104 protein-coding genes, 1 tRNA gene, 1 pseudogene and 4 riboswitches (2 of these 110 running past the window's edge) are annotated in these 112617 nt (G+C 69.0%); of the genes and pseudogenes, 63 read left to right on the top strand and 43 right to left on the bottom strand.

All coding sequences use genetic code 11. The features are described from left to right. Window positions 1–1222: the 3' portion of a threonine/serine exporter family protein gene (locus LVY72_RS03910; protein WP_372463669.1), read on the top strand. 296 nt of this gene lie to the left of the window's left edge; 1222 of the gene's 1518 nt are visible here — the last part of the coding sequence; its start codon lies off the left edge, out of view; it ends in the stop codon at window positions 1220–1222. 39 nt (window positions 1223–1261) lie between these two features. Here LVY72_RS03910 and LVY72_RS03905 read toward each other — a convergent pair whose 3' ends face one another. Further along, entirely contained in the window at window positions 1262–2152 is an 891-nt protein-coding gene (locus LVY72_RS03905) for a siderophore-interacting protein (RefSeq protein ID WP_237818129.1), read from the bottom strand. Between the two features lie 84 nt (window positions 2153–2236). Continuing rightward, complete coding sequence (locus tag LVY72_RS03900; RefSeq protein ID WP_269092067.1) at window positions 2237–2995, bottom strand: uracil-DNA glycosylase; 759 nt, start codon at window positions 2993–2995, stop codon at window positions 2237–2239. Window positions 2996–3209: 214 nt separating this feature from the next. Here LVY72_RS03900 and LVY72_RS03895 point away from each other — a divergent pair, with 214 nt between their 5' ends. The 3 genes from LVY72_RS03895 (at window position 3210) to LVY72_RS03885 (ending at window position 4600) form a co-directional block, all read left to right on the top strand. Beyond that, window positions 3210–3518: a DUF3263 domain-containing protein gene (locus LVY72_RS03895; protein WP_372463668.1), complete on the top strand. Its 309-nt coding sequence runs from the start codon at window positions 3210–3212 to the stop codon at window positions 3516–3518. Between the two features lie 47 nt (window positions 3519–3565). After that, the gene (locus LVY72_RS03890) at window positions 3566–4234 is read left to right on the top strand and encodes a LytR C-terminal domain-containing protein (RefSeq protein WP_237818128.1); all 669 of its coding nucleotides are present in this window, start codon (window positions 3566–3568) and stop codon (window positions 4232–4234) included. 159 nt (window positions 4235–4393) lie between these two features. Next, window positions 4394–4600 (top strand): cold-shock protein, encoded by a 207-nt coding sequence (locus LVY72_RS03885; protein WP_237818127.1) that lies wholly within the window; start codon window positions 4394–4396, stop codon window positions 4598–4600. A 79-nt stretch (window positions 4601–4679) separates the two neighbouring features. Here LVY72_RS03885 and LVY72_RS03880 read toward each other — a convergent pair whose 3' ends face one another. After that, window positions 4680–5264 (bottom strand): TM2 domain-containing protein, encoded by a 585-nt coding sequence (locus LVY72_RS03880; RefSeq protein WP_237818126.1) that lies wholly within the window; start codon window positions 5262–5264, stop codon window positions 4680–4682. A 517-nt stretch (window positions 5265–5781) separates the two neighbouring features. On the opposite strand from LVY72_RS03880, the gene groL reads away from it, so the two are divergent. Next, window positions 5782–7410: a chaperonin GroEL gene (groL, locus tag LVY72_RS03875; RefSeq protein ID WP_237818125.1), complete on the top strand. Its 1629-nt coding sequence runs from the start codon at window positions 5782–5784 to the stop codon at window positions 7408–7410. Between the two features lie 66 nt (window positions 7411–7476). On the opposite strand, the gene LVY72_RS03870 is transcribed toward groL, so the two are convergent. After that, on the bottom strand, window positions 7477–8376 hold the full coding sequence (locus LVY72_RS03870; RefSeq protein ID WP_237818124.1) for a DUF4031 domain-containing protein: 900 nt from the start codon (window positions 8374–8376) through the stop codon (window positions 7477–7479). A gap of 52 nt (window positions 8377–8428) precedes the next feature. Here LVY72_RS03870 and LVY72_RS03865 point away from each other — a divergent pair, with 52 nt between their 5' ends. Next, a complete protein-coding gene (locus LVY72_RS03865; protein WP_237818123.1) occupies window positions 8429–9373 on the top strand; it encodes a ribonuclease HI family protein in 945 nt (314 codons plus the stop codon). Between the two features lie 8 nt (window positions 9374–9381). Here LVY72_RS03865 and LVY72_RS03860 read toward each other — a convergent pair whose 3' ends face one another. The 6 genes from LVY72_RS03860 to LVY72_RS03835 all read right to left on the bottom strand — a co-directional run bounded on the left by LVY72_RS03860 (window position 9382) and on the right by LVY72_RS03835 (window position 16614). Next, window positions 9382–9672: a WXG100 family type VII secretion target gene (locus LVY72_RS03860; protein WP_237818122.1), complete on the bottom strand. Its 291-nt coding sequence runs from the start codon at window positions 9670–9672 to the stop codon at window positions 9382–9384. Between the two features lie 141 nt (window positions 9673–9813). Then, a complete protein-coding gene (locus LVY72_RS03855) occupies window positions 9814–11277 on the bottom strand; it encodes a sensor histidine kinase (protein WP_237818121.1) in 1464 nt (487 codons plus the stop codon). A 2-nt stretch (window positions 11278–11279) separates the two neighbouring features. Continuing rightward, a complete protein-coding gene (locus tag LVY72_RS03850) occupies window positions 11280–11990 on the bottom strand; it encodes a response regulator transcription factor (protein WP_237818120.1) in 711 nt (236 codons plus the stop codon). A 90-nt stretch (window positions 11991–12080) separates the two neighbouring features. Next, complete coding sequence (locus LVY72_RS03845; RefSeq protein WP_237818119.1) at window positions 12081–13760, bottom strand: DNA repair helicase XPB; 1680 nt, start codon at window positions 13758–13760, stop codon at window positions 12081–12083. Next, window positions 13753–16305, bottom strand: coding sequence for a helicase-associated domain-containing protein (locus LVY72_RS03840; protein WP_237818118.1), 2553 nt, complete (start codon window positions 16303–16305; stop codon window positions 13753–13755). The genes LVY72_RS03845 and LVY72_RS03840 overlap by 8 nt, the downstream gene beginning before the upstream one ends. A 54-nt stretch (window positions 16306–16359) precedes the next feature. Continuing rightward, entirely contained in the window at window positions 16360–16614 is a 255-nt protein-coding gene (locus tag LVY72_RS03835) for a hypothetical protein (protein ID WP_237818117.1), read from the bottom strand. Between the two features lie 254 nt (window positions 16615–16868). On the opposite strand from LVY72_RS03835, the gene LVY72_RS03830 reads away from it, so the two are divergent. After that, window positions 16869–17252: a cold-shock protein gene (locus LVY72_RS03830; protein WP_237818116.1), complete on the top strand. Its 384-nt coding sequence runs from the start codon at window positions 16869–16871 to the stop codon at window positions 17250–17252. A gap of 8 nt (window positions 17253–17260) precedes the next feature. After that, window positions 17261–17779, top strand: coding sequence for a DUF3027 domain-containing protein (locus tag LVY72_RS03825; RefSeq protein WP_237818115.1), 519 nt, complete (start codon window positions 17261–17263; stop codon window positions 17777–17779). 80 nt (window positions 17780–17859) lie between these two features. On the opposite strand, the gene serC is transcribed toward LVY72_RS03825, so the two are convergent. After that, window positions 17860–19002: a phosphoserine transaminase gene (gene serC / locus LVY72_RS03820; RefSeq protein ID WP_237818114.1), complete on the bottom strand. Its 1143-nt coding sequence runs from the start codon at window positions 19000–19002 to the stop codon at window positions 17860–17862. A gap of 298 nt (window positions 19003–19300) precedes the next feature. On the opposite strand from serC, the gene LVY72_RS03815 reads away from it, so the two are divergent. The 9 genes from LVY72_RS03815 (at window position 19301) to LVY72_RS03775 (ending at window position 28520) form a co-directional block, all read left to right on the top strand. Next, entirely contained in the window at window positions 19301–19996 is a 696-nt protein-coding gene (locus tag LVY72_RS03815; RefSeq protein WP_237818113.1) for an iron-dependent transcriptional repressor DtxR, read from the top strand. Window positions 19997–20151: 155 nt separating this feature from the next. After that, window positions 20152–20389, top strand: a riboswitch (cyclic di-AMP (ydaO/yuaA leader). 4 nt (window positions 20390–20393) lie between these two features. Then, on the top strand, window positions 20394–21158 hold the full coding sequence (locus LVY72_RS03810; RefSeq protein ID WP_237818112.1) for a M23 family metallopeptidase: 765 nt from the start codon (window positions 20394–20396) through the stop codon (window positions 21156–21158). Window positions 21159–21279: 121 nt separating this feature from the next. Continuing rightward, a riboswitch (cyclic di-AMP (ydaO/yuaA leader) is annotated at window positions 21280–21466 on the top strand. 5 nt (window positions 21467–21471) lie between these two features. After that, entirely contained in the window at window positions 21472–22248 is a 777-nt protein-coding gene (locus LVY72_RS03805) for an NlpC/P60 family protein (protein ID WP_237818111.1), read from the top strand. A gap of 256 nt (window positions 22249–22504) precedes the next feature. Further along, the gene (locus tag LVY72_RS03800; protein ID WP_237818110.1) at window positions 22505–23005 is read left to right on the top strand and encodes an HNH endonuclease; all 501 of its coding nucleotides are present in this window, start codon (window positions 22505–22507) and stop codon (window positions 23003–23005) included. Then, a complete protein-coding gene (gene mobA / locus LVY72_RS03795; protein ID WP_237818109.1) occupies window positions 23002–23676 on the top strand; it encodes a molybdenum cofactor guanylyltransferase in 675 nt (224 codons plus the stop codon). The genes LVY72_RS03800 and mobA overlap by 4 nt, the downstream gene beginning before the upstream one ends. Before the next feature lie 100 nt (window positions 23677–23776). Further along, window positions 23777–24067 carry a DUF6457 domain-containing protein gene (locus LVY72_RS03790; protein WP_237818108.1) on the top strand — a complete coding sequence of 97 codons (291 nt, stop codon included), beginning with the start codon at window positions 23777–23779 and terminating at the stop codon, window positions 24065–24067. Beyond that, window positions 24064–25275: a molybdopterin molybdotransferase MoeA gene (locus LVY72_RS24560; RefSeq protein WP_237818107.1), complete on the top strand. Its 1212-nt coding sequence runs from the start codon at window positions 24064–24066 to the stop codon at window positions 25273–25275. The genes LVY72_RS03790 and LVY72_RS24560 overlap by 4 nt, the downstream gene beginning before the upstream one ends. A 42-nt stretch (window positions 25276–25317) precedes the next feature. Next, window positions 25318–26178, top strand: a complete 861-nt coding sequence (gene fdhD / locus LVY72_RS03780; protein ID WP_237818106.1) for a formate dehydrogenase accessory sulfurtransferase FdhD — start codon at window positions 25318–25320, stop codon at window positions 26176–26178. A 32-nt stretch (window positions 26179–26210) separates the two neighbouring features. Beyond that, window positions 26211–28520 carry an FdhF/YdeP family oxidoreductase gene (locus LVY72_RS03775; protein ID WP_237818105.1) on the top strand — a complete coding sequence of 770 codons (2310 nt, stop codon included), beginning with the start codon at window positions 26211–26213 and terminating at the stop codon, window positions 28518–28520. A 108-nt stretch (window positions 28521–28628) separates the two neighbouring features. Here the strand turns inward: LVY72_RS03775 and LVY72_RS03770 are convergent, their stop codons facing one another. Then, a complete protein-coding gene (locus LVY72_RS03770) occupies window positions 28629–29105 on the bottom strand; it encodes an SRPBCC family protein (protein ID WP_237818104.1) in 477 nt (158 codons plus the stop codon). 253 nt (window positions 29106–29358) lie between these two features. Here LVY72_RS03770 and LVY72_RS03765 point away from each other — a divergent pair, with 253 nt between their 5' ends. Both LVY72_RS03765 and LVY72_RS03760 read left to right on the top strand, forming a co-directional pair. Continuing rightward, complete coding sequence (locus tag LVY72_RS03765) at window positions 29359–31233, top strand: ABC transporter ATP-binding protein (protein ID WP_237818103.1); 1875 nt, start codon at window positions 29359–29361, stop codon at window positions 31231–31233. Window positions 31234–31315: 82 nt separating this feature from the next. Then, entirely contained in the window at window positions 31316–32551 is a 1236-nt protein-coding gene (locus tag LVY72_RS03760; RefSeq protein ID WP_237818102.1) for an ROK family transcriptional regulator, read from the top strand. A gap of 437 nt (window positions 32552–32988) precedes the next feature. On the opposite strand, the gene LVY72_RS03755 is transcribed toward LVY72_RS03760, so the two are convergent. Further along, a tRNA-Arg gene (locus LVY72_RS03755) sits at window positions 32989–33062 on the bottom strand. A gap of 42 nt (window positions 33063–33104) precedes the next feature. Further along, the gene (locus LVY72_RS03750; protein WP_237818101.1) at window positions 33105–33749 is read right to left on the bottom strand and encodes a hypothetical protein; all 645 of its coding nucleotides are present in this window, start codon (window positions 33747–33749) and stop codon (window positions 33105–33107) included. 110 nt (window positions 33750–33859) lie between these two features. Between LVY72_RS03750 and pcrA the strand changes: the two genes are divergently transcribed. From pcrA to LVY72_RS03715, 8 genes and pseudogenes are all read left to right on the top strand, one after another. Further along, a complete protein-coding gene (gene pcrA, locus LVY72_RS03745) occupies window positions 33860–36235 on the top strand; it encodes a DNA helicase PcrA (protein ID WP_237818100.1) in 2376 nt (791 codons plus the stop codon). 184 nt (window positions 36236–36419) lie between these two features. Beyond that, a complete protein-coding gene (locus LVY72_RS03740) occupies window positions 36420–37217 on the top strand; it encodes a hypothetical protein (protein WP_237818099.1) in 798 nt (265 codons plus the stop codon). A gap of 15 nt (window positions 37218–37232) precedes the next feature. Beyond that, window positions 37233–37841, top strand: a pseudogene (locus tag LVY72_RS24195) (DUF222 domain-containing protein); the annotation flags it as partial. Next, the gene (locus LVY72_RS24190; RefSeq protein ID WP_269092181.1) at window positions 37836–38153 is read left to right on the top strand and encodes an HNH endonuclease signature motif containing protein; all 318 of its coding nucleotides are present in this window, start codon (window positions 37836–37838) and stop codon (window positions 38151–38153) included. The pseudogene LVY72_RS24195 and the gene LVY72_RS24190, both read left to right, overlap by 6 nt. Window positions 38154–38477: 324 nt before the next feature. Then, window positions 38478–39641 (top strand): ADP-forming succinate--CoA ligase subunit beta, encoded by a 1164-nt coding sequence (sucC, locus tag LVY72_RS03730; protein ID WP_237818097.1) that lies wholly within the window; start codon window positions 38478–38480, stop codon window positions 39639–39641. An 18-nt stretch (window positions 39642–39659) separates the two neighbouring features. Continuing rightward, window positions 39660–40595 carry a succinate--CoA ligase subunit alpha gene (gene sucD, locus LVY72_RS03725; RefSeq protein WP_237818096.1) on the top strand — a complete coding sequence of 312 codons (936 nt, stop codon included), beginning with the start codon at window positions 39660–39662 and terminating at the stop codon, window positions 40593–40595. Window positions 40596–40768: 173 nt separating this feature from the next. After that, window positions 40769–41002 carry a hypothetical protein gene (locus LVY72_RS03720; protein ID WP_237818095.1) on the top strand — a complete coding sequence of 78 codons (234 nt, stop codon included), beginning with the start codon at window positions 40769–40771 and terminating at the stop codon, window positions 41000–41002. A gap of 40 nt (window positions 41003–41042) precedes the next feature. Next, entirely contained in the window at window positions 41043–42098 is a 1056-nt protein-coding gene (locus LVY72_RS03715) for a zinc-dependent alcohol dehydrogenase family protein (RefSeq protein WP_237818094.1), read from the top strand. Here LVY72_RS03715 and LVY72_RS24555 read toward each other — a convergent pair. The 3 genes from LVY72_RS24555 to LVY72_RS03705 are packed head-to-tail and all read right to left on the bottom strand — an operon-like array spanning window position 42047 to window position 44446. After that, window positions 42047–42679 carry a thiamine pyrophosphate-dependent enzyme gene (locus LVY72_RS24555; protein WP_308190674.1) on the bottom strand — a complete coding sequence of 211 codons (633 nt, stop codon included), beginning with the start codon at window positions 42677–42679 and terminating at the stop codon, window positions 42047–42049. The genes LVY72_RS03715 and LVY72_RS24555 overlap by 52 nt on opposite strands. Continuing rightward, window positions 42679–43758 carry a thiamine pyrophosphate-binding protein gene (locus tag LVY72_RS24550; RefSeq protein WP_308190673.1) on the bottom strand — a complete coding sequence of 360 codons (1080 nt, stop codon included), beginning with the start codon at window positions 43756–43758 and terminating at the stop codon, window positions 42679–42681. The genes LVY72_RS24555 and LVY72_RS24550 overlap by 1 nt, the downstream gene beginning before the upstream one ends. A 40-nt stretch (window positions 43759–43798) precedes the next feature. After that, window positions 43799–44446, bottom strand: coding sequence for an IclR family transcriptional regulator (locus LVY72_RS03705; RefSeq protein ID WP_237818093.1), 648 nt, complete (start codon window positions 44444–44446; stop codon window positions 43799–43801). Between the two features lie 257 nt (window positions 44447–44703). Here LVY72_RS03705 and LVY72_RS03700 point away from each other — a divergent pair, with 257 nt between their 5' ends. The 5 genes from LVY72_RS03700 (at window position 44704) to fdhA (ending at window position 50680) form a co-directional block, all read left to right on the top strand. Then, on the top strand, window positions 44704–45939 hold the full coding sequence (locus tag LVY72_RS03700) for a CaiB/BaiF CoA transferase family protein (protein WP_237818092.1): 1236 nt from the start codon (window positions 44704–44706) through the stop codon (window positions 45937–45939). Then, window positions 45940–46815 (top strand): hydroxymethylglutaryl-CoA lyase, encoded by an 876-nt coding sequence (locus LVY72_RS03695; protein WP_237818091.1) that lies wholly within the window; start codon window positions 45940–45942, stop codon window positions 46813–46815. It abuts the gene before it with no gap. 100 nt (window positions 46816–46915) lie between these two features. Next, window positions 46916–48325, top strand: coding sequence for a 2-hydroxycarboxylate transporter family protein (locus LVY72_RS03690; RefSeq protein ID WP_237818090.1), 1410 nt, complete (start codon window positions 46916–46918; stop codon window positions 48323–48325). Between the two features lie 268 nt (window positions 48326–48593). Further along, window positions 48594–49376 (top strand): MIP/aquaporin family protein, encoded by a 783-nt coding sequence (locus LVY72_RS03685; RefSeq protein ID WP_237818089.1) that lies wholly within the window; start codon window positions 48594–48596, stop codon window positions 49374–49376. An 89-nt stretch (window positions 49377–49465) separates the two neighbouring features. Then, on the top strand, window positions 49466–50680 hold the full coding sequence (gene fdhA, locus LVY72_RS03680; RefSeq protein ID WP_237818088.1) for a formaldehyde dehydrogenase, glutathione-independent: 1215 nt from the start codon (window positions 49466–49468) through the stop codon (window positions 50678–50680). A gap of 90 nt (window positions 50681–50770) precedes the next feature. Here the strand turns inward: fdhA and LVY72_RS03675 are convergent, their stop codons facing one another. Beyond that, entirely contained in the window at window positions 50771–52354 is a 1584-nt protein-coding gene (locus LVY72_RS03675; protein ID WP_237818087.1) for a purine-cytosine permease family protein, read from the bottom strand. Between the two features lie 172 nt (window positions 52355–52526). Here LVY72_RS03675 and LVY72_RS03670 point away from each other — a divergent pair, with 172 nt between their 5' ends. Further along, complete coding sequence (locus tag LVY72_RS03670) at window positions 52527–54032, top strand: PucR family transcriptional regulator (RefSeq protein ID WP_269092065.1); 1506 nt, start codon at window positions 52527–52529, stop codon at window positions 54030–54032. Between the two features lie 46 nt (window positions 54033–54078). Next, window positions 54079–54513 (top strand): nucleoside deaminase, encoded by a 435-nt coding sequence (locus LVY72_RS03660; protein WP_237818086.1) that lies wholly within the window; start codon window positions 54079–54081, stop codon window positions 54511–54513. 17 nt (window positions 54514–54530) lie between these two features. Here LVY72_RS03660 and LVY72_RS03655 read toward each other — a convergent pair whose 3' ends face one another. From LVY72_RS03655 to LVY72_RS03630, 6 genes are all read right to left on the bottom strand, one after another. Beyond that, the gene (locus tag LVY72_RS03655; protein WP_237818085.1) at window positions 54531–55349 is read right to left on the bottom strand and encodes an IclR family transcriptional regulator; all 819 of its coding nucleotides are present in this window, start codon (window positions 55347–55349) and stop codon (window positions 54531–54533) included. Window positions 55350–55490: 141 nt separating this feature from the next. Continuing rightward, window positions 55491–56744, bottom strand: a complete 1254-nt coding sequence (locus LVY72_RS03650; RefSeq protein ID WP_237818084.1) for an aminopeptidase P family protein — start codon at window positions 56742–56744, stop codon at window positions 55491–55493. Between the two features lie 248 nt (window positions 56745–56992). Then, window positions 56993–57778, bottom strand: a complete 786-nt coding sequence (locus tag LVY72_RS03645) for a creatininase (RefSeq protein WP_237818083.1) — start codon at window positions 57776–57778, stop codon at window positions 56993–56995. Between the two features lie 141 nt (window positions 57779–57919). After that, the gene (locus LVY72_RS03640; protein WP_237818082.1) at window positions 57920–59254 is read right to left on the bottom strand and encodes an MFS transporter; all 1335 of its coding nucleotides are present in this window, start codon (window positions 59252–59254) and stop codon (window positions 57920–57922) included. A gap of 347 nt (window positions 59255–59601) precedes the next feature. Continuing rightward, on the bottom strand, window positions 59602–61110 hold the full coding sequence (locus LVY72_RS03635) for a purine-cytosine permease family protein (protein ID WP_237818081.1): 1509 nt from the start codon (window positions 61108–61110) through the stop codon (window positions 59602–59604). Between the two features lie 200 nt (window positions 61111–61310). Beyond that, window positions 61311–62693, bottom strand: a complete 1383-nt coding sequence (locus tag LVY72_RS03630; protein WP_237818080.1) for an MFS transporter — start codon at window positions 62691–62693, stop codon at window positions 61311–61313. 342 nt (window positions 62694–63035) lie between these two features. On the opposite strand from LVY72_RS03630, the gene LVY72_RS03625 reads away from it, so the two are divergent. Beyond that, window positions 63036–63830 (top strand): IclR family transcriptional regulator, encoded by a 795-nt coding sequence (locus tag LVY72_RS03625; RefSeq protein ID WP_237818079.1) that lies wholly within the window; start codon window positions 63036–63038, stop codon window positions 63828–63830. A 126-nt stretch (window positions 63831–63956) separates the two neighbouring features. On the opposite strand, the gene LVY72_RS03620 is transcribed toward LVY72_RS03625, so the two are convergent. From LVY72_RS03620 to LVY72_RS03605, 4 genes are read right to left on the bottom strand one after another with little or no spacing between them, the layout of a single operon-like run. After that, window positions 63957–66443 carry a GcvT family protein gene (locus tag LVY72_RS03620; protein WP_237818078.1) on the bottom strand — a complete coding sequence of 829 codons (2487 nt, stop codon included), beginning with the start codon at window positions 66441–66443 and terminating at the stop codon, window positions 63957–63959. 19 nt (window positions 66444–66462) lie between these two features. Then, window positions 66463–67362 (bottom strand): formyltetrahydrofolate deformylase, encoded by a 900-nt coding sequence (gene purU, locus LVY72_RS03615; RefSeq protein ID WP_237818077.1) that lies wholly within the window; start codon window positions 67360–67362, stop codon window positions 66463–66465. Further along, entirely contained in the window at window positions 67359–69266 is a 1908-nt protein-coding gene (locus LVY72_RS03610; protein ID WP_237818076.1) for a BCCT family transporter, read from the bottom strand. Before LVY72_RS03610 ends, purU (LVY72_RS03615) begins: the two co-directional genes overlap by 4 nt. A 31-nt stretch (window positions 69267–69297) precedes the next feature. Continuing rightward, complete coding sequence (locus tag LVY72_RS03605; RefSeq protein WP_237818075.1) at window positions 69298–69648, bottom strand: bifunctional 3-phenylpropionate/cinnamic acid dioxygenase ferredoxin subunit; 351 nt, start codon at window positions 69646–69648, stop codon at window positions 69298–69300. Window positions 69649–69869: 221 nt separating this feature from the next. Here LVY72_RS03605 and LVY72_RS03600 point away from each other — a divergent pair, with 221 nt between their 5' ends. Both LVY72_RS03600 and LVY72_RS03595 read left to right on the top strand, forming a co-directional pair. Then, window positions 69870–71048 (top strand): NAD(P)/FAD-dependent oxidoreductase, encoded by a 1179-nt coding sequence (locus LVY72_RS03600; RefSeq protein ID WP_237818074.1) that lies wholly within the window; start codon window positions 69870–69872, stop codon window positions 71046–71048. 50 nt (window positions 71049–71098) lie between these two features. Then, entirely contained in the window at window positions 71099–72316 is a 1218-nt protein-coding gene (locus tag LVY72_RS03595) for an aromatic ring-hydroxylating oxygenase subunit alpha (RefSeq protein WP_237818073.1), read from the top strand. Here LVY72_RS03595 and LVY72_RS03590 read toward each other — a convergent pair. Both LVY72_RS03590 and LVY72_RS03585 read right to left on the bottom strand, forming a co-directional pair. Continuing rightward, window positions 72301–73110, bottom strand: coding sequence for an IclR family transcriptional regulator (locus LVY72_RS03590; RefSeq protein ID WP_237818072.1), 810 nt, complete (start codon window positions 73108–73110; stop codon window positions 72301–72303). The two genes, LVY72_RS03595 and LVY72_RS03590, sit on opposite strands and share 16 nt — an antisense overlap. 53 nt (window positions 73111–73163) lie before the next feature. After that, window positions 73164–73841 (bottom strand): GntR family transcriptional regulator, encoded by a 678-nt coding sequence (locus tag LVY72_RS03585; RefSeq protein ID WP_237818071.1) that lies wholly within the window; start codon window positions 73839–73841, stop codon window positions 73164–73166. Window positions 73842–74046: 205 nt separating this feature from the next. Here LVY72_RS03585 and glyA point away from each other — a divergent pair, with 205 nt between their 5' ends. The 11 genes from glyA (at window position 74047) to LVY72_RS03530 (ending at window position 86170) form a co-directional block, all read left to right on the top strand. Further along, window positions 74047–75342: a serine hydroxymethyltransferase gene (glyA, locus tag LVY72_RS03580; protein ID WP_308190672.1), complete on the top strand. Its 1296-nt coding sequence runs from the start codon at window positions 74047–74049 to the stop codon at window positions 75340–75342. Then, the gene (locus LVY72_RS03575; RefSeq protein ID WP_237818070.1) at window positions 75342–76559 is read left to right on the top strand and encodes a sarcosine oxidase subunit beta family protein; all 1218 of its coding nucleotides are present in this window, start codon (window positions 75342–75344) and stop codon (window positions 76557–76559) included. Before glyA ends, LVY72_RS03575 begins: the two co-directional genes overlap by 1 nt. Window positions 76560–76573: 14 nt before the next feature. Continuing rightward, window positions 76574–76894, top strand: coding sequence for a sarcosine oxidase subunit delta (locus LVY72_RS03570; protein WP_237818069.1), 321 nt, complete (start codon window positions 76574–76576; stop codon window positions 76892–76894). After that, entirely contained in the window at window positions 76891–79812 is a 2922-nt protein-coding gene (locus tag LVY72_RS03565; protein ID WP_237818068.1) for a sarcosine oxidase subunit alpha family protein, read from the top strand. Before LVY72_RS03570 ends, LVY72_RS03565 begins: the two co-directional genes overlap by 4 nt. Then, window positions 79805–80434, top strand: coding sequence for a sarcosine oxidase subunit gamma (locus LVY72_RS03560; RefSeq protein WP_237818067.1), 630 nt, complete (start codon window positions 79805–79807; stop codon window positions 80432–80434). Before LVY72_RS03565 ends, LVY72_RS03560 begins: the two co-directional genes overlap by 8 nt. Then, entirely contained in the window at window positions 80434–81834 is a 1401-nt protein-coding gene (locus LVY72_RS03555) for an L-serine ammonia-lyase (protein WP_237818066.1), read from the top strand. The genes LVY72_RS03560 and LVY72_RS03555 overlap by 1 nt, the downstream gene beginning before the upstream one ends. Window positions 81835–81848: 14 nt before the next feature. Next, window positions 81849–82715 carry a formyltetrahydrofolate deformylase gene (purU, locus tag LVY72_RS03550; RefSeq protein WP_237818065.1) on the top strand — a complete coding sequence of 289 codons (867 nt, stop codon included), beginning with the start codon at window positions 81849–81851 and terminating at the stop codon, window positions 82713–82715. Between the two features lie 189 nt (window positions 82716–82904). After that, on the top strand, window positions 82905–83528 hold the full coding sequence (locus LVY72_RS03545; protein ID WP_237818064.1) for a TetR family transcriptional regulator: 624 nt from the start codon (window positions 82905–82907) through the stop codon (window positions 83526–83528). Continuing rightward, window positions 83525–85177 carry an MDR family MFS transporter gene (locus LVY72_RS03540; RefSeq protein WP_237818063.1) on the top strand — a complete coding sequence of 551 codons (1653 nt, stop codon included), beginning with the start codon at window positions 83525–83527 and terminating at the stop codon, window positions 85175–85177. The genes LVY72_RS03545 and LVY72_RS03540 overlap by 4 nt, the downstream gene beginning before the upstream one ends. A gap of 129 nt (window positions 85178–85306) precedes the next feature. Continuing rightward, window positions 85307–85771, top strand: a complete 465-nt coding sequence (locus tag LVY72_RS03535) for a DUF6325 family protein (RefSeq protein WP_237818062.1) — start codon at window positions 85307–85309, stop codon at window positions 85769–85771. 12 nt (window positions 85772–85783) lie between these two features. Next, window positions 85784–86170 carry an SHOCT domain-containing protein gene (locus LVY72_RS03530; RefSeq protein WP_237818061.1) on the top strand — a complete coding sequence of 129 codons (387 nt, stop codon included), beginning with the start codon at window positions 85784–85786 and terminating at the stop codon, window positions 86168–86170. 33 nt (window positions 86171–86203) lie between these two features. Here LVY72_RS03530 and LVY72_RS03525 read toward each other — a convergent pair whose 3' ends face one another. Both LVY72_RS03525 and LVY72_RS03520 read right to left on the bottom strand, forming a co-directional pair. Beyond that, window positions 86204–87061 carry a peptidase gene (locus LVY72_RS03525; protein ID WP_237818060.1) on the bottom strand — a complete coding sequence of 286 codons (858 nt, stop codon included), beginning with the start codon at window positions 87059–87061 and terminating at the stop codon, window positions 86204–86206. Between the two features lie 71 nt (window positions 87062–87132). Beyond that, complete coding sequence (locus tag LVY72_RS03520; protein ID WP_237818059.1) at window positions 87133–88257, bottom strand: VIT1/CCC1 transporter family protein; 1125 nt, start codon at window positions 88255–88257, stop codon at window positions 87133–87135. 268 nt (window positions 88258–88525) lie between these two features. Between LVY72_RS03520 and LVY72_RS03515 the strand changes: the two genes are divergently transcribed. Further along, window positions 88526–88927, top strand: coding sequence for a YidH family protein (locus LVY72_RS03515; protein ID WP_372463667.1), 402 nt, complete (start codon window positions 88526–88528; stop codon window positions 88925–88927). A gap of 4 nt (window positions 88928–88931) precedes the next feature. Next, window positions 88932–89276 (top strand): DUF202 domain-containing protein, encoded by a 345-nt coding sequence (locus LVY72_RS03510; RefSeq protein WP_237818058.1) that lies wholly within the window; start codon window positions 88932–88934, stop codon window positions 89274–89276. A 14-nt stretch (window positions 89277–89290) separates the two neighbouring features. On the opposite strand, the gene LVY72_RS03505 is transcribed toward LVY72_RS03510, so the two are convergent. Next, window positions 89291–90814 carry a sodium:solute symporter family protein gene (locus LVY72_RS03505; RefSeq protein ID WP_237818057.1) on the bottom strand — a complete coding sequence of 508 codons (1524 nt, stop codon included), beginning with the start codon at window positions 90812–90814 and terminating at the stop codon, window positions 89291–89293. 159 nt (window positions 90815–90973) lie between these two features. Between LVY72_RS03505 and LVY72_RS03500 the strand changes: the two genes are divergently transcribed. The 5 genes from LVY72_RS03500 to LVY72_RS03480 all read left to right on the top strand — a co-directional run bounded on the left by LVY72_RS03500 (window position 90974) and on the right by LVY72_RS03480 (window position 95910). Further along, window positions 90974–91549 carry a helix-turn-helix domain-containing protein gene (locus tag LVY72_RS03500; protein WP_237818056.1) on the top strand — a complete coding sequence of 192 codons (576 nt, stop codon included), beginning with the start codon at window positions 90974–90976 and terminating at the stop codon, window positions 91547–91549. Window positions 91550–91673: 124 nt separating this feature from the next. After that, window positions 91674–92750: an agmatinase gene (speB, locus tag LVY72_RS03495; RefSeq protein WP_237818055.1), complete on the top strand. Its 1077-nt coding sequence runs from the start codon at window positions 91674–91676 to the stop codon at window positions 92748–92750. Next, the gene (locus LVY72_RS03490; RefSeq protein WP_237818054.1) at window positions 92747–94429 is read left to right on the top strand and encodes a thiamine pyrophosphate-binding protein; all 1683 of its coding nucleotides are present in this window, start codon (window positions 92747–92749) and stop codon (window positions 94427–94429) included. The genes speB and LVY72_RS03490 overlap by 4 nt, the downstream gene beginning before the upstream one ends. Window positions 94430–94598: 169 nt before the next feature. Continuing rightward, window positions 94599–95327, top strand: coding sequence for a DUF4190 domain-containing protein (locus LVY72_RS03485; RefSeq protein ID WP_237818053.1), 729 nt, complete (start codon window positions 94599–94601; stop codon window positions 95325–95327). 100 nt (window positions 95328–95427) lie between these two features. Continuing rightward, window positions 95428–95910, top strand: coding sequence for a MarR family winged helix-turn-helix transcriptional regulator (locus LVY72_RS03480; RefSeq protein WP_237818052.1), 483 nt, complete (start codon window positions 95428–95430; stop codon window positions 95908–95910). Window positions 95911–95936: 26 nt separating this feature from the next. Here the strand turns inward: LVY72_RS03480 and LVY72_RS03475 are convergent, their stop codons facing one another. From LVY72_RS03475 to LVY72_RS03460, 4 genes are all read right to left on the bottom strand, one after another. After that, on the bottom strand, window positions 95937–96626 hold the full coding sequence (locus LVY72_RS03475) for an HAD family hydrolase (RefSeq protein ID WP_237818051.1): 690 nt from the start codon (window positions 96624–96626) through the stop codon (window positions 95937–95939). Window positions 96627–96662: 36 nt separating this feature from the next. Continuing rightward, window positions 96663–97130, bottom strand: coding sequence for a very short patch repair endonuclease (locus LVY72_RS03470; RefSeq protein WP_237818050.1), 468 nt, complete (start codon window positions 97128–97130; stop codon window positions 96663–96665). 32 nt (window positions 97131–97162) lie between these two features. After that, window positions 97163–97930, bottom strand: a complete 768-nt coding sequence (locus LVY72_RS03465) for a M23 family metallopeptidase (RefSeq protein WP_237818049.1) — start codon at window positions 97928–97930, stop codon at window positions 97163–97165. Between the two features lie 5 nt (window positions 97931–97935). Beyond that, window positions 97936–98117: riboswitch (cyclic di-AMP (ydaO/yuaA leader) on the bottom strand. 124 nt (window positions 98118–98241) lie between these two features. Next, window positions 98242–98805, bottom strand: coding sequence for an HNH endonuclease (locus tag LVY72_RS03460; RefSeq protein ID WP_237818048.1), 564 nt, complete (start codon window positions 98803–98805; stop codon window positions 98242–98244). A gap of 304 nt (window positions 98806–99109) precedes the next feature. On the opposite strand from LVY72_RS03460, the gene LVY72_RS03455 reads away from it, so the two are divergent. Beyond that, window positions 99110–99727: an FMN reductase gene (locus LVY72_RS03455; RefSeq protein WP_237818047.1), complete on the top strand. Its 618-nt coding sequence runs from the start codon at window positions 99110–99112 to the stop codon at window positions 99725–99727. Between the two features lie 58 nt (window positions 99728–99785). Here the strand turns inward: LVY72_RS03455 and LVY72_RS03450 are convergent, their stop codons facing one another. Both LVY72_RS03450 and LVY72_RS03445 read right to left on the bottom strand, forming a co-directional pair. Then, on the bottom strand, window positions 99786–100211 hold the full coding sequence (locus LVY72_RS03450; protein WP_237818046.1) for a pyridoxamine 5'-phosphate oxidase family protein: 426 nt from the start codon (window positions 100209–100211) through the stop codon (window positions 99786–99788). A gap of 64 nt (window positions 100212–100275) precedes the next feature. Then, entirely contained in the window at window positions 100276–101892 is a 1617-nt protein-coding gene (locus LVY72_RS03445; RefSeq protein ID WP_237818045.1) for a TM0106 family RecB-like putative nuclease, read from the bottom strand. 178 nt (window positions 101893–102070) lie between these two features. Beyond that, window positions 102071–102197: riboswitch (SAM riboswitch) on the top strand. 27 nt (window positions 102198–102224) lie between these two features. On the opposite strand from LVY72_RS03445, the gene LVY72_RS03440 reads away from it, so the two are divergent. The 3 genes from LVY72_RS03440 to LVY72_RS03430 are packed head-to-tail and all read left to right on the top strand — an operon-like array spanning window position 102225 to window position 103765. Beyond that, entirely contained in the window at window positions 102225–102401 is a 177-nt protein-coding gene (locus LVY72_RS03440; protein ID WP_237818044.1) for a hypothetical protein, read from the top strand. Next, window positions 102398–102823, top strand: coding sequence for a PIN domain-containing protein (locus LVY72_RS03435; RefSeq protein ID WP_237818043.1), 426 nt, complete (start codon window positions 102398–102400; stop codon window positions 102821–102823). Before LVY72_RS03440 ends, LVY72_RS03435 begins: the two co-directional genes overlap by 4 nt. A 9-nt stretch (window positions 102824–102832) precedes the next feature. Continuing rightward, entirely contained in the window at window positions 102833–103765 is a 933-nt protein-coding gene (locus tag LVY72_RS03430) for a LysR substrate-binding domain-containing protein (RefSeq protein ID WP_237818042.1), read from the top strand. Here LVY72_RS03430 and LVY72_RS03425 read toward each other — a convergent pair. After that, window positions 103762–105102 carry an MFS transporter gene (locus LVY72_RS03425; RefSeq protein ID WP_237818041.1) on the bottom strand — a complete coding sequence of 447 codons (1341 nt, stop codon included), beginning with the start codon at window positions 105100–105102 and terminating at the stop codon, window positions 103762–103764. The genes LVY72_RS03430 and LVY72_RS03425 overlap by 4 nt on opposite strands. After that, window positions 105099–106175, bottom strand: a complete 1077-nt coding sequence (locus LVY72_RS03420; RefSeq protein WP_237818040.1) for an MBL fold metallo-hydrolase — start codon at window positions 106173–106175, stop codon at window positions 105099–105101. The genes LVY72_RS03425 and LVY72_RS03420 overlap by 4 nt, the downstream gene beginning before the upstream one ends. A gap of 169 nt (window positions 106176–106344) precedes the next feature. Between LVY72_RS03420 and LVY72_RS03415 the strand changes: the two genes are divergently transcribed. Continuing rightward, a complete protein-coding gene (locus LVY72_RS03415; RefSeq protein WP_237818039.1) occupies window positions 106345–106752 on the top strand; it encodes a YchJ family protein in 408 nt (135 codons plus the stop codon). Between the two features lie 14 nt (window positions 106753–106766). Here the strand turns inward: LVY72_RS03415 and LVY72_RS03410 are convergent, their stop codons facing one another. After that, entirely contained in the window at window positions 106767–110147 is a 3381-nt protein-coding gene (locus LVY72_RS03410; protein ID WP_237818038.1) for a DEAD/DEAH box helicase, read from the bottom strand. Between the two features lie 125 nt (window positions 110148–110272). On the opposite strand from LVY72_RS03410, the gene LVY72_RS03405 reads away from it, so the two are divergent. Both LVY72_RS03405 and LVY72_RS03400 read left to right on the top strand, forming a co-directional pair. Then, window positions 110273–110587, top strand: coding sequence for a hypothetical protein (locus tag LVY72_RS03405; protein ID WP_237818037.1), 315 nt, complete (start codon window positions 110273–110275; stop codon window positions 110585–110587). 29 nt (window positions 110588–110616) lie between these two features. Then, on the top strand, window positions 110617–110886 hold the full coding sequence (locus LVY72_RS03400) for a hypothetical protein (protein ID WP_237818036.1): 270 nt from the start codon (window positions 110617–110619) through the stop codon (window positions 110884–110886). Window positions 110887–110914: 28 nt separating this feature from the next. On the opposite strand, the gene LVY72_RS03395 is transcribed toward LVY72_RS03400, so the two are convergent. Continuing rightward, entirely contained in the window at window positions 110915–112201 is a 1287-nt protein-coding gene (locus LVY72_RS03395; protein WP_237818035.1) for a cytochrome P450, read from the bottom strand. A gap of 112 nt (window positions 112202–112313) precedes the next feature. Between LVY72_RS03395 and LVY72_RS03390 the strand changes: the two genes are divergently transcribed. Continuing rightward, window positions 112314–112617: the 5' end (the start) of a LysR substrate-binding domain-containing protein gene (locus tag LVY72_RS03390; RefSeq protein ID WP_237818034.1), read on the top strand. Its footprint extends 623 nt past the window's final position; only the first 304 of its 927 coding nucleotides appear in the window; its start codon is at window positions 112314–112316; the stop codon falls past the right edge of the window.

Here is a 112617-nt window from a genome sequence, read left to right as displayed (position 1 = left end):
GACGATGTTCCGCTACGGGGCCGGGGCCCTGGAGGTGGAGGCCAGCATCATCGCGGTGACCGCCGCGTTCGGGCTGCGCGATGTGGAAGTGGACATCACCAACCAGTCCGTCGTGATCAACTACGCCAAGCCGGACGCCGTGCCCGTGACCGTGATGCGTGTGGTCCGCTCATGGACCAGCAACTACGCCGGGCTGTCCCAGGTCCACCAACTGGTGACGGACATCGTCCGCGGCCACGCCGACCGCACCGAGGCCCGGCAGCGGCTGAAATCGATCACCCGCCGGCCCAAGCCCTACGCCCGGTGGATGGCGATGACCGCCAGCGCCGCGTTCGCCGGCACCATCGTGGCCTTCATCGGCGGCAGCGTCGCGGCCTCGCTGGTTGCCGTCTTCACCAGCGTGCTGGTGGAACTGGCCTCGCGCACGCTCGGCAAGTGGCGCATTCCCGATTTCTTTACGACGGCGGCAGCCTCCTGCCTGGTGACCTTCCTGGCGCTGGCCTTCTGGCAGCTGAGCGTCCCGCTCAGTCCGGCGATCGTGATCGCCGGCGGGATCATCATGCTGCTGCCCACCGGGCGGCTGGTATCGGCGGTACAGGATGCGATCAATGGCTTCCCGGTCACCGCGGCCGGGCGCTTCCTCTCGGCCTTCCTGACTTTCGGCGCCCTGGTCGCGGGCATCTCCGTGGGCCTGGTGGCCGGCTCGCTGGTCGGGATCGGTGTGCCGGATGTCCTGGACCCCGGCCAAGGGGCGTACCCGGTCATGGTCCAGGCGGTGCTGGTGATGCTGGCCACGGCGCTGGTCTGCATCACCGAGCAGACCCGGCCGGCGATGATCCTGCCCACTGCGCTGGTGGCGCTGCTCGGCTTCGTCATGTATTCGCTGGTCCAGGCGGGCGGCCTCGGGAACCGGCTCAGCCCGGCCGTGGCCGCAGTGTTCATTGGCTTCGCGGCCCGGCTGGTGGCGCTGAAGATGGGCTCGCCGCAGCTGGTCGTGGCGGTGCCCGCGCTGCTTTTCCTGTTGCCCGGATTCGCCATTTTCCGGGCCATGTACATCCTGACGGTCCATCCGGATGATCCGACTACCGGCCTGTTCGGGCTGTTCAGCGCGCTGACGGTGATCCTGGCGATGGCCGGCGGGGCCGTGCTGGGCGACAACCTTGCCCGCCCGCTCACCCGCGGCTGGGGCTCCAACGAGGGCCGGCGCAACCGGCGGCGCTGACCGTCCTACCGGCCTTTTGCGCCGGCGGCCGCTGAACGCTCAGGCGGGGTAGCCGGCGGGGATGATCTGGCCGATCTCGGTCCGCTTTTCCGCCTGGAAGGCGTCCTCGGCCCGGCCGAGCGCCCAGTAGCCGGAGATGGAGACCTGCTTGCGGTCCAGTCCGTGCTCCACGAACAGCACGTCCCGCAGCGACTTGACCATTTCCCGCTCCCCGTGGACGAAGGCCTGGACACGGCCCTGGGGCCAGTCCAGGCCGGCCACGGCCTCGCGCAGCAGCGTGGTGGTGCCGGCCGGTGTCCCGTGGCGGAAGAGCCAGTGCAGCTGGAGTCCGGCCGGGCCGCCAAGGTCCTGCACATCGGCTGCCGAGTCCACCTCGATGAAGGCATGGCCGGTAGCTTCCGGGGCCAGGGCGTCCACGGCCGCGCCGATGGCCGGCAGCGCCGATTCATCCCCGGCCAGCAGGTACCAGTCGGCCTCGGGGCTGGGTGCGTAGGCGCCGCCGGGCCCGGTGAACATCAGCCAGTCGCCGGGCTGGGCGGCGGCGGCCCAGGGTCCGGCCAGCCCCTCGTCCCCATGCACCACGAAGTCAATGGCCAGCTCTCCGGTCCCACGGTCTACCCGGCGCACGGTATAGGTCCGGCTGACCGGCAGCTGCTCCGTCCTGCCCTGGGCGGTCAGCTCGTCCTTGAGTGCGGCAACGTCCACCGGCAGCTGTACTCCGAGTGCCGGGTCCACGAACCACAGCTTGATGTACTGGTCGGTGGCGTCCTTGGCCGCGTACCTGTCCGCGAAGGCCTCGAATTCCGGGCCGCCGGCATGGATCCGCACCATGTCCGCCGAAATCCGTTCGGTGCGCAGCACCTGCAGGCTGGTCTGGGGCTTGCGCGGACGGGCCGGCGCCCCGGGCTGCGGGGCAGGCTGTGCTGTCATGGGGCTGGGCTCCTGCGGTCGGAAATGGTCCTATCCCAGCCTAAGCCCTTCCCGGTGCCAGGGCCGGGCGCCGCGAAGCGGTGCTCAGCGCGGCAGGCGCCAGTCCACCGGGCCGGCACCCTGTTTTGCGAGCAGTTCATTGGCGCGGCTGAACGGCTTGGAGCCGAAGAATCCGCGGCCGGCCGACAGCGGGCTGGGATGCACCGATTCAATCCGCGGCACCGCGCCAAGCAGCGGGGCAACCAGCTGGGCGTCCCGCCCCCACAGCAGGGCCACCAGGGGCCCGCCACGCCGGGCCAGCGCCCGGACCGCCAGCTCCGTGACCGGTTCCCAGCCCTTGTTCCGGTGGGAACCGGACTTGCCGGCCTGCACGGTGAGCACCCGGTTCAGCAGCAGCACGCCCTGGTCCGCCCAGGCCGAGAGGTCCCCGTGCAGCGGCGGGGTGATGCCCAGGTCCATCTGCAGTTCGCGGAAGATATTGGCCAGGCTGCGCGGCACGGGCCTGACATGGCGTTCGACGGCGAACGACAGGCCGATGGGATGGCCGGGGGTGGGGTAGGGATCCTGGCCCACGATCAGTACCTTGACCTTGGACAGCGGGCGCTGGAAGGCGCGCAGGATGTTTGCGGGGGCAGGCAGGATCCGCTTTCCGGCCGAGCGTTCGGACTCCAGGAAGGCCGCAATTTCCCAGAGCAGCGGCTCGGCGGGTGCCAGCGCGTCGGCCCAGCCGGGGTCCATCACATCGCTCAGGGCTGCGGGGGAGGCGAAGGGAAACGGTTCCGCCGGGTCCGGGTCCGGAGGCAAGTCCGGCAGTGGAAAAAGTGCGCCGTCGTCGTTATCCATACCCAACATCTTCGCCGACATCCGGGCCACGGCAGCACCCGCGGGGCAACACTCCGTTGCGACCGGCACAAATGACAGGCCGCAGCGCGGCAACTAACATGGGAAGGGCGGTTTCCCTGCAGGGCCGCCCAAGCACCGGCCGCAAGGCAGGCCTGGGGCGGCTGCCGGAAGCCGGGCAGCAGCAGGCGAGGCAAGACGGAAGTGATGGTGAGTCGTGGCAGGATCCGCGGAAGCGCGCAAGTTCGCCCTTGATGCGGAACTGGACTCCTCCAGCAAGCTCGGCGAGCGCGACCAGAAAATGCTGGCGCTGGAACGGCAGTGGTGGAAGTACTCCGGTGCCAAGGAGCAGGCCATTCGCGAACTGTTCGATATGTCCGCCACGCAGTACTACCAGGTCCTCAATGCGCTGATTGATACCGAGGACGCCCTGGCGCACGATCCGATGCTGGTCAAGCGGCTGCGCAGGCTCCGCACCTCCCGCCAGCGCGCCCGCACCGCCCGCCGCCTGGGCTCGGATTCGTAGTCCGCTCGACGTCCCTCGCCCGCCGATCACAAGGAACGCACCTTTCGATGACCAACTACTCCCAAGACGAGTTTGACCGGATCCCGGAAACCTCCGACCGCCAGGGTGTGCACCGGGCCGCCATGGCAGCGCCGAAGGCCGGCAGGCTGGGCCTGGTCATTCTTGCCGCGGGGCTGGCCCTGGCCGTCGGCGTGCTCTCATTCTTCGTGCTGCCCCTGCTCGGCACGGGCAGCACCGCGGAATCGGTGGCGGCCGAGCCGACGGCGCCTGCCACCACGGCAGCGCCTGCCACTACAGCAGCGCCTGCCACCACGGCAGCGCCGGAAACCACCCCCGCGGAAACGGCGGCCCCCAGCGCCGACCCAACCGAGGAAGCAAGTTCGGAACCCACTGAGGAAGCGGGTTCCGACCCCGCCGAATCCGAAGAACCGGCCGGGGCGGACATGAGCGATCCGGTGCTGGTGCTCAACGGCACCGGGACCGCCGGCCTGGGTGCGGACGTCTCCGCCACGGTTTCGGCCAAGGGCTGGCAGATCGCCGGGGTCGACAACTGGACCGGCACCACACTGGCGAGCTCGGTGATCTTCTACAACCCCGGACAGGAAGCGAACGCGCAGGAACTGTCCGCGTTGCTGAACATCGGGGACGTCCGCCAGACCGGTCCGGGGGAGATCTCCGACGGCCTGACCGTGGTGCTGGGTCCCGGATTCCAGTAGCCGGACCTCGGGCACTCCGGCCGGTGCCGGCCCGGTTACGTCTCAATAACTTTCCCTTCGCTCCCGGCGCCACCGGAAGCCGCCGTCGATAGAGTGTCAGCATCCCCTTCCGGCTGGAGCCGGCCGGTTGGGCTGGAAACACCGATTTATGGGGGAAAGATGGCGCAAGGCACGGTTAAATGGTTCAACGCTGAGAAGGGCTACGGCTTCATCACCGTGGACGGGGCCGATACGGACGTGTTTGTCCACTGGTCCGCGATCCAGATGGAGGGCTACCGGGCCCTGGAAGAGGGCCAGCGGGTCGAATTCGAGATCGGCGAGGGCCAGAAGGGCCCGCAGGCCGAAGAAGTCCGGGTCGCTTCCTGAGATTGCATCCGCCACTGCAGCTTTAACACCGGCAGCCTCCCATGTGCGGGCAGGCTGCCGGTTGAGGTGCCGCGGCCGGCTACTCCTTCAACGGGACTCCGCGCGCGTCGCGCCGGAAGGGCTCGGCGCCGACCAGGATCATGATGCCCTCGATGAAGCCCCAGATGGCGCCGAAGCCAAAGGTCAGGAAGGTCACCACGATCTGCAGGACGCCGATCGCCGTGTAGCCGAGGTAGAACCGGTGGATGCCCAGGCCGCCCAGCAGGATGCCGAGCAGGCCGCCGACCAGCCGGGACTTCTGCTCCACGTAGCCGGTCACGTTGTAGGGCTGTCCGGGAATGCCGTAGTACGGCTGCTGGGAGTACGGCTGCTGCGGGTACGGCTGGGCGTACGGCCCGTCCTGCGGCCCGGCCGGCGGGGCATAGGGGTTCTGGGCGCCATAGGCATCCTGCTGTCCGTAGGGCTGGGCATACGGGGGCTGCTGCTGGGCGCCGGGGGACTGCGGTCCGGCCGGCAGGACGGGCGGGCGGTCCGTTCCTGCAGCGCCGCCGGCCTCGGGCTTGGACAGCGGCAGGGTGGGATTCGCGGCCTGAGGAGGAACCGGCTCCGTGGGATTCGCGGGACGTTCCTGGCGGGCATCGCTGGCGTCCGGATTTTCGGACATTCTCTGGCTCCTTGGTTTGATCTGGGATTCCTGTCCTGACTATCAATCTACGGCCGGCGGGCAGCGGAAACCATGGGGGAACGCCCTGATTCGGCGGCGGGGGACCCTGAAGCCCGGCGGCTGCGCGGCGGAGCAGTTAAGCGCAGAGCGAAGTGCTGCCGGCAGCCGGCCTCGACCCGCCGGCGGCGGCCCCCTTTTGCCGGCGGGCCCGGGGGCAGGACCGCCGTGGCTTCACACATGCGCGGAAGCGTGGCTGTTGGTTGCACTCCTCCCCGGTGAGTGCTAATTATTGACTTAGCACTCTTCCCGGTCGACTGCTAAGAAACCCGCCAGGCGGGGGTCGGCAGGAAGCGGGGAGGAGCGAACCACCTGGTCACTGTGGTGAGGACAGGGGTGTGGCGTAAAGAGATCGCCGCCGCCGCTGTCCGGCCGTCGCGGGCACCGCAGCTGGCCATGCAGTCTGGATCCGTCCAGCATTGCGCCTGCAGTCTACTGTCCAGAAGGGACCTAAGCCGCTATGGCAAAGATCATTAGCTTTGATGAAGAGGCCCGCCGCGGCCTTGAGCGTGGACTGAACATCCTCGCCGACGCCGTGAAGGTCACCCTCGGCCCGCGTGGCCGCAACGTGGTGCTCGAGAAGAAGTGGGGCGCCCCCACGATCACCAACGACGGTGTCTCCATCGCCAAGGAAATCGAGCTGGACGATCCGTTCGAGAAGATCGGCGCCGAGCTCGTCAAGGAAGTTGCCAAGAAGACCGACGACGTCGCCGGTGACGGTACCACCACCGCGACCGTGCTGGCCCAGGCCCTGGTCAAGGAAGGCCTGCGCAACGTTGCTGCCGGCGCCGACCCGCTGAGCCTCAAGCGCGGCATCGAGAAGGCCGTGGACGCCGTGACCGCCGAGCTGCTCGCCTCCGCCAAGGAGATCGAGACCAAGGAAGAGATCGCCGCTACTGCGTCCATCTCCGCCGGGGATACCCAGATCGGCCAGCTGATCTCCGAGGCTCTGGACAAGGTCGGCAAGGAAGGCGTCATCACCGTCGAGGAGTCCAACACCTTCGGGCTCGAACTCGAGCTCACCGAGGGCATGCGCTTCGACAAGGGCTTCATCTCCGGCTACTTCGTCACCGACGCGGAGCGCCAGGAGACCGTCCTGGAGGATCCCTACATCCTGATCGTCAACTCCAAGATCTCCAGCGTGAAGGATCTGGTTGCCGTTCTGGAAAAGGTCATGCAGTCGGGCAAGCCGCTGCTGATCATCGCCGAAGACATCGAGGGCGAGGCTCTGGCCACCCTGGTTGTCAACAAGATCCGCGGCACCTTCAAGTCCGTCGCCGTCAAGGCTCCGGGCTTCGGTGACCGCCGCAAGGCCCAGCTGGCCGACATCGCCATCCTGACCGGCGGCCAGGTCATCGCCGAAGAGGTCGGCCTGAAGCTGGAGAACGCGACCCTGGACCTGCTGGGCAAGGCCCGCAAGGTTGTTGTCACCAAAGACGAGACCACCATCGTCGAGGGTGCCGGCGACGCCGAGGAGATCGCAGGCCGCGTCAACCAGATCCGCGCCGAGATCGAGAACTCCGATTCGGACTACGACCGCGAGAAGCTGCAGGAGCGCCTGGCCAAGCTGGCCGGCGGCGTTGCAGTCATCAAGGCCGGTGCCGCTACCGAGGTGGAGCTCAAGGAGCGCAAGCACCGCATCGAAGATGCCGTGCGCAACGCCAAGGCTGCTGTCGAGGAAGGCATCGTCGCCGGTGGTGGCGTTGCCCTGATCCAGGCTGGCGCCAAGGCGTTCGCGAACCTGAACCTTATCGGTGACGAAGCAACGGGCGCCAACATCGTCAAGGTCGCCATCGACGCTCCGCTGAAGCAGATCGCCTTCAACGCCGGCATGGAGCCGGGCGTTGTGGCCGACAAGGTCCGCGGCCTGCCCGCCGGCCACGGCCTGAACGCTGCCACCGGCGAGTACGAGGACCTGCTGGCTGCCGGTGTGAACGACCCGGTCAAGGTGACCCGCTCTGCCCTGCAGAACGCGGCGTCCATTGCCGGCCTGTTCCTCACCACCGAGGCTGTTGTCGCCGACAAGCCCGAGAAGGCTGCCCCGGCCATGCCGGGCGGCGACGAGATGGGTGGCATGGGCGGCTTCTAAGCCTCCCGGTCCATCGGATCACCACGCCGGAAGCACGGTTCCCTTGCGGGGGCCGTGCTTCCGGCGTTAACCGGCGCGGTGCCAGTGCCGCTGCTCGGCGGCCAGGTTCTGCCTGGCCTGCGCCAGCCAGAGCCGGCGGGCCGTCCCGGTCCGGAACAGCGGGTCCAGTTCCAGCAGGTGGCGGACGACGGCGGCGCGGCCGGCGGCGAAATCGGCGTCGCCAACGTGCGCGTACTCCTTCCTCACCGCCTGCACATACTCCCGGTATTCGGCCGGCGGGCGGCCCAGGACCGACAGGTCCGCATCGCACAGCAGCGCCCCGGCCAGGTCCCGCTCCTGAGGCCGGTGGGTGGCGGTGAGCAGGACGAGGCGGACCGTTTCCTCGATTTCCCGGCCCGGGCAGCCGCCGCGCGCCAGCAGGTCCGCGGCCAGCCGGGCCGAGTCCTGTTCGTCCCGGCCGGCGGCGCCGTTGTACACGGCGTCGTGGAACCAGGCCGCCAGCCAGACGGCCCGCGGCTGCGGTCCGGGATCTTCGCCGGCGCCGATCAGGGCCCGCAGGGCCTCGAGCACCGCCAGCAGGTGGGTCCGGTCGTGGTAGCAGCGGTGGGCCTCGCCCCAGCGGGCCACGAGCTGCCCGCCGAGCTCCGGGTGGCCGGGCAGCAGGCGGTCCCAATGGTCCAGGAGCACGGTTTCCAGCTTGCTGCCGCGCCGGCGGGCCGGAATCCGCAGCCCGCTGGCGGCGAGCCTGCGCACCAGCTCCCCGCCCGGGACTTCGCTGGCCCCGCGGGCCACCAGGTCCTGGTAGCGCCGGGCCGGCACATCGTAGTGGTCCAGGTCGAAGGCGCGCTCCGGGATGCCGGCGGCGGCGGCGAACTCGTGCAGCTCGGCCAGCGACGAGTCCGAGACCAGATGCGAGAAGAGCGTGCCGTGGGCCGGCCAGCGCGGTGGATCGATCAGTATGGCCACGGACCAAGCGTATGTCCCTTTCCCGGCCTGGCGATCTGAAAAGATGGACAGCATGACAATTACTGCTGCCGCCGACGGATCCGCGCTCGGCAATCCCGGTCCGGCCGGCTGGGCTTGGTATATCGACGACGACTGCTGGGCAGCGGGCGGCTGGCCGCATGGTACGAACAACCAGGGCGAGTTGATGGCCGTGCTGGACCTGCTCCGTTCCACCGCGCATCTTCCCGAAGAGCATCTGCGGATCCTGTGCGACAGCCAGTACGTGATTAATTGCGTGTCGAAGTGGATGCCCGGCTGGAAGCGGAAGGGCTGGCGGAAGGCCGATGGCAAGCCGGTGCTGAACGTGGACCTGCTGCAGCAGATCGACGAGGCGGTCAAGGGACGCAGCTACGAGTTCGAGTGGGTCCGCGGGCATGCCGGCCATGAGCTGAACGAGGCCGCCGACGTGCGCGCCCGGGCCGTTGCCTCGGCCTATCAGCAGGGGACCGTGGTGCCCGCCGGGCCGGGATTTACCGGTGCCAACGCGGCCGCCGGGCCGGCCTCCGCATTGCCGGGCCGGCCGGCCCGGCCGGAACCGGTCCCGCCGGCAACCGGGGCCGCCGAACCCGACCTGTTCTCCGAACTGCCCGATGCCGACCGGCCCGAGGAGGACGGCAAGCCCGAGCACCTCGTGCTGGCGCTGGAGGAGGAACTGCTGCGGCCCGAAACCCGCTCCGACTTCGGCCGGATGGCCGTGCTGCTGCACCGGGACTTCGCCGAAATCGGGGAGAGCGGGCGGATGTGGACGCGCGAGGAGATCATCAACGCCCTGCAGACGGCCCCTGCGGCCGGCAGCGAGCTGGATCTGCTGGCCGTGGAGCGGCTCGGCGAGGAGAGCATCCTGGTCACCTACCGCAGCCGCGGCCGCGCCGGCTCGTCGCTGCGCAGCTCGCTGTGGCTGCGGGAGGAGGGCCACTGGCGGCTGCGTTTCCACCAGGGCACCCCGGAACGCGCGTAGCCCGGGCCTCAGCCGAGGAAGAGCCGGGCATTGGCGGCCTCCGCCTGCGCATACTGCTGCGACGCATGGGCCAGCGCCGTGTTGATGCTCGCCAGCGACTCCTCCACTTTCAGCTGGGTTGCCCGCCACTGCGTGATGAGCAGCTGGAAGTTGGCCGAGGCCGGACCGCTCCAGAGCGATTCCAGCTCGCGCAGGCCTGCCTGCATGGTGTCCACCTCGGCCTGCAGCCGGCCGATGGTGCCTTGGACGGCCGTGCTCTTGGCCTGCAGGGCTTCGCTGTCGACATGGAAAACGGCCATGGCCTGCCTCCGCGGTAGTCGGTACCGGCCACCTTCCGGCCAGCTGCTTCGAGGCTACGGGCCGGTGCGGTCCGCGGCCACGGGCGGCCCGGCCGCTGTGGAGCAGCCCGCGCCGGCGGCCCCGGTGGAGGACGAGTGCGGTCAGCCGGCGAGGACGGCTTCCTGATCCTCCGGCAGCGGCTGGTAGGGGATCCTGATGCTCATGGTCGCCCCGCCGCCCTCGGTCTCCTGCAGCCGGACCGAGCCGTCATGCTGGGCCACCAGGGCCGCGACGATGGCCAGGCCGAGTCCGGTCCCGCCGGTTTCGCGGTGCCGGGAGGAGTCGGCGCGGTAGAAGCGTTCGAACACCCGGGCGGCTTCATCTTCCGAGATCCCGGGACCGTGGTCGCGGACCTCGATCACCGAGTCCCTGCGGTCGTCGATCACCGAGACGACGCCGGTGGCAACCTCGATCGGCGAGCCGGGCGGGGTGTAGCGCAGCGCGTTGGTGAGCAGGTTCGCCATGACCTGGCGCAGCCGCGCCTCGTCGCCGACAATCGGGGCCCGCTCCGGCGCACCGCCGTCGAGCCCGATCACGCTGATCCGGCGGTCCGGGGCGCTGGCCTTGGCGTCCATCACGGCGTCGTTGCCCAGCATCAGCAGGTCCAGCGGCTTCGATTCCAGCGGCCGCTGCTCGTCCACGCGGGCGAGTGTGAGCAGGTCCTCCACGAGCTGGCCCATCCGCTTGGCCTCTGCCTCGATCCGCCCCATGGCGGCGGCCACGTCCTCCTCGGTCCGCAGGGCGCCGTGGCGGTACAGTTCGGAGAAACCGCGGATGGTCACCAGCGGGGTCCGCAGTTCGTGTGAGGCATCGGCCACGAACCGGCGCATCTTTTGTTCGGAGGCCCCGCGGACGGCGAAGGCGGTTTCGATGTGGGCCAGCATCGCGTTCAGCGAGCCGGAGAGCCGGCCGATTTCGGTGGTCGGATTGACCACCTCCACCCGTCGGGACAGGTCGCCGGCGGCGATGGCCGCCGCGGTCTTCTCCACCGTGCTCAGCGGCTGGAACGCCCGGGTGACGGCCAGCCAGGCGATCGCGCAGGCCACGAACGTGAAGATCAGGCCGATGCTCAGGCTGAGCGCGGCGAGGGCGTCCACGGTATTGTTCACGGGCGCGAAGGGCAGGGCGACGGCGACGCTGGCGCCGCCGGCGATCGCGAACACGCGCACCCGCCACCCTTCGCTGCTGGGGCTGGTGCCGTGCACATCGAAGGGCCTGTGGTCCAGGGCCAGCACCTGCTGGATGGTCATTCCGGAGATGATCGGGGTGTCGACGTCGCCGTCTTCCACCCGGGACTCGCGCAGCCGCGTCCCGGACGCATCCATGAGCACGCCGTAATAGCTGTTTTGGGTGGAGGTCGGGGTGCCTGCCGTCTGGTTCTGGATGAGCCAGGACGAGACATTCCGCGCGTTGTTCCAGATATCGTCGTCCATCCGCTGGACCATGCTGTCGCGCAGGAAGGTGATGGTCAGCAGCGAGGTCATGCCGATCGTGGCGATCATCAGGATGCACAGGATCGCCACCAACTGGGTGCGCAGCGAGATCGACTTCCACACGTGGACCACAGTCAGCGTCTCTCGGAGGAGCGAAGCAGGTACCCGACACCCCTTTTGGTCTGGATCAGGGCCGGCAGGTCAGGGTTCGCATCGATCTTGCGCCGCAGGTAGGAAATATAGGACTCCACAATGGACGCGTCCCCGTTGAAATCGTATTCCCACACGTGGTCCAGGATCTGGGCCTTGGACAGCACGCGGTTGGGGTTGAGCATCAGGTAGCGCAGCAGCTTGAATTCGGTGGGGGAGAGGTCGATGACCTCGCCGTTGCGGCGCACTTCGTGCGCGTCGTCGTCCAGTTCCAGGTCGTCGACCTGGATGACCGCATCGTCCTCGAGCAGCGGCTGGGTCCGGCGCAGTACGGCCCGGATGCGGGCCACCACCTCATCGAGGCTGAAGGGCTTGGTGACGTAGTCGTCCCCGCCCACGGTCAGGCCGGTGACCTTGTCCTCGGTGTCGTCGCGGGCGGTGAGGAAGACCACCGGGAAATGCCGGCCGGCGGCTCGCAGGCGCCGGGTGACGGTGAAGCCGTCCATGTCGGGCAGCATCACGTCCAGCACCGCCAGATCCGGATTGTGCTCCTCGGCCGCGGCGAGGGCTTCGCGGCCGTTGGCCGCGGCGACGACGTCGAACCCGGCAAACCGCAGCGAAGTCGAGAGCAGTTCGCGGATGTTCGGCTCGTCGTCGACTACCAGCAGCTTCGCTTCAGATCCGGTCTTTTTCACGATTCCTAGTGTCCTCTCAGTTTCTGGGAGTTTTCTGCAAGCTGATTGGGAGCAACCCTACAGTCAGCTTGGTACTCCACGACCGCCGGTTCAGGCCTTGCTGATGTCCTTGGCGTCCAGGATCGTATACGCGTAGCCCTGCTCGGCCAGGAAGCGCTGGCGTTTGGCTGCGTAGTCCTGATCCAGCGTGTCCCGGGCGACCACGGTGTAGAACCGGGCGGCCCGGCCGTCGGCCTTGGGCCGCAGCAGCCGGCCGAGCCGCTGGGCCTCTTCCTGCCGCGAGCCGAAGGAGCCGGAGACCTGGATGGCCACCGAGGCCTCGGGCAGGTCGATGGAAAAGTTGGCCACCTTGGACACCACCAGCGTCTGCAGCGCTCCGCTGCGGAATTCGCCGAAGAGCCGCTGGCGTTCCTTCACGGAGGTGTCGCCCTTGATCACCGGCGCGTCCAGGCGCGCGGCCAGCTCGTCCAGCTGGTCGATGTACTGCCCGATCACCAGCAGCTGCTCGCCGCGGTGCCGGGCGGCCAGCTGCTCCACCACCGCGGACTTGGTCTCCGAGGCGGCGCACAGCCGGTATTTGTCGGCGTCCTCGGCCATCGCGTAGGCCACCCGCTCGTCCCGCGGCAGGTCCACCCGGACCTCCACGCAGTCCGCCGGCGCGATGTAGCCCTGCGCCTCGATGTCCTTCCACGGGGCGTCGTAGCGCTTGGGCCCGATCAGCGAGAAGACCTCGCCCTCGCGCCCGTCCTCGCGCACCAGCGTGGCGGTCAGCCCAAGCCGCCGGCGTGCCTGCAGGTCAGCGGTCATCCGGAAGATCGGCGCCGGCAGCAGGTGGACCTCGTCGTAGATGATCAGCCCCCAGTCGTTCCCGTCCAGCAGCTCCAGGTGCGGGTACAGTCCGCCGCGGCGCATGGTGAGCACCTGGTAGGTGGCGATGGTGACCGGCCGGACCTCCTTGAGCGCCCCCGAATATTCGCCGATTTCGTCCTCCGTCAGGCTGGTGCGGCGCAGCAGTTCATCCTTCCACTGCCGGGCGGAGACGGTGTTCGTGACCAGGATGAGCGTGGTGGTCGACGAGGTGGCCATGGCCGCGGCGCCCACCAGCGTCTTGCCGGCGCCGCAGGGCAGCACGACGACGCCGCTGCCGCCGGCCCAGAAGTTTTCCGCCGCCATCTTCTGGTACGGGCGCAGCCGCCAGCCGTCCCGGCCGGGGACGGCGTCCTCGCCGGTGCCCGGCGATTCGGTCAGTGCGATCGGGTGCGGCGTGCCGTCCACGTACCCGGCCAGGTCCTCGGCGGGCCAGCCGAGCTTGAGCAGCAGCTGCTTCAGCGCGCCGCGCTGGGAGGAATGCACCACCGTGGTTTCGGCGTCGATCCGCGGCCCCAGCAGCGGCTTGATCTTCTTCGCATGCATGACTTCCTCGAGTACCGGATAGTCGCTGGTGCGCAGCACCAGCCCGTGCTGCGGGTCCTTCTCCAGCCGCAGCCGGCCGTACCGGGACATGGTCTCCTCGATGTCCACCAGCAGTGCGTGCGGGACCGGGAACCGTGAATAGCTCAGCAGCGTGTCCAGCACCTGTTCGGCATCGAGGCCGGCCGCACGCGCGTTCCACAGCCCCAGCGGGGTGATCCGGTAGGAGTGCATGTGCTCGGGGGCGCGCTCCAGCTCGGCGAAGGCGGCGATGGCATGCCGGGCCTCGTCTGCCTGGGCATGGTCCACCTCCAGCAGGATCGTCTTGTCGCTCTGCACGATCAGCGGCCCGTCAGCCATCTGCAGCCCTTTCCTTGGTGGTTTGCGCGCCCGCGGGAGCAGCGGGCTCGGCCAGTTCGATGTCCATCACGCGGTGGATGGGGACTACCCGTTCGGTTTGCCGGTCCGGATCGTAGACGCGCACCCGGCCCCCGCCCACCGACAGCGGCAGCAGCACCTCGCGGTGCTCGTCACCGCCCGGTTCGACGATGCCGATCCGCACCGGCCGCTTCTGCCGGATGGCAGTGCGCAGCGTCTCCAGCCCCAGCAGCGGTCCGTCCTCCACCCCGGCGGCGCTGCCGGCCGCGGCGGAGCCGCGCAGCAGGGCCAGCTGCTGGTCCAGCTGTTCACCGGTCGGCGCCCAGGGGTTCGTCCGGACCGGGAACGACGCCGCGCCGGTGCCGGCTGGCGCGCTGCCCGCCTCCCGGCCGGCGGCCGTGCCCGGAAGCGCCGCGCCGGTACGCGCAGGTCCGGAAAACACCATGTCCGGATGCGCCGCGCTGCCGGCCTCCGCGCCGTCGTGCGCTTCAGGCGCCGGACTGTAGCCCAGCCCGCGCAGGGTCTGCAGCAGTTCGCGGCCGCCGGCCCGGGCGACCAGCACGGTCGGGGCCAGCCGCCGCAGTCCCAGCGGCGCGGTGCGCGGATCCGCCAGCAGCTGCTCCAGGGCGGATTCGTCATCGCTGCGCAGGTAGGATCCGGCCGGTCCGGCCCGCAGCGTCCCGTGCCGGGCGGCTGTGTCCTCGACCAGGTAGCGCAGCGGCTGCGGCACCTCGGTGGCCGCATGCCGGGTCAGGAAGTCCAGGATGCCGGTCCCGTCGCGGCCGGCATCGAGGGCGCGCCGGAGCGAGCCAGCGGAGAAGCGGTAGATGGCCGCCGGGCCCTGCCCCTCGGCATCGGAGAGCAGGGCCAGCTCCCGGGCGACCTCCGGTTCGAGATAGCCCGGGGCCACCGCGGTCAGGTCCGCCTGGAGCAGGAAATGGGCCAGCGGTGCCGGCAGGTCGCGTTCGAGCACCGCGGCAGCCTCCTCCACCCCGCCGCCGGCCAGCGCCGCGCCCAGCTCGGTGAGGGCGCCGGAGCCGACCAGGCCCAGCCGCGCCGCTTCGGCCAGGATGCCCGGCACCAGGCGCTCGAACCGCCGCTGCAGCCGGGGCTGGTGCCAGGCCAGGTAGGCCACGGCGTCGGCGGCGGAGATGGCCGGGCTCGTTCCGGACCGGGCGGCAGCCGGCTGCCGCCAGCTCTGCTGCAGCTGCCCGAGGCATTCCAGCAGCCGGCGGCGGACGGCGGGGGCATCCGGGCGCGAGGCCTCGGCGGCCAGCGGGTTGATGCTGCTGCCGGAGGGCAGTTCCTCGCCCAGCAGCGCCGGGGCACGGTGCAGCGCCAGCCAGGCCGCCGCCAGCAGCTGCCACTGCAGGTGGCGGGGCAGCGCCCCGAAGTCCGTCTCTGCGGCAACCCAGCGGGAGGTATCCACGTCCAGCCGGATGAGTCCGGCGGCGGCTGCGAGCTCCAGCAGCCAGCCGGCGTCGGCCGGGTCGGTGCGCAGCGCCTCGGCCAGCCGCCTGGCTTCGCGCACGCCGACGCCGCCGGCCCGCAGCGTGGCGACGGGGCTGCTGCGCACCTGGTCGAGCAGCCCGGTGACCATGCGCAGGGTATCGGCCACGGCCGAATAGGCCGCGTTGTCGCGGATGCTGTCCCGGATCTCCCGGGGTGCGTCCGGCTGCGGCGGTGCAGTCAGCCACGGTTCGGCGACGGCCCCCTGCCGGGCGGCCAGGCCGACGCTGCGCGGCAGCTCAACGTGGGCGGCATCCAGCGGCACCAGCAGGCCGCGGGCCAGCAGCCAGTCCACCGGGGTGGCGCCGGACCCGGGCTCCGGCATCCGGCCGGCGTGCGGTACCGCGCCCACCGGCGAGCGGCGGAACTGCCGCAGCAGCGCCCCGGTGGCTTCCGGGGCCTCGGACAGCAGCGCCGGCCAGGTCCGCGGGTCGGCGAGCCAGCGTTCCAGCTCCGCGGCGGCGTCCGTGCCGGTGGCCATGGGTTCTACCGGGTAGCCGGCCCGGTGCAGGGCGGCGGTGGCAGCCGTGAGGCGGTCGGCGGTCTGCGGGTTGGAGCTGGCCAGGACCTGGTAGGGGCGGCCCAAGCCGGCCGGATACGGTCCGAGCACCTCGTCCAGGTTGGTCACCGGCAGGTAGGCCCGGTGGCGGCGGGAGGGTGCCGGCGGGGTGCGCACCAGCAGGGCGAGCGCGTGCAGGCCGGCCAGATACCCGTCCAGCTCCTTGAGCGTGGCGCGGCCGGACGCCGGGCGCAGCAGCGGCTGCAGGGTGGCCGCGTCCGCGGCCGTGCCGGAGTCCACATTGGTGGACAGCACCACCGCCGCCAGCATGTCCAGCTGGGGGCGGGTGAGGTTTTCCAGGGCCCGCTGGAGGCTGATCCGGGTGCAGGCACGGGCGGCCAGCGCGGGAAAATCCGGCACCGCAGGATGGCACAAGTCAGGCCGGGTGGCCAGCAGTGTCCGCAGCTGCCGGTCGCTGCGGGCGGCCAGATCCAGGGCCAGGGCGCGGATGGAGGACATCGGATTAAACGGTACTCCCTTGGTGGGGCGGCCCCGGCCCGGCTGCCGGTGCTGTTAAAGTGCGCGCCGGCGCAGGATGCTGCGCACCACCAGGCCGGCGAGCAGGAGGAACGCCAGCGGCAGTGCGGTGAACGCGATCCAGGTGAATCCGGTCCAGGCTTGCGATCCGGCCCAGGCCGTGGCCAGGATCGCCGCCAGGCTCACCAGGCCTGCCACGCACAGCAGCACCGCTGCCACCGCGGCCGCGGTGGCAGCGCGGGAGGACTCCGGAGGCTGGGCAGGATGGGGCGAAGGATCGGCAACGGGCATGGCAATAACGCTAACAGCGGATTAGGGGGCCGCAAAGGTGGAACTAAAGGCAAAGCCCTGCCCGGACAGGCTAATCTAGATACGGACTTCCCCGCCCCCGGGCGTTCCCGTGCTGTTGGCAGCCGGCCGCTGCGGAGGGGGCGGTAGGCGAAGCAGACCGGCCAGGCCCGGGAACGGGACCGGCACACGGAACGTGTTGGCATGCAGGGCTGGGGAACTGCAAAACTATAGGACTGTAGAACGAGGTAAATGAAGTGCCCATCGGCAAGGTGAAGTGGTTCGACGCGGACAAAGGGTTCGGTTTCCTGGCGGCGGATGACGGACAGGAAGTGTTCCTGCACGCCTCGGCGCTGCCGGCAGGGGTCAAGGAGGTCAAGGCCGGGACCCGGATGGAATTCGGCATCGCCACCGGCAAGCGCGGCGCCCAGGCGCTGTCCGTGCGGATCCTGGAGGCGGCGCCGTCGATCGTCAGGGCTACGCGCAAGCCGGCCGAGGACATGGCGGTTATTACCGAGGACCTGATCAAGCTCCTCGACGGGATCTCCAACGGGCTGCGCAAGGGCCGCTACCCGGATAAGTCCCATGCCGCAAAGGTGGCCGCGGTGCTCCGCCGGGTCGCCGACGATCTGGACGCATAGGCGGATCCATGACTGAGAATCCCACCGACCTCGAAGCCGGCACTGCGCCGGCTGTCCCGCGGCGTCCGGCGGCCCGGCGGACGGCCAAGCTGGATGCGGTGCTGGCCGCGGCCGTGGACAGTGCCCGGGCGGGGGTGCTCGGGGTCGCCCCGGCCGGCCAGGTCGGCGCGCATGTGGGCGCCTGGGCCGAAGGCGAGCGGCTGGTGCTGCACCGCTTCGAGGCCATGCTGCCCGGCTACCGTGGCTGGCAGTGGTACGCCACCGTGGCCCGGGTCCCGCGCGGCAAGCAGGCCACGGTCTGCGAGGTGGGCCTGCTTCCGTCGGACGATTCGCTGCTGGCGCCCGAATGGGTGCCGTGGGCGGACCGGGTCCGGCCCGAGGACGTAGTCCAGTCCGGGGCCGAGGAGTCCGAAGTCGATGAATCCGACGCCGAACCGCTGGCCGGCGCGGAGCCGGACCCCGCCGCGGATTCCGCGGAAGATTCCGGCGGTGACCCGGGCCAGGAGTCCGCCCGGGACTCCGAATAGGCACTTTTAAGTCTTCAGGGGCTCCGGCCCGGCACGCAGACGGGCCGGAGCCCCTGAAGACTTCCTGATGCCTTAAGGTGCTACGCCCCCTGGCCCGGCAGTTCCCGCAGCACGTAGTCGATGCAGGAGAGCAGCCTGCTGACGTCGTCGGGCTCGATCGCCACGAAAGTGGCGATGCGCAGCTGGTTGCGGCCGAGCTTGCGGTACGGCTCGACGTCGACGATGCCGTTGGCGCGCAGCGCCTTGGCTACCGCGGCGGCGTCCACCGTGTCGTCGAAGTCGATGGTGGCGATGACATTGGAACGGTGCTCCGGATTGGCCACATAAGGGGTGGCCACGGCCGAAGACTCGGCCCAGCTGTAGACCCGGCCGGCCGAATCGGCGGTGCGCTTGGCCGCGAAGTCCAGGCCGCCGTTGGTGTTGAGCCACTCGATCTGGTTGTTCAGGGTGACCAGGGTGGCCAGCGCCGGGGTGTTGTAGGTCTGGTTCTTCAGCGAATTGTCGATGGCGGTCTGCAGGTCCAGGAAGTCCGGGATCCAGCGGCCGGTCGCGGCGATCCGTGCGGCACGCTCCAGCGCGGCCGGGGAGAACATGCCCAGCCACAGCCCGCCGTCGGAGGCGAAGTTCTTCTGCGGGGCGAAGTAGTAGACGTCGGACTCGGCCACGTCCACATCCAGGCCGCCGGCCGCGGAGGTCGCATCGATCAGCAGCAGGGCGCCGTCGTCGGCCCCGGCCACCCGCTTGACCGGCGCGGCCACACCGGTGGAGGTCTCGTTCTGGGCCCAGGCGTAGACGTCCACGCCGGCTTCGGCCTGCGGTTCCGGACGGCTGCCGGTCTCCGACTTGATAATGGTGGACTCGTCCAGGAACGGGGCATTGTTGGTGGCCTTGGCGAACTTGGAGCTGAACTCGCCGAAGGACAGGTGCTGGGCCTTGCGCTCCACCAGGCCGAACGTGGCCACATCCCAGAAGGCCGTGGAACCGCCGACGCCGAGGATGACCTCGTAGCCTTCGGGTGCCTTGAAGAACGCCTTCAGCCCCTCGCGCACGCTGCCCACGAGGTTCTTCACCGGTGCCTGCCGGTGGGAGGTGCCCAGCAGGTTCCTGCCGGCGGCGACGAGGGCGTCGATCTGCTCCGGGCGGACCTTGGACGGACCGGCGCCGAAGCGGCCGTCCTCGGGCAGCAGGTCGGCGGGGATGCGGATGGATTGGGGATCGCTCATGAGTAACTCTTCCTAGCAGGGGGCGCTGCTGGCTCGTCGGATCGCTGCGGTGGTCCGAGGCACTGATCCGCCCTCGAACCTCGTTAATTCTGCCTCAGTTGCCTGCCGGGCTGTTAGTTGGCGTGCCGGCCCGGCCCTCGAGGCCCTGTGCGGCGCGATTCCGCGCCGGTAGCGCCGAGCGGCTACGCTTGGGGCGGGGATAACGCTGCTGCCCTGACGGCCACCGCCCGGCTTTGCCGGCACCTCAGAGACGAACCGGAACGACACCGGACGGGCAAGACCAAGGAGTAAGGATTCCGTGACCGACCTCATCGACACCACCGAGATGTACCTGCGTACCATCCTCGAATTGGAAGAAGAGAACATCGTCGCACTGCGGGCCCGGATTGCCGAGCGCCTGCGCCACTCCGGCCCCACCGTTTCGCAGACAATCGGCCGGATGGAACGCGACGGACTCGTGGTGGTCACCGGGGACCGGCATCTGGAACTGACCGAGCACGGCCGCCGGCGCGCCACCGAAGTGATGCGCAAGCACCGGCTGGCCGAGCGGCTGCTCTCCGATGTGATCGGCCTGGACTGGGCCTACGTGCACGACGAGGCCTGCCGCTGGGAGCACGTGATGAGCGAGCGGGTGGAGCAGCGGCTCTACGAACTGCTGGGCAAACCGGAGGTGTCCCCGTACGGCAACCCCATTCCCGGCCTTGAGGCGCTTGGCGGCCAGCCGTCGGCGGGCTTCGGCGAAGGTGTGGTTAATCTCACGGACGCGATGCGGCAGTACGCTCCCGGCCAGCGGGTGGTGATCGCGCGGCTGGCCGAACCCATCCAGGTCGAGCCCGAACTGCTGCTGCAGCTGGAAGAAGGCGGGCTCAAGCCCGGGGCCGAGCTGGCGCTCGAAGCGGTGGGGGAGTACATCTCCGTGCGCGTTCCCGGCGTGGAAGGCGCCCTGGAGCTGCCGCCGGAAGTGGCCGCCCATATCTTCGTCAGCTTCGGCTGAGCTGCTGCGACACGCCGGGCCGAGGGCCGGCGTGGCCCGTTTGGGCCGGTCTGCCGCGGCCGGATGGCGGGAAACGAATCTTTAACATAACGGGATTATTACTGTCCTCCCACTAGCCCATATAGTGGGTTCCGGCGCCGAGACATCGGCGTTACCTAGTTCCGCAGCCGAACCCTGCCAGCGGAACAACAGGTTCCGTGGTGGCAGGGGCGGAGGACCCACAATCGGCAGCTGCGCACAGCAGCGGTTGGCTGCCTTGGGGTGAAGCCGCGCCGGTACGGCATCGGTCCTGCGAAGTTCCCCTTTTTCGGGCCGATGGCGCATGGGCGCGGCCGAGTTCTTCTTCTGACTCGAATCCGACAGCTAACTTCGCAGGCACGCAGGAGAGGGAAGACGTTTGTCAGAACACAAAGCCTCGGGGCGCCGCCGTTCCAGCGCCCCGGCAGCCAGCGTGCGGCCGCACACCGGCCAGCCCGGCCGGCGCCGCGCGGCCGAGCCGGTCCGCTCCCCGTTCGCGGCGGCCGTCCACGGACTGGGCCACAAGGCGGCCCTCGTGGCCGCGGTTTCCGGCATGGCACTGACCGTCGTCCTGCCGACGACGGCCGGGGCAGCGGGCGGGTCCGGGGCGGCAGCCCCCTCCACAGCGGTCACCGCCGCAGCCCAGGCAAAGGTGGACTACCAGCGCTCCGGGCTGACCAGCGGTTTCGATCCGGACACCAAGCTCGAGCAGCTGATGGTGGCCTCCGGTGCCGAGGTCGAGGCCACCAGCAGCAAGGGCACGCTGTCCCAGCCGATGGATGCCATGAAGATGACCTCCCCGTTCGGGATGCGGATCAATCCCGTCACAGGCGCTGCCGGGGAAATGCACACCGGTCAGGACTACGGTGTGCCCTGCGGCACGCCGGTTCATGCGGCCGCCGGTGGAACGATTAAGTCAGCCGGCTGGGTGGACATGTATGGCAATCGCGTGGTCATCGACCACGGCAACGGCCTGGAAACCACCTACAACCACCTGACCAGCATCGGCACCCACCAGGGGGCCAAGGTGTCGCGCGGGGACCTGATCGCCGAGAGCGGCACCACCGGCAATTCCACCGGCTGCCACCTGCATTTCGAGGTCGTCGTCGGCGGCAAAATGGTCGATCCGAAGTCCTGGCTGTGAAGTCCGTTATCAAAGACACGCCGATCTGTGATCGGAATGTGACTTGCGGTAAGAAATCGTATACCGTCTAACTCGTGCCAGGCCGAAACAGGCCTGGCACCTTCGGGTGGAATGCCGAGCTCTGCCACTATCCGAAGTCCGTTCGCAACCAACGCATGGCAGAGGCGGGGGACCCACTCAACCGGGCTTCCTTGAAGCCCTAGGGGTTAAGCCGCCAGGGCCTTCGGATTCCTTCCGAAGGAGACCAGCGGCCGGATGACTCCCATCCGAACCCGACAGCTCACCTCGTAGGCATGGGGAGAGGTAAACCACCGTGTCCAAGAGCACCACCGCGGGCCGCCACAGGGCTGCCCCCGTCCACACCAATCCGCTGGAGACCATGTCCAAGGCTGTCTCCTCCAGCGCCGGGTCCGTTGGCCGCCAGGCCGTCGTTATCGCCGCCGCTACCGGGCTGGTCCTGACCGTCGGTGCTCCCGCACAGGCCGGCGGCGCCCAGCGCGACGCAGCCGTGCAGGCCGGCTCCTCCGCCCCCACCCGGGTCCAGGTCGAGACCGTCAAGGCGTCCAACATCCAGCTCAAGTTCGAGCGTGCCGGCGTGACCTCCACCCCGGCTCCCGTGGCCGAGCCCGTGGTCGAGGCCGAAGCCGCCGCCGAGGCCGCCGAGCAGGCCGCCCCGGTGCAGGCAGAGGCTGAAGCAGGCGCCCAGGTCCAGGCCGCGTCGGTCGAAAAGGCCGAGGCCAAGCCCGAAGCCGCTGCCGCCAGCGGTCTCGGCGCGTCCATCGTCGCCGCCGCCTACGGTCAGATCGGCGTCTCCCAGGACTGCACCGCCATGGTCGAGAACGCCCTGCGCCAGGTCGGTTTCTCCGTCGGCGACCTCGCCCCCGCCCAGTTCTTCGCCTACGGCACCCAGGTTTCCAGCCCGCAGCCGGGCGACCTGATCTACTACGACGACGCCGGTGCCGGCGTTCCGCACATCGCCATCTACGTGGGCAACGGCCAGGCCATCCACGGTGGCTGGACCGGCTATACCACGGTGCTGGGCAACGCCTACATCGGTTCCGGCCCGGTCTTCATCCGGCCCTCCCGCTAAGGATCCAGTGCACTGCACGGGGATCCGCCTCCCGGTCCGGGAGGCGGATCCCCGTTCCGCTTTAAGCACCCAGGCAGCGGCCTTGCCTGCGTGCGGCGCATCCGCCGTGGCCCGGCCGCAAGTCCCCGGGCGGCACGAAATGTTGGCGCGACGGGTATTTGTGGATTTACTCTGTGTCTGTCAGTCCGAACAACCATGCACCGGACCTGCGATCCACGTGGGAGCCTCGGGCATGGTCAGACGAAGAGGAATGTGCATGCGCACACTCGTCCTGAACGCTGGATACGAACCGCTGGCGGTGGTCACCTTCCGCCGGGCGCTGCTGCTTGTGCTCGCCGGCAAGGCAAGCGTCATCGCAGAGGACGGGGAACCCGTCATCGGACCGAACGACATCCTGGGCAGGCCCTCGGTGATCCTGCTCAACCGCTACATCAAGATTCCCTACCGGCAGGACACCACCGTGACCCGCCGGGGCGTGCTGCGCCGGGACAACCATGTCTGCGCCTACTGTGGCAAGACGGCCACCACCGTGGACCACGTCCGGCCACGCTCGCGCGGCGGCGAGGACAGCTGGGAAAACCTGGTCGCCTGCTGCCTGCGCTGCAACAACGCCAAGGGGGACCGCACCCTGGCCCAGATGGGCTGGCAGCTGCACTTTACGCCCAGGGCCCCGCGCGGCGCGCACTGGCGGATCCGGGAGCTGGAGCGCCCGGCACCGGCCTGGAGCGAATTCCTGGACAGCGATTCCGCCGCGTGAACGGCCCGGGACCCGGTCCGGCCGAAGCCTTTGACGCGGTGGTGCTGGCCGGCGGCCGGTCAGCCCGGCTGGGCGGGGTGCCCAAGGCGCTGCTGGAGATTGCCGGGCGGACCTTGCTGGAGCGCACCCTTGACGTCCTCGACGGCGCCCGGCGGATCGCCGTCGTCGGCCCGCCGGAACTGGCCGCCGTCCTGGCCCGGCGGCCTGCTGCCGAAGGGCGCCTGCTGCTGACCCGGGAGGACCCTCCCTTCGCCGGTCCGGCCGCCGGGATCGCCGCCGGTGTGGCGGCCCTGGCTGCGCCGGCTCCTGCGGGCGCGGACGACGGCGGGCAGGCGCCGCTGACGCTGTTGCTGGCCTGCGACATGCCCGGCCTGGCCGGGCTGCCGCAGCACCTGCTGGCAGCCGTCCGGCACCATCCCGAAGCCGGCCTGTGGCTGCCGGTGGATGCCACCGGGCGGGAGCAGCAGTTGGCCTGCTGCGCTCGCACCAGTGCGCTGGCGGCGGCGGTCGCTGCGGCCGGGGGAGCGGCAGGCGCCGGCGGACTGTCGGTGCGGAAGCTGCTCGCACCGCTGGCGGCGGTGCACGTGCCGCTGCCGGCCGCCGGAACCACCGAAGACATTGACACCTGGGCGGACGCCGCCCGCTTTGGCATCGCCCGGCCCGCACCGTAGCCTAGCTACGAAGCGGGTCCGGCAGCGGGCCCGGAAGACCTGCCAGACTGGCCCCCGGCGCCCGCCGGGAGGACAGCCGCGAGAACAACGGAGTGCAAACGTGGCCTCTGCCGAAGAAATCCTGTCCCCCTTCGTGGCCGAGTTGTTGGCGGCCTTGGAAATCGAGGACACCCCGGTGGACATCGGGGCCGTGCTGGGCCTCGCCGGGGTGGCCGCGCACAGTGTGGTCCGGCCCGCCGCGCCGGTCACCACCTTCGTGGTCGGCTACGCCGCCGGACTGGCTGCGGCCACCGGGCAGGCCTCTCCCGAGGTGGCCATGCGCGCCGCTTCCCGGGTGGCCGAAAAAGTCATCAGCCGTCATCAGGCCGTCCCCGGGGAATCCGAGGCGTGAGCGCTCCGCTCCGCGGCGGGGCGACGGATAACGGCCGCAGGCCGGTGCATGACCATGGCACCGGCTGGGACGAGGCACGCAGCACGGCCCACGCGGCAGGCAGCGCGGCAGTGGCCCCGGCGTCGCTCCTGCCGCTGGAGGCCTGCGCCGGACTGACCCTGGCGGCGGACGTGCTGGCGAAGAACCCGGTCCCGCACTATGCCTCCTCGGCCATGGACGGCTGGGCCGTCGCCGGGGACGGCCCCTGGCGGTTGCTGGCTGCCGCCGGCCCGCTGTCCCCGGGCCGGGCCGTGCCGGTGGTCACCGGCGGACTGATGCCCGACGGCGCATCGGCCGTGCTGCGCAGCGAGTACGGCAGCGTGGATGGCGGCGTCCTGGAGCTGGTGCCGGGAGTGGCCGCCGGCGAGCCCCCGGCCGGCCGGCACATCCGCCCGGCCGGGGAAGAGGCGCGGGCCGGCGAAACCATGATCACCGCCGGCACGGTGCTCAATCCCGCCCACCTGGCCATCGCCGCCGTCTGCGGCCACGACATGCTGCCCGTGATCCGGCGGCCGCAGGTGGCACTGCTGCTCACCGGGGACGAAGTGGTCACGTCCGGCATTCCGGCCCCGGGCACGGTCCGGGACACCTTCGGCCCGGCGCTGCCGGCCATCATCGCCCGGCTCGGCGGGGTTCCGGCCCAGCCCCTGCGGCTGCCGGACGACTTCGCCACCCAGTTGGACGCCGTCCGCGGCTGCGGCGCCGACGTCGTTGTCACCACCGGCGGGACCGGCCACTCGCGGGCGGACCAGCTGCGGCCGGTGCTGGCCGAGCTGGGAGCCCGGATCCTGGTCCCGTCCATCCGGATGCGGCCCGGGCATCCGGCCCTACTGGCCAGGCTGCCCGGCGGCCGGCTGCTGGTGGGGCTTCCGGGCAACCCGCTGGCGGCCGTCATGGCGCTGCTGACCCTCGGTGCCCCGCTGCTGGCCGGACTCAACGCCCTGCCGCTGCCGCCGCTGGGTACCGTCGCCGCAGGCGTGCGGCTGCCGCCCTTGGCGGGCCGGGACCGGCTCATCCCGTACGCGCTCACCGCGGCCGGCGCCGTGCCGGCCGAACGTACCGGATCGGCCATGATGCGCGGGCTCGCCGGGGCCGGCGGCGTGGCCGTCGTACCCGCCGACGGCGCCGCTGCGGGCGACGTGCTGCGCACGCTGCCGCTGCCGTGGTGACTTAAGCTGGCCTAAACGTGTTTAAAGATTAGAGGAGGACCGATGGGACGCCTCATGCAGCGCCGCCGGGTGCTGAAGCTGAGCCTGGACGGCGAACCGCGCCGCCGCGAGGACGTGCTGGCCGCCGAGGAACCGCTGGAAATCCGGCTGGGCGGACGCTCCTTCAGCGTCACGATGCGTACCCCGGGGGATGACTTCGACCTGGTCGCCGGCTTCCTGGTGTCCGAGGGGGTGGTCTGGGACGCCGGCCAGCTGGGCGCCATGCGTTTCTGCGCCGGCGAGGATGAGCAGGGCCGGCAGACCTACAACGTGGTCGAGGCACAGCTGGCCCCCGGCGTGGCACTGCCGGAGACCTCCCTGGAACGCCACGTGTACACCTCCAGTTCGTGCGGCATCTGCGGCACGGCCTCGATCGATGCCGTCACCAAGAGTTCGCATTTCGGCCTCGCGGGGGAGCAGCCCGGCGACCTGCCGGAGCTGCCGCTGGAAATCCTGCTGTCCCTGCCGGACCGGCTGCGCGAGCACCAGCAGGTGTTCGAGCGCACCGGCGGCGTGCACGCGGCCGGGCTGTTCGGCTTCGACGGTTCGCTGCTGTGCCTGCGCGAGGACGTGGGCCGGCACAATGCGGTGGACAAAGTGGTCGGCTGGGCCCTGCGCGAAGGCCGGCTGCCGCTGCGCAACACGGTGCTGCAGGTCTCAGGCCGGGCCTCCTTCGAACTGGCGCAGAAGGCGTACCTGGCCGGAATCCCGGTGCTCTCGGCGGTCAGCGCGCCGTCGTCGCTCGCCGTCGAACTGGCCCAGGAGACAGGTCTGACCCTGGCTGGTTTCAGCCGCGGCCGCAGCCTGAATGTCTACGCCCACCCGGAGCGCATTATTGCGTCACGGGTCGGCAATTCGGTGTGATTGCGGCTACATTCCGGGTTACATTAGGGGGCATGAGACGCCAGCCACCGGTACGTGACATTGATGAAAACGAGCTTGAGGTCCACGACCCGAAGACTGCCGCCGCAGGGGTAAAGGCCGTGATGGTCTCCATGGACCGCGGCATTTCCCAGGCCGGGGTGGGCCGCACCGTCCGCTCCATGCTGCGGGTGAACCAGCGCGGCGGGTTCGACTGTCCCGGCTGCGCCTGGCCCGAGTCCATCACCGGGGCGCGCAAGCCGGCCGAGTTCTGCGAGAACGGGGCCAAGGCCATCGCGGAGGAAAATACCCTGCGCACCGTGACCCCCGAATTCTGGGCCCGGCATTCCATCGAGGAGCTGGCCGGAAAGACCGAGTACTGGCTGGGCAACCAGGGCCGGATCACCGAACCGGTGGTTATCCGCGAGGGCGAGACGCACTATTCGCCGATTTCCTGGACTGACGCCTTCGACCTGATCGGCGAGCACATCCGCGCCACGACGCCGGACCGCTGCGTCTTCTATACCTCCGGGCGTACCGCCAACGAGACGGCGTTCATGTACCAGCTGTTCGCCCGCTCGGTGGGTACCAACAACCTGCCGGACTGCTCCAACATGTGCCATGAGTCCTCCGGCTCGGCGCTGAACCCGACCATCGGCATCGGCAAGGGCACCGTCTCGCTCGAGGACATGCACCGGGCCGAGCTGATCCTGGTGGTCGGCCAGAACCCCGGCACCAACCACCCGCGCATGCTCTCGGCGCTGGCCGAATGCCGTGAGAACGGCGGCAGGGTGGTGGCGGTCAATCCGCTGCCCGAGGCCGGGCTGATGAAGTTCAAGGACCCGCAGGACCCGGGCAACCTGCTGCGCGGCGGCGCCCAGATCGCCGACGAGTTCCTGCAGATCAAGGTCGGCGGGGACCTGGCCCTGTTCCAGGCCCTGGGCCACCTGCTGCTGGAGGAAGAGGAACGCGTTCCCGGCTCCGTGGTGGACCACGACTTCATCGCCGCGCAGACCGACGGCTTCGAGGAGTACCGCGAGGCCCGCCGCCGGATCAGCTGGGAGGAAACCGAGACGGCCACCGGGCTGTCCCGGCTGGAAATCGCCAGGATCGCCGGCATGCTGGCCAAGTCCAAGGCCACCATCATCTGCTGGGCGCTGGGCCTGACCCAGCAGCCGCACTCGGTGAACACCCTGCGCGAAATCATCAACCTGCTCCTGCTGCAGGGCAACTTCGGCAAGCCCGGCGCCGGCGCCTGCCCGGTCCGCGGCCACTCCAACGTCCAGGGCGACCGCACGATGGGCATCTGGGAGAAGCCGAAGGAATGGCTGCTCGAGGCGATCGACCGGGAATTCGGCATCAGCAGCCCGCGCCACCACGGGGTGGACTCCACCGAAACGCTCGAAGCGTTCGAAAACGACGACGTGGATGTCTTCGTCTCGATGGGCGGCAACTTCGCGCTCGCCTGCTCGGACACCGAGGCCCTGGAGGCGGGCATGAAGCGCGCCGGGCTGACCGTCCACATCTCCACCAAGCCCAACCGCTCGCACATCGTCCACGGCCGCACCTCGCTGATCCTGCCCACGCTGGGCCGCACGGACAGGGACGACAAGCACCCCGGGGGTACGCAGTTCCTCTCGGTGGAGGACTCCATGTCGGTAGTCCATTCCACCCAGGGCCGGCTGGCCCCGGTCTCCGAGCACCTGCTGGCCGAACCGGTGATCATCGCCCGGATGGCGCAGGCCACCTTCGGGGACGGCCACCCGGTGGACTGGAAGGCCATGGCCGAGGACTACGACGTGGTCCGCGACCATATTTCCCGCGTCCTGCCCGGGTTCGAGAACTTCAACGAGCGGATCCGGCACAAGAACGGCTTCGTGCTGCCCAATCCGCCGCGCGACACCCGCTCCTTCGCCACGGACATCGGCAAGGGGCGCTTCTCGGTCAGCCCGCTGGAATACCTGCAGGCGCCCGAAGGGCACCTGATCCTGCAGACCATGCGCAGCCACGACCAGTACAACACCACCTTCTACGGCCTGGACGACCGCTACCGCGGCATCTCCAACGGCCGCCGCGTGGTCCTGGTCCACCCCGAGGACCTGGCCGAACTGGGCTACGCGGACCGGGACCTGGTCGACGTCATCAGCACCTTCAAGGGCACCGAACGGCGCGCGGACAAGTTCCGCCTGGTCGCCTACCCGACGGCGCGCGGCTGCGCGGCGGCCTACTTCCCGGAGGCCAATGCCCTGGTGCACCGGGAACTGGTGGCACGCGAATCCAACACCCCGGGCTACAAGGCCATGACCGTGCGGTTCGTTCCGCACGGGGAGCCGCAGCTCAGCTAGGGCCGAGGGTCCCGGCGCGCTGAGCTGCGGCGGTTCCCACTACAGCAGGGGGCGGTCCCGGGCCGGAAGCCGGGACCGCCCCCTGCCTCTACGTGCGCCCCGGGACTGCTACAGCCCGGCGTTTCCGGTTCCCGGGGCGTCCACGTCGCCACGCCAGCCGCCGGTCTCGGCGCCGTGGCTCTCGATGAAGTCCTTGAACTTGCGCAGGTCGGACTTGACCTGGGCGTCGTCAATGCCGAAGGCGGCCCCGGCCTTCTCCGCGAACGTCTCCGGAGCCCACTCGAGTTGGACGGCAATGCGGGTAGTGATGTCGTCCAGCCGGTGGAAGGTCACGACGCCGGCGTGCGTCGTGCCGTCGACGCTGCGCCAGGCCACCCGCTCGTCCGGGTGCTGCTCGCTGATCTCGGTATCGAACTCGCGCTCTACGCCGCCGATCCGGGCCTTCCAGTGGTTGGTGGTATCAGTCAGTTGTGTGACCGACTCGACGCCCGACATGAATTCGGGAAAGGACTCGAACTGGGTCCACTGATTGTAGGCAGTGCGGACGGGGGCTGCGACGTCGATGGTTTCTTCAACGCGTGCCATAGATTCTTCCTCCTGCAACTGTTGGTGCCAGGTCACGCGGCCCGCGGATCCTGCTGCAGGCCGCTGGTGCCCACGCTAACCAGCCTCCGGCAGGCCTGCAACGGCAGCGGGGCGTCGTACCGGGGCCTGGAGCGGCCGCCTTGCCAGCGCCGGCAAGGGCCTAGGCTTGGATAAGAGCAGGAGAAGTTAAAAGCTAAAACAGTGCACCGCCGCATGACCCCGGCGGCGGGCCTGACCGAAGGAGCCACACACGATGTCGATGGAAGGCGCAGCCTATAGTTCGCTGTGGAGGCTCTCCATGGCCGACGGCGCGAAGAAGTCCTTCTCCCGGGAAACCATCCGGCGGACGCTGGCCTTCGCAGCACCCTACAAGGCCAAGCTGCTGGTCTTTGTGCTGGTTTCGGTCGTTTCGGCCACGCTGGCCGTGGCCACGCCGGTGCTGGCCGGCCAGGTGGTCGACGCCATCGTGGCCAAGTCCAGCATCAGCACCGTGGTCTGGCTCGCCGTCGTCATTGCCGCGGTGGCCATCGCCGACGCCGGGCTGAGCATGGTCACCCGCTGGCTCTCCTCCGGACTGGGCGAGGACGTAATCCTGGACCTGCGCACCGCGGTGTTCGACCACGTGCAGAAGATGCCGATCGCCTTCTTCACCCGTACCCGCACCGGCGCGCTCGTCAGCCGGCTGAACAACGACGTGATCGGCGCCCAGCGGGCCTTCGCCGGCACGCTCTCCGGCGTCGTCAGCAATGTGGTGGCCCTGGTCCTGACCCTGGTCGTCATGCTCAATACGTCCTGGCAGGTCACGCTGCTGGCCCTGGTCCTGCTGCCGGTCTTCCTGTTCCCGGCCCGGCATATGGGCTCGCGGCTGGCGGCCCTGCGCCGCGAGGCGGCCAACTACAACTCGTCGATGAGCACCCAGATGACCGAGCGGTTCTCCGCACCGGGCGCCACGCTGGTGAAGCTGTTTGGCCGGCCGGCGGAAGAGTCCCGCGAGTTCAAGCTCCGGGCCCAGCGGGTGCGGGACATCGGCGTGCGCTCGGCGATGCTGCAGTGGGTCTTCGTGACCGCGCTGACCCTGGTTTCCGCGCTGGCGCTGGCGCTGGTCTACGGGCTGGGCGGCTACTATGCCATCGTCGGGCAGTTGGCCGCGGGCGACGTCGTGGTGCTGGCGCTGCTGCTGACCCGGCTGTATGCGCCGCTGACCGCACTCGCGAATGCCCGCGTGGAGATCGCCAGTGCGCTGGTGAGCTTTGAACGGGTCTTCGAGGTGCTGGACCTGGACCCGCTGATCAAGGAAAAGCCCGACGCCGGAGAGATCGCCCCGGGGCCGGTATCGGTGGAATTCAAGGACGTGCACTTCGCCTACCCCTCGGCCGAGAAAGTCTCGCTGGCCTCGCTGGAGGAAGTGGCCACGCTCGATACCCGGGGCGGTGAAGAGGTGCTGCACGGGATCAGCTTCCGGGTCGAGCCGGGCCAGACGGTGGCCCTGGTCGGGTCCTCCGGCGCCGGGAAGTCCACCATCGCCCAGCTGCTGGCCAGGCTCTACGACGTCGATTCCGGTGCGGTGGAGCTGTCGGGCACCGACGTGCGGGACCTGAGCTTCGCCGCCATGCGCTCGGCGGTGGGCATGGTGACCCAGGACGGGCACCTCTTCCACGAAACCATCCGCTCCAACCTGCTGCTGGCCCGGCCCGGGGCCGGGGACGAGCAGATCTGGGAGGTGCTGCGCCGGGCCAGGCTCGAGGAACTGGTCGCCTCGCTGCCCGACGGGCTGGACACGATGGTGGGCGAGCGCGGCTACCGGCTCTCCGGCGGGGAACGCCAGCGGATGACGATTGCCCGGCTGCTGCTGGCCCAGCCGCGCGTGGTGATCCTGGACGAGGCCACCGCGGCCCTGGATTCGACGAACGAGGCGGCCGTCCAGGCGGCCCTGACCGAGGCGCTGGCCGGGCGCACCGCCGTCGTCATTGCCCACCGGCTGTCCACCATCAGGTCCGCCGACCAGATCCTGGTGGTCGAAGGCGGACGGATCGTCGAACGCGGCACACATACCCAGCTGCTGGTCCGGGACGGACGCTACGCCGAACTGCACCGCACCCAGTTCCAAACTCAGCCGGCCGGGGCCTAGCCACCGGCACAAGTTCGCGGTGATTGGGTAGAGTGTCCTAGGTTTACCTAACTTGGCAAAGTGTCGAAGCAAGGGCCCATAAATGCAGCGTGGTACCAACCTTGGCCGTCTGGGAGGCTACAACCAGGCGGTTATCCTGGACGCGATCCGTCGCGCCCACGAGGGTGTGGCCCGGGTTGAGCTGGTGGAACTGACCGGACTGTCGCCGCAGACCATCAGCAACGTGGTCCGCCGGCTCGTCGACGAGGGGCTGGTGCGGGAGGACCGCAAGGCGGTTTCCGGGCCGGGCAAGCCGCGCACGCTGCTGAAGCTGGAAGTTTCCAGCCGGTTCGCGATCGGGATCCATCTGGACCCGGCGCTGATGACGCTGGTGATGCTCAGGCTGGATGGGGAGGTGGTCGCTTCCGCCCGGCATGAGATGCCCGTGGTCGGGCAGCCGGACCGTACCGTCGAAGCCATGGCGGACCGGGTCCGTGAGTTGATCGCGGAGACCGGCGTGGCCCGGGAGAAGATCCTCGGCATTGGTGTGGCGGCGCCCGGCCCCATCGATGAGCCGCGGGGCATTGTAGTGGGCCCGCCCATGCTGCACGGCTGGGAGAGGGTGTCCCTGCGCGAGCCGCTGCACAAGCTGACCGGGCTGCCGGTGCTGCTGGACAAGGACGTCACGGCCGCTGCCGTGGCCGAACTTTGGGCCAGCGAGCGGACCACGCCGGAGAACTTTGCCTTCATCTACCTGGGCACTGGCCTGGGTGCCGGGGTGGTGCTGCAGGGTGAGGTGCTGCGCGGGTCCTCGAACAATATCGGCGAGATCGGGCACTACCCGACCCAGCTGGAAGTGCCCGAGTGCTACTGCGGCCGCCGCAACTGCGTGGGCATGGCCCTGGCCTTCCGGACGCTGATCCAGCAGGGGATCGACGCCGGACTGTTCCCGCAGGACCAGGACCTCAGTGGGCTGGCGGAGACCACCGCGGCGGTATCCCGGTTGTGCATGATGGCCAAGGACGGCCGGCCCGAGGCGGTGCAGATCTGTGACCGGGCGGCCGGACAGCTGGGTGCGGCCGTGGCGCATGTGGCCAACCTGCTGGATGTGGAACGGATCATCTTCGGTGGCCCCCTGTGGGACGGCCTCGTCGATTTTGCCCTGCCCAGGCTGCGCCGGGAGATTCAGGACCGTTTCGTGGCGCATGCCATCCACGGGGTAGTGGTCGAAGGCTCGGGGCTGGGCCATCAGGTTGGTGCGCTGGGAGGGGCCTGCCTGGTGCTGGACCACGCGCTGTCGCCGAAGGCGAGCGGCCTGCTGCTGGGCAGCCGCACTTGAGCGTTGCGGGTCGCACGCAGCGGGCGAAATGTTAAAGCATTTGCCGAAATATTAAAGCGTTTACCGAAAGTTCAGCCGGCGGGCTTGCTTTTAGTAAATCGAATGGATTTACTGGTATGGACGGCCTCGTCCGGCAGGAGTTCTCTTGAAGTGAACGGTTCAAGAGCCACCATACTGCCACGGGGAGGAACGGGCCGTCACAAGGCTTGGGGCCCGGATTTATCCATGGTTCGGTCGAACGGGAAGAACTGCTGGCACCATGTGGCCCACTCAGGGGCCCGGTCCGCAAGCCTTAACCAGTGGAAGCCGCCGCCCGTGCACCCGTGGGGGGATGCACGGGCGGCGGCTTCCCCGGTTAACGCCCTGTTGATGCTTGGCGGCCCGGCACGGGCGGGGAAACAGCAGGACCGGGGAAGACGCTTCTCCTACCCAATATGTGCCCCTGACCGGAATCGAACCGATGGCCTACCCTTTAGGAGAGGGTCGCTCTATCCTACTGAGCTACAGAGGCGGGTCCGGGTTCTGCTCGCGCAGTCCCGGAACACTTAAAAGCTTACCCTCTCCCCGCTCCGGTTGTTTGACGCGGCGTTGCGCGCCGCTTCCGGAACACGGCCAGCGCCCCGGCGGCCAGGCTGAGCACGAACAGCACGGACTTGGCCACGGTCAGGAAGCTGGCCAGGGCGGCGCTGCCCACCGGGTCGGTAGCCAGCGCGGCGTCGATGGCCAGGTTCTCGCCCAGATCAGCGATCACGTAGAGCAGCACCGGGGCCCAGTAGAACCAGCGCAGCAATCCGCGCCGCACCTGCGTGCCGATCAGCAGCATCCAGCTGAGCGCGAACAGCAGCGGAAAGATGGTGTCCGCCGTCTTGTGCCAGAAGTTGTACTGGCCCGCGCCGTCGGCGCCGAAGGCAGTGCGGACCTGCTGGACGTATTCGGTGCTGTAGCCGCCGACCAGTGTGTCCGGCATGGCCAGGCCGCCGGCCAGGTCTTGGAAGCCCGGCAGGGCCAGCAGGAAGGAATAGCCCAAGAGGAAGACCGAGGCCCCGATCCCGGCAATCACGATGAGGTTGGGATTGCCCTCCGGCTGTTGGCCTTGGCTGCCGGAGCGGCCGGCGGCACCTGTGGAGGACGGGCCGCCGGCGGCGGTGGCCGCGTTCGGTCCGTGCTTGCGGGCGCGCTGGGCGGGGGTTTTGGACATGGTTCCATTATGCCGCCGCGCGGCGGGGCGGCCTCGCCGCGGACGCTGGGCGCCCCATGCTGCCGCGGGCCGCGGCGGGTGTCAGGCTTAGCCTCTAGAATTGATGGACCATGGATTTTCTCACTGACCCGGCCTTTGACCTGCCTGCCGACACCGCCCCGGTGCTGCCCGGGGCACAGGAACTGCTGGCGGGCCTGAACCCGCAGCAGGAGGAAGCGGTCAAGCACGCCGGTTCGCCGCTGCTGATCGTGGCCGGGGCCGGCTCGGGCAAGACCCGGGTGCTCAGCCACCGGATCGCCTACCTGCTGGCTACCGGGCGGGCCCGGCCGGGGGAGATCCTGGCCATCACCTTCACCAACAAGGCCGCAGCGGAAATGCGCGAGCGGATCGAAGCCCTGGTAGGGGACCCGGCGAAGAACATGTGGATCTCCACCTTCCACTCCTCCTGTGTGAAGATCCTGCGCCGCGAGGCCAAGAACGTGGGCCTGAACTCGAACTTTTCCATCTACGATTCGGCCGACACGCTCCGGCTGATCACACTGGTGGCCAAGGGGCTGGACCTGGATCCGAAGCGGTTCGCGCCCAAGGCGATCCAGCACAAAATCTCGGCGCTGAAAAACGAACTGATCGACGACGAGAGCTTCGCCGCCACCGCCAACTACTCGGACCCCTTCGAACAGGCGGTGGCCTCGGTGTACACCGGCTACACCCAGCGCATGCGCCAGGCCAACGCGATGGACTTCGACGACCTGATCGCCCAAGTGGTCTTTATGTTCCAGGCCTTCCCGGCCGTGGCGGACTCCTATCGGCGCCGGTTCCGGCACATCCTGGTGGACGAATACCAGGACACCAACCACGCCCAGTACGTGCTGGTGCGCGAACTGACCGGAGCCTCGGCCGGCGGCGACGCACTGGTCCCGCCCGGCGAGCTGACCGTGGTGGGGGACTCGGACCAGTCCATCTACGCCTTCCGCGGTGCCGACGTGCGCAACATCGTCGAATTCGAGAAGGACTACCCGCAGGCCCGGACCATCCTGCTCGAGCAGAACTACCGCTCCACGCAGACCATCCTCAGCGCCGCCAACGCGGTGATCTCGCGCAACCCGGACCGGCCGCAGAAGCGGCTGTGGACCGCGCAGGGGGATGGCGAGCGGATCATCGGCTATGTGGGCGAGAACGAGCACGACGAGGCCCGGTTCATCGCCGACGAGATCGACCGGCTGCAGGACAGCGAGGGCCTGCGCCCCGGCGACGTGGCCATTTTCTACCGCACCAACGCCCAGTCCCGCTCCATCGAGGACCTGCTGGTCCGGGTCGGCCTGCCCTACAAGGTGGTCGGTGGCACCCGGTTCTACGAACGCAAGGAGATCAAGGACGCCCTGGCATACCTGCGCGTGCTGGTGAACCCCGACGACGTCGTGAACCTGCGTCGCATTCTCAACGAACCTAAGCGCGGGATCGGGGACCGGGCCGAGTATGCCGTGGCGGCCCTGGCCGAACGGGAGCGGATTTCCTTTTTCGACGCGCTGCGCCGGGCGGGCGAGGCTCCGGCCATGGCCACGCGCTCGGTCAACGCCGTGGCGGCCTTCGTCAAGCTCATCGAGGACCTGGCCGAGGTGGCTACCGGTTCCGGCGCCGCGGCCGCCCTGGAAGCGGTGCTGGAGCAGACCGGGTACCTGGCCGCACTGCGCCAGAGCAACGATCCGCAGGACGAGTCCCGGGTGGAAAACCTCGCCGAACTGCTCGCCGTCGTGCGTGAATACGAGCGGGACAACCCGGAGGGCTCGCTCGGTGAATTCCTGGAACAGGTGGCGCTGGTGGCGGATGCCGACCAGATCCCGGATGCCCCGGACGAGGAGGGCGCCGCGCTGGCGAAGAACCAGGGCGTCGTCACGCTGATGACCCTGCACACCGCCAAGGGCCTGGAATTCCCGGTGGTGTTCCTGACCGGCATGGAGCACGGCATCTTCCCGCACCAACGCTCGATGACGGACCCCAAGGAACTGGCCGAGGAGCGCCGGCTGGCGTACGTAGGCCTCACCCGGGCACGCAAGCGGCTTTACATCACCCGGTCGGAATCGCGCAGCATGTGGGGCCAGAGCCAGTACAACCCGGCCAGCCAGTTTATCCAGGAGGTCCCGGCCGAGCTGATCGACTGGAAGCGCGAGGGGGCCGAGCGCCCGGCGTTCACCTCCGGAGGCTTCGGCTCCAGCCGGTACTCGGGTTCGTTCTGGGGTGCCGGTGCGTCGGAAGCCCAGCGGCCCGCCACCAGCAGCGCCCCGGCGGCGGTCCGCGCCGGACGGGTGCAGCCGCAGAAGGAAATCATCGCCCTCACGGTGGGGGACAAGGTCAGCCACACCAGCTTCGGCAACGGCACGGTGCTGTCGCTGGAAGGGGCCGGGGACAAGACGGTGGCCAAGGTGAAATTCGACATCGGTGAAAAGCGGCTGCTGCTGCGCTATGCCCCGCTGACGAAGCTGGCATAGCGCCCGCCGGCCACACCTTCCCCATCCTGCCGCAGTCCCTCCCAAGCCAGGTAGGTCCTGCGCGGAACCCCCGCGCAGGATTGTCAGTAGCGGATCGTACCGTTGGGTTATGGACAGGTACCGGCACGGTTTCGAGCCTCCGGTTCCGGCGAGCCGCCAGGCGGTGCCGGTCGGGAGTACGTCCTTGCTGGAGTTCCATCTGTACAGGCTTCTGCTCGGAGAATGGGCCGGGCGCCTCGGCCAGCCGTGGCCGTGGAACCCTGCCGGTGAGGCCGGTATCGAAACCGCTGCCGGCACCTCCATCGACGCTGTGGACGGGCCTGGAGCCGGCGCCGGTGCGTCTGCCGGTGCTGCGGAGCGGCCCGGGCCGGCGGTTCCGCCCGCTCCGCCCGTTCCGGAATCTCCTGCTGCTTCCCTGCCCGCCATTGCAGCGGACGCCGGAGATTCTGCCGCTGCCGATCTGACCGCCGCCGATCCTGCCGCTGCGGGACCGGGGCCCGGACGGGCCGGTTTGCCCGCAGGCTGGCAGCAACTGTCCCCGACGGTGCTGGCCGCGGCACTCGGGCACATCGATCCGGACGGCCTGGATGACTGGGAAGCCATCGGCTGCCTGAGGGCCACGGCGAAGGTCACCGCCTGGATACAGTCGGTCCGGGTGAGGGCCCTGTGCCGGCTGGCCGAGTTGCGCCCGGCCGAAGACACCGGCCCTTCCGAACCTGATGGGTTTTCCCGGTTCGCCGCCCAGGAAGTCGCCGCGGCCCTGGCCCAGCCCGTGGAGTCGGCCCGCAGGGACCTGGCCGACGCCGTCCGGCTCTGCCGCGGGCTGCCTGTCACCGTGGAGGCCATGGCCGCAGGGGATCTGGACCTGCCGCGGGCGGCGGCCCTGGCCCGAGGCTCCGCCGACCTGCCTCCGGACCTGCTGCCCGAATTCGAAGCCGCGGTACTGCCGGGCGCGGGGACCATCACCAAAGACAGCGTCTAGGAGCGCGTCCGCGGCGCCCGGCAGCGACTGCACCCCGAACCCCTCGAAGCCCGGCACCGCAGGGCCGTGGAATCCCGCAACGTCACCTTCATCCCGCAGGATGACGGGATGGCAGAGCTGTCCATCCGGACCAGTGCGGACAAGGCGCTGCTGGCCTACAACCTGATCCAGGCCCACGCCAAGAGCCTCCAGGGACCGGCCGAGGCCAGGACGCTTCCCCAGTTGCGTGCCGACGTTTTCACCGACCTGCTGCTGGCCACGCCCGCTCATGCCTTGCCGGAGAACGCTGACGGCGGCAGCCCGGAGGCGCCGGGAACACGTGGTCCCGGAGCCGGCTTCCGAACGGTCCCGGTTTCCCCCGGGCAGCCCTGCACATCCTGCGGCCGCGGGCCGGCGGGAAACATCACCGCCGGCGTCGCGGTGACGTTGTCCCTGGAAACTGCAGCCCGGCTCGCTGATGACCCCGGCGATCTCGCCGGCTACGGTCCGATCCCCGCCGAAATGGCCCGCAACCTCGCAGCGCTGGCCAGGACCTGGCTGCCGGTCCTCACCGACGAACACGGCCGGGCGCTCGCCGCCGCCAGGGACCTGCGCCACCCGCCCGAATGGCTCAAACGTCTGGTCCGCCTGCGCGACAGGCACTGCCGCGGCCCCGGCTGCCGCACCGACGCCAGGTTCTGCGACATCGACCACACCATCGCTTGGGAAGACGGCGGCAAGACCACCCTCGGGAACCTCGAGCTGCTCTGCCGGCGCGACCACACCGCCAAGCACCGCGGCGGGTGGTCCCTCAGCCAGGAAGGCCATGGCCGGCTCCACTGGAGCTCCCGCACCGGCCACTGCTACACCAGCGACCCGGACGGCAGCTGGACCCCGCACCGTGCCCAACGGCCCGAGCCGCCGAAACCGGACCCCCACGCACCCCCACCGTTCTGAGGCAGGGCAGGGCGGCCTTGGTCGTCATGTGCCGGCGGTATCACGCGCAGTTAGCCTGGGCGCGGTACCGTGCGGCCTGGCTTTCCCCTCGAAACGGGACCGTCTGCCGCAATAGCTAGCGCAAACCGTGACTTTTCGACAATCCGTAGAACTGTGCCCTTGGTCACGAAACGGGTAGTCTGGGACCGGCGTCAAACGCCAAGGGACTAAAGTTCCCGGTGGAGCAGATGCGGACCACGCTCCTGCCACAGCCCCCGGGCGGGCAGGTTTGGCGCGGTTCCTGCTCCGCGTCAGCAACGACTTCGACGTAGAAGGACACAGCCCGTGGACCTGTTTGAATACCAGGCACGCGATCTTTTTGAGGCGCACGGTGTACCCGTGCTCGCCGGGATCGTGGCTTACACCCCCGAAGAAGCTAAGGCCGCAGCAGAAAAGATCGGCGGCGTCGTCGTCGTCAAGGCACAGGTCAAGGTCGGTGGCCGCGGCAAGGCCGGCGGCGTCAAGGTCGCCAAGACCCCGGAGGAAGCCTTCGAATACGCTTCCAACATCCTCGGGATGGACATCAAGGGCCACACCGTCAAGCGCGTGATGATCGCCCAGGGTGCTGACATTGCCGAGGAGTACTACTTCTCCATCCTGCTGGACCGTGCCAACCGGAATTACCTCGCCATGTGCTCCAAGGAGGGCGGCATGGAGATCGAGCAGCTCGCCGTCGAGCGCCCCGAGGCCCTGGCCCGCGTGGCTGTGGATCCGGCCGTGGGCATCGACGAGGCCAAGGCCCGCGAGATCGCCGAGGCAGCCGGCTTCCCCGAGGAGCTGCACGCGAAGCTGGTGGACACCTTCATCAAGCTCTGGGACGTCTTCAAGGCCGAAGACGCCACCCTGGTCGAGGTCAACCCGCTGGTCAAGTCCGGAAGCGGTGAGCTGCTGGCGATCGACGGCAAGGTCTCCCTGGATGAGAACGCCGGCTTCCGCCACCCCGGGCACAGCGAGCTCGAGGACAAGGACGCCGCCGACCCGCTCGAGGCCAAGGCCAAGGAGCTGGACCTGAACTACGTCAAGCTTGACGGCGAAGTGGGCATCATCGGCAACGGTGCCGGTCTGGTCATGTCCACCCTGGACGTCGTCGCCTACGCCGGCGAGAAGCACGGCAACGTCAAGCCGGCAAACTTCCTGGACATCGGCGGCGGTGCCTCCGCCGAGGTCATGGCCAACGGCCTGGACATCATCCTCAACGACGCGCAGGTCAAGAGCGTGTTCGTGAACGTCTTCGGCGGCATCACCGCCTGCGACGCCGTGGCCAACGGCATCGTCAAGGCCCTGGAGATCCTGGGCGCGAAGGCTACCAAGCCCTTGGTGGTCCGCCTGGACGGCAACAGCGTCGAGGAAGGCCGCCGCATCCTGCGCGAGGCCAACCACCCGCTGGTGACCCTGGCCGTCGGTATGGACGAAGGCGCCGACAAGGCCGCCGAGCTGGCGAACGCCTAAGGATCGAGGAAAAAGAACATGTCTATCTTCATCAACAAGGACTCCAAGGTCATCGTCCAGGGCATCACCGGCGGCGAAGGCTCCAAGCACACCGCCCGCATGCTGCACGCCGGGACCAACATTGTCGGCGGCGTGAACGCGCGCAAGGCCGGCACCACCGTCACGCATAAGGACCAGCACGGCGCCGGTGTCGAACTGCCGGTGTTCGGCACGGTCAAGGAAGCCATCGCCGAGACCGGCGCCGACGTGTCAATCGTCTTCGTGCCGCCGGCTTTCACCAAGGACGCCGTGGTCGAGGCCATCGAGGCCGAGATCGGCCTCGTTGTGGTGATCACCGAGGGCGTGCCGGTGCAGGATTCGGCCGAGTTCTGGGCCCTGGCTCAGTCCAAGGTTGACGCCGACGGCAAGCAGATCACCCGCATCATCGGCCCGAACTGCCCCGGCATCATCACCCCGGGCGAGTCCCTGGTGGGCATCACCCCGGCGAACATCACCGGCAAGGGCGGCGTGGGCCTGGTCTCCAAGTCCGGCACCCTGACCTACCAGATGATGTACGAACTGCGCGACCTGGGCTTCTCCACCGCCATCGGCATCGGCGGCGACCCGGTCATCGGCACCACCCACATCGACGCCCTGGCCGCGTTCGAGGCCGACCCGGACACCAAGGCCATCGTGATGATCGGCGAGATCGGCGGCGACGCCGAGGAGCGTGCGGCCGAGTTCATCAAGAACAACGTCACCAAGCCGGTGGTCGGCTACGTGGCCGGCTTCACCGCTCCGGAGGGCAAGACCATGGGCCACGCCGGCGCCATCGTCTCCGGTTCCTCCGGCACTGCGCAGGCCAAGAAGGAGGCCCTCGAGGCCGCCGGTGTCAAGGTCGGGAAGACCCCGTCCGAGACCGCCCACCTGCTGCGCGAGGTCTACCCCGAGCACGAAGAGGCCTCGAACCTCTAATCGCCATAAGAGAGCGGTCAGGGGTCCCCGTGCGCGGAGCGTGCGGGGCAGACCGCGAACGGCCGGCCGGTTGCCTTCCCTGCGGAGGCAACCGGCCGGCGTCGTTCGTTGCTCTTAAGAACCACCCATGCGGTTCTCATCCGATGCACATCCGCGGCCGCCATGGTGGATCCATGACTACAGATGTGAACCCGCAGGCCTCCTTCAGCACCCTCGTGGTCCGGGTCTGGCAGGAGCAGGACCACGCCCAGGGCTTCCGCGCCCGGCTCTACCTCGGCCCGGCCACCGGCGGCGAACCGCTCGTCGGGGCGGCGTCCAGCCCGGACGGCGTGCTGGAGTGGGCCAGCCGGTGGCTGCAGGGCCTGGTCCAGGAGGACGTGCCCCCGCAACGGGCCGCCGCCGGATAGGCTGGTCCCTGGCCCCACCCTCGATCAGTCCAGGAGCACCATGCGCGCCACCATCATCCACGGCCCCGGCGACATCCGCGTGGAGGACCGGCCCGAACCGGAGGTCAAGCTGCCCGCGGATGCCGTGGTGAAGGTGACCGCCTCCTGCGTGTGCGGCTCGGACCTGTGGCCCTACCGCGGGGCCTTCCAGACCCCGCAGCCGCGCGCCATCGGGCATGAATTTGTCGGTGTGGTGCAAAGTGTGGGCGCCGAGGTGACCGCGCTGGCTCCCGGCGATTTCGTGATCGCGCCGTTCGTGGACAGCTGCGGGCAGTGCCCGCAGTGCCGCAACGGCGTCACCGTGGCCTGCGACTACCTGGCCTCCTGGGGCGGCACCGACGATTCCGGCTTTGCGATCGACGGCGGCCAGGGCCAGTACGTGCGCGTGCCGCGCGCCGAGGGCACGCTGGTCAAGGTCCCGGGTGCCACCGAGCCGGACCGGGAACTGACCGCGAGCCTGCTGACCCTCTCCGACGTCATGGCCACCGGCCACCATGCCGCCGTGGCGGCGAAGGCCGGCACCGGGCGCAGTGTCGTGGTGGTGGGCGACGGCGCCGTCGGGCTCTGCGGGGTGCTGGCGGCGAAGCGGCTGGGCGCGGACCGGATCATCGCGATGTCCCGGCACGCGGAGCGGCAGGCGCTGGCCCGCGAATTCGGCGCCACCGACGTGGTCGAGGAGCGCGGCCCGGAAGCGGCGGACCAGGTGCGCGCGCTGCTCGGGGGAGTGCTGGCCGATTCGGTGCTCGAGTGTGTGGGCACCAAGGAAGCCATGGACCAGGCGGTGGCATGCGTGCGGCCCGGCGGGAACATCGGCTTTGTCGGTTCCCCCACCGGCGGCTCGGAGCTGAACGTCCGCCAGCTGTTCAACAAGAACATCACCATCGGCGGCGGCATGGCCCCGGCCCGCACCTACATTCCCGAACTGCTCGAGGACGTGCTGGCCGGCAGAATCAATCCGGGACGGGTGTTCGACGTCGAAATGCCGCTGGAGGACGCGCCGGAAGCCTACCGGGCGATGGACGAGCGCCGGGCGGTCAAGGTGCTGCTGCGACCCTGAGCCGCCCGGGCTCCGGGGTCAGGCCTTCTTGATCGTCGCCTCGATGATTTCCAGGATGTAGGGGCCACGACCTCGCGGGAGATCCGCAGGTCCGGCACGAAGGTGCCCCGCGCGCCGTCGGCGACCCAGGCCTCGACGGCGGCAAGATCCCCGGGGGATTCGATCACAGCCGAGCGGGCGCCGAGGGCCTGGCCGAGCAGGGCGAAGTCGGCCTGCTCGATCATCATCACCTGCTGGTCCAGGCCCTGCGAGCCGTACTGGTGGATTTCGGCGCCGTAGGCGGCGTCGTTGAAGACCAGCACGATCGCGCTGGTGGCGGTGCGGATGAGCGAGTCCAGGTCCGGCAGGCCCATCAGCCCGCCGCCGTCGCCGGTGACGGCGATGACCGTGGCCTCCGGGCGGGCGGCGGCCACGCCGACCGCCGAGGGCAGGCCTAGGCCGATGGACTGGAAGGCCGTGCCGACCAGGGTAATGCTGTCGCAGCACGGCAGCTCGAAGTAGGTGTTGGCCCAGCCGATGAAGTGCCCGCCGTCGGAGGCGACCACGCGGTCGGCCGGCAGGATTTCGTTGAGCCGGCGCATCAGGCTGCGCGGATCCAGCCGCCCGTCCGGACCGGTGTCCGTACCGGGATCGCGCTCGAACTGGTACCGGCTGTTCTTGGCTTCGGCCGCGGCCCCGTCCCAGGGTTCGGCCGGCGCGGTGTGGTCTGCCAGAGCGTCGGCGAGCGCCTGCACCCGAGGGCTGCATCGGCCCGGACGAAGTCCGTGACCAGCCGGTTCGTGGGTGCCTCGGTGATGTCGACCTGGATGATCCTCGCTGCGGCGGCAAAGGCCTGCCCGAAGGCGGTGGTGAACTGGTTCAGCCCGGCGCCGACCACCAGCACGACGTCGGCGGTCCGGATCAGGGCGGCCGAGGGTTCCGAGGCGAAGCCCCCGGCGACGCCCAGATCGTAGGCCCGGCCGGCGAACAGGCCGCGGGCCGGGGCGCTGGCAGCGGTCAGCGCGCCGAGTTTTCCGGCCAGTTCGCCCAGCGGGCCGGCGGCGGCCTTGGCGCCGCGGCCGCCGAGGACCAGCGGCCGCCGGGCGGCGGCCAGGATCGCGGCCGCATTGGCGATGGCTGCCGCATCAGGCGCCAGGGGTGCCGGCAGCGCGGGCAGCCGAGGAACGGACTCGTCGCCGGCGGGCCGGTTGGCCACGTCATAGGGGATGGCCAGGATCACCGGGGTGCGGTGGGCGAGCGCGTGGTGGATCGCCTCGACGGCGGTGCGGGCCGGGGCCGCGGCGTCCACGACGAAGGTGGGCACGCCGAGGGCGGCGGCGATGCCGGCCTGGTCCACATCCCACGGCCGGGGCCCCGTGGCCGGGGCGTCGCCGGTGACGAGCAGCAGCGGAGTGCGGGCCTGGGCCGCCTCCGCGAGCGGGGTGAGGGCGTTGGTGAACCCGGGCCCGTAGGTGGTGGTGGCCACCGCCAGCCGGCCCGAGACCCGGTGGCAGGCATCGGCCGCGGCCACGGTCGCGGCCTCGTGCCGCACCGCGGTGATGCGCACCGGCGTGCCGGCCAGGGCGTCGAGGAAATACGCGTTGCCGTTGCCCATCAGGGCGAAGACCTCCGTGACGTGGGCGGCAACGGCCGCGGCCAGGCGTTCGGAAACGGTGCTCATGCAGGGTTCGCGTTCTGTCTGCGGCGGGGGGGGGAGATGATCAGGTAGTTTCGAGGTCGGCGGAAATCCGCTGGGCCGCGGCCGCGACGGCGGCGCCGAAATCGTCGCCGGGGGTTTTGCTGACGCGCGCCAGCGGCATGGCCAGGCAAATGGCTGCCACCACCCGGCCGTGCTGCTGCACCGGGGCACTGACCGACCCCAGCCCGGGGGTGCGGCTGGCGATGGACTGGGTCCAGCCCTGCAGTTCAATGTCTTTCAGCGCGTCCGGTTCCCCGGCCAGCAGCCGTCCGCTGGAGCCGGCCGGCAGCTGCAGCCGGGCGCCTTCGGGCAGTGTGACCCGCAGTTCGGCCAGGCTGTCCACCGACACGGTGCAGACCCTGGCGTAGCCGCGCCGCAGCCACAGCTGGGCGGTTTCCCCGGTGCTGTCGCGCAGCTGGGTCAGGACCGGCAGGGCCGCACTTTCCAGGGCCGACCGGGTAAAGCGGGCCCCCGGATGGAATTCTCCCCGCTCGTTCCTGGCCAGGAACCCGTAGTCGGTCATGGACAGTGCGAGCCGGTGGGCGGTCGAGACCGAGAGGCCGGACCGGCGTGCCAGCTCGACGGCGGAAGCGGGCGAACCGTCCACGGCATCGAGCAGGGCGGCAACCCGGGAGAGCATCCGGTTGCCGGAAGAATCGGCTGCGGTCATCAGGGAACCTATATCTGCAGTGGTGGCGCGCTTCCCACGGTGCGGGATGCATTTCCTATTTCCAGCCGAGTGTATCGGCGGCGGCCGCGCCGGGCAAGCGTTCCCGCGTCGGTGGGACGCCGGCGTCGACGGGTATCGCGGTTTTGGCCCAGGGGGTTGTGTGTGTCATGGGTCACTGCTAATGTCTTCCCGCCAAACGGCAGTGAGATCCCATTAGATGGGAATCTGCCAGCTGTGGACGATGAAAGCAGGAATTTGTGACAGAGAATCTGCGGATCGAGGGCGACTCCCTCCCGCTTGACGGCATCCGGGTGCTGGAACTGGGCAGCTTCATCGCCGCGCCGTTCGCCGCGCGGCTGTTCGGCGACTTTGGGGCCGAAGTGATCAAGATCGAGCGCCCCAATGGCGGCGACGAACTGCGCGACTGGCGCAAGACGCGTGGCGCGACCTCGATGCTGTTCCGCACCCTGGGCCGGAACAAGAAGTCCGTGGCGCTGGACCTGCGCTCGGACGTGGGCCGGGAGGCGGTGAAGAAGATCGCCGCGCAGTGCGACGTGGTGATCGAGAACTTCCGTCCCGGCACCTTGGAGAAATGGGGACTGGGACCGGACGTCCTGACCGAAATCAACCCGGAGATCGTCATGGTGCGCATCTCCGGTTACGGCCAGACCGGCCCGTATAAGGACCGTGCCGGCTTCGGCAGTTCGGCTGAGTCCTTCGCCGGCCTGCGCTACATCACCGGCGAGCCGGACCGCCCCGCGGGCCGCGCCGCGGCGAGCATGGGCGATACCGTGGCCGGGCTCTACGGGGTCATCGGCGCCCTGATGCTGATGCTGCAGAAAGCCCGGGGCGTGCGCCACACCGGTCCGCAGACGGTCGACGTCGCGCTCTACGAGGGCGTGTTCAGCCTGCTGGAGTCCCTGGTCCCTGACTATGACGCCTACGGCATGGTCCGCAAGCGCACCGGCGGGGCGCTGCCGGGTGTGGTGCCCACCGGCTCCTACCTGTGCGGCGACGGCCTGGAGGTGGTGATCGGCGGCAACTCCAACTCGGTCTTCATCCGCCTGATGCGGGCCATCGGCCGCGAGGATTTGGCCGCTGACGCCTCGCTGCTGACCACCGAGGCGCGTGGTGCCCGGGAGGAGGAACTCAACGGGGCCATCTCGGCCTGGACCGGAAGCCACACGCTGGCCGAGGTGCTGGAGCTGCTCGACGCCGCGGGCGTGCCCGCCGGACCGGTCTACGACGCGCCGAGCATCGCCGAGGACCGGCACTACCTGGCCCGCGGCATGATCCAGACGCACGAAGTGGTCATCGAGGACAAGCCAGAGCTCATCCGCTTCCCCGGCGTGGTGCCGAAGATCCCGGGGCACGAGGGCCGGGTCCAGTGGGTTGGTCCGGAATTGGGCGAGCACACCGAGCAGGTCCTGCGCGACCTGGCCGGCCTGACCCCGGAGCAGATCGCCGGCTTCGCTCTGCAGGAGGTGCGCTAGATGACGGTGCAGATCACCGATGTCTTCCTGCGCGACGGACTGCAGGACGAGGCTGTCATCGTCTCCGTCGGGGACAGGATCGCCGTCGGCCGGGCCATTGCCGCCGCCGGCGTGCCCCGGCTGGAGGTCGCCTCCTTCGTCAATCCGAAGCGTGTGCCCCAGATGGCCGGCGCCGAGGAGGTCCTGGCCGGACTGCGCACCGCGACGACGGCGGAGCTGACGGTGCTGACGCTCAACGGCCGCGGCATCGACCGTGCCATTGCGGCCGGCGCACGGCAGATCGGCATCGTCACCTCCGCCAGCCAGGCACATAGTTCCGCCAACGCCGGCCGCAGCATTGAGGATGCCCTGGCGGAGCTGGCCGCCGAGGTCGCCCGGCACCCGGAGGCGGGCTTCGCCGCCGGTATCTCCACGGCCTTCACCTGCCCGTTCGCAGGCCGGATCGAACCGGAGCGGCTGCTGCGCATCGTCCGTGCCTTCAAGGACATGGGCGTGCGGAGCATCGGCCTGGCCGACACCTTGGGCACCACGGACCCGGCGGAGGTCATGGCCAGCGTCCGCTACGTGCTGGAAGCCGAACCGGACTTGGAATACTCGCTGCACCTGCACAACGCCCGGGGCCAGGCACTTCAGACGGTCAGTGCCGCCGTCGACGCCGGGATCACCCGCTTCGATGCCGCCCTGGCCGGCTATGGCGGCTGTCCCTTCGCGCCGGGCGCGCACGGCAACATCGCTACCGAGGACATCGTCCGCCACCTGCACGCCACCGGCCATGACACCGGGGTCGACGAGGACCGCCTGGCCGAAGCGGTCCGCCTGGCCCGCCGCGTCGTCGCACAGTCCCCGGCACTGGCCCGCGAGGCCGTGTCCGGCTAAGCAGCGCCGGGAAAACTGCCTACCCTATCCTCCAGCGGCCGTCCACAGTGTCCAGGACACAGTTCCGGGACGGCCGCGCCCAAACCGTTGGGAGACAACGATGTCACTTACCCCCCGCACCACCGATCCGGCCACCGTGGCCGGGCAACCGGCCGGGAGCGGTCCGGCCACGCCCGTCGCCGGCTCCCGGGCCGTCCACCACTCCTACCCGCGCGGATTCCGGATCGCGAGCATGCCCGGGGCGGTCTACTTTGTCCTCGCGGCGCTGCTGCTGCTGGCCGCGCTGACCGGGAACCTGCCCGACTCGATGATCGCCGGCTTCGCCGTGACCATCCTGCTCGGCGGGCTGCTGATCTGGATCGGCAACCTCTTCCCGGTCGTCCGGGACTATGGGCTGCCCACGATCCTGTGCACCTTCGTGCCCGCCACCCTGCTGTTCCTGGGCCTGCTGCCCGAAAACCTCGTGACCGTGGTGCAGAACTTTGTCTCCGGCTACGGCTTCCTGGACTTCTTTGTGGTCACCATCATTGCCGGGTCCATCCTGGGCATGCCCCGGGCACTGCTGCTCAAGGCGGGCCCCCGTTTCGCCGTGCCGGTGGTCGGCTGCCTGGTTGCCACCTTCCTGCTGGTCGGCCTGCTCGGGGCGGTGACGGGATTCGGCTTCATCGAAGGCATCCTGATGATCGCCGCGCCGATCATGGCCGGCGGACTGGGGATCGGGGCGGTGCCGATGTCCGAAATGTACGCGGCGCGGACCGGCGGCACCTCCGAAGCCTTCATGGGCGACCTGCTGTCCGCCGTCGTCGTGGCGAACATCGTGTGCATCCTGATCGCCGGGCTGTACAACGGGCTCAGCAAGCGCGGCACCCAGCTGTTCGTCGGCTTCAACGGCCACGGCGAACTGCTGCGCGTCCAGGGCAAGTCCAGCGAACTCACCATGCCGCCGAAGAAGGAAATCTCTTCGTTCATCGCGCTGGGCAAGGGCCTGGCCATCGCCGGCTGCCTCTTTGTCCTGGGCAATCTGGCCGGAGCCTTCCTGCCGGCGCTGCACCCCTATGCCTGGACAATCATCGCCGCTGCCCTGATCAAGATTTTCGGCCTGTTCCCGAAGGAACTCGAAGAGGCCAGCTCGGAGTGGGGCGACATGATCAGCAACATCATGGTCCCGGCGCTGCTGGTGGGGGTCAGCATCACCTTCATCAAGATCGACGACGTCCTGGCCTCGCTGGGCAACCCGATGTTCATCCTGCTGACCGTGTGCACGGTGATCATCGCCACGGTGAGCTCGGGCCTGCTGGGCTGGCTGGTCAAGTTCCACTTCGTGGAGGCCGCGATCACCCCCGGCCTGGTTATGGCCGATACCGGCGGCAGCGGCGACGTCTCGGTGCTCAGCGCCGCCAACCGCATGCACCTGATGCCCTTCGCTGCGCTGACCAACCGGGTCGGCGGGGCCCTGGTGCTCTTCCTGACGTCCCTGCTCGTGCCGCTGCTGGGCGCTGCCGCCGGCTGAGCCGGGCTGCTTTCCGGTCCGGGGTGCCCCGCAGCCGATGGCTGCGGGACACCCCGGACTTGTGCCGTTCAGTACTGTTGCCCGGGCGTGCCGGGCCATATTTCCGGGGAGCCGACGGTTGTCGCCGAATTGTCGATTCAATCCCGGGCCGCCATTTATCGCCGTTGACTATCTTCGTGGGCCTGCCTAGACTCGTCGGCATCTGCCATGTTCTTGGAAACAATGGCTTATTGCCACATGGGTTTATTGCCACATGGATCGGTGAGATATGTCTCCGGATTTGACGCGTCGGCTGGCAGCAGAATTCATAGGCACCGCAGTCCTGGTGCTTTTCGGGGCCGGCTCGGTGCTGGCCGCCCTGACCGCCGGCCGCGGTGAACTGACCTACCCCGGGGTGGGGTTCATTGCCCTGTCCTTCGCCATTGCTATCGCCGTGGCCATCTATGCGTTCCTTGCGGTCTCCGGGGCGCACATCAATCCGGCGGTGACCATTGCCCTGGCCGCGACCCGGCGTTTCCCCTGGGGCGGGCTGCTCCCGTATTTGGCCGCCCAGTTGATGGGCGCTGTCGTCGGCAGCCTGCTGCTGGTGGCGGTCTTCGGTTCCCGGGCCGTGGATTTTGGCGGCGGGGCCACCGTCCTGGGCCCGGAGGTTTCCTACGGCCAGGGAATTGTCGCAGAGGCCGTCGGGACGTTCCTGCTGATGCTCGCGGTCATGGCGGTCGCGGTGGACAAGCGGGCGCCCAAGGGGTGGGCAGGGCTGGTCATCGGCCTGGCCGTCGCCTGCGCCATCCTGGTCATTGGGCCGCTGACCGGCGGTTCGCTGAACCCGGCCCGGACCTTCGGCCCGGATCTCGTGCAGGCCATTTTCGGCGGCGCCGTCCAGTGGTCCCAGTTCCCGCTCTACATCATCGGCCCGTTCATCGGCAGCATTGCCGCGGCCTTTACCTACGACCTGGTGGTCAGCCCCCGCGAGGCGGTCGAGGCCCACGGCCGTGCGGATGAACCGTCGTCGGGGCGCCGGGCGGGCGGGAATCCCGCGGGCAGGGAATGACGAATAGCAGAAGAACAGGGCCGGCATAAACCACGGCCGGACCCAGTACCAAGGTTTTTCTTAGTGAAGGTAAAAAGGAGAGGAACAGCATGTCGGGAAACCGTGTCGTCGTCTATAAAGGCCCGGGAGAAGTTGCCGTCGAAACCATTGATTATCCGAAACTGGAAATTCCTTCCGAAGTTTCCAGCAAAATGGGTATCAAGCAGAATGCGCCGCACGCGGCGATCCTCAAGCTCGTCACGACCAACATCTGCGGCAGCGACCAGCACATGGTGCGCGGCCGGACCACCGCACCGGTGGGGCAGTCGCTCGGCCACGAGATCACGGGCGAGGTGGTCGAGATCGGCGACGACGTGCTGTTCGTGAAGGAAGGGGACATTTGCTCGGTTCCCTTCAACATCGCCTGCGGCCGCTGCCGGATGTGCAACGAGGGCAAAACCGGCGTCTGCCTCAACGTGAACCCGGCCCGGCCCGGCGCAGCCTACGGCTATGTGGACATGGGCGGCTGGATCGGCGGCCAGGCCGAGTACGTGATGGTGCCCTACGCGGACTTCAACCTGCTCAAGTTCCCGGACCGGGACCAGGCCCTGGAGAAGATCCTGGACCTGACCATGCTCTCCGACATCTTCCCCACCGGCTACCACGGTGCGTACACCGCCGGCGTCACCACCGGATCGACGGTATATGTCGCCGGGGCGGGGCCGGTGGGACTGGCCGCGGCCTTCTCCGCGCAGGTGCTCGGAGCCTCCGCCGTCATCGTCGGCGACATGCAGGCCGACCGGCTGAAGCAGGCCGCCAGCTTCGGCTGCGAGACGATCGACCTGAGCCAGGAAGGCTCGCTGCCGGACAAGATCGAGCAGATCCTCGGCGTCCCCCTGGTCGATGCCGCGGTGGACGCCGTCGGTTTCGAGGCCCGCGGGCACGGGGCCAACGCCGCCGAGGCGCCGGCCACGGTGCTCAACGACATCATGTCGGTGACCCAGGTGGGCGGTGCCTTGGGCATCCCGGGCCTCTATGTGACCGGGGACCCGGGCGCCGTCGACGAAAACGCCAAGGTGGGCCAGATCGGCGTGCAGCTGGGCACGGGCTGGGCGAAATCCCTCTCGTTCACCACGGGGCAGTGCCCGGTGAAGCGCTACAACCGGAAGCTGATGAACCTGATCCTGGCCGGCAAGGCCAACATCGCCAAGGCCGTCAATGCCACCACCATCAGCCTGGATGAGGCGCCGCAGGGCTACCGAGAGTTCGACCAGGGCGCGGCCAGGAAGTACGTGATCGATCCGCACGGGATGGTTGCGAAGTAGCCATCCCAGCTCGACGACGGCGGCCGGGTACCTTGGGAAGGTACCCGGCCGCCGTCGTTGTTGTTCGGGAATCAGCGGTGATGCGGCCGGTCAGGACCCGGCAGTCACCTTGCTGGCCTCCCGGCCCGTCTCGCCGGAGCCGGCTTCGCTGTACTCCTCGCTCCGGGCGATCTCGCAGTCGCCATGCTCGGCCAGGAACTGTTCGTCCGAGCAATCGGAGTTGATGCCCAGCGGCACGCCGGCGGCGATCCGGGAGCGGAAGCGCGGGTAGCCCAGGGCGAAGTACAGTCCGCCCGCGGTGATTGAGCCGGCCAGCCAGGAGAGGTCGACCCCGCCCATTGCCGTCGCGATGGGTCCTTGGAAGACCGGCAGAGCTCCGTACATGAACATCCACGTCATGATGATGCCGGCGAAGAAGGCAATGATTGCCGACGGGTTGACCGCCTTCAACTTCGTGTCCCGCGGCGACACGAACAGGTAGCTGAAGTTCTTGTGCTTGCGTTCGAAGACGAAGTAGTGCACCGCCATGATGCCGCCCCAAGTCGAGACCCAGGCCGCGATCGCGATAACCCAGCTGTCCAGGAGAGTCGCGAAGTCCTCCGCGAAGAGGAACAGGATCACTGCGGCCATCGAGAAGCATCCGACGATGAGCGAGATCTTCTTCCGGGAGATCCGCACGTCGAGGGCCTGGGTCGCGACGCCGAAGGTGTAGAGGTTGATGATGTTCGTGGCGATCGGGCCGTGGATGACCAGCAGGATGACCGGAATGGCCAGGGCGCCGAAGCTCTTGACCACGAGTTCACCCGGGTCAGCGCTGCCGTTCATCGTTGCGAGGCTCGCGCCGAGCAGGCCCAGCCACACGACCGGGAGGAACTGGCCGAGCACGGAGGTGAGGTACAGCTTGCGCGGGGCGATCTTCTTCGAGACGAAGCGCGAGTAGTCGGGGGCGTAGGTGAACCAGCCGATGCCCCAGCCGATGCCGATGGCAGTCATGATGCCGGACATGACGGCGAAGCGCTCGCCGCCGGCGAGGACTGCGCCTTCCGGGCCGACATAGCTCCAGTCGATCGGCAGTTGCGTCCAGGCGATGATGGACATCGCGACCAGGACCAGGATCGTGGGCGGCATGGTGACGCGCTCGAACTTGGCGATCGCGCTGTAGCCGCGGTAGCAGATGCCGACCTGGACGCCCATGATGATGGCCGCCACCGCGATCTTCCAGACGAGGTTCGGCTGGGCCGGATCGACCCAGCCGATCATGCCGAACAGGGCCATGACGAGGTCGAGGATGACCCAGGTGTTGACCGCGGACCAGCCGACGGCGACTATCGCCTGGATGGCCGCTGGGAGGTACGCGCCGCGGCGGCCGAACGCGCCGCGGGCCAGCAGCATGCCGGTCGCGCCGGTCTTCTGGCCGAGCAGGACGAAGAAGCCGAAGCCGAGCATGCCGATCACGTTGCCGAGGACCAGCACGATCATCGTGTCGACCAGGCCCAGGCCCAGGTTGATGCCCAGTGCGCCCAGGATCCAGTTGATCGGGGCGACGTTGGCACCCGCCCAGATCCAGAACTGGCCGGACAGCTTGGTGGTGCGGGCGGACTCCGGAACCGGCTGCAGGACGTCTTCGACGTCGTGCGTGGCCGCTTCGGAGTTGCTCGAAGATCTAGTGCTCATTGCTTCTCTCTCTATGGGAGGTCAGGGGAGCTGAACGCTTGGATCAAGTGTAGATGTGACGTGGGCCATATAGCATAGACAGAGTGAGCATAATTCGCGATTCTGATTGTACGAAGTGTCAAAAGACCCTCGATCCGGGGGCGAATTATCGTCGAACCACGGAGGAAACGCCATGGTGATCAGCCTGGCCGAGGTGCTTGAGAGCGAACTTCTGCAGCAGGGCAGCCCGCGCATCCGGGCCGGGGCGGGCCTGATTGCCTCGGCGCAGGTGCGCTGGGTGCACTCCAGCGAGGTGCTCCAGATCGCGCCGCTGCTGCGTGGCGAGGAACTGCTGCTTTCCGGCGGCAGCGCCCTGCTCGCGCTGAAACCTGCAGCCCAGCACGACTACATCCGCAGCCTGGCCGAGCGCCGGGTGAGCGCGCTGGCCATCGAAACGGCGGGGCTGGGCCGGCCGCTGTCGGCGGACCTGGTCCAGGCCGCCGAGGAGGCGGGCCTGCCGCTGATCGAACTGCAGCGGGTCGTGCCGTTCGTGGACGTGGCCGAAGACATCAACCGCCGTATCGTTTCGCAGCAGATCATGGCCTTGCAGGTGGCTGATTCGATTTCGCAGCGCATTGCCGAACGGCTGGCCTCCTCCGGGCCCGTCCTGCTGCCCCTGCTGGAGCTGATCGTGGATGCTCTCCACGTCCAGGTGGAGCTGGCCGACGCGAACGGGGAGGTGCTGGAAACGGCCGGCAGTTTTCCCGACGATTCCACCGCCGAGTTCGTGGACATCGACGTCGCCGTCGGAGGCATGGTCGCGGCCAAACTGAGGATGCAGGGCCGTGAGGCAGTGGACACCGAGTACCTGAAGACCGTCGGGGAGCGGTTGACGAACATTCTGGGCCTGGCCCTGTCCCAGCGGCACCGGCCTACGCTGGCGCAGATTGCGGACACGGCCCTGATGCGTGCCGTCGTCTCCGGCGCCGGTCCGGCCCAGATCCAGGAGCTGTGCCAGGCCGTGGGGCTGCCGGTGGGCCATCCGGTGTTTATGCTGGTCTTCCGCAGCTTCGGGCTGGCCCACGTGCAGGGCGTCACCGAGCAGGCCCTGCGCCGCTGCTGTCCCGGGGTTCGCACCCACTTGGACGGCGAAAACCTGTGCGCCATGGTGCCGCTGCGGCCGAACGGGACCATGACCAAGCGCTCCACCATCCTGGCCGACCTGCGCGCGGCCCTGATCGAGGTTCCGGTGGCCGGGGTGATGGGGCCGACGGTATCCTCGCCGGTGGAGGCGCACTGGTCCCTGGCGGAGGCGAAACTGGCGCTGACGCTGGGGCCGGCCACCGAATTCAGCGGCAGCATCCAGGACAGTGAAAACCTCGTCGTGGAACGTCTCGGGGCGCGGGAACTTTCGGCACCGGCGGTTGAACGCCTGACCCAGGAGGTGGTGGGCGAGCTGCTGGCTTACGACCGCCGGCGCGGTACCAGCCTGCTGGAGACCCTGGACCAGTGGCTGACCTTTGGCTGCAATTCCACCGAGGCGGCCCGGGCTCTGTTCCTGGAGCGCCAGACCATGCACAACCGGCTGGTCAGGGTTTTCGACCTGCTCGGCGGCGATCCGCGGGGTACCGGCAAGATGGCCGGGCTGCACCTGGCCGTCCGGCTGGCCCGGACTTCGCTCCGGCCTGAACTCATGTAATGATCGACACGGCAGCCAGCGGACCGGGCGGAAAGAAGGGTATTCGATGACTGATCCGGGATTTGAAGCAGCGTTCCAGGCCGCGCAGAAGAGCCTGCGCGAAGGCGGCATTCCCATTGGCGCCGCCCTGGTCCGGGACGGCAGCATCGTTGCCACCGGCCACAATGAACGGGTGCAGCGTGGGGACCCCATCGCGCACGGGGAAATGGCCGCCCTGCGCGCCGCGGGCCGGCAGCGGACCTACCGGGACACCACCCTCTACTCCACCCTGGCGCCGTGCGCGATGTGCACCGGAACGATCATCCAGTTCAAGATCCCGCGCGTGGTGGTGGGGGAGGCCGAGACCTTTCCCGGCGAATTCGACCTGCTGCGCTCCCGCGGGGTGGAAGTCACCGTCCTGCACGATGCACGCTGCATCGAAATGATGCGCTCCTTCCAGCAGGAGCACCCGCAGCTCTGGGCCGAGGATATCGCCGAATAGCGCTGCGGGCCGGACGGTTACTGCGGTGGCAGGCCGCCCAGCCGGCTGGTTACCTGTGCGGCCGCGGCCGTGCAGGCTTCGGCCAGCAGCTGCAGGTGCTCGGCGGAGATCCGGTAGCGGGGGGCGGCGAGCATGACGGTGGCGACGACGCTGCCGCGGTGGTCGTGCACCGGCGCGGCCACCCCCACCTCGTCCACGCTGGTCTCGCCGTAGTTCATGGCGTAACCCTCCGAAGCCACCGTCTTGAGCCGTTCGACGAACTCGTCGATCCGCACCGGCGTGGCGGAGGGGTACTCGATGACGCCGCTGGCCAGCAGGGCGCGGGCGCGCTCCGGGCCTGCCGCGGCGAGGAACACCTGCACGCTGGCACTGAGCGCGGTGCTGTACCGGGTGCCCAGCGGGGAGGTGTGCTTGACCTGCTGCGGGCTGGGAATCTGCTCGACGCAGACCGCGCTGGACCCGGTCCAGGTCAGCAGCGCGCTGGTTTCCTGGGTACGCTCGGTCAGCTCACGCAGCACCGGGTAGGCCACGCGGCGCTCGTCCAGTTCCGCCAGCAGCGGTCCGGCGACGGCGATCAGGCCCAGCCCCAGCCGGAACCGCCGGGACGTCTCGTCCCGCTCCACCAGGTCCTCCTGCTCCAAGGTGGCCAGGATGCGCGAGACGGTGCTCTTGTGCAGGCCGACGCGTGAGGCGATCTCGGTGACGCCCAGCAGCGGCTCGTCCACGCTGAAGCAACGCAGCACCGCGACGGCGTTGACCAGCACGGAGGCTCCGCGCGAATCGCCGTTGGCCGAGTCGGTGCCGTTGTCGGCTGCGGAAGCTGGAAGAGGATTCATAATGTCTACTATCTTCCCGGATATGCCTGCGGGTTGCGGCACAGCCTGTGGCTGTGCCGCAACCCGCAGGGCTTGCCCTGGAGTGGGGCAGCAGGGTCCCGGCGTGGCGCGTCAGCGACACGATAGGGCCTGCCCCAATCTTTAGGCGTCGATGATGTTGTTTTCCGGACCGAATCCGAACTTGGTGATGTTCTCGGCCCCGTCCTCGCCGACCACCAGGATGTCGTGCTCGCGGTAGCCGCCGGCGCCCGGCTGGCCGTCCAGGACCGTGATCATCGGCTCCATCGAGACCACCATGCCCGGCTCGAGCACGGTATCGATGTCCTCGCGCAGCTCCAGGCCGGCCTCGCGGCCGTAGTAGTGGCTCAGCACGCCGAAGGAGTGGCCGTAGCCGAAGGTGCGGTTGGGCAGCAGGCCGTAGCCGACGTAGATTTCGTTCAGCTCCGCGGCGATGTCCTTGCAGACGGCGCCGGGCTTGATCAGCTCCAGGCCGCGGCGGTGCACCTCGACGTTGATGTTCCACAGTTCCAGGCTGCGCTCGTCCGGCTGGCCGAGGAACATGGTGCGCTCCAGGGCGGTGTAGTAGCCGGAGGTCATCGGGAAGCAGTTCAGGGACAGGATGTCCCCGCGCTGCAGCTTGCGGGTGGTGGCCCAGTTGTGGGCGCCGTCGGTGTTGATGCCGGACTGGAACCAAACCCAGGTGTCGCGGATTTCGCTGTTCGGGAAGGTCCGGGCGATCTCGTGGGTCATGGCCTCGGTGCCGATCAGGGCAACCTCGTACTCGGTGATGCCCTCGCGGATGGCGGCCTTGATGGCCTCGCCGCCGAGGTCGCCGATCCGGGCACCGTGCTTGATGACCTCGATTTCCTCGGCGGACTTGATCATGCGCTGGCGCATGGCGGCCTGGGACACGTCCACCAGCTCGGCACCGCCGAAGGCGGCCTGGATGCGCTCGCGCAGCATTAGCGGCAGGCTGTCGTCCTCGACGCCCAGGCGCTTGGCGGTGATGCCGCGCTGGCGCAGGGCTTCCTGCAGGCCGTAGTAGTAGTTGTCCCGGCGCCAGTCGGTGTAGACGATGTTCTCGCCGTAGCTGCGCCGCCAGGGCATGCCGGCGTCGATGTTCGCGGTCACGGACACCGAGTCGGTGGGGGTGACCACCAGGGCGTAGGAGCGGCCGAAGTAGGTGAACAGGAAGTCCGAGTAGTACTTGATGTTGTGGTAGGAGGTCAGGACGACGGCGTCCAGGTCCTTCTCGGCCATGATCTGCCGCAGGCCGGACAGCCGGCGCTCGAACTCGGCATCGGAGAAGGTCAGCTGCACCTTCTCGCCGTTGTGCAGCACCTTCAGGCGCTCGAGCTCGGAAATGCTGCTGGCCGATGCGTTGGCGATGGTCATCGTCATTCCTTTTCTGTGGGGGATGCGTTTTCGAATGGGGGCTGGAAGCCTTTCGTTGCGTTCACCGCAACGTTGTTGCACCAGATTATGTGTGGTGCCGTTCACTGTCAAGAGTTTTTTGTGGCTTCCGTCTCATAGCTGACGAATGCTGCAACTGTGTTGCCCATATAGGTTCTTTCGGTGGTTTAAGCCAGGCCGGACGGCCCGCGGCAGCGGACCGTCCGGCACCAGGCAGGCCTGTCTGCCGGTTACCGTTCCGCCAGTCCGAACTCGGACGTCAGTGCGGCGGACATGCCGGCCCGGGCGCGCTTGAGCAGGGTGACGCCCTTCTCCGCCGTGGCTGCCGCGGCCGAGGACAGGCAGCCGGAAGCAGGGGTGAGCTCGGGGCGGACCGGCAGCACGTCGTAGGTGGGCATCACGGCCGGGGGAGCATCCACGACCTCGGCCATGTCCACCTTCTCCGGGTACAGGTGCAGCATCAGCGAGGTCTCCAGGACACCGCCGTGCTCAAGGTCCCAGCCGGTGAAACCGTCCGGGTACAGCTCGGCAATGGTGGCATCGTCGATGAAGTCCCAGTAGGAAAGCAGGACCACCTTCAGGTCCTCGATGCCCGCCAGCCGCAGCTCGCGCAGGGCCAGGTCCACGCCCTCGTAGAGGAACTGGTAGTTCTCGAAGTGGCCGTTGAGGAAGGCGAGTTTGCGTACGCCGTGGCGGGCGAACTCGAGGGTCAGCGTCTTGGCGATGGAAATCACCGTCGACGCGTCCAGGCTGGTGGTCCCGGGCAGGTGGTTGCCGCCGCCCGAACGCTGCTGGGACTTGTAGCCGTAGACCACCGGGGCCGCCACCAGGGCCTTCAGCTCCTCGGCGACCTGTCCTGCCATCGCCCGCGACAGCAGGACGTCGACGTTCAGCGGCATGTGGGGGCCGTGCTGTTCAATGGACCCCACCGGGATCAGGACCAGGGCCGAATCCTGGGCGACGGCTTCCCGGTAGCTGAAGGCATCGAGATCCTCGATGTACACGGACTGACGCATGATGTGCTCCATTCTTCGGCGCATTGTCCGTGGGCCGGCATGCGCGCTGTTGTGGTTGTGTAGAGGTGGAAGACCGGAGGGCGGTCGGCCGGCAGGTCCTGGATCGATTGTTGCGGATGCGGCCGGCCGGTCGGCGCCCGGCTATTCGTGGCGCAGCGGCATCTTGCTGGTTTCCCGGGACAGGGCCACCGCGACCAGCGAGACGGCAGCGGCGGCCGCCAGGTACCAGGCCGGGGCCAGGGTGCTGCCGGTGGCCGCGATGAGCAGGGTGGCGACGAACGGGGCGGTGCCGCCGAACAGGGCGTTGGAGAGGTTGAAGCTGACGGCGAAGCCGCTGTAGCGCACCTTCGTCGGGAACATTTCGGCCAGGAAGCTGGGCAGTGTGCCGTCGTTGAGCGTCAGCATGCCGCCGAGCAGGATCTGCACCAGCACGATCACCACGAAGTTGCCGGTGTCCAGCAGCATGAACGCCGGGACGGTCAGCAGCAGGAAGAGCACCGAGGCGCTGATCAGCACCTTCTTGCGCCCGAAGCGGTCCGAGAGCATGCCGGTGCCGAAGATGAAGCCGATGTAGGTCAGCAGCGCGATCGTGGTGGCGAGGTAGGACTCGGTGGCGCCCAGGCCCAGCTCCGTGGAGAGGTAGGTGGGCATGTAGCTGAGGATCACGTAGAAGCCGACGGCGTTCAGCAGCACCGCGCCGACCGCCTGCAGCAGCTGCCGCCAGTGGTTGGCGAACAGGCTCTTTACCGGCGCCTTCTCGGCATGTTCCTCGGCGGCCAGCTCGCGGAACACCGGGGTGTCTTCGAGCTTGGTCCGGATGTACCGTCCGATCAGGCCCATCGGGGCGGCGAGCAGGAACGGCAGCCGCCAGCCCCAGGAGTGCAGCTGGTCCGCGGTGAGCAGGCCGGTCAGCCCGGCCGCCAGCAGGGAGCCGAACAGCAGGCCGGTGGCCGTGCTGGCCGGGACCACCGCCGCATACAGGCCGCGGCGGTTCGGCGGGGCGTATTCGACCAGGAAGGCCGAGGCTCCGGCGTATTCGCCGGACGCGGAGAAGCCCTGCACGACGCGCACGATCAGCAGCAGCAGCGGGGCCCAGAGGCCGATGGCGGCGTAGCCGGGGATGAGCGCAATGCAGAAGGTGGACAGGGACATGATCAGGATCGAGAGCGAAAGGGCCGTCCGCCGGCCGACGCGGTCGCCGATATGGCCCCAGATGAACCCGCCCATCGGGCGGACCAGGAAAGAGATCGCGAACAGTGCGAAGGTGGACAGCAGGGCGGTCTGCGGATCCGCCTCAGGGAAGAAGACCACGGCGATCGTTGCGGCGAGGTAGCCGTATACGGCGTAGTCGAACCACTCGACGAAGTTGCCGATAAAGCTGGCCGCGATCACGCGGCGGCGGGCCTGTTTGTCGACGCCGGCTCCGGGGGAGAGCGGCTGGCCGGCGGGGGAGGAATCGGGGGAACTGTGGACCATGCTACCGGCCTTGGATGAAGTGTCTGACCCGTGGTCCGGGGGGAGGAAGTTCTGAGTCACTGGGAAACCACCACGTTGTTGGTTGTTGCGTTGAATGCAACCTGGTTGCACCATGGTAGAAGTGGCGCAGATCACCGGTCAAGGGTTTTGCCAATGATTTCAGCTGCTACGGACGAAGGTGGCATCGCGGAGCGGCGCGATGGAGAACCGCCCCGGCTGTTGCGGATTCAGCAACGTAGTTTCCCGAGGGGACGGCCGTGGACGTGATGGCGGCCCCGCCCGGAGGCGGGGCCGCCATCATGGGTTTGGTGGAGCGGGCCGGGCGGGCAGCCGGCGTCGGTTGCCCGCTAGCCGTTTCGGGTGCCGGCTTCGGGTTCGGCAGGCGCCGTACGGGCCGCGGGCTCCAGGCGGGTGGCGTAACGTTGGTGGATGCGGCGTCCGAAGACGGCGTAGACGGCGGCGCTGGTGATGCCTCCGGCCAGCCAGGAAAGGTCGAGTCCGTTCATGGCCAGGGCGATGGGCCCCTGGGTCGCCGGCAGGAGGCCGTACATGAACAGCCAGGTGGCGAAGATGCCGCAGGCCAGGGCGCCGAGGCCGGCCCAGTTCAGGACCGGCAGCCGCTGCGTGCCGATGGGGTCGAAGAGCCGCTCCGGCCCGGTGGGAAGGCGCCGCTCGAACAGGTAGTAGTGCACGAGCATGATGCCGCCCCAGGAGGCGACCCAGGCCACCAGTCCGATCAGCCAGGCGTCGAGGACCGAGGCGAAGTCCTGCTGGTAGACGAAGAAAACGACGGCAGCCAGGGCAAAGAACCCGACCAGCACGTTCAGGACCTGGCGCTTGACCCGCACATCCAGTGCCTGGGTGGCTACCGAGAAGGTGTAGATGTTGAGGATATTGGTCGCGATGGGACCGTGCAGCACCATGAGCAGAACGGGTATGGCGAGCGCGCCGTAGTTTTGCACGATCAGCTGGCCCGGGTCGATCTCCCCGCTCTTGGTGGCCAGGCTGGCTCCGAGGACGCCGAGCCAGACCACGGGAAGGAACTGCCCCAGGACCGAGGCCAGGTACAGGCGCGGGCGGGGGATGGCCTTGCTGACAAAGCGTGAATAGTCTGCGGCGTAGGTGAACCAGGTGATTCCCCAGCCGATGCCGATCGCCGTCATGACGGCGCTCATGGCGGCGAGGCGCTCGGCGCCGGTGAGGATGGCGCCGGGAGGTCCGGCGTAGCTCCAGTCGATGTCCAGGCCGAACCACGCCACGGCGGACATGGCGGTCAGGACCAGGATGGTCGGCGGCACCGTCCACTTCTCGAACGCGGCGATGGCCTTGTAGCCGAAGAATGAGATGAGCACCTGCAGGGCCATGAGGAAGGCGGCGACCCCGATCTTCCAGCCGTAGTTCTCCTGCGTGGGATCCACCCAGCCGAGGCGGCCGAAGAGGGCCATGACCAGGTCGAGGATGATCCAGGTGTTGACCGCGCACCATCCGATGCCCAGCACGGCCTGGATGGCGGCCGGCACATAATTGCCCCGGCGTCCGAAGGCGGCCCGGCCCAGGACCATGCCGGTCGCCCCGGTTCGCTGGCCCAGCAGGACGAAGAAACCGAACAGGACCATGCCGATCAGGTTGCCGGCGACGAGCACCGTGACCGTATCGGCAAACCCCAGCCCGATGTTGATGCCCAGGGCGCCGAGGACCCAGTTGATCGGTGCGAGGTTCGCGCCCGCCCAGATCCAGAACTGACCTGAGACTTTCCGCGTGCGCGCGCTTTCCGGGATGGGTTGAAGCTGTTGCTCGACATCGGCATGGGTTGCGTCCGCACTGCCGGCCAGGTGGTCATGTTCCTGCTGAGTCATTGAATCCTCCAAGGGCGTTGATGACTGAGGCAAGATTATGTGTTCGATGTCATGTGTGCTATAGGCAAAATGTCAAATCGCAGCGCCGGGCGGTTGGACGCTTAGCACGGACCGCGGCGCTTAATCGTGGCATCGGCCCGCACCCTCGACAGGGCGCGGGCCGATGCCACGCAACGTCGGCGGCCGTGGCCGCCGGGAGGTTACCGGTGCCGCCTTGGGGCTGCCTCGGCACGGGCCGGACGGTCCGGCTCGCGGAAGGACCGGCCGGAGGTTTCAGGCATCAGGACGACGGCGACCAGCGCCCCGGCGGCGATGGCGGTCAGGTAGATGGCCGGTGCCATCGTGTTGCCGGTCAGCGAGATCAGCCAGGTCGCCACGAAGGGAGCGGTGCCGCCGAAGACCGCGTAGCTGACGTTGTAGGTGACCGCCGAGGCGGTGTAGCGCACCGCCGTCGGGAACACCTCGGACAGCAGCACCGCGGTGACCACGTTGGCGGTCACCGCGCCGACGGCGAGCAGCAGCTGGCCGGCCAGGGCGTTGTAGATGCTGCCGCCGGAGGCCAGCAGGTAGGCCGGCACCGCCAGGCCGCCCAGCAGTATGGCGGAGGCGAGCATGGTCGGTTTGCGGCCGACCCGGTCGCAGATCCGCCCGATCACCGGCGCCAGGACCGCGGCAAAGGTCAGCGCAACCACATTGCTGAACAGCACCGCGTCCGAGGGCAGATGGACCACCTCGCGCAGGAACGTGGTCATGTAGGTGGAGAAGGTGTAGAAGGACAGCGCGGTCAGCGAGATGTAGCCGCCCAGGGTCAGCATGGGCCGCCACTGGGTGGCCAGGGTCCGGCGCAGCGGCGAGTGCTCGGTTTTGGCGTTGGACTCCATCACCTCGCGGAAGATGGGGCTTTCATCCAGCTTCCGGCGGATGTAGAAGGCCACCAGGCCCAGCGGGGCGGCGACCAGGAACGGGATCCGCCAGCCCCAGGCGTCCATTGCCTCGGTGCTCAGGCCGGCGGTCAGCGCCCAGCACAGCAGGGCGGCGGCGGCAAAGGAGCCGAAGGTCGCCGCGGGCATCCAGCTCGAATGCCGCGAGCGCTCGCCGTCCGGGGAGTGTTCGATCACGTAGGCGACCGCGCCGGCATACTCGCCGCCGGCCGAGAGGCCCTGCACGCTGCGGGCCAGCGTCAGCAGGACCGCCGCCCAGATCCCGATCGCCTGGTAGCTGGGCAGCAGGCCGATGGCCATGGTGGCGCCGGACATCAGCAGCACGGTCAGGGCCAGCACCCGCTTGCGGCCGATGCGGTCCCCGAGCGTGCCGAAGAAGGCGCCGCCGACCGGGCGCAGGGCGAACGCGACGGCGAAGACTGCGAAGGTCTGCAGCAGGGCCACGACGGGATCGCCCTCGGGGAAGAAGGTCCGGGCCAGCACCGGGGCCAGGAAGCCGTAGACGGCGAAGTCGAACCATTCGACGACGGTGCCGGCGCCGGCGGCAATTGTGACCTTGCGCAGGGTTGCGCGGGAAACCTGGGGTACGGCCGGTGCGTCTTCGGGGCCAGCTTGCGAGGTACGGGAATTATCCAGTTGCATCCTGCTCCCTTGGAGGAAAGCGGCGCGGTGCGCCTTGTTCGGATACTGCCATGGGGCGGCGGCCGCCGGAGGTTCCGGGGCCGCCGTCGTGCGGTGTGCGTGGCTGGCTGGCAGCCGTTACGGGGTGGTGGTTCGCTGAACTTCGGCAGGTTGTCCAGGTAGTTGACCATGTTCTTCAGCGGTTCGACAGACAACAATTTAGTTGCTCACCTAGCAACGCGCAAGGTTTTGGTGGAAAATTAGTGATGGCGGCAGGCAGCCGCCGGTTCCGACGGACAGGGCGCAGGAAAGCGCACAGCGGAAACAACGGACATTAGGAAGTTAAGGGATTAGGGGTGGCACATGGTGGGCAGGCCGCGGCAAGGCAGCGAACAGACCCAGGGCGCGGCGGCGTCGCTGCTTAACGGGCTGGCGGTGCTCGAAGCGTTCTCCATCGCCCAGCCGGTGCTGGGCGTGACCGAGGTCGCCGGCCGGGTGAACCTGCACAAGAGCACGGTGTCGCGGATCCTGGCCGGGCTGACCGAAGCCGGCTATGTCCAGCGGGACGAGGAGACCGGCCGCTACCGACTGGGTCTGGGTGTGATCGGGCTGTCCGGTCCGCTGCTGGCGGACCTCGACGTGCGTCGGGCGGCGCTGCCGTTCCTGGAGGCACTGACCACGCAGACCAGCGAGACCAGCGCCATCGCGGTCTGGAACGGGCAGGAGGCTATCGTCGTCGAACAGGTGCGCAGCCCGCACCAGGTCAAGCACACCGCCGCCATCGGTACCCGGTACAACAGGTTCGAAAGCTCGTCGGTGCGCGTGTTCCTGGCCGGACTGCCGCCGGCGCGGGTGGCCGAACTGATCGAGTCCGGACTCGTCGTGCGCAGTTCCGCCGACGGGTTGCCGCAGGACTATGCGGCCCATCTGGCCGAACTGCGGGACCAGGAGTACGCGGTCAACGACGGCTACACCACCGACGAGGAGTTCGGGGTCTCCGCGCCGGTGCGCGACTACCGGGGCGTGGTGGTCGGCTGCATCACCGCGTCGGCGCCGCGCTCGCGGGTGCAGAAGCTCCAGAGCGCGGACCAGCTGGTGGCCGCCGTGCGCAAAGCCGCGGCCGAAGTGTCCGCCCGACTAGGCCAGCCGCAGGCATAGGGCCGGACCCGGCACCGCAAGAGTCCGGTCCGCAGCGCAGCCCCGACAAACGAGTGGCCGGATAACGCCCTTTTCAAAGCCGAGAAGGGCGTTATCCGGCCAGTCGATGCCGGGAGGCTGCTGGCCTCAGCCGCGCAGGCGCGACATTTCCGGGTCGAACAGCGGTTCGGCCGCGACCGTGGCGGCGATCCGCCGGCCGAAGTATTCGATCTCGACGGCGTCGCCCTCCTGCACCGCGGCCGGCAGCCAGGCGTAGGCGATCGGCCTGCCGATCGTGTAGCCGTAGGCGGCACTGGTGACGTAGCCGGACGGCTGGCCGTCCGCGTACACCGGTTCCTTGCCCAGCACCACCGAGGTGCCGTCGTCGATGGTCAGGCAGCGCAGCCGCCGGACCGGGGCCTGGGTGCGGCGGGCGGCCAGCGCGGCGGCGCCGGTGAAGTCCTGGTGGTCGCGGCGGATGGCGAAGCCGAGGCCGGCTTCGTCCGGGCCGTGCTCGGCCGTGACATCGGTACCCCAGAGCCGGTAGCCCTTCTCCAGCCGCAGGCTGTTGAACGCCCCGCGCCCGGCGGCGATGATGCCATGTTCGGCACCGGCTTCGAAGAGCGCATCCCAGAGCCTGGCGCCGTGCTCGGCGGAGGTGTACAGCTCCCAGCCGAGCTCGCCCACGTAGGACAGGCGCATCGCGGTTACCGGGACGCCGCCGATGTGCACCCGCTTGGCCCTAAAGTAGCGCAGGGCATCGTTGCCGAAGTCGTCGGCGCTGACCTTGGCCACGACCTCGCGGGCCAGCGGCCCCCACAGCCCGATGCAGCAGGTGGCTCCGGTGATATCCCGGACGTGGACCCACTGTGCCGGATCCGCCGCGGACTGCTGCCGGGCCTCGGTGAGCAGGTAGGCCAGGTCCAGGTTGCCGTTGACGCCGACCTGGAACTCTTCCTCGCCCAGCCGCGCCACGGTCACGTCGCTGCGCACGCCGCCGTCGCCGGCCAGCAGCAGGCAGTAGGTGACGGCGCCCGGCTTCTTGGCCACGTTGCCGGTGCTCAGCCGCTGCAGCAGGGTCCGGGCGCCGGGGCCCGTGACTTCCAGCCGCTTCAGCGGCGTCATGTCGTAGAGCGCGACGGCGGTGCGCGTCTTCCAGGCCTCGGCGGCGGAAATGGGGGAGTGGAACATCCCGGCCCAGCGTTCCCGCTCCGGCGCCTGCCACTGGGCCGGCAGTTCGCTGAGCAGATGCTTGTTGGCCTCGAACCAGTGCGGCCGCTCCCAGCCGCCGGACTCGAGGAAGAAGGCGCCCAGTTCCTGCTGCCGGGCATGGAACGGGCTGACGCGCAGGTTGCGCGGGGATTCCTTGGGCTGCAGCGGGTGGAGCACGTCGTAGATCTCCACGAAGTTCTGCTGCGAGGTCTCGCTGACATAGTCCTCGCCGAGCTGGACTTCCTCGAAGCGGTTGATGTCGCAGTCGTGCAGGTCGGTGCGGGACTGTCCCTCGACCAGCAGCTCGGCCACCGCCCTGGCGACGCCGGCCGAGTGGGTCACCCAGACGGCCTCGGCCAGGTAGAACCCTGCCAGCTCCGGGGTGCTGCCCACCAGCGGGCCGCCGTCGGGAGTGAAGGAGAAGATGCCGTTGAACCCTTCGGTAATCTCGGCGCCGCGCAGCGCCGGCAGCAGCTCGCGGCTGTCCGCCCAGGCGGGCAGGAAGTCCTCGAGGGTGAAATCCAGCCGGGACGGCATCAGGTGTTCGGACATCTGTTCCGGGGCCACCTGCGGCAGGCGGTCGAGGTCGGCCGGCATCGGCCGGTGGGCGTAGGAGCCGATGCCGATCCGGTCCCCGTGCTCGCGGAAGTACAGGTCCCGGTCCTGGTGGCGCAGGATGGGCAGCCGCGCACCATTGGGCAGTTCGTTGCGGCCGGCCAGTTCCGGCACCGCCGTGGTCTTGGCATACTGGTGCGCCAGCGGCAGCAGCGGCACGGCCACGCCGGCCAGCTGGCCGATTTTCGGCCCCCAGAATCCGGCGCAGGAAACGACGATGTCGGCCGGCACCACGCCGTCCGGCGTCCGGACCCCGGTGACCTTCCCGCCGGCCTGCTCGATGCCGGTCACCGGTGTGGAGCCGATGAACTTGACTCCGGCTTCGCCGGCCCGCGAAATCAGCAGCTGCACCGCGCGGGCGGCGGAGGCCAGGCCGTCGGTGGCCACCAGCAGGCCGCCGCGCACCGTGCCCCGGCCCAGCAGCGGGTACAGCTTCTCGCACTCGTCCGGATCGATGATCCGGCCCTCGACTCCCCATGCGGTGGCCCAGCCGAGCTTGCGGTGCAGGTCCGCCAGCCGCTCCTCGGTGGTGGCGACCTCGAGGCCGCCCACCTGGTTGAAACAGGAGACGCCGTCCGCCCGCAGGGACAGCAGCTTGTCCACCGTGTAGCCGGCGAACTCGGTGAGGGTCTTGGACGCATTCGTCTGGAAGACCAGGCCCGGGGCGTGCGAGGTGGATCCGCCGGCCAGCTGCAGCGGACCCTGCTCGATCACGGTGACATTGGTCCAGCCTCTGCTGGCCAGTTCGTCGGCCAGGTTGGCGCCGACGATGCCGGCCCCGATGATGACTACGCGCGGTGGGGTCATTTGTTTCTCCTAGGAAGCGTTAGCGGAAGACGACGGTACGGGTTCGGTTGAGCATCACGCGGTGCTGGCAGTGCCATTTCACGGCCCGGGCCAGCGCCTGGGCTTCGGCGTCCCGGCCCACGGTGGCCAGGGCCTCCGGGTCCAGGGCATGGTCCACCCGCAGGACCTCCTGTTCGATGATCGGCCCCTCGTCCAGTTCGGCGGTGACGTAGTGGGCGGTGGCACCGATCAGCTTCACGCCGCGTTCATGGGCCTGGTGGTAGGGTTTGGCACCCTTGAAGCCGGGCAGGAAGGAATGGTGGATATTGATGGCCCTGCCCGCCAGGGTCCTGGACAATCCGTCCGAGAGCACCTGCATGTAGCGGGCCAGCACCACCAGGTCCGCGTGGTATTCGGCGGCCAGTTCCAGCAGCCGGCGCTCGGCGGACGCCTTGGTGCCGGCCGTGACCGGCACGTGGACGAAGGGCAGGCCCGCGGCCTCGGCCATCGGCCGCAGGTCCTCGTGGTTGGAGACGACGACGGCGATCTCGGCGCCCAGGCTGCCGGCCCGCCACCGGTAGATCAGGTCGTTCAGGCAGTGGCCGAACTTGGATACCATGACCAGCAGCTGCTGCGGACGGCCGTCGTGGAACGTGAAGGACATCCCGAATTCTTCGGCCAGGGGCTCGAAATCGGCCGTCAGCCACGCAGTGGTGGCGCCGGCGGGGGAGCCGCGGAAGGCCGTGCGCAGGAACAATTGGCCGTCCGTGTGGTCGTCGAACTGCTGGTGCTCGGTGATGTCGAAACCCCGGTCCGCCAGGAAGGAGGCCACGGCCCGGACGATGCCGGGACGTTCCGGGCAGGACAGGGTCAGGACGAAGCCGGTGGCCTGGTCCCCGGTGCCCGGTCTGGCCGGGGCAAGGTCAACTACGGTGCTCATGGTTCCTTCCGGGTTGGCTGCTGTACGTCGATTGCTCCGGTGGACGGGCAGGGCCCGCCGTCCGGGCATCCGCCGTCGCACTCATGCTTGGTGACCAGGTCGAAGCGCACGCCGCCATGCTGGTCCACGCCGGCGCGGATGGCTCGCTCCACCACCGAATTCGCCAGGCGTTTGCGCAGCGCGATCGGGTCCCGGCGCAGGTCCTTGGCCAGGGCGATGCACATTAGGAACATCACCACCACGAACGGCAGGGCGGCAACGATGGTGATCCGCTGCAGGCCCGAGAGCGCTTCGGCAGGCTGGTTGCCGCCTGCCAGCAGCATGACCGCGGCCACGGCGCCGGTGAGGGCACCCCAGAAAATGACCACGCCGCGGCGCGGTTCCTCCGCGCCGTGCGAGCTGAGCGAGCCCATCACGATGGAAGCGGCGTCGGCACCCGTGATGAAGAAGATGGCGACCAGGACCATGGCCAGGATGGAAACGGCGCCGGCGATGGCGTTGGGCAGCGGCAGGTGGTGCAGCAGGTCGAAGAGCGCTCCGTCGAAGGAGATGGTGGGCGTGCCGTCGACCACCGTGGCCAGCCCGTCGGCGGTGTCCGCTGTCTGGTTGGCGGCGGACTGGATATGGATGGCCGCGCCGCCAAAGATGGCGAACCAGATGACGCTGACGATGCTGGGCACTAGCAGCACGCCGGTGACGAACTGGCGGATGGTGCGGCCGCGGCTGATCCGGGCGATGAACAGGCCCACGAAGGGTGTCCAGGACACCCACCAGGCCCAGTAGAAGATAGTCCAGCTGGACATCCACTGGCGCAGCGCATCGTCGCCGACGGCCTCGGTCCGTGAGGACATTGTGGCCAGGTCGCGGACGTAGTCCCCGACGGCGGACGGGACCAGGTTCAGGATGAACAGCGTCGGGCCGGCCACAAAGACGATCAGCGCCAGCACCACGGCCAGAACCATGTTGATGTTGGAGAGCCACTGGATGCCGCGGCTGATGCCCGAAACCGCGGAGGCGATGAAGCAGGCGGTGAGCACCGCAACGATCACCACCAGCACCGGTGTGGCCAGCTGGCCGCTGATCCACCCGTTGGAGGCCATGCCGCTGCCGATCTGCAGGGCGCCCAGGCCGAGGGATGCTGCCGTGCCGAACAGCGTGGCGAAAATCGCCAGCATGTTGATCAGCTTGCCGACCGGGCCCTCCACCCTCCGGATCCCAAAGATGGATGTGAAGGCCGTGGCAATGAGCTGCTTGCGGCCCAGCCTGTAGGTCCCGTAGGCCATGGCAACGCCCACGACGGCGTACATGGCCCAGGGATGCAGGGTCCAGTGGAAGATGGAGGTGGCCATGGCCGTTTGGACGGCTTCGGGCGTCTGGCCGTTGACGGTGCCCGGTGGCGGGGAGATGTAGTGGTAGAGCGGCTCGGCCACGCCGTAGAACATCAGACCGATGCCCATGCCCGCGGCAAACATCATCGAGATCCAGGAGACCATGGAGTACTCGGGCTTTTCGCCGTCCTTGCCCAGCGGAATGTTGCCGAAGCGGCTCAGGGCCAGCCAGAGCACGTAGATCACAAAGAGCGAGGCCAGGCCGATGAACAGCCAGCCGGTGTTCTTCATGACCCAGTCCAGAGCCGCCTGCGAAACGGCCGCGAGGTTCGCGCGGCCGGCGAAGCCCCAGATGACAAAGGCCACGGTCAGCAGCCCGGTGATCCCGAAGACCACCTTGTCCAGCCCGTCCCTGCCAAACAGCCGGCGGCGGGCGGCGGCATGCTCGGATTCAGTCTCGCGCAGGGCCTGGAGAATCTCCCGGTCCTCTTCGGTCGGAACCTGTTCCGGTTCCGCGTCCGGGGTCAGGGGAAGTTCGTTGCTTTCGTCAACCCTGACGTCGCTGTTGATTGCCATGATCGGTTCCTTTGCGTCGGCGGACGAGGGCTTAGACGTGGCCGTCGACGGTCAGGCCGGGCGGCAGGTTCGGCGCCTCGTCCGACTCGATGACCATGATGTCGCCGTCAACGACCTTCACCTCGTGCACGCGGACCGGCAGTTTGGCCGGCGGGGCATCGACGGCGCCCGTGCGCAGGTTGAACTTGGAGGCGTGCAGCGGACATTCGACTTCGCAGCCTTCGACCCAGCCGTCGGCCAGCGAGGCGTCCTGGTGGGTGCAGGTGTCGTCGATGGCGAACAGCTCCCCGTCCTCGGTATGGAACACGGCGATCGGTGGCTTCGTATCGAGCCTCAGAGCGTCACCGGGCGCCAGTTGCTTCAGTGGACAGGCCTTGTGCATGGGATGGACCCCTTTCCGGCGCCTCCCGGTGGGGCGGGAGGCAATTTGTTCCGTATGGATCAACATTGACCGCGATACGAAACACAGTGACGGCTGTCACAAAGGGTTGTCAAGGGTTGGCCCGAAAATGCCGAAACGCTTGACAGCCACCGTGACTGGCGTCACTCTGTTTCGTATTGCGCGTTTAGTTGCGCACCACGCAATTCGAGAAGGAGGTGCTCATGCGGACACTGGCAATCGTGGGAGCGTCGCTCGCCGGCCTTTCGGCTGCGCGGGCGGCCCGGGCCCAGGGCTTCGACGGGAACCTGGTGATCATCGGGGACGAGGACGAGCGGCCCTATGACCGGCCCCCGCTGTCGAAGGAATTTCTGCAGGGCCGGATCACGGCCGCGGATCTGGCGCTGGAGGCCGCCGAGGAGGACCTGCAGGCCGAATGGCTGCTGGGCAGCCGGGCCACACGGTTGGACGGCCCGGCCCGGACCCTCACCCTGGCGGACGGCCGGACCGTGGCAGCCGACGGCATCGTGCTGGCTACCGGCGCCTCTGCCCGGACGCTGCCGGAACTGGCCGGGCTGGACAATGTCTTCAGCCTGCGTACCCTGGCGGACGCCCGGGCGCTGTCCACCGAGCTGCAGCCGGGCCGCCGGCTGGTCGTGGTGGGTGCCGGCTTCATCGGTGCCGAGGTGGCGTCCACGGCCAAGGCCCTGGGGCTGGAGGTCACGGTCCTCGAGGCCCGGCCGGTTCCGCTCAGCGGACCCTTGGGTGCGCAGATGGGTGCCGTCGTCGGACGGCTGCACGGCCTCAATGGGGTCGAACTGATCTGCGGCACCGGCATCGACCTCTTCTACAGCGGCGAAGGCGTCGTCACGGGCCTGCGGCTGGCCGACGGCCGCTACCTGCCGGCAGACCTGGTGCTGGTGGGCATCGGCGCCGTCCCGAACACCGGCTGGCTGGCCGGCTCCGGCGTGGCGGCCGGTAACGGCGTCGTCTGCGATGCGTCCGGCCGGACCAACCTGCCCGGCATCGTGGCGGTCGGCGACTGCGCAGCCTGGTTCGACCCCCGGTTGAACGCACACCGCCGGGTGGAACACTGGACCACCGCCCTGGAGCACCCGGAGGCTGCCGTGGCCGCCCTTCTGGACCAGCCGGCGCCCCAGTCCGTGAAGGTGCCCTACTTCTGGTCCGACCAGTACGGCGTGAAACTGCAGTTTGCCGGCAACGCCGCGCAGGCCGACCGCGTGGCCATTGAGGCCGGCGACCTGCAGGAACACAACGTCCTGGCCCTCTACTACCGCGGCGAGGATCCGGTGGCGGTGCTGGGCCTGAACCAGCCGCGGCTGTTCACCAAGTGGCGGCGCACCCTCAACGCGCTGCCGGCTGCCGCAGCCGTCCCCGCCTGACCGCCGCATCCTGACCAGACCACCATCCATCCCCAGCCGAGGAGCACCCAATGACCGCCGAAACCACTTCCCCCAGCCTGATTGCCACCCTGCCCGGCCACACCTACACGGACGCCGGCATCTTCCGCGCCGAGCAGGAGCGGATCTTCGAGCAGATGTGGTTCTGTGCCATCCGCTCATCCGACCTGGACAAGGCCGGCGCGTGGAAGACCGTCCAGATCGGCCGCGAATCGGTGCTGATCAGCCGTACCCGCAAGGGCGAGATCCGGGGCTTCTACAACATCTGCCGGCACCGCGGCGTGAAGCTGTGCATGGAGGAGTCCGGCGAGGCTGCCCGCTCGTTCCAGTGCCCCTACCACGCCTGGACCTACGACTTCGAGGGCAAGCTCATCGCCGCGCCGAACCTGACCAAGATGCCGGACATCGACCGCAATGAGTACGGTCTGGCCAAGGTGCACATCCGCGAGTACCTGGGCTATGTCTGGGTCTGCCTGGCCGAGGAGCCGCCGTCGTTCGAGCAGGATGTCATGGGCGCCATCGAGGAGCGCCTGGGCAACCTCGACGCCATCTCCGGCTACGACGTGGCGAACCTGAAGGTCGGCCGGCGGATCCGGTACGACGTGAAGGCCAACTGGAAGCTCATCATCGAGAACTTCATGGAGTGCTACCACTGCGCCACCATCCACCCGGAGCTGACCGAGGTGCTGCCCGAGTTTGCCGACGGACTGGCCGCACAGTACTTCGTCGGCCACGGCGCGGAGTTCGGCAGCGAGATCAAGGGTTTCACCATCGACGGCTCCGAGGGGCTGGACGTCATTCCCGGCGTCGGCGAGGACCAGGACCGGCGCTACTACGCCATCACCATCAAGCCCACGGTCTTCGTGAACCTGGTGCCGGACCACGTGATCATCCACCGCATGTTCCCGCTGGCGGCCGACCACACCATCGTCGAATGCGACTGGCTCTACCTGCCCAGCGTGGTCGAGTCCGGCAAGGACGTCACCGCCTCGGTGGAGCTGTTCCACCGGGTGAACATGCAGGACTTCGACGCCTGTGAGCGCTGCCAGCCGGCCATGGCCTCGAAGGTCTACGCCAACGGCGGCGTGCTGGTGCCCAGCGAGCACCACATCGGCGCCTTCCACGACTGGGTGAATGCCAAGGTAGGGGACGTACAGCCCTCCGGCGAGGACCTGCTGGGCCTCACCGCCTCGACGCCTCCGCTGGAAGACCGGGCCCGGACGGTCGAGCGGGCTCAGGCCCCCGAATAACCCATCTTCCTGCTGATTTCCAGCCCGGCCTGCTTGAGCGACTCAAGCAGGCCGGGCTGCGTTTCGGCGTTGAACCGGAAGGCCGGTCCGGAAATGCTCACGGCTCCGACGACGGTGCCGCTGTGGTTGAATACCGGAACCGCGACGGCGTTAAGGCCGATTTCCAGCTCCTCTTCCGTGATCGCCACGCCGTCCCGCGCGACTTGGAGCAACTGCTCCTCCAGCTTCCGGCGCGAGGTGATGGTCCGCGAGGTCTTCTCCGGCAGCCCGGTCTCCTTCAGGATCCGCTCCCGCTCCTCGGTGCCCAGGCCCGCGAGCAGCACCTTGCCGCTGGAGGTGGCGTGCAGCGGGGTGAGGCTGCCGATCCAGTCGTGGCTGGCCAGCGTGGAGGGGCCCATGGCCTGGTCCACGTTGACCGCGTAGTTCGAGCGCAGTACCGCCAGGTTGACGGTCTCCTTGAACTCGGCGGCCAGGGCCTCCAGTACCGGCCGGGCCTCGTGCACCAGGCTGAGCCGGCCGGGAATGGAGGCGGCCAGCCGCAGGATGCCGAAGCCCAGCTGGTACTTGCCGCGCTCGCTGTTCTGGTGGACCAGGTCCCGGGCCATCAGTGCGCCCAGCAGGCGCGAGGCCGTGGACTTGTGGATCCCCACTTTGTCGGCAATTTCGCTGACACCGGCGTCGCCTTCGCGGGCGAGGATTTCCAGGACCGCGATGGCGCGGTCCACGGACTGGACGCCGCCGTGCTGGACGCCTTCGACGTCGGTATCAGCGGCCGGGGAACTGTGCGAGGTCATGCTTCATCGTCCCAGATGGCAGCTGCGGCCCGCCGCCGGTGCAATACAGTCCGTCACAATACGGTCCGGATGGTCTTCTCGAAGCTGGTCACGTGCGCCAGCGCCAGCCGGGCGGCAAGCTCCTCCTCGCCGGCTGCGATGGCGTCGAGCAGCTGCACGTGCTCGGTGATGTGCCCGGTCACGGAGGGGACCTTGTCCAGCACCAGGCACCAGATGCGCGTGGCCAGGTTGTCGTAGCGGATCAGCGAATCCTCCAGGTGCCGGTTGCCGGAGGCCTTGTAGATCAGCCGGTGCACGGTCAGGTCGTAGCGCATCAGGGCCTTCTTGTCCGGCTTGTCGCCGGATGCGGCCAGCTCCTCGATGGTGCGGGCCACCGAGTCCAGTTCCGCCTTGACCACCGGGCTGGTGTTGCGCGCGGCCTTGCGCGCGGCCAGCGGTTCGAGCAGCTGGCGCAGCTCGGAGACGTCGGCCAGTTCGGTGATGTCCACGATGGTGGCGAAGGTGCCGCGGCGCGGATACGAGATGACCAGGTGGTCGGTCTCCAGCCGCTTCAGCGCTTCGCGCACGGGGGTGCGCCCGATGCCCAGCTCCGCGGCCAGCTGGCCGTCATTGATCGGGTCGCCGGGGCGGATCTCGAGCATGATGAGCCGGTCCCGCAGCTCGCGGTAGGCCTGTTCGGCCAACGAGAGGGGTTCGCGGGCGGTATCGAGGGGGATGAGTTCCAAGCTCATGGGTTCCTCCGCTGCTGCCGGTGGATCAGGGATGTGTGGTCAATTTCACCAGGGCTATTGACTCCTGTGTGATGACCATCATATCATCGTTCTCGTACTGATATATCAGAATCGGAGAAAAGAAATTTTAGTTTTCCGACTCTGATACCGAAGTTTTCGATATCGGCCCCCCGATACCGATTTCCAATACCCAAGGAGAATCCGCATGGTTGACGTCATGGCCGCTTCGCTGGCCGCCCTCGACCCCGATGTCTCCGCCGCCGTGGAGCGTGAACTGCACCGCCAGCAGTCCACCTTGGAGATGATTGCCTCCGAGAACTTCGCCCCGGCAGCGGTGATGGAAGCGCAGGGCTCGGTCCTGACCAACAAGTATGCCGAGGGCTACCCGGGACGCCGCTACTACGGCGGCTGCGAGCACGTTGATGTGGTCGAGCAGCTGGCCATCGACCGGGCGAAGGAGCTCTTCGGTGCCGGCTTCGCCAACGTCCAGCCGCACTCCGGTGCCCAGGCCAACGCGGCCGCCATGTTCGCGCTGCTGACCCCCGGGGATACCATCCTGGGCCTGAACCTGGCCCACGGCGGGCACCTGACCCACGGGATGAAGATCAACTTCTCCGGCAAGCTCTACAACGTGGTCTCCTACGGCGTCTCGGAGGAAACCCACAGCATCGACATGGCCGAAGTAGCCCGCCTGGCCGAGGAGCACAAGCCGAAGCTGATCGTGGCCGGCTGGTCCGCCTACTCCCGCCAGCTGGACTTCGCCGAGTTCCGCCGCATCGCCGACTCGGTCGGTGCCTACCTGATGGTGGACATGGCCCACTTCGCCGGCCTGGTCGCCGCCGGCCTGCACCCGAACCCGGTGCCGTTCGCCGACGTCGTCACCACCACCACGCACAAGACCCTGGGCGGCCCGCGCGGCGGCATCATCCTGAGCAACACCCCGGAGATCGCCAAGAAGATCAACTCGGCCGTCTTCCCCGGCCAGCAGGGCGGCCCGCTGATGCACGTGGTCGCGGCCAAGGCCGTGGCCCTGAAGGTCGCCGCCTCCGAGGACTTCAAGGACCGCCAGCGGCGCACCCTGGAAGGCGCGAAGCTGCTGGCCGAGCGCCTGCTGGCCGACGACGTCAAGGCGGCCGGCATCAGCCTGGTCAACGGCGGCACCGACGTGCACCTGGTCCTGGTGGACCTGCGCGACTCGGAGCTGGACGGACAGCAGGCCGAGGACCGGCTGCACCGGGTCGGCATCACGGTCAACCGCAACGCGGTCCCGTTCGACCCGCGCCCGCCGATGGTCTCCTCCGGCCTGCGCATCGGCACCCCCGCACTGGCCACCCGAGGCTTCGGCCCTGCCGAGTTCGCCGAGGTCGCCGACATCATCGCCACCGCCCTGATCCGGGACCTGACCGACGAGCTGGCCCGGGAACTGCGCTCCCGCGTGGAAGTCCTGGCCGGCAAGTTCCCCCTGTACCCGACCACCGCAGACCAGAATGGAGCCCAGTAATGGCTGACCTGCTGCCCGAGCACCCGGAATTCCTTTGGCGGAATCCGGAGCCGAAATCCTCCTACGACGCCGTGATTGTCGGCGGCGGCGGCCACGGCATTGCCACCGCCTACTACCTGGCCAAGAACCACGGGATGACCAACATCGCCATCCTGGAGCGCGGCTGGCTGGCCGGCGGCAACATGGCCCGCAACACCACCATCATCCGCTCCAACTACCTCTGGGACGAGTCCGCCGCGATCTACGAGCACTCGCTGAAGCTCTGGGAGCAGCTGCCTGAGGAACTCGAGTACGACTTCCTGTTCAGCCAGCGCGGCGTGCTGAACCTGGCCCACACCCTGGGCGACGTGCGCGAGTCCGTGCGCCGGGTCAACGCCAACAAGCTCAACGGCGTGGATGCCGAGTGGCTGACCCCCGAGGAAGTCAAGGAAGTCTGCCCGATCGTCAACATCGGCGACGACATCCGCTACCCGGTCATGGGCGCCACCTACCAGCCGCGCGCCGGCATCGCCAAGCACGACCATGTGGCCTGGGCCTTCGCCCGTAAGTGCGACGAGATGGGCGTGGACATCATCCAGAACTGCGAGGTGACCGGCTTCATCAAGGACGGCAACCGTGTGGTCGGAGTCGAGACCACCCGCGGCCGGATCCTCACCGACAAGGTGGGCCTGTCCGCCGCCGGCCACTCGTCCGTGCTGGCCGAACTGGCCGGGTTCCGGCTGCCGATCCAGTCCCACCCGCTGCAGGCCCTGGTCTCCGAGCTGTTCGAGCCGGTCCACCCGACGGTCGTCATGTCCAACCATGTGCACGTCTACGTCTCCCAGGCGCACAAGGGCGAACTGGTCATGGGCGCCGGCATCGACTCCTACAACGGCTACGGGCAGCGCGGCGCGTTCCACGTGATCGAGGAGCAGATGGCTGCCGCCGTCGAGCTCTTCCCGATCTTCGCCCGGGCGCACCTGCTGCGCACCTGGGGCGGCATCGTGGACACCACCCTGGATGCCTCGCCGATCGTGAGCACGACGCCGGTGGACGGCGTCTTCGTGAACTGTGGCTGGGGTACCGGTGGCTTCAAGGGCACCCCGGGCGCCGGCTACACCTTCGCCCACACCATCGCCACCGGCGAGGCGCACCCGCTGAATGCACCATTCGCGCTGGAGCGCTTCGAGACCGGCCACCTGATCGACGAGCACGGCGCCGCCGCCGTGGCCCACTAGGAAGGACTCCTTAGATGATCCTCATTGAATGCCCCTTCTGCGGGCCGCGCGACGAAACCGAATACCACTACGGCGGCGAGGCCCATGTGGCCTACCCCGAGGACCCCAACCAGCTCTCCGACCGTGAGTGGGCCGAGTACCTGTTCTACCGGAGCAACCCCAAGGGCCTGTTCGCCGAGCGCTGGGTCCACTCCGGCGGCTGCCGCAAGTGGTTCAACGCCGTCCGCGACACCGTCACCTACGAAATCAAGGCCGTCTACCGGGCCGGCGAACCCCGCCCCGATTTCGCCTCCCTGACCTCCGCAAGCGCCATCCAGGAAGGAGCCGCGAAGTGAGCACCACCCAGACCCACCGCCTGGCTGAAGGCGGCCGCATCGACCGCGGTGCAGCCCTGTCCTTCACCGTGGACGGCACGTCCTACACCGGTTACCAGGGGGACACCCTCGCCAGCGCCCTGCTGGCCAACGGCGTCATCGCCTGCGGCCACTCCATGTACCTGAACCGCCCGCGCGGCATCATGAGCGCAGGCGTTGAGGAAACCAACGCGCTGGTCCACGTTTCGGCCACCGGCGAAGCCAACCCGGTGGACGAGTCCATGCTCACCGCCACCACTGTGGCGCTGCACGAGGGTCTGGCCGCGCGCTTCCTGTCCGGCCTGGGCACCCTGGACCCCCGCGAAGACACCGCCCGCTACGACAAGAAGTACGTGCACGCCGACGTCGTCGTCGTCGGTTCCGGCCCGGCCGGCCTGGCCGCGGCCCGCGAAGCCGTGCGCGGCGGCGGACGCGTGATCCTGATCGAGCAGGACACCGAGTTCGGCGGCTCGCTGCTGTCGGCTCCCGGGGAAGAGATCGAGGGCAAGCCTGCCGGCCAGTGGGTGGCCGAGGTGCTCGCCGAACTGGAAGCGGCCGAGGAGGCCACGCTGCTGAAGCAGACCGTGGCGTTCGGCAGCTACGACTCGAACTACCTGCTGGCCAGCCAGAACCGCACCGGCCACGCAGGCCAGGCTGCGGCAGGCGTTTCCCGCAGCCGGCTGTGGCACATCCGCGCCAAGCAGGTCGTGCTCGCCCCGGGTGCGCTGGAGCGGCCCATCACCTTCGCCAACAACGACCGTCCCGGCGTCATGCTCGCCAACGCCGTGCGCAGCTACGTCAACCGCTACGCGGTGGCTCCGGGCCGCAACGCTGTCTTCTTCACCACCAATGACAGCGTCTACGACGCCGTCCAGGAGCTGGCCGCCGCCGGTGTGAAGGTCGCCGCCGTCGTCGACGCCCGTGAGCAGCTGTCCGCCCGTGCGGCGGCAGTACGCGCAGCAGGCGTGGAGGTCATCACCGGCTCGGCCGTGGTGGACACCGAGGGCGCAGGGCAGGCCGGCCGGATCAGCGCCGTCACCGTCAGCGCGCTCGACGACGCCGGCAACCCGGCGGGCGAAACCCGCCGGATCGAGGCCGACCTGCTGGCCGTCTCCGGCGGCTGGACCCCGACCATCCACCTGCACAGCCAGCGCCAGGGCAAGTCCCGCTGGGACGAGTCCCTCGCCGCCTTCGTGCCGGTGGCCGCGGTGGCCGGCCAGCACGTGGCCGGCGCGCTCAACGGCACCTTCGACACCGCGCACAGCGTGCTCGAAGGCGCGGCTGCCGGCCGTACCGCGGCCAAGACCGCCGGCTTCCCGGTCCCGGGCGGCGAGGAAATCGTTGCCCCCTCCGCCGAGGTGCGCCGCGCCGCAGCCGGAGAGTTCCGCGAGGTCTGGCTGGTGCCCGGCGCCGGCACGGCAGCCGAGGACTTCGGCACCCACTTCGTGGACCTGCACCGGGACCAGACCGTCAAGGACGTGCTGCGCGCCACCGGTGCCGGCATGCGCTCCGTGGAGCACGTCAAGCGCTACACCTCCATTTCCACCGGCGACGAGCAGGGCAAGACCTCGGGCGTGAACGTGATCGGCGTGATCGGGCACGCGCTCAAGAGCGGCGACATCGCCGGCATCGGCACCACGACGTACCGCGCGCCCTACACCCCGGTGGCCTTCGTGGCGCTGGCGGGGCGTCAGCGCGGGGTGCTGTTCGACCCGGCCCGCCTCACTTCCATCCACCCCTGGCATGTCGCGCACGGCGCCCTTTTCGAGGACGTCGGACAGTGGAAGCGTCCCTGGTACTTCCCGAAGCCGGGCGAGGACATGGACGCCGCCGTGCTGCGCGAATGCGCGGCCGTGCGCGAGTCCGTGGGCTTCATGGACGCCACCACGCTGGGCAAGATCGAGGTCCGCGGCAAGGATGCGGCCGAGTTCCTCAACCGCATCTACACCAACGCCTACAAAAAGCTCGCGGTCGGCATGTGCCGGTACGGTGTCATGTGCACCCCGGACGGCATGGTCTTCGATGACGGCACCGTGATGCGCCTGGCCGAGGACCGCTTCCTGCTGACCACCACCACCAGCGGCGCCGCCAAGGTGCTGGACTGGTTCGAGGAGTGGCAGCAGACCGAGTGGCCCGAGCTGGACGTGGTCTTCACCTCGGTCACCGAGCAGTGGTCCACCATCGCCGTCGTCGGCCCGAAGTCCCGCGCGGTGCTGGCCAAGCTGGCCCCGGAGCTGGATGTCTCCAACGAGGCTTTCGGGTTCATGGCGTTCCGCGACGCCACGCTGGCTTCCGGGGTCCCGGCCCGGATCGCCCGGATTTCCTTCTCCGGCGAACTGGCCTTCGAGATCAATGTCCCCGCCTGGTACGGCCTGCACGTCTGGGAGTCCGTGGCCGAGGCCGGGGCTGAATTCAACATCACCCCGTACGGCACCGAGACCATGCACGTGCTGCGCGCCGAGAAGGGCTTCATCATCGTCGGACAGGACACCGACGGCACGGTGACCCCGCAGGACGCCAACATGGAGTGGATCGTCTCCAAGGCCAAGGACTTCGTGGGCAAGCGCTCCTACTCCCGGATCGACAACGTCCGCGAGGACCGCAAGCAGCTGGTCGGGGTGCTGCCGGTGGACAAGTCCTTCCGGCTGCCGGAGGGTGCACAGCTGGTCAACCAGGGCACCCGGATTGCCCCGGCCGAGGCACCGGTGCCGATGGAGGGCTACGTGACCTCCAGCTACCAAAGCGCCGCGCTGGGCCGGACCTTCGGCCTGGCACTGGTCAAGAACGGCCGCAACCGCATCGGTGAGACGCTGCAGGCCCCGCTGGACGGGCAGCTCGTGGACGTTCTCATCGCCGATCCTGTACTTTTCGACCCTGAAGGGAGCCGTCGTGATGGCTGAGCAAGTAATGACTGATATTTCCCACCTGCGCCGCAGCCCGCTGGCCCACTTGGAGGACATCCTCCGGGAAAGCGCCGTGGCAGGCGAACGCGGTGTGGCCGTGCGTGAAATCCCGTTCCTGACCCAGGTGGGACTGCGCGCAGAGCCCGGCTCGGCCGCCGCGGCGGCCCTCGAGGCCGCGGCCGGCGTGCCCCTGCCCACCCGCGTGGGTGAGACCACCGGGGCAGCCGACGACACCGCGGTGCTCTGGATCGGCCCCGACGAGTACCTGCTCATCGCGCCGGAGGGCTCCGATGTGGCAGCGCGGCTGACCGCCGCCCTCGACGCCGAGCCGGGTGCCGTCGTCGACCTGTCCGCCAACCGCACCACGCTGGAACTGACCGGGCCCTCGGCCCGCGCGGTCCTGCAGAAGGGCTGCCCGGCGGACCTGCACCCGCGCGTCTTCGGTCCCGGCACCGCCGTGGCCACCACGCTGGGGCTGGTCCCGGTGCTGGTGTGGCGGACGGCGGACCAGGGCGCAGGCCAGACCTACCGGATCCTGCCGCGTGCGTCCTTCGCGGACTACACCGCGCGCTGGCTGGTGGACGCCATGACCGAGTTCGCGGCTCCCGAGGTACCGTAATGGCGCTGAGCGCGCTGGATCTGTTTTCCGTTGGCATCGGGCCCTCCTCCTCCCATACGGTGGGCCCGATGCGGGCGGCCCGGCGGTTCACCGCCGGGCTGGCCGCGGACGGCGTGCTTGAGTCCGTGGCGCGGGTGCGGGCCGAATTGTTCGGCTCGCTCGGCGCCACGGGCTGGGGCCACGGCTCGGACAAGGCAGTGGTGCTGGGCCTGGCCGGCGAGGACCCGGAGACGGTTGACACGGACACCGCTGACGACCAGGTCCGCGAAGCCGCCACCGGCGGCAAGCTGGTACTCGCTGGAGCCAGGCCGGTGCGCTTCGACTTCGATGCCGACGTCATCCTGCACCGGCGCAAGACCCTGCCCGCGCACCCGAACGGGATGACCTTCTTCGCGTACGACGACGCCGGGGCCCTGCTGCGCGAGCGGACCTACTATTCGGTGGGCGGCGGCTTCGTGGTGGACGAGGACGCTGCCGGGGCGGACCGGATCGTCCCGGACGCCACCGAACTGCCCTACCCCTTCACCACCGGCGCGCAGCTGCTGGCGCACTGCCGGGCCGAGGGCAAGTCGATCGCCCAGATCATGCTCGCCAACGAGCTGTCCTGGCGCTCCGAGGACGAACTGCGCACGAGGCTGCTGCACATCTGGAACGTGATGCAGCAGTGCGTGGAGAACGGCTGCACCCGCACCGAGGAAACCCTGCCCGGGGGCATGAAGGTCCGCCGCCGGGCACCCGGGCTGCGCCGCAAGCTGCGTGCCGCCGAGGCCGAAGCCACCGCGGACGGCAAGCCGGTCTCGGACCCGCTCTGGGCGATGGAATGGGTCAACCTCTACGCGCTGGCCGTGAACGAGGAGAACGCCTCCGGCGGCCGGATCGTCACCGCCCCGACCAACGGTGCTGCCGGCATCATTCCCGCCGTGCTGCACTTCTACACCCGATTCGTGCCCGGTGCCAACGAGGACGGCGTGGTGGACTTCCTGCTCACCGCGGCGGCGATCGGGATCCTGTTCAAGGAGAACGCCTCGATCTCCGGTGCCGAGATGGGCTGCCAGGGCGAGGTGGGCTCGGCCTGCTCGATGGCCGCCGGCGCACTGTGCGCGGTGCTCGGCGGGACCCCGGAACAGGTGGAGAACGCCGCCGAGGTGGGCATCGAGCACAACCTCGGGCTCACCTGCGACCCGGTGGGCGGGCTGGTGCAGATTCCCTGCATCGAGCGCAACGCGATCGCCAGCGTGAAAGCGATCAACGCGGCCCGGCTGTGCCTGCAGGGCGACGGGACGCACAAGGTCACGCTGGACATGGCGATCAAGACCATGCGCGACACCGGACGGGATATGAAGGTTAAATACAAGGAGACCTCCCGCGGAGGTCTGGCCGTCAATGTCATCGAATGTTAAGGGAGAAGAACCATATGCCTGAGGAGAACGGCGCCGAGCATGTGCTGACCCTGGACTGCCCGGAACGGCCTGGAATTGTCCACGCAGTCTCGGGGTTCCTGCTCGACCACGGCGGCAACATCCTGGACATCAAGCAGTTCGGCGACCGGCGCACGGGGCATTTCTTCATGCGGGTGCATTTCGCGTCCCCCGATGCCCCCGGGCTGACCGAGAAGCTGCGCGAGGCCTTCGAGCCGCTGGGGCTGGAATTCGCGATGAACTGGAAGCTGGATGTGCACGGGGCCAAGCGCCGGGTGCTGGTCATGGTGTCCAAGTTCGAGCATTGCCTCAACGACCTGCTCTTCCGGGAGCGCACCGGCGAGCTGCCGGTGGACATCGTGGCCGTGGTGTCCAACCACCTGGACCACCAGCGCCTGGTGGAATGGCACGGCATCCCGTTCTTCCACATCCCGGTCACCGCGGCGAACAAGCCGGAGGCCGAGGTGAAGCTGCTGGAGCTGGTGGACCGGTTCGAGGTGGAGCTGGTGGTGCTGGCCCGCTACATGCAGGTGCTCAGCGACTCGCTGGCCACGAAGATGGAGGGACGGGTGATCAACATCCACCACTCGTTCCTGCCTTCCTTCAAGGGCGCCAAGCCCTACCACCAGGCCTACGAGAAGGGCGTGAAGACGGTGGGCGCCACCGCGCATTACGTCAACGCCGAGCTTGACGAGGGCCCGATCATCGCCCAGCAGACCGTGGAGGTGGACCACACCTACGGCCCGGAGGACCTGGTCGCAGCCGGCCGGGACACCGAGCGCAAGGCGCTTTCCAACGCGGTCAGGTGGCACTGCGAGGGCCGGGTCATGCTGCACGGGAACCGGACCGTGGTCCTGCGCTGACCCGCCGGTCACGCTGACAGCTCCGGCACGACTGTCACTGAACGACGGCGGCCGGCGCCCTTCCGTACGAAGGGCGCCGGCCGCCGTCGTGCTGTCCGCAGCCGCCCGGCCCCGGAACGAAGGGCGGGAAAAATGCGCAAGTGAAAATTTGCAGTTGTGTAATTTTCCTATGGCTGCAATTATGGTTCGGTGAGTCAACCAACTTCGCTGCGGGACCGCAAGCGCGCGGAAACCTGGAACGCCCTGCACCAGGCCGCGGTCGATACTGCCGTCTCCGGTGGTTTGGAACAGGTGACGGTGGAGGCGGTCGCCGCGGCGGCCGGCGTCTCCTGCCGCACTTTCTTCAATTATTTCGCCACCAAGGAAGACGCCGTGCTCGGGCTGCGGGAACCCACGGTGGACGAAGCGGTGCTGGCCGGCTACGACGTCGACGGGGACCTGCTGGAGGAAACCGGCCGGCTCATGCTCAGCGTCATGCGTTCCATCCAGGGCGGCGACGAGGAATCGAGCCACCGGCCCGAGCTGTTTGCGAAGTACCCCCACCTGCTGCACCGGCGCTTCCAGTACGTCACCAAGGTGGAGCAGCTGCTGGCCGGCCTGGTGGCCGAGCGGCTGCAGGCCTCGGCCCGCTGGCAGGGCCGGGAGCACGAATTCGATGCCGGCGAAACCGCCCGGATGCTCGTGATGGTTGTTGCCGCCGGCATGCGCTACGTCATGCAGAAAACCGCCACCCGCCCCACCCGCGAAGCCCAGTTCGCCGCCCTCGATGACGGGCTGCGGCTGATGCGCGGCGTCCTGAAGGAGCTCCAATGACGCAGACCGACCGCCGGCCCAACCTGGCGCTGGTGTTTGTGGCCCTGGTCCTGGCCATGCTGCTGGCCTCCCTGAACCAGACCATGCTCGTCACCGCGCTGCCCACCATCGTGGGCGAACTCAACGGCGCGAGCCTGATGCTCTGGATAGTCACCGCCTATATCCTGGCCTCCACCGTGATGATGCCCATTTACGGCAAGCTCGGGGACCTGATCGGGCGCAAATACCTGCTGGTGGCCGCCATCGCGGTCTTCCTGGCCGGTTCGGTGGCCGGGGCGCTGGCTCCGGACATGGGCTGGCTGATCGCCGCCAGGGCGCTCCAGGGCATCGGCGGCGGCGGCTTGATGATCCTCTCCCAGGCGATCATCGCGGACGTGGTTCCGGCCCGCGAGCGGGGCAAGTACATGGGTGCGATGGGCGGGGTGTTCGCCTTTTCCTCGGTGGTCGGGCCGCTGATCGGCGGCTGGCTCACCGAAGGGCCGGGCTGGCGCTGGACCTTCTGGTTCAACCTGCCCGTGGGTGCGCTGGCGCTGCTCGGGGCGCTGCTGTTCCTCAAACCCCGTGCCGTCACGGTGCGGCCGCGGCTGGATCTCTGGGGCATGGTGCTGCTGGCCATGGCCACCACCTGCCTGGTGCTGGCCTCCAGCTGGGGCGGCAGCAGCTTTGCCTGGAGCCACCCGGTGATCCTGGCCCTGCTGGGCGCTACGGTCCTGGCCGGTGCGGTCTTTGTGCTGGTGGAACGGCGCACGGCCGAGCCGATCATCCCGCTGCAGCTGCTGCGGGACCGGAACTTCATCCTCGCCACGCTGGCCGGCCTGCTGGTGTCCGTGGCCATGTTCGGCGCCCTGGGCTATATGCCCACCTACCTGCAGATGGCACACGGGGCCACCGCCACCAGCGCCGGCCTGCTGATGATCCCCATGATGTCGGCGATGCTGCTCGCTTCGCTGGTTGCCGGCATGCTGGTCGCGCGGACCGGGCGGTACAAGTGGATGCCGGTGGCCGGGTCGGCCGTCACGGCCGTGGGGCTGGCGATGCTCGGGTCGGTCCACCCGGACACCCCGCTGTGGCGGCTGTGCCTGGACCTGGCGCTGCTGGGCCTGGGCCTCGGGCTGAACATCCAGATTTTGGTCCTGATCGTGCAGAATTCCTTCCCGCTGCGCCAGGTGGGGACCGCTACCGCCGCGCACAATTTCTTCCGGCAGATCGGCGCGACGCTGGGATCGGCGCTGGTGGGCAGCCTGTTCGCCCACCGGTTGACCGACCTGCTGGGCCAGCGGCTGCCCGGGGCCGCGGCGTCCTCCACCGGCGGCGGCAATTCGCTCACCCCCGACCTGCTGCACACGCTGCCGGAACCGGTCCGGGCCGTGATCGTCCAGTCCTACAACGAGTCGATGATGCCGCTGTTCCTGCTGATGATCCCGCTGGCGGTGCTGGCCACCGTGCTGTGCCTGTTCGTCACCGAACGGCCGCTGGCCACCAGCCTGGAGCACGAGGTTCTGCCCGCGGCCGTGCCCGGTGCCGTTTCGGAGGGCACTGGGCGCATCACCGCCGGGACCGCGGGGGACGGCCCGGCCACCACCGCCCTGGCCGGCGACCGTGCCGGACGCAGGGGGTCCGGGCTGCCGGTGGACGCCATCGAACGGTAGGCCGCAGGGTGCCGGGCCAGGCGCTGCCGGGGCCGGCGGTTGCTGTACGGGGCTGCATCCCCGCTGCTACGCTGTGTGGCGTAGGTCACGGCGTGGTCCGTGGTGTGCACCAATCGTGAGGAGCTTCACGTGGATGAGTTGGAGTACGGTCCCGTCGAAATGTTCGTCGCCGGCTACACCGGTGACGGCCCGGATCCGCAGATCGTGGAGGCCATTCTCGAGCTGGTGAACGCCGGAACGGTGCGGCTGCTCGACCTCCTCTTCGTCTCCCGCGCCGCGGACGGCAACCTGACGGTCGACGAACTGGAAGCCGTCGGTGACCGGTACGGCTTCGGCAGCATCGAGCTTGCGGCCAGCGGCATCGCCGGTGACGAGGACATCGAGGCCATCGCGGAAGCCATCGAGCCCGGCGTCTCCGGTGCGCTCCTGGTGATCGAACATGTCTGGGCGAAGCGGCTGGCCAACGCCCTGTACCAGGCTGGCGGAAGCGTCCTGTTCAGCGACCGCATCCCGGCCCCCGCCGTCAACGCGGTCATGGCCGAAGCCGCCGCCGAAGCCCCCGCCGAATCCACCACTGAACAACCTGTGGAATAAAAGGAGTACGTCATGCCACTCATGCGTCGAGGAGGGCGTCCCGGGCTCATCGGCATGGCCGCCCGGACCGCCGTTGTGGCCGGGACGGCCACGGCAGTTTCCGGCCGGGTTGCCAGGCACCAGGAGGCCAAGGCCGAGGAGAAATACGCGGCCCAGCAGTACGAGGCCCAGCAGGCAGCCGCCGACGCCGCGCCGCCGGCGCCGGCCTACGCCCCGCCACCGCAGGCCGCCTACGCTCCACCGCCGCCGCAGGCTGCCTACGCTCCGCCGCCGCCTGAGCCGGCAGCCGAGGGCGGCAGCGACCTGACCTCGCAGCTGCAGCAGCTTGCGGCCCTGCACTCCCAGGGCATCCTGTCGGAGGAAGAGTTCGCGGCCGCGAAAGCCAAGCTGCTTTCCTGAACCCGGCAGCACCGCAGCCGGAGACAAACGGGGCTACAGATCGGGGACGCAGGGCCCCCGGCCGAGCAAGTCGAGCCCGGTCAGGTCGCCGTCGCCGAAATCCGTCACCCCGGTGCGGGCCTCGCTGTTCATCAGCTGTGCCGGGTCCTCGACATGGTCCAGGCCAACCAAATGCGCCAGTTCGTGCATGATGATCGACGCCGCGGCCGCCTGGCCGTCGGCCGTGCCCAGCAGCGTGCGGAACTGCGGGGAATCCAGTTCCACTTGGCCGGACACGTACGCCGCGGTGCCGCCGTGCGAGGCCCAGGCGCTGCCGCCCATCCCGATCGTATCCCCGCGCAGCACCGGGCTCTCCGCGGGGGTGGCCCAGGCGATCAGAACCGGGGCCCAACGGTCCCCGTAGCGCCCCGGCTGGTAGGCCGGCCGGTCCGGGCTGGGTGCTTCGGTGGTGTGGCCCTCGTAGACGAATTGCAGCCCGGTTGCGCCGGACACCCGGTGCACGGCCCGCTGGATGAGTGCGTCCGCGCCAGGCGGAGCGTCCTGGTCCCGGACAACGTAGCGGATCGCCCGGCACGGGTCGTAGGCCACGAAGGACTGGCCCCGCACGCCGCTGTCCAGCAGCCGGTAGCTCTGGCTGTGGCTGCGCAGCGGCGCCGGCGAGGCCAGCCTGGAGGTGGAACTGCCCAGGCCCGGCGGCGGATAGTTCCGGCCGGCCGGGCCCGCGGTGGCCGGGTCGCTGAACGGAAAGGAACCGGCCGCGCCGCTGTGCTGGGAAGGGGAACGGGAGGCGCCGTCGGGATGGGCGAACCAGAACCCCGCCGCGGCCGCCAGCACCAGCAGCACCGCGCCGGCGAGGAGCCGGGCGGCAAGAGCCGGCGGCCGACTGCGCATGGGCCCCTCCCCGGTGAGTAGGTGGCTCAAGCGTAGCGGTCCCCGCCGCCTCAGGTAAGCGCCTGCCGCACTCAGCCCACGCTGGTCCCGAACGCCAGGCCCAGCAGGTAGGTGGCCAATGCCGCGCCGAAACCGATGGCCAGCTGGCGGAAGGCGCGCTTGGCCGGGGATGCTCCCGAGAGCAGGCCGACAACGGCGCCGGTGCACAGCAGGGCCAGGCCCACCAGCAGCAGCGACACCAGGACGGCGGCCAGCCCCTGCAGGCCGAACAGGTAAGGCAGGATGGGGACCAGGGCGCCGGTGGCGAAGAAGCAGAAGCTGGAGATGGCCGCGTTCCAGCCGGTGCCGATCTCCTCGTATTCGTTTTCGTAGAATTCGGGCGCCTGCAGGGACAGGCTCGGATCGCAGTCGCAGTCCAGATGCCCCATGCGTTCGGCGGCGCGGTGTTCGGCGGCCTCCTGGCTCATGCCGCGTGCACGGTAGAGCAGCACCAGTTCGTTGGCGTTCAGGTCCAGGTCCGGTGCCGCGGCCAGCGAGATCTGGGTGGGCTTGGTGGCGTTCAGCAGCTCACGCTGCGAGCGGACCGAGACATATTCGCCGGCCCCCATCGAGAGGGCACCGGCCAGCAGCCCGGCAATGCCGCTGAACAGCACGAAGCTGGCGGAGGCGCCGGTGGCGCCGATGCCCATGATCAGGGCCAGGTTGGAGACGAGCCCGTCATTGGCGCCGAAGACGGCGGCCCGGAAATTGCCCGAGAGCCGGGCCCGGCCCCGGGTGGCCAGCCCGCGGATGACTTCCTCGTGGATCAGTTCGTCTGCGGCCATCGCGCTGGTGGCGGCCGGCTCCGAGCTGTAGGGGGAGCGGCCCTCGGCCCGCTGGGCCAGCGCCATGACAAACACGGAGCCGAAGCTGCGGGCCAGGAAACGCAGCAGGATGCGCCGGGGGGAGGGGCGGACGGACTTGGCCGCGTGCCCGCCCAGCAGGTCCACCCAGTGTTGTTCGTGGCGGCCTTCGGCCTCGGCCAGCTCGAGCAGGATTTCCCGTTCCTCGCCCGTGCGGCGGCGGGCCAGATCGCGGTAGATGGCGGCCTCCGCGCGTTCATCCGCGAGGTAGCGGCGCCATTTCCTGATGTCGGCGGCCGACGGCTCATCCGTCAGCGGGCCGGAAGGGCCGGGGGAATGGGGTGTGCGGTCCACGGTGCTCCTGGTTGGGGACCGGAGGCGCGTAGGTGCCGGCTCCGGTCAGCGTATCTCAACTGACCGAAGGTCTCGCTCGCCCGGACGGTGCCGGGTGGACTGCCGGGCCGGAACTATCCGGCCAGTATGTCGACAGGCCTCCACGCCTGCCGCCGGTTCTGCGGTCTGATGGCGGTGGAGCTACTCCCCTTCGCTGCATCAATTGTACCTGACGGTGCTCCGCACGACGGCCGGACGAGGCTGGTGTCACTGCCACTAGGATGGTCTGGTGGCCTCTGAAGCAACTCCTCCCTCCGACCCTGCCCGCGGCAAGTTCGCGTCCCGTCTGCTGCGCGGCGGCATCGAGCCGGACCCACGGTTCACCCTCGCCAACGAACGCACCTTCCTGGCCTGGATCCGCACCTCCCTGGCGTTCCTGGCCGGCGGGATCGCGGTCGAGGCCTTCACCACCGACCTGATCATTCCGGAGGTCCGCAAGACCGTGGCGGTGCTGCTGCTGCTGCTGGCCATGATCATCGGCGGCGGTGCGTTCTTCCGCTGGCTCGGCGTGGAACGCGCCATGCGGCAGAAGGCGCCGCTGCCGCTGCCGCTGATTGCCCCGATCCTGGCCATCGGCGGGGGGATCGTGGCGGGCATCCTGGTCATTTTCGTCCTCTCCCGGCCCGCCTGAGCCGATGGGCAACGGCACCGTCCCGGAACACCACGACGCCGGCCTGCAACCCGAGCGCACCACGCTGGCCTGGGGGCGCACCATGCTCTCGATGGTGGTGGCGGCAGCCATCTTCCTGCGCTGGACGCCGCACCACGGCTGGTTTACCGGCATCCTGGTGGGGGCCACCCTCTGCGCGGCGCTGGCCATCAACCTGACCCAGAAGCGGCGCCACCACCGCGCGGTACGGGGCATCGCCGCCGAAACCGTGCACGCCGACGCCGCGGCCGTGCTGTGGACGTCGGCCAGCGTGGTCCTGCTGGGGGCGCTGGGGATCTACGCGGTGCTGTTCCTGCCGCTGGACGGCTGAGGGAGCGGGGCGTCCTACCGTACGGGTGCGCCTTCGGGGCCCTCCACCGGAACCTCCTCGGCGACGGCGCCGGCCACCCGGCGGTTCCAGGCGGCCACGACGGCCGGATCCGTCGGCCGGCTGAGCAGCGAGACGGCGACGTACGCCACCAGCGCGGCGATGAGGCCGTAGTAGATCGGTTCGTTGGCGTAGATGCCGTCGTACTGGTTCTTGGCATTGGCTTCCAGCACGATCATGGTGGTTAGTGTGACCACAGTGCCGGCCGCCATCGCGGCCGCAGCGCCGAGGCCGGTCCCGCGCTTCCACAGCAGGCCGCCGATGATCGGGATCAGCAGCCCGCCGACCAGGATGTCGTAGGCAATGGTCAGGGCGGCGACCACATCGTGGACCACGATGGCCAGCACGATCGCGACCACGCCCAGGCCCAGCACATACCAGCGGCTGCCCTGGACATCGTGCTCCGGGTTCCCGGCATGTCCGTGGTGTGCCGGCTTGCCGAACCAGGAGCGCACGAACGGCACGACGTCGGCCTTGGCCACGGTCGCGGCGGCAATCAAGGTGCCCGAGGCGGTGGACATCATGGCCGCCACGGCGGCGGCCAGCACGATGCCGCCGATGCCGATCGGCAGGATATTCATCGCCACGTCCGCGTACACATCGTCCTTGACCTCGATGTTGGGCAGCGCCACCGAGGCCGCCATCCCGATCAGCGCGCCGGCCACACCGTAGAGAATGCAGTACACACCTGCGGTGGTACCGCCCCAGCGCGCCACCTTCGGGGTGCGGGCGGTGAAGACCCGCTGCCAGATGTCCTGCCCGATCAGCAGGCCGAGGGTATAGACCACGAAGTAGGTGATGATGGTCTGCGCACCGATGCCGCCGATGTCGAAGAAGGAGGCATCAACGCGCTCGCGGATCCCCTCGAGCCCGCCGGCCTGGTTCCAGGTGAACGGCAGCATCAGCAGGAACACGCCGATGGTCTTGATCACGAACTGGGCCATGTCCGCCAGCGTGATGGACCACATGCCGCCGATGGTGGAGTAGGCCAGCACGATCGCGCCGCCGATGGCGATGGCCACCCAGCGCTCCCAGCCGAAGAGCACCACCAGGATCGTGGCGTAGGCGCCGGTGGAGGTGGCGCAGAGCATCAGCGTGTAGGCCAGCATGACGATGCCGGAGACCTTGGTAGCGCTGACGCCATAGCGAAGGGTCAGCATTTGCGCCACCGTGTAGATCTTCAGCCGCTGCAGCGTGGGGGCGAAGAACAGGCTCAGCACCAGCACGCCGGTGCCGATCGCCACCACCAGCCACATGCCGGAGAAGCCGAACTTATAGCCCAGCCCGACGCCGCCGACGGTGGAGGCCCCGCCCAGGACGACGGCGGCCATCGTGCCGGTGTACAGCACGCCGCCCAGCCGCCGGCCGGCTACCAGATAGTCGCTGTTGTTCTTGGTGCGGGACTTGCCCCACCAGCCGAACAGCAGCATCGAGACCAGGTACGCCACCACGATCCCGGCATTGAGAATTTGTCCATCCATGGGGTTCCTGCTTTCGCGCTTCAGGAAGGAAATTTGCCTGACAGGCAACAACTGTTGAGTGATAGGCTAAATGTGTCGCGCGGCACACGTCAACTTCCCATAAGCTCGAAAGGCGCGTGCCGGGGGCCGCGGTCAAGCAGCGAGGAATGGGGATTTATTGTGAAGGCACTGCCGATCGAGCCGAGCAATGCGCCGCTGGCCATTGGCTCGCGGATTCGGGCCGCCCGCCAGGGCCAGCGGCTGACGATCGAGCAGGTCGCCGAGTCGACCGGGCTGACCAAGGGTTTCCTCAGCCGGGTGGAGCGGGACCTGACCTCGCCCTCGGTGGCCTCGCTGGTCACGTTGTGCCAGGTGCTGGCGGTTCCCATCGGGAACCTGTTCGTGGACCCCGAAACCTACCTCACCCGCCGCGGCGAGGGCCCGCGGGTCAGCCTGGGCGGCGAGGGCATCCACGAGAAACTGCTGACCCCGCGCCACGAACGCCGGCTGCAGATTATTCGCGCCGTGATCGAGCCACGCGGCCACGGCGAATCCGAACTGTATGCGGTGGACTGCGACGTGGATGTCTTGCACGTGGTCTCCGGCCGGATCACCGTGGTGTTTTCCTCCGAGCGCTACGAGCTCGACGCCGGGGACACCCTGACCTTTCCCGGCCGCGAGCCGCATACCTGGGCCAACGAAACGGACCAGAAGGCCGTGGTGGTGTGGACCCTGGTCCCTGCCGCTTCCCGCTGAGGCGCCGGTCCGGCTGCGCCGCCGACCCCGGTGGGGGTGCAGCCTTGACGGCCGAACGGGGCGCATTTAGCCTGAAGTGCAACAGTTGATGCATATTTGACAACTTTTGACAGGAAGGCCGTTCATGGAAGAGCTTCGGATCGAGGCCAACGGAAACCTCGGGCCCATTGATTCCTCGCGGGTGCCCCGGTATGCGGGGGCGGCGACGTTCGCCCGGCTGCCGCGGCTGGACCAGGTTGGGCATGCGGATGTGGCCGTGGTCGGGGTGCCCTTCGACGCCGGGGTCTCCTACCGGCCCGGGGCACGTTTCGGCGGCAACCACGTCCGGGAGGCGTCCCGGCTGCTGCGTCCCTACAACCCGGCCTGGGACGTCTCCCCGTTCGAGGAGGTCCAGGTCGCGGATGCCGGGGACATGGCGGTGAACCCGTTCAATATCGGCGAGGCCATCGAGACCATCCAGGCCAACGCGCTGGAGCTGACCTCCGCCGGGACGAAGCTGGTGACCCTGGGCGGAGACCACACGATCGCGCTGCCGCTGCTGCGCGCGGCCGCGGCCCGGGCCGGCGAGCCGGTGGCGATGCTGCACTTCGACGCGCACCTGGACACCTGGGACACCTACTTCGGCGCCGAGTACACCCACGGCACCCCGTTCCGCCGGGCAGTGGAGGAGGGCATCCTGGACACCGAGGCGATCTGCCACGTGGGCACCCGCGGGCCGCTGTACGGCAGGCGCGACCTGGACGACGACCACCGCTTCGGCTTCGGCATCGTCACCAGCGCCGACGTCTACTACAAGGGCGTGGCCGAGACGGTCGCGGCCCTGCGGGAGCGGATCGGGGACCGGCCCCTGTACGTATCCGTGGACATCGACGTGCTGGATCCGGCCCATGCCCCGGGCACCGGCACCCCCGAGGCCGGCGGGATCACCAGCCGGGAACTGCTCGAGATCATCCGCGGCCTGCGCGGGTTGAACCTCGCCGGCGCGGACGTAGTCGAGGTCGCCCCGGCATACGACCACGCCGAGATCACCGGGGTGGCCGCCAGCCACACCGCCTTCGAGCTGGTCACCCTGCTGGCCGACAACGCCGCCCCCGGCGACCGCCACGGCCAGGATACCGGCTACGCCCGCCAGTCGCTCGACCGCATCCGCACCACCGCGCCGGTGGCCGGATCCCAGGAAACCCAGGAGAGCTTCGAGTGACCGCCGTGGACGCCGCCCTGCCCCGGCGCAACGGTGGGGACCTTGTCGTCGAAACCCTGAGCGCCCTGGGCGCGACGACGGTGTTCGGCATCCCCGGCCAGCACGCGCTGGGGCTCTTTGATGCGCTGTCCCGCTCCGACCTGCATTTCGTCTCGTCCCGCGTCGAGAACAACTCGGCCTTTGCCGCGGACGGCTTCTCCCGGGCCACCGGCGAGGTCGGCGTGTTGTTCCTGTCCACCGGGCCCGGGGCACTGACCGCGCTGGCCGGGCTGCAGGAGGCCTATGCCACCGGCGTGCCGATGGTGGTGGTAGCCAGCCAGGTTCCGCTGGAGGGCCTGGGGGCCCGGCGCAAGGGGATGCTGCACCAGCTCGATGACCAAAAGGCCTCCGCGGCCAACGTCACCAAGAGCCAGCGGCTGATCCAGCACGCTTCCGGCATCCCCTCGGCCATCCAGGACGCCTGGACCGAGGCCATCTCCTCCCCGGCCGGCCCGGTATGGCTCGAGATCCCGCAGAATGTGCTGCTGGATCCGGTGATTGTGCCGCCGGTCGAGGATGCCCTCGCCGAGGCCGCCGACAATCCGCCGCGCACCGAGCTGGTCAAGGAAGCGGTGAAGTGGCTCGCCGCGGCCGAGCGTCCGGCCATCATTGCCGGCGGCGGGACGCGGCGGGGCGCAGCCGAGCCGGCGCTGCTCTCGCTGGCGGAGAAGCTGCGTGCCCCGGTGGTCTGCACCCCGGGCGGCAATGGCGCCTTCCCTTGGCACCATGAGCTGTCGCTGCAGTCGTGGATCGAGGACCGCTACACCACCGAGGTGCTGGAAGACGCCGACGTGCTGCTGGTGGTCGGTTCCTCGCTCGGGGAGGTCACCAGCAACTACTTCACGATGGAGCCGCGCGGACGCATCATCCAGATCGACGCCGAGCCGCGGGTGCTTGAATCCAACCGGCCGGCGCTGGGGATCAGGGCTGACGCCGGCCAGGCGCTGCAGGCGCTGGACACTGCGCTGGATGCAGCCCTGGCCGTATCCGCGGCCGCGCCCGACTGGCACGGGATGCCCCCGGAAGTGCTGGTCAAGCAGACCTTGGCCAGGATCCAGGCGCGTCTGGACGCCCAGGACCTGGGTGTCGAACGCCGGTTCATGGCCGACCTCCGTGCGGCGGTGCCGGACGACATGCAGACCTTCTGGGACATGACCATCTCGGCGTACTGGGCCTGGAGCTGCTGGGACGCCCGCAGCGGCCGGTTCCATTCCGCCCAGGGCGCCGGCGGCCTCGGCTTCGGCTTTCCCGGCGCCATCGGCGGCGCCGTCGGCCTGTCCGTGCAGGGCCGGCCGGCGCGGGTGCTGGCGGTGTCCGGCGACGGCTCGGCCATGTATTCGATCAGCGAGCTGGCCACCGTCCGCCAGCACAACCTGCCGGTTACCTGGCTGATTGTCGACGACGGCGGCTACGGCATCCTCCGCGAGTACATGGTGGAGGCGTTCGGCAAAGCCACCGCGACGGAACTGGCACGGCCTGACTTCGTCCGGCTCGCCGAGTCCTTCGGCGTCCCCGCCCGGCGGGTGGCGCCGGACGCGGTGGGCCCGGCACTGGCCGAAGCCCTCGCCGCGGACGGGCCGAACGTCGTCGTCGTCGAGGCGCAGCTGAAGATGTTCGCCCCCACGCATAGCCAGCCGTAGGGACCGGTTCCGGCCACCTGCTGCGCTTGCGGGAGGCCCCTCGGCCGCTAGCGTCAAGCGTCCTCCCGCCACAAGCTCCGCTTGCGGCGGGGCCCTCGGCCGCTAGACTGCATTCAGGCGGCGCGTTCCCGCTGCCTGAATGCGGTCATCCAGCCCGACAGGGGTACCCATGTCCGATCCTTCTCCCCGGCCCGGTGGAGCCGGCGAACCCGACGACGCTGCCCGGGACGGGAACCGCCCCGCGGGAATGCCGGAGCCGGCCAGGCAGGACGCCTACCCGCCGCCCTACGGCCGGCAGGGTGCCTATGCAGTGCCGGCTGGCTACGGGCCGTCCGGCTATCCGCAGCAAGGCTACGGCTACCCGCCCGGGCCCAAGTCGGGCCTGGCCCTGACCGCGCTGATCCTGGGCATCGTTGCGGTCGTGTTCGCGATGATCCCGGTGGTCGGCCTGCTCAGCTTCATCATCGGGCTGCTTGCCTTGGTCTTCGGCATTGTCGCGCTGGTGCAGCGGCAGCGGAAGCCAATGGCGGTGACCGGCATGGTGCTGGGCCTGCTCGGCATCCTCATTGCCGGCGCGGTGACGGCGTTCATCGCCTTCTTCGTCTCCCGCACGGTGGGCAACCACACGGTCAGCTACCGGGTCACCACCAGCCAGCCCGCCACTGTCACGTACTACAACGGCCACGAGACCGTGGACCGGCAGGTCAGCGGCAGTTGGGCGGACGACTTCACCTTTACCGGCCTGCCGATCGGTGCGGTCACGGTGAACGTTCCAGGCGGTCATGCCAGCTGCGAGGTCGTCCTGGACGGCCGCCCCATCTCCCAGAACTCCGGCAACGGACGGGTCGAATGCCTCTCGGCCGATCTGGGCGACCAGCAGGACCAGGACCGGTCCTGATCGTGCCCCGGGCAGTCCGCGCGATAACCCGCGCCCCAATGCGGCGGCCTGCCGGTGCCGGGCTATATTTGCAGTAGGCAACAAACTCTTGGAGGCATCCGTGGGCGTGGACAATGAGACCGCCGCCGAACTGACCAACAGCATCTTCGCCCTGCAGCGGCAGCTGCGCTCCGCCACCCAGCTGCTGGCGGACCCGGCGGGCCCGGGATTCGCGCTCCAGGGCGTGATGCGGATCATCGGCGAAGCCGGGGAGCTGCGTGCCACCGAGCTGGCGGCCCGGCTGGGGATCGGTCCGGCCGGGCTGAGCCGCCACATCGCGGAACTGGAGACCGCCGGCTACGTGGTGCGCCGGCCGCATCCGGAGGACGGGCGCGCCTTCCTCATTTCCCTGTCCGAACAGGGCATCGAGCATATGCGCGCCGAGGTGGCACGCCGCTCCGCCAGCCTGCAGCAGGTGCTCGCGGACTGGACCGACGCGGAAGCACGATTTGCGGGGGAGGTCCTCCAGCGGCTCACCGCCTCACTCGAGTCCGCCCTGCAGGAGATGAAGCCTGGCCAGCAGCTGGCAGCGGCAACGGCATAGGCGCGGCGCTCCCGACCGCGCCGGCCTCAGTCACGGATGAGTCCGCCGAGCAGGCTCGTATCGAAGGAGGCCAGCAGGTCCCGGGGTCCGGTATAGATTTCGGCCGCGCCGGCGGCCCGCAGTTCCGCTTCGCTGGTGCCGCCGCTGGTCAGCCCGATGACCGGAATGTCGAGATCGGCGGCGGCGAAGATGTCCCAGACGGCGTCACCGACAAAGACCGCACCGTCGGCCTGGATGCCGCCCGCTTCCAAGGCTGCCGCCAAAATGTCAGGGGCAGGCTTGCTCTGTTCGGCGTCCGCGGAACTGGTTGCTGCGGTGATCCAGTTATCGGCCCCAACCACGGCGCGCAGGACGTCCAGCTCATCCTGCCGGGCCGAGCTGGCCAGCACCGCGGCCAGTCCCGCCTCGGCACAGTGCTGGAGCAGATCCGCCGCGCCGTCGAGCGGGCGCAGGGCCGGCCAGTAGGTGGAAAAGACCGCCGCATGGGTGTCGTCCAGTGCCTGGCCTTGCTCCGCCGCCCGGTCCTGGCCAAGCAGGTGGGCGATCAGCCGCTTGCCGCCCATACCCACGGCGCGGTGGATGGCGGCCATCGGAACGTCGTGGCCGAGGCGGCGGAAGGCCTGCCACCAGGCCAAGACGTGCAGGTAGTTCGAATCCACCAGCGTACCGTCGACGTCGAAAAGGACGCCGCGGCGCCGGTTTTCCTGCTGTGCCATGGTTGTTTCCCTCCTGCTGTCCTGGCCTGCCAGTGACTAGTCTGCCGGGTGCCCCGTGGTTTGGCGGATGGGCCGTCCGTCGAGGAAGGCCAGCAGCCGTTCCTCGAGTGCGGCCAGTTCGGACGTTTTCTTCAGCTCGCATTCCCACACGGTGAGCACGTCCCAGCCGGCCTGCGCCAGGTCCGCAGTGGCGGCGGCATCGCGCTCCACCGTCCGGGTGCGCTTGGCCTCCCAGAACTCGGCGTTGGACTTGGGCCCGTGCCGGCCCACCCGGCAGTCATGCGAGTGCCAGAAGCAGCCGTTGACGAAGATGACCTTCCGGCGCCCGGCGAAGACCAGGTCCGGTTTGCCCGGCAGTTTGGCTCCGGCGGCGCTGCCGTGCAGGCGGTAACGGTAGCCCTTGGCATGCAGCAGCCTGCGCACCATCAGTTCCGGCTTGGTGTCCTTCCCCCGGATGCGCGCCATGTTCGCGCTGCGCTGCTCGGGGGTGAACACATCGGCCATGCTCCCAGTCTAGGAGCCGGCGGTATGACAGGTCAGAGCCAGCCCTTCGGGTCAACGGCTTTGCCCTTGACCATGACCTCGAAATGCAGATGGCAGCCGGTGGAGTTGCCGGTGGTGCCCAGTGCCGCGATCTTCTGACCCTGGGCGACCTGCTGGCCGGTCCGGACACCCTTGGACTGGAGGTGGTTGTACGTGGTTTCGACCCCGTCGCCATGATCCACCACGATGCGGTTGCCGTAGCCGTAGGCGCTGGAGGATGCTTCGACCACCTTGCCGGCCTTGGCGGCCGTCACGGGGGTGCCGCAGGGGTGGGCGAAGTCCAGTCCATTGTGGAATTCACCGGGGGCTCCGGTCACCGGATTGATACGGTGGCCGAATCCCGAGCTGGTGTGCATTTTCTGTACCGGGGCGGCCAGCCGTGCGCCGGGAGCCATTTTGACGGCCGGTGCCTTGCTGGTGACGGACGAGCGGTTGAAGTCCAGCTTCTGTTCCGCGGCAACATGGACGTCCACCCGCGACACCGCGGCAGCCCGCGCGGCCGAGTCGGACAGTCCACCGGCCGCGGCGGAGGTTCCTGCCGGTGCGGTCGGAAGGGCTGCCGCGGCGACCATGCCGGCGGCCGCGGCGGCGAGGCCGGCGAATTTCCCCAGCCGGCCCAGCGGCGAGGCGGGCTTTTCCGCCCGGCGGCGGCCGCTCGGCTGCCGGCCGCTGCGTTCCTGGGACGCGCTGGACGGGGACAGTGAACGATCTGCGGCACGGCGCCCGCGAACGGACCCGCGGACAGAATGGTGCGTAGGCATGGGGGATTTCCTCTCTGCACGCCTGCGAAGTTAGCTGTCGGATTCGAGAGAGAGTGCATCTCGGCCAGGCCAGCCGGCGGCGCATGGGCCGGATCCGGGCTGGCGGGCTTCACCCCAAGGCGCCTATGGCGCCGGTGGCGGTTCCTCCGCCCCTGTCTGGTGGTTATCGGGCTGGCACGCTGACAGGGCTTGGCGAACGGACCAGGCCAATACTCTGTTTAGAGTCTTAGCGCAAGCAAATTTACCGAAGCGACACGAATCGTTACAAATTCAGCGTGGGTGTTCTTGGTCACTAAGGTTCCGCGGTGCGGCTATCCGGAGAGCCAGGCCGGCGCCTGGCCGGAGACCGGATTGCGTTCGCCGGCCGTTGTCGGCGCCCCGGGTGGGAAGTAGCCGCCGCGGCGTTCCTCGAGCCGCCGCCGGGCGCCGGGGGAGGGGAGTTGGGGTGCGCGGAAGCGCCGGCAGCGGCTGCAGGTGGCCACGAAGTTCGCCATGGTGGTCGATCCGCCCGCGGACCAAGGAACGAAATGGGCGCCGTTCGTTGCCGTCCGTTCGCAGCGGCTCCGGTAGCCGGCTTCGAGTTCGCAGCGGCCGCCGGCCCGCGCCAGTCCGTCGCGGCGCTGTTCGGCGCTGAACTGCCGCCGCGGGTCCCGGCGCAGCCGGTCCCGTGAACGCTGTCTGAGGGCGGTGGCGCCGAGTCCGGCCAGCACCAGCGCCGGTAGGACCAGGGTGGCAGCGGTGGCGGGCCGGTATGCCGATGGGGACTGGCCCGTGGCCAGTGCCGCCACCAGGCCCGCAGCCAGCCAGGCGGCGGCCAGCACCGCCAGCCAGCGCAGGCCCAGCCGGAGCCAGTAGATGCGTCGTAGTTCAGTCATGATTCCCCCAAGTGAACTTGCTGTCCCGGGTGGGCGTGCACCCGGTCCGCATTTGCCACCGGTCCCGATGATTGCTCCGGGGTGGCGGTGTAAGCGGGCCGACAGCACCCAACGTAGACCGCGGTACTGCGCCCTGGCTAGGGGCCGGACCGGAGGGTGTGGATAACCACCCAAGCCGCCGGGTCCTGGGCTGCGCTACCGGCCGGAATAATTCGTGCCCCGTGCCGGTTTGCCGTATAGATGCATATGCATGGAAGCCGCCGGGAAAGGACCGCCGGCTCCGGAACAGATTGAGGAGTCCATAGTGTCTGACCGCAAGATCGTCGTCCTGTCCGCCGGGCTGGGCACGCCGTCGTCAAGCCGGCTGCTGGCCGACCAGCTGGCCAAGTCCGCCGTGGAAAAGTTCGGCGCCGCCGGCATCGGCGTGCAGTCAACGACCTATGAGCTGCGCGAGTACGCGGTGGATATCGCCAACAACATGGTCACCGGCTATGCCGCCCCGCGGCTGCAGGAACTGCTCGACGCCGTCAGTGCCGCCGATGCGCTGATTGCCGTCACCCCGGTCTTCAGCGCCTCCTACAGCGGGCTGTTCAAGTCCTTCTTCGATGTGCTGGACAAGGACGCACTGGCCGGCAAGCCCGTGCTGCTCGGGGCCACCGGCGGCTCCGCACGGCATTCGCTGGCCCTGGACTACGCCATCCGGCCGCTGTTCAGCTACCTGCGGGCGCGCACCGTGCAGACGGTCGTCTTCGCGGCACCGGAGGACTGGGGCGGGGACGGCAGCGCCGTCCTGGCCCGGCGCTCGGACCGCGCGGCCGGCGAGCTGGCGGCCCTGGCCGGGGACGGGCCGGTCTCCGAGCAAGGCCGCGGCGGCATTGAGTCCCTCAGCTTTGAGGAGATCCTGGCCCAAGTCGGGCACTAAAGGGCGCCGCCGGTCCCGGCCGCCGGGACCGGCACCGCTTATCGTGTCGGGAACTTGCCTAGAACCGCTCGGGCTGTTCGCCAAGGTTGAAATGCCGGCCGCTGATCCGCTCCGGCTTCACCTCGATGTAGAAGTCCTTCAGCGTCGGTACCCAGGTCTTGAGGCCCAGCGCTTCCGCCTTGGCGATCTCCTCGCCGGATTGCAGGATGCGGGCGGTGCCTTTGACGACCACGCTCCAGGCCTCGTCGCTGCTGATGCCGTCGGTTTCGAACACGACCTTCTCGTTGATCGTCAGCTCCGCCAGCTTGGTTCCGGGCGCGCTGCGCATCAGCAGCATCCCGTTGCTGGCCAGGTAGTTGATCGGGAAGATGTCCGTTTCGCCGGCGGCGGTCAGGACGATGCGGCCATGCTGGGTCTTTTCCAGCAGCTGCCAGGACTGGCTGTCGGTGAGTTCAAGGATCGGGTCATCATGGGTGAACATCATGGCTCCCATGTTCTAGTGCCAACTGGACAATGGGAAGGCCCCGGTGCCAAAGATCCGCCCGGAATTATCCTTCCGGCCGGGCAGCCAGCTTCAGCAGCCAGTTGCGCAGCTGGCGCGTGGAGTGGCAGTCGTACTCGTTGTAGCTGCGGATCCCGGCCAGGATCCGGTCCGCGTCCCCGGTATTGCCGGTCTCCCGGGCCCGGCAATACCCGGCATAGGCCACCATGGAGGCACCGGCGTCGGTCACGTCCCCGGTGCGCAGGCGGGAGCCCATGTACAGCGGCTCAAGCTTCTTGATGCTGTAGGAGTTCTCCGAGACCAGCAGGCTGGTGCGCACCGTATCGAACAGGTCCACCAGCACCCCCTCGCCCAGCAGTTCCTCCACAGCGTCCTGTCCGATGCCGTGCTGCCGGGACAGCCGGCGCAGGGCCGCCTGTTCGTAGTTCGCGTAATGGTAGATGCGCAGCCGGGGGAATTTCCGGCGGCGGCGGGCCACATAGGCCAGGAATCCGGCCAGTGCGCGGCCCTCCTCGGCGCGGCTGTGCGCCCAGAACGGTGTGTATGGTGCGGTGCCGCCGGGGGTGGCCGGATTCTCGACGACGCCGAACAGATACTCCAGGCCCCAGGTCCCGGACTCGTCCTGCCACAGCGGATCCGATTCGATGTCGAAGAAGATATCCCCCGGATCGGGCGGCGCCAGTGCGGCCAAGGTGTTGCCCGGCAGGACCCGGTAGCCCACGGTATGCGGCTGCCCGTGCCGGTCGGTGAACGTGGCCGCCCCGTCCGGGCGCTGCAGGCCGGTCTGCATCCGGGCCTGGTCCCGCAGCCCGGCCAGCACACGGTCCGCTGCCATGCCGGCGGGAAGCTCCATCCCGGCCAGATCGTCGATGGTGCCGATTCCGGCCTCGTTCAGCTTCCGCCGCCGGGCCAGGCTCATCCTGGCTACCAGCAGCAGGTCCCGGTGCTCGCGGACCTGCTCGGCACAATAGTCGCAGCGGCCGCAGGCGGTGTACCGGGCATCCCCCCAGCGCACCGGCTGCTCCTGGTTCCGGTGTTCGGTGGTGAGCTCCAGGAACCGGTCCCGGCGTGCCGTGAAATCCGGCAGCAGTTCCGCCAGGTTGTGCTCGCTGTGCGTCCCATCGCCCAGGACCAGGCAGACGGTCGGCGACGTAGGTACCCCCGACTGGATCAGCTGCTGCCCGTAGGCGGCCAGCTGCAACAGCGCGGTAGGTTTGACGTGGCGGGCCAGTTTCGTGTCGTAGACGGTGTAGCGCCCGCCCTCGGCCTCCCGGACCAGGAAGTCCGAGCGGCCGTGGAAGGTCCCGTCGAAGAAGCTGGCCTGGAAGACAACATCGGCACCGGCCCGGAGCGCGGCCAGGGATTCGTCATGCCGGGCCGCCAGGGCCTGCCGCGTGTAGTCGGGAGTCGGCCGGATTTCGACGACGCCGGCGCCGAAGCGGTCCCGGAACTGCTGCAGGACCTGCTGTTCGTGCACATCGCCGAGCTCGGCGGCCCGGGCAAGCAGGGCGTCCACCGGGAACTGTGCCACCGGGCTGCGGCCCAGCTTTTCGTCCAGCCTGCGCAGCACCTGGTACTCGCAGCCCGCGGCCGCCACCAGGTCGCTGGCCGTATAGACCAGGTCCGGGTCCGCGCCCGGGATGTCGGAATCCACGAGGAACACAGTGCCTCCTGAGGTACGCCCTGCTGCCGTCGGATCCAGTCATACCAGCCGCCACCGACACTTTGGCAAGCATGCAGGTTACGCCTTTTTGCGCCCGGTTACGCGGAATGGACATATTAGGAACTTTTTGACGCCGTGCACGCACATGGCGAAGGCCGCCTCGTTATGCTTGTTCCAGCTTCAAGAACTGTGGCCGCTAAGCTCCGACTTGGCCACATGCCAACCCCACGCTCGTAGGGTGGTTCGGATGAAGAAGCGGCCTGTATTCACCCCTCGGGGGTAATCGGTACGGGCAAGAGCTCGCGAAAGGACGCGGCATCCGCCGTCCGGTCATGACTGCATACCAGCCCAGCGTTCCCTCCTCCGGCCAGCACGGGCATTTCCTGGCGGTCAGCATCCAGGACTACGAGGAACTCGCCTCCAGCCGGGAAGCCTTCGTGGATTTCCTGCTGGCGCCGGCGGTGGAGTACCGCGGCGCGTCCGTCGGCCGGTCGGGGGCCGCCGGATGAGCACACCGGCAGGCTTGCTGCTTGATACCTGTGTCCTGGCCGAACTGCGCAGCCCGGCTCCGGACCCCGCCGTCGTCGGCTTCCTCCACCGGCGCCGGCATCTGCGTGTCTATCTGTCGGCCCTGTCGATCGGGGAACTGCACCGGTTGGGCCGGCAGGACCTGCGGCTGCAGTCCGTCCAGGGCTGGCTGGCCGAGCTCAACGAACGGTTCGCAGACAACATCCTGCCGGTCGACCACCGGGTGGCGGTGTGCTGGGGGCAGCTGGACGGCGGTCCGGAGGTCTCCGCGGCCCAGTCGCTGATCGCCGCCACGGCCTTGGACAAGAACCTGACGGTGGTGTCACGGAACGTGGAAAGCTACCGGAAACTGACCGTGCCGGCGGTCGATCCCTGGGCGGCGGAGGAGCGGGCCGGAACATAGGATTTCCTTATGTTCCGGTACACTCTTCGCCAGGTTGAGTACTTTGTTGCGGTCGCCGACCACGGCTCGCTCAGTGCGGCTGCCGATGTTTGCCGGGTCTCGCAGGCCGGTTTGTCGCTGGCCGTGACCGAACTCGAGAAGGCCGTGGGCACCCAGCTGCTGGTGCGGCACAAGGCCAAGGGCGCCACCCTGACCAGCGCCGGACGCCGTTTCCTGACCGATGCCCGGGCCCTGCTGCGGCAGGCCGGGGAACTGCAGGGTACGATCACCGAGCGCCAGGGCGAACTGGCCGGGCCGCTGGCCATTGGCTGCTACACTACGCTCTCGGCCTTTTGGATTCCGGCCATGACCGCCGGCTTCGCGGCACCGAACCCCAGGCTGTCCCTGGCCATCACCGAGGGCGCTCCGGGCGAGCTGCAGGAACAGTTGCTGGACGGGCGGCTGGATGCCGTGCTGACCCACACCCGGCATGTGGTCGCGGGCCTGCAGACGCAGGTCATCGCCGGAGGCCGGCCCTACATCCTGCTCGGTGCCAACCACCCCCTGGCCGCCCGGCGCAAGATACCGCTGCGGGAGCTGGCCGGAGAGGACATGGTGCTGCTGGACATCCCCTCCGTGCGGGAAAACCAGCTGCCGAACCTGCGTGCCTCCGGGCTGGACCCGAAGATTGTCTGGCGGTCCACCAGCTTCGAAGCGGTCCGCGGCATGGTCGCCCGGGGGCTTGGCTACACCGTCCTGGTCCAGCGTCCGCCGCTGGATCTCAGCTATGAGGGACTGCCGCTGGCCTGCGTGGAGATCGACGGCGAGATCGGCCACAGCGACATCTGTTTCGCCTATCCGGGCGGACAGCGGCTCACCATGCGGCTGCAGGCCCTGATGGACTTCTGTGTCGAAGAGGCCCGGCGCAGCGGTCCGCCGGGCCGGGCCTCGTCGACGTCCTAGCGCATCTCGCCGTTCAGGTCCCGGTCCTTGCCCTCCCGCGTGGCCAGCACGCAGGCGGCGCAGACCAGGAAGGACGCGGCCCAGACCAGCGCCACCAGCCACAGTCCGCCGCCGGCGGCCAGGACCAGGCCGCTGGCGATCATCGGGGTGAAACCGGCGCCGAGGGTGGAGGAACTCTGGTACGTCAGCGATGCGCCGGTGTAGCGCATCCGGGTGGGGAACAGTTCCGCCACGAAGGCGCCGAACGGGCCGAAGATCACACCCTGGATAATGCCGTTGGCCAGGAACAGGCCGATCGCGAAGCCCCATAGCGTCCCGGTCTGCAGCAGCCAAATGATCGGGTAGGCCAGCACGGCCCCGGCCAGCATGCCTGCCAGCATCACCGGCTTGCGGCCGTACTTGTCGCTCAACCGGGCGGCGAACCAGATGGCCACGATGGTCAAGGTGGCGCCGATGGCCTTGACGTTGAGCACCCCGGTGCGGTCCACGCCGATCCCCACGGCGTAGGAGACGGCCCAGACGGTCATCAGGCCCTGGACGGTGTAGGAACTCATGCCGGCGATGGTGCCCAGGACCAGGTTCTTCGGATACTTGGTGAAGACCTCCACCACCGGGATCTTCTTCTTTTCGGCGGTGGCTTCCAGTTGCAGGAACAGCGGAGTTTCGGACACCTGCAGGCGGATCACCAGGCCGACGGCGATCAGCGCCAGGCTCAACAGGAACGGAATCCGCCACCCCCAGGTCAGGAACGCCTCGTCCGGCAGGGTGGAAAATGCGGAGACGACCAGGGTAGCCAGTACCGCGCCGGCCGGACCGCCCATGTTCGCGAAGCTCGCGGCGAACCCGCGGCGCTTGGCCGGCGCATGCTCCAGCGCCACCAGCATGGCGCCGCCCCATTCGCCGCCGACCGCCAGGCCCTGAATGATGCGCAGCAGCACGAGCAGGACAGGTGCGGCCACGCCGATCTGCGCCGTCGTGGGCAGCAGGCCGATCGCCGTCGTCGCCGCGCCCATCATGACCATGGAGACGATCAGCACGCCCTTGCGTCCGATCCGGTCGCCGAAATGGCCGAAGACGGCCCCGCCCAGCGGCCGGGCCAGGTAGCCCACCGCCAAGGTGCCGAAGGAGGCGAACAGGCCAACTGCCGGCGGCACGTCGGCGAAGAACACCTGGTTGAAGACGATGCTGGCGGCGGTCGCATACAGGATGAAGTCGTAGAACTCGATGGCGCTGCCGATGAAGCTCGAGGCCAGGATGCGGCGCATCGACTTCGTGTTGAGGCTGCCGGCCTCGTGGGCCGGGTGCTGGGTCTGCTGTGGATTCATGGTGCTTGTCATCGTGCCGAAACCGATTCTTCCAGAGTAGGGGCTGGGGTGCCGCCGGTGGCGGAGCCGAAGGGGATGACGTCCAGGTCGTCGGGGATGTGGAAGTCCCCGTGGAAGGCATCGGCCGCGGCTTCCCAGACATGTTGCGGGGTGGTGCCCGGGACCAGGTGGTGCAGGGCCAGGGCCCGGGCGCCGGCCCGGTTGGCCAGCTCAACGGCCTCGGCCGGGCTGGTGTGCGACTTGCGGTGGTGGTCGATGGAAGCCTGGGCGGTCTCGTCCGCTCCGGGGCCGCCGTAGGCGCGCTGCACCCAGTCGAAATCGATGGCCTCGTGCAGCAGCAGGTCCGTGCCGCGGGCCAGCCGGACCAGGTTTTCGCACGGGGCGGTGTCCCCGGAGATGGTGACCGATCCTTCGGCGGTGTCGAACCGGAAGGCGAAGGCCGGGGCCATCGGCGGGTGCTTGACCAGGGTGGCGGTGACGGTGACCAGTTCGTCCCGGTAGATCTCGAACGGTTCCATGCCCTCCGGCGTGGGATTGGCGTTCGGGTGGTAGCCGGTAGCTGCGGGGATGGCGATGTCCTCGGCGTCGAAATAGTCGAACGGGGAGGGCCGCAGCGCGTCCAGGATCCGGTCGTTCAGGTCGGTGGCATAGGCCGCCATCAGGTGCCTGAACATGCCCGCGGTTCCCGGCGTCGGCTGGTCGGGGAAGACCGGCGCCGGCGGCACGACGGCGCGCGGGGAGACCGGGGGCAGCTCGCCGCGGTCGCCGGGGCCGATGATCTTGATCCGGTGCTGGTTCGCCTGGAAGGTGAACATGCCGAAAATGGCCAGGCTGCCCAGGTCGATGGTGTGGTCCGAGTGCAGGTGGGTGATGAAGATGCCGCGCAGCGAGCTGATCGGCAGGCCGGCCAGCATCAGTTGGCGGCCGACGCCGTGGCCGGCGTCCACCAGGTAGGTGCTCTCGCCAACGACGACGGCGGTGGCGATGCCTGCGCGCCGGCCGGCTTCGTCGCCGGTCCACCACCGCGGGCCGCCCGCGGTGCCGAGGGTGACCACCCGTGGTTGGAGGTCGTGGGGGGATGTCATCTGGTCTGGCTCCTTGTGTTGCTGGTCACTTCCCGTCCATCATCGAGCGCAGCCGCATCCTGTGTAAAACTGATAAAACTTGGTAAATAAAATAGTTTTACTTATATTTATCGTCCGCCACGGGCAGCCGCGGTCGCGCGCTCAGGGATCCAGCAGGAATAATGGGGCGGTGAGCACCGCATCTGGACCCAGCCTGTCGTCGCCCTGCCCCTGCGGACACGGCGGCAGCTACGGCAGTTGCTGCGCGCCGCTGCACCGCGGCGAGGCCCAGGCCCCCACGGCCGAGGCCCTGATGCGCTCGCGCTATGCTGCGTTTTGCCTCGGCGACACGGATTACCTGCTGCGCAGTTGGTCCGAACAGACACGCCCGGCCGCTCTGGAACTTGATCCGGGGCAGCAGTGGACCGGCCTCGAGATCCTGCGCACCGTGCGCGGCGGAGAACAGGACGCCTTCGGCACGGTGGAGTTCCGCGCCTGCTTCCGTCACGACGGCGCCGAGCACGAGCAGCGCGAGACCAGCACTTTCGTGCGCGAGGACGGCCGCTGGGTCTATCGGGATGTCCTGCTGCCCCGCTAGCCAGTCCTCCTGCGCTAGCCGTCCAGCAGGCCGCGGATGTCCTCGGCCGTCAGCGCCGCCGAGAAGGGGGTGCCTTCGTCGAGCACCGAGGAGAACAGCTTTGTTTTGCCCTCCTTCAGCGCCATGACCTTTTCCTCGATGGTGCCCCGGGCCACCAGCCGGTAGACCATCACGTTGCGGGTCTGGCCGATCCGGTGCGTGCGGTCCACCGCCTGGGCCTCGGTGGCCGGGTTCCACCACGGATCCAGCAGGAAGCAGTAGTCCGCCTCGGTCAGGTTCAGGCCGAACCCGCCGGCCTTGAGGCTGATCAAGAACACCGGCGCGGCGCCCTCCTTGAAGGAGGCGATGACGTCGGCCCGGTTGCGGGTGGCTCCGTCCAGGTACGCGTAGGGGATCCCGGCGGCGTCCAGTCGGGCGGCGGCGCGCTTGAGGAAGCTGGTGAACTGGCTGAAGACCAGGGCGCGGTGGCCCTCGGCGAGCACATCCTGGAGTTGGTCGAACAGCACGTCCAGCTTTGCCGAAGCCACGCCGTCGTATTCGTCGTCCACCAGGCCGGCATCGAGCGAGAGCAGGCGCAACAGGGTCAGGGACTGGAAAATCGTGAACCGGTTGCGGTCCAGGTCCGCAACCAGGCGCAGGATCTTCTGGCGTTCGCGCTGCAGGTGGGTGTCGTAGATCTTCCGGTGCCGCGGTGCCAACTCCACCTCCAGCACCTGTTCCTGTTTCGACGGCAGTTCGGGGGCCACCGCTTCCTTGGTCCGGCGCATCATCAACGGCCGGATCCGGCGCCGCAGCCGGTCCAGCCGTTCGGGGCTGCCGCTGCGCTCGATCGGGCGCTGGTACTGGTCGGCGAATTTCAGCGGCGAGGGGAACAAGCCCGGTGCCACGATGGCCAGGATGGACCAGAGCTCCATCAGGTTGTTTTCCAGCGGGGTGCCCGTGATGGCCAGCTTGAACGGGGCACGCAGCGCCCGGGCCGCCTGGTGCGCCTTCGTGGCCCGGTTCTTGACGAACTGGGCTTCGTCCAGGATGAGCCCGGCCCACTGCTGTTCCTGGTAGGCGGCGGCATCCAGGCGGAAGACGGCGTAGGAGGTCACCACGACGTCGGCGCCAGCCGCGGCCGCTGCCAGCGGCCGCCCGCGGAGTCCGCGGGTTTCCGTGACCGCGGCCACCTGCAGCTGCGGAGCGAAGCGGTGCGCCTCCGAGACCCAGTTCGGCACCACCGAGGTCGGGGCGACGACGAGGAACGGCGCTCCGCCGGGACCGGTGGCCCCGCACTGCCGGGCGTGGCAGATCAGCGCCAGTGTCTGCAGCGTCTTGCCCAGTCCCATGTCGTCCGCCAGGATGCCGCCGAGCTGGTGCCGCCACAGGAACGCCAGCCAGTTGAAGCCCTCCTGCTGGTACGGCCGCAGCCGGGCCTGCAGCCCGGTCGGCAGCGTGGCCGGGCCGGTCGACCCCAGCTCCAGCAGGCCGGTGACGGCCGCGCTCCAGCCGGGGGCCTGGTCCGTGTCGGTGGCCAGCTCTTCGAGCTCCTCCCACAGGCCGGCCTGGTAGCGGCTGATCCGCAGCGGCCCGGAGTCCCGGTCCTGCAGCTGCCGTGCCTCGTCCACCAGCCGGCGGAGCCGGTCGAACACCGGCTGCTCCAGGGACAGGTACGTTTTGTCCACCAGCAGCAGTTTCTTCTGCCCCCGGGACAGGGCCTTGAAGATGTTGCCGAAGGGGATTTCGCGGCCGGCCACCTTGACCATCAGGCCCAGGTCGAACCAGTCCGTCTGCTCGGATTCGACCGTGCTGACGGTCAGTTCCGGCGCTTCGGTCAGCTCCCGGTAATCCGGGCGCCCGCCGGAGATCTCCACCCTGACCCCGTCCAGGGCCTCGAGCTGCGGCAGGATGCTGCGGGTGAAATCCAGCGTGGCCAGGTCCTGCAGCGAGGCGGCCGGCTGCTGCGGATCCGGGGCCAGCCCGCCGATGCCGGGCACGGCGCGGACAGCGGCCAGCAACTGCTCCTCGGCCGCGCCATCGCGCAGTCCGCCGGGCCCGGGATCCGGTGCCAGCGGCATCCGGGTGATCCGGCCGCCGGCGCCGTATTCGAACTCCCAGCGCAATTCCAGCGTGTTGGCCGGCCCGTAGGCGGCGGCCAGGACCAGCACCGGCGGCAGGATTTCCGGCAGCGGCACGGAGCCGTCGCTGCTGGCCACCGTGATGGTCCGGCTCAGCGCCGGATAGTAGCGTTCGAAGAAGCTGTCCGCGTCCGCGGCCGGGATGTCCAGGCCGGTGCCGTCGAGCAGCAGGCGCCGTCCGACGTCGTTCAGTCCGCCGGCCGCCGGCGCCAGGGTGATCCGGCGGCCGTCCTCGGTGCAGCTGTAAAGACCGTGCCAGGCGATGGCGCCGGCCGAGTCCACCGGGTGTTCCTGCCCGTCGATTCTCAGCACCGGTTCCAGCCGGAAACCCGGCGCCGGCCCGTCCGCGCGCGCCTCCAGGGCCAGGACGGCGGCAGCACCGACGGTCACGGTGGTGTCCTGCTTGACGCCGATCAGTTCGATGCCGAGCCGGCGGGCCTCCTCGAACAGCTGCCACAGCAGCGGACTGCTGAATTCCTCCAGGTACAGCCAGTCATTGTCCTCGCCGAAGTAGAGCTGGCCGGTGGCCCGGTGCAGCGGGACGAACTGGGCGAACCAGCGGTGCTGCTCCGGATCCAGGTCCAGCCCGTAGCTCTTGTAGCTGATGGTGTTCCAGCGCAGCTGGTTCTTCACCCAGCGGCCCCTGGCATTGCGCAGTACCGGACGCACGCCCAGGCGCGGCATGTGCCCCGGCCGGTCCCGGCGCGGCTGCGCAGCCGGGTGCCAGGGCTTGGCCGGACCCGCCGGCCGGAACCGTTCGGGTTCATCGCGCAGCTCGAACTGCAGGCCCAGCGGCGTCCTGGTGCCGGACCGTGCCCGGCCAGGGGGCCGGTGCCGGGGCGCGGCCGGGCCGTCCGCCGCCGGCCCGAGCAGCTCATCGAGGCATTGCTGCCAGCCGGCGCCGCTGTCCAGGGTATCCGGGGCCGCCGGGCCGGCGGGTGCCTGCAGCTCCGGCGCGCTGCGCAGCCGCAGCACGTTGGCGTAGAGCAAGGTGGCGGCCACATGCTTGCAGGAAGAACCCACCGGGCAGCTGCACGAACTGTCTGCCAGCAGATAGCTTCCGTGGCCGGCCTCCGGAGTCAGCCGGATCCGGCAGCGGTACGGCACCGCGGCAGTGCCGTCGACCCGGCTGAGCAGCAGGCCGGCCTGGGCATCCCAGTCCAGTTCGAGGACGGAGGCGGCCCGCGCATATCCCTGTCCGCGGGCGAAGGCGCCGCCGCCCACCCGGCGGATGATCTCTCCGGCATCGACACTGGGGAGGGATTGTTCGGGCATGCGCCCCATCTTTTCATGCTGCACCGACAAGCCGCGCCGCGGGGCCGGCAGCAACGCCGGCCCTTACGATTCCGCCGCGGCAGGAATATGGTTGGTTCCAAGCCAACGGCCCAGGAGCAGGGAGTATGGACATGGCCGCCGACCCGAACCGCCCGCAGGACACCCCTGAGCCGCCCGGGTCCCGGACGCCCGAAGGGCGGCGCCCCGAGGGCATGGGTCCGCTGCCGGTGCACGGCTCCGCCGCCGCCCCGTCGGTGCCCAACCTGGCCGCGGCGCAGATTCCCGGCCCCGGCACCGCCCACATCATCGCCGGCGAAACCGGGGCGGTCCCGGATGACGTGTCGGACCCGTTCGAAAAGCAGGGGCATGAACATGCCCACAGTGGATCTGGCCGGCGGCCCCGCCGCTGGCCCTGGCGCCTCTTCGGGCGCCGCCACTGACCGGACCGACGCAGGAAAGGGAGAAGGCCATGAGCACCGAGGACCAGCGCGCTGCCGGGGAGGGCTCCGGCGGACCAACCGGCAGCACCGTGCCCGATGCCCCGGACGGGGTGGGCGTCGGCGCCACGAACGAGCCCAACACCTTCGAACCGGAAGAAGCCGCTCCGGCCGCGGGCCGGGGCGGCGGCCAACCGGCGGACGTCCCCGCCCCGGACGAAGCCGCGGGCCCGGCGGAGGAACAGGACAAGCAGGAGCCGGACGACCGCGGACTGACCACCGACACCACGCCGAGCGACTGAAGCGGCTGAGCGGGGGCCGGCCGCCCGGTCAGCTGTCCCAGGTCACGGGCAGGCTGGTCAGCCCGCGGAAGACCCAGCCGTCCCAGCTTTCGGCGCGGCGGTCGTCGGTGCGAAGTCCGGGAAACCGCTCGTAGGCCAGCGGCACGGCCAGCTGGCCGATCGACGTCTTCGCCGCCCAGTGGCCGGCGCACAGGTGGACCCCGCTGCCGAAGCCCAGATGGGCCTGCCGGGGCCGGAAGACGTCGAATGCCGCCGGGTTGTCAAAGCGTGCCGCGTCCCGGTTCGCCGAGCCGACGACAATGCCGAGCGGGGCACCTGCGGGCAGTGCGACGCCGCCCAGCACCACCGGCCGCGTGGTCTCGCGCGGGTACATGCCGATCGGCGAGAGCCAGCGGACCGTTTCGTCGAAGACCGCCGGCCATAGCGACGGCTCCGCCAGCACCCGGGCCCGCTGGTCCGGATGGCGGCTCAGCGCCCAGACCATGTTGGTCGCCACATGCTGGGGCTCGTTCATGCCGCCGGAGATGGTCAGCTTCACATTGGCGGCCACGTTGTCGTACGGCAGGCCGCTGTTGGCCAGGGCCGAGGTCATCGAGCCGTCGGGGTGCCGCCGGTAGTGCGGGATCAGTTCCGCCAGCAGCCCGTCCAGCTCGCCCTGTGCGGCGTCGCAGCGTGCCCAGATGCCGGGGTCGTCGAGCAGGTTCCCGGTCCCGGCGATGAACGCGTGGGACCAGCGGCGCATGTCCGCCACCGCCACGTCCTTGAGGCCGAGCAGGTCGATCAGGTTTTGCGAGGCCACGGGGGCGGCGTAGTCGCGGTTCAGGTCCGCCCGGTCCGGACCCTGCTCTGCCAGTGCCTCCAGGTAGGTGCGGGCGTTGCGTTCGAAAACCGGGGCCCAGGTTTCCTTGATGTTCCTGGGCCGCAGCGTCGGATTGATGGCCTGCCGGTCCGCGCCATGGTCCGGATCGTCCTTGCGCAGCATCGGCCGGGCTCCCAGCGCGCGGTTCATGGTGGCGCCGCTGACATTGGCCGAAAACACCTCCTGGTCCTGTTCCACCGCCTGGCATTCGGCGAAGCTGGTGACCAGGTACTTGTTCAGCGCCGGCACCCAGGCCACCGGGGCCTCGGCGCGCAGGCGCTCGTAGCTGGGGTAGGGGTCCGCCATCAGTTCCGCAGGATCGATCCAGTCGGCGACGGGCGCTGCGGAGCCGGGCACGACGGCGGTGGAGGCTGCGGCGGCGCGGGGCGCCGGCCGCGGGGCGCCGTCGTCGGCGGCGGGGGCGAACGGGCACTGCCCGGTGCGGGAAGCGGTCATGGTCAGCTCCTGGGGCTCATGGTCGAAGGTGCAGCGTAACCAGTGTCACATCCGGGTTATGGTGGGTAAACTTCGGAAAATTACCAAATGTCTTTGATCGGATGGAAGATGCATGGCCGACTTCACCCTGCGCCAGCTTGAGCTGTTCGCCGCGCTGCCGGACTACCCCACGCTCAGCGCGGCGGCCTCGGCGCTGCACATTTCCGAACCGGCGCTGTCGCAGGCCGTGACCGGACTGGAGAAGTCCGTCGGGGAGCAGCTGTGCGTCCGGCGCAAGGCAAAGGGCCTGCAACTGACTCCGGCCGGCCAGTTCTTCGCGGTACGCGCCCGCCGGCTGCTCAAGGAGGCCGGCGAGCTCTCCAGCGAACTGGCCGGCCTGCGCGGCCGGCTCCGGGGCCCGGTCCGGCTCGGCTGCT

Origin of the sequence: Arthrobacter hankyongi, from assembly GCF_022012395.1 — a bacterium.
GTDB classification, from domain to species: Bacteria; Actinomycetota; Actinomycetes; order Actinomycetales; family Micrococcaceae; genus Crystallibacter; species Crystallibacter hankyongi.
The sequence above is the reverse complement of the archived record's forward strand: the minus strand, read 5'-3'. Positions and strand labels throughout refer to the sequence as shown.

What these genes read in the sequence shown, in the direction of transcription:
- LVY72_RS03905 (WP_237818129.1), bottom strand. Translation starts at nt 2,152, where the DNA reads ATGACAGCACAGCCTGCCCCGCAGCCCGGGGCGCCGGCCCGTCCGCGC.
- LVY72_RS03900 (WP_269092067.1), bottom strand. Translation starts at nt 2,995, where the DNA reads ATGGATAACGACGACGGCGCACTTTTTCCACTGCCGGACTTGCCTCCG.
- LVY72_RS03890 (WP_237818128.1), top strand. Translation starts at nt 3,566, where the DNA reads ATGACCAACTACTCCCAAGACGAGTTTGACCGGATCCCGGAAACCTCC.
- LVY72_RS03885 (WP_237818127.1), top strand. Translation starts at nt 4,394, where the DNA reads ATGGCGCAAGGCACGGTTAAATGGTTCAACGCTGAGAAGGGCTACGGC.
- LVY72_RS03880 (WP_237818126.1), bottom strand. Translation starts at nt 5,264, where the DNA reads ATGTCCGAAAATCCGGACGCCAGCGATGCCCGCCAGGAACGTCCCGCG.
- groL (WP_237818125.1), top strand. Translation starts at nt 5,782, where the DNA reads ATGGCAAAGATCATTAGCTTTGATGAAGAGGCCCGCCGCGGCCTTGAG.
- LVY72_RS03865 (WP_237818123.1), top strand. Translation starts at nt 8,429, where the DNA reads ATGACAATTACTGCTGCCGCCGACGGATCCGCGCTCGGCAATCCCGGT.
- LVY72_RS03860 (WP_237818122.1), bottom strand. Translation starts at nt 9,672, where the DNA reads ATGGCCGTTTTCCATGTCGACAGCGAAGCCCTGCAGGCCAAGAGCACG.
- LVY72_RS03845 (WP_237818119.1), bottom strand. Translation starts at nt 13,760, where the DNA reads ATGGCTGACGGGCCGCTGATCGTGCAGAGCGACAAGACGATCCTGCTG.
- LVY72_RS03840 (WP_237818118.1), bottom strand. Translation starts at nt 16,305, where the DNA reads ATGTCCTCCATCCGCGCCCTGGCCCTGGATCTGGCCGCCCGCAGCGAC.
- LVY72_RS03835 (WP_237818117.1), bottom strand. Translation starts at nt 16,614, where the DNA reads ATGCCCGTTGCCGATCCTTCGCCCCATCCTGCCCAGCCTCCGGAGTCC.
- LVY72_RS03825 (WP_237818115.1), top strand. Translation starts at nt 17,261, where the DNA reads ATGACTGAGAATCCCACCGACCTCGAAGCCGGCACTGCGCCGGCTGTC.
- serC (WP_237818114.1), bottom strand. Translation starts at nt 19,002, where the DNA reads ATGAGCGATCCCCAATCCATCCGCATCCCCGCCGACCTGCTGCCCGAG.
- LVY72_RS03800 (WP_237818110.1), top strand. Translation starts at nt 22,505, where the DNA reads ATGCGCACACTCGTCCTGAACGCTGGATACGAACCGCTGGCGGTGGTC.
- fdhD (WP_237818106.1), top strand. Translation starts at nt 25,318, where the DNA reads ATGGGACGCCTCATGCAGCGCCGCCGGGTGCTGAAGCTGAGCCTGGAC.
- LVY72_RS03775 (WP_237818105.1), top strand. Translation starts at nt 26,211, where the DNA reads ATGAGACGCCAGCCACCGGTACGTGACATTGATGAAAACGAGCTTGAG.
- LVY72_RS03770 (WP_237818104.1), bottom strand. Translation starts at nt 29,105, where the DNA reads ATGGCACGCGTTGAAGAAACCATCGACGTCGCAGCCCCCGTCCGCACT.
- LVY72_RS03765 (WP_237818103.1), top strand. Translation starts at nt 29,359, where the DNA reads ATGTCGATGGAAGGCGCAGCCTATAGTTCGCTGTGGAGGCTCTCCATG.
- LVY72_RS03760 (WP_237818102.1), top strand. Translation starts at nt 31,316, where the DNA reads ATGCAGCGTGGTACCAACCTTGGCCGTCTGGGAGGCTACAACCAGGCG.
- LVY72_RS03750 (WP_237818101.1), bottom strand. Translation starts at nt 33,749, where the DNA reads ATGTCCAAAACCCCCGCCCAGCGCGCCCGCAAGCACGGACCGAACGCG.
- pcrA (WP_237818100.1), top strand. Translation starts at nt 33,860, where the DNA reads ATGGATTTTCTCACTGACCCGGCCTTTGACCTGCCTGCCGACACCGCC.
- sucD (WP_237818096.1), top strand. Translation starts at nt 39,660, where the DNA reads ATGTCTATCTTCATCAACAAGGACTCCAAGGTCATCGTCCAGGGCATC.
- LVY72_RS03720 (WP_237818095.1), top strand. Translation starts at nt 40,769, where the DNA reads ATGACTACAGATGTGAACCCGCAGGCCTCCTTCAGCACCCTCGTGGTC.
- LVY72_RS03715 (WP_237818094.1), top strand. Translation starts at nt 41,043, where the DNA reads ATGCGCGCCACCATCATCCACGGCCCCGGCGACATCCGCGTGGAGGAC.
- LVY72_RS24555 (WP_308190674.1), bottom strand. Translation starts at nt 42,679, where the DNA reads ATGCGCCGGCTCAACGAAATCCTGCCGGCCGACCGCGTGGTCGCCTCC.
- LVY72_RS24550 (WP_308190673.1), bottom strand. Translation starts at nt 43,758, where the DNA reads ATGAGCACCGTTTCCGAACGCCTGGCCGCGGCCGTTGCCGCCCACGTC.
- LVY72_RS03705 (WP_237818093.1), bottom strand. Translation starts at nt 44,446, where the DNA reads ATGACCGCAGCCGATTCTTCCGGCAACCGGATGCTCTCCCGGGTTGCC.
- LVY72_RS03695 (WP_237818091.1), top strand. Translation starts at nt 45,940, where the DNA reads ATGACGGTGCAGATCACCGATGTCTTCCTGCGCGACGGACTGCAGGAC.
- LVY72_RS03690 (WP_237818090.1), top strand. Translation starts at nt 46,916, where the DNA reads ATGTCACTTACCCCCCGCACCACCGATCCGGCCACCGTGGCCGGGCAA.
- LVY72_RS03685 (WP_237818089.1), top strand. Translation starts at nt 48,594, where the DNA reads ATGTCTCCGGATTTGACGCGTCGGCTGGCAGCAGAATTCATAGGCACC.
- fdhA (WP_237818088.1), top strand. Translation starts at nt 49,466, where the DNA reads ATGTCGGGAAACCGTGTCGTCGTCTATAAAGGCCCGGGAGAAGTTGCC.
- LVY72_RS03675 (WP_237818087.1), bottom strand. Translation starts at nt 52,354, where the DNA reads ATGAGCACTAGATCTTCGAGCAACTCCGAAGCGGCCACGCACGACGTC.
- LVY72_RS03670 (WP_269092065.1), top strand. Translation starts at nt 52,527, where the DNA reads ATGGTGATCAGCCTGGCCGAGGTGCTTGAGAGCGAACTTCTGCAGCAG.
- LVY72_RS03660 (WP_237818086.1), top strand. Translation starts at nt 54,079, where the DNA reads ATGACTGATCCGGGATTTGAAGCAGCGTTCCAGGCCGCGCAGAAGAGC.
- LVY72_RS03655 (WP_237818085.1), bottom strand. Translation starts at nt 55,349, where the DNA reads ATGAATCCTCTTCCAGCTTCCGCAGCCGACAACGGCACCGACTCGGCC.
- LVY72_RS03650 (WP_237818084.1), bottom strand. Translation starts at nt 56,744, where the DNA reads ATGACCATCGCCAACGCATCGGCCAGCAGCATTTCCGAGCTCGAGCGC.
- LVY72_RS03645 (WP_237818083.1), bottom strand. Translation starts at nt 57,778, where the DNA reads ATGCGTCAGTCCGTGTACATCGAGGATCTCGATGCCTTCAGCTACCGG.
- LVY72_RS03640 (WP_237818082.1), bottom strand. Translation starts at nt 59,254, where the DNA reads ATGGTCCACAGTTCCCCCGATTCCTCCCCCGCCGGCCAGCCGCTCTCC.
- LVY72_RS03635 (WP_237818081.1), bottom strand. Translation starts at nt 61,110, where the DNA reads ATGACTCAGCAGGAACATGACCACCTGGCCGGCAGTGCGGACGCAACC.
- LVY72_RS03630 (WP_237818080.1), bottom strand. Translation starts at nt 62,693, where the DNA reads ATGCAACTGGATAATTCCCGTACCTCGCAAGCTGGCCCCGAAGACGCA.
- LVY72_RS03625 (WP_237818079.1), top strand. Translation starts at nt 63,036, where the DNA reads ATGGTGGGCAGGCCGCGGCAAGGCAGCGAACAGACCCAGGGCGCGGCG.
- LVY72_RS03620 (WP_237818078.1), bottom strand. Translation starts at nt 66,443, where the DNA reads ATGACCCCACCGCGCGTAGTCATCATCGGGGCCGGCATCGTCGGCGCC.
- purU (WP_237818077.1), bottom strand. Translation starts at nt 67,362, where the DNA reads ATGAGCACCGTAGTTGACCTTGCCCCGGCCAGACCGGGCACCGGGGAC.
- LVY72_RS03610 (WP_237818076.1), bottom strand. Translation starts at nt 69,266, where the DNA reads ATGGCAATCAACAGCGACGTCAGGGTTGACGAAAGCAACGAACTTCCC.
- LVY72_RS03605 (WP_237818075.1), bottom strand. Translation starts at nt 69,648, where the DNA reads ATGCACAAGGCCTGTCCACTGAAGCAACTGGCGCCCGGTGACGCTCTG.
- LVY72_RS03600 (WP_237818074.1), top strand. Translation starts at nt 69,870, where the DNA reads ATGCGGACACTGGCAATCGTGGGAGCGTCGCTCGCCGGCCTTTCGGCT.
- LVY72_RS03595 (WP_237818073.1), top strand. Translation starts at nt 71,099, where the DNA reads ATGACCGCCGAAACCACTTCCCCCAGCCTGATTGCCACCCTGCCCGGC.
- LVY72_RS03590 (WP_237818072.1), bottom strand. Translation starts at nt 73,110, where the DNA reads ATGACCTCGCACAGTTCCCCGGCCGCTGATACCGACGTCGAAGGCGTC.
- LVY72_RS03585 (WP_237818071.1), bottom strand. Translation starts at nt 73,841, where the DNA reads ATGAGCTTGGAACTCATCCCCCTCGATACCGCCCGCGAACCCCTCTCG.
- glyA (WP_308190672.1), top strand. Translation starts at nt 74,047, where the DNA reads ATGGTTGACGTCATGGCCGCTTCGCTGGCCGCCCTCGACCCCGATGTC.
- LVY72_RS03575 (WP_237818070.1), top strand. Translation starts at nt 75,342, where the DNA reads ATGGCTGACCTGCTGCCCGAGCACCCGGAATTCCTTTGGCGGAATCCG.
- LVY72_RS03570 (WP_237818069.1), top strand. Translation starts at nt 76,574, where the DNA reads ATGATCCTCATTGAATGCCCCTTCTGCGGGCCGCGCGACGAAACCGAA.
- LVY72_RS03560 (WP_237818067.1), top strand. Translation starts at nt 79,805, where the DNA reads ATGGCTGAGCAAGTAATGACTGATATTTCCCACCTGCGCCGCAGCCCG.
- LVY72_RS03555 (WP_237818066.1), top strand. Translation starts at nt 80,434, where the DNA reads ATGGCGCTGAGCGCGCTGGATCTGTTTTCCGTTGGCATCGGGCCCTCC.
- purU (WP_237818065.1), top strand. Translation starts at nt 81,849, where the DNA reads ATGCCTGAGGAGAACGGCGCCGAGCATGTGCTGACCCTGGACTGCCCG.
- LVY72_RS03540 (WP_237818063.1), top strand. Translation starts at nt 83,525, where the DNA reads ATGACGCAGACCGACCGCCGGCCCAACCTGGCGCTGGTGTTTGTGGCC.
- LVY72_RS03530 (WP_237818061.1), top strand. Translation starts at nt 85,784, where the DNA reads ATGCCACTCATGCGTCGAGGAGGGCGTCCCGGGCTCATCGGCATGGCC.
- LVY72_RS03525 (WP_237818060.1), bottom strand. Translation starts at nt 87,061, where the DNA reads ATGCGCAGTCGGCCGCCGGCTCTTGCCGCCCGGCTCCTCGCCGGCGCG.
- LVY72_RS03510 (WP_237818058.1), top strand. Translation starts at nt 88,932, where the DNA reads ATGGGCAACGGCACCGTCCCGGAACACCACGACGCCGGCCTGCAACCC.
- LVY72_RS03505 (WP_237818057.1), bottom strand. Translation starts at nt 90,814, where the DNA reads ATGGATGGACAAATTCTCAATGCCGGGATCGTGGTGGCGTACCTGGTC.
- speB (WP_237818055.1), top strand. Translation starts at nt 91,674, where the DNA reads ATGGAAGAGCTTCGGATCGAGGCCAACGGAAACCTCGGGCCCATTGAT.
- LVY72_RS03485 (WP_237818053.1), top strand. Translation starts at nt 94,599, where the DNA reads ATGTCCGATCCTTCTCCCCGGCCCGGTGGAGCCGGCGAACCCGACGAC.
- LVY72_RS03475 (WP_237818051.1), bottom strand. Translation starts at nt 96,626, where the DNA reads ATGGCACAGCAGGAAAACCGGCGCCGCGGCGTCCTTTTCGACGTCGAC.
- LVY72_RS03470 (WP_237818050.1), bottom strand. Translation starts at nt 97,130, where the DNA reads ATGGCCGATGTGTTCACCCCCGAGCAGCGCAGCGCGAACATGGCGCGC.
- LVY72_RS03465 (WP_237818049.1), bottom strand. Translation starts at nt 97,930, where the DNA reads ATGCCTACGCACCATTCTGTCCGCGGGTCCGTTCGCGGGCGCCGTGCC.
- LVY72_RS03460 (WP_237818048.1), bottom strand. Translation starts at nt 98,805, where the DNA reads ATGACTGAACTACGACGCATCTACTGGCTCCGGCTGGGCCTGCGCTGG.
- LVY72_RS03450 (WP_237818046.1), bottom strand. Translation starts at nt 100,211, where the DNA reads ATGATGTTCACCCATGATGACCCGATCCTTGAACTCACCGACAGCCAG.
- LVY72_RS03440 (WP_237818044.1), top strand. Translation starts at nt 102,225, where the DNA reads ATGACTGCATACCAGCCCAGCGTTCCCTCCTCCGGCCAGCACGGGCAT.
- LVY72_RS03435 (WP_237818043.1), top strand. Translation starts at nt 102,398, where the DNA reads ATGAGCACACCGGCAGGCTTGCTGCTTGATACCTGTGTCCTGGCCGAA.
- LVY72_RS03430 (WP_237818042.1), top strand. Translation starts at nt 102,833, where the DNA reads ATGTTCCGGTACACTCTTCGCCAGGTTGAGTACTTTGTTGCGGTCGCC.
- LVY72_RS03425 (WP_237818041.1), bottom strand. Translation starts at nt 105,102, where the DNA reads ATGACAAGCACCATGAATCCACAGCAGACCCAGCACCCGGCCCACGAG.
- LVY72_RS03420 (WP_237818040.1), bottom strand. Translation starts at nt 106,175, where the DNA reads ATGACATCCCCCCACGACCTCCAACCACGGGTGGTCACCCTCGGCACC.
- LVY72_RS03410 (WP_237818038.1), bottom strand. Translation starts at nt 110,147, where the DNA reads ATGCCCGAACAATCCCTCCCCAGTGTCGATGCCGGAGAGATCATCCGC.
- LVY72_RS03405 (WP_237818037.1), top strand. Translation starts at nt 110,273, where the DNA reads ATGGACATGGCCGCCGACCCGAACCGCCCGCAGGACACCCCTGAGCCG.
- LVY72_RS03400 (WP_237818036.1), top strand. Translation starts at nt 110,617, where the DNA reads ATGAGCACCGAGGACCAGCGCGCTGCCGGGGAGGGCTCCGGCGGACCA.
- LVY72_RS03395 (WP_237818035.1), bottom strand. Translation starts at nt 112,201, where the DNA reads ATGACCGCTTCCCGCACCGGGCAGTGCCCGTTCGCCCCCGCCGCCGAC.